Genomic DNA, 115,343 nt, shown 5'->3' with positions numbered 1-115,343 from the left:
CAAACTGATTCAGCGCGCGGTTCATTTGGAGCCGGAGGATTCAGAGATGCTTTCACAGCTTGCGGTCATTTATTCGGAAATGGGCCAGTATCAAGAGTCGAACGATCTTCTTGACTATATCATGGCAAATCTGGAGGCCGAAATGCCGGAGTGCCATTACTTTAAAGCGAATAACTTTGCCCATCTGGGGCTCTTCCAGGAAGCTTATAAAGAAGCGGCCGCTTATTCTGATGCGGACCCGGATGGTGAATTCGCCGAAGAAAACGATAGTCTGCTTGATTTGCTCGATTTAGGAGACGACGGCATTGAAGATTCGTTGTATGATCAGGATGAACTGCTGGTGAAACAGGATCGGGCAAAGTCATTGCTGGAAAGCGGCCAGCTTGCTGAAGCGGTTGCGGCGCTTGAGGAAATCACAGCTGAATATCCGGAGCTTTGGTCAGCATACAACAATCTCGCGCTTGCCTATTTCTATTCAGGAAACGTTGTAAAAGCGAAGCAAACCGCTTATGAAGTGCTTTCTCATAATGAAGGAAATCTTCACGCCTTATGCAATCTTCTCGTTTTCTACTATTATGAAAGAGAAGACGAAAAAGTGGCGGAATTGAGTGATCAGCTCTCCAATGTCTATCCGATGCTATTGGAGCAGCGTTATAAATTGGGTGCTACTTTGGCGCTTGTCGGCCGCTACGAGATCGGATATAAATGGCTCAAATCATTATATAAAACCGGCTTTGAAGGTGACGACACCTTCTTTTACTGGCTTTCCTGCTCTGCTTATTTTACGGGACATACCGACTTTGCCGAGACGATCTGGAGAAAAGTCGAGTCGCAATATCCCGGCGAAGACCGCCCGGCGCCTTGGATTGAGCGGAGGGAAGCTCTTCCTTCATCTGTGGAGCAGCGTCTCGCAGCCTATTATATCAGCAGCACAAAGGGAGAAACGGAGCATCTTGAAGCGGTGATACGCTCAAAGAGAATTACCGCTCCTTTTGAAAATCATTTTGTAAAGCTGCTTCTGAATGGAGATTCTGCTGCTGCTGACGTTTCAGAGGATGCACTTTTCGCTTATCAAACGGTCAAATTATTAGAGCAAGCTGAAAAAGAAGAGATGAAAACAGAAGTCATGAGCTGCTGGGTTTTCCATGTCATCCAGCAAATTCGTGCAGCTGCTCCGTTGAAGAATGAGAAAGGCTGGGCAGCAGCCATCTGTTATATTTGGAAAGAAGCCCATGGCAAGCAAGACACGAAAAAAGACACAGCGGCCCGATTCGGCATCTCTCCGGCAACTTTGACGAAATATATGAAATATATTGATGATATTCTAGAATAGTAAATTTTAAAGAGTCGATTTATTTAATCGACTCTTTTTTTGTTTGATAGATTATATTGAGAAAATAATATCGACAGTTTTTTTACACGCTTAAGAAAAATGACAAATGATGTGTGACTTGACATCTGTTTGAAACATAAATGTAATAAAATTTATCGCTAATTTGTCGAAACTTGATGGTATAATGATTCTCGTACATAAGGAATTAGTGTTTTTTACATATGATGTGAAATAAACGCTATACAACCAGAATAAGAGATGCACAGAATAATTAACCATAAACAACCATCATTCCTCGTAGAGTATGAGGAACGAAACTTGATGTTCAAAATACGATTCCAAATGAGGACAGGTTCACAGTAAAAGGGAGGATATAAAAAGTGAGAAAGAGTTTAATTACACTTGGTTTGGCTTCCGTCATCGGGACAAGCAGTTTTTTGATCCCATTTACAAGTAAAACTGCATCGGCGGAAACATTAGATGAAAAGAAACAAAAAATCGAAAGCAAGCAATCTGAGGTTGCTTCCAGCATTGAAGCGAAGGAAAAAGAATTAACTGAGCTTCAGGAAAATCAATCAAAGATTGAAAAAGAACTGAAAGACATTAACGCTAAGGCGCTTGATACAAGCAACAAGATCGAAGATAAAAAAGAAGAAAATGATAAAACAAAAGAAGAAATCAAAAAACTGAAAAAAGAGATTAAAGAAACTGAAGCACGCATCGAAAAACGCAATGAAATCCTGAAAAAACGCGTTCGTTCTTTACAGGAAAGCGGCGGATCTCAAGGATACATAGATGTTCTTTTAGGATCAACAAGCTTTGGTGACTTTATCTCTCGTGCGACTGCGGTTTCATCTATTGTGGACGCAGACAAAGATTTAATCAAACAGCAAGAGCAGGATAAAGCGAAGCTCGAAGATTCTGAAGCGGATTTGAATGACAAGCTGAAAGAAGTTCAAGCTGCATTGGCTAAATTAGAAACAATGCAAAAAGACCTTGATAAACAGCTTAATGAAAAAGACAAGCTTTTCGACGAAGCAAAAGCAAGCCAAAAGAAAACGGCTAAAGCGATTTCTGAATTAAAATCAGAGGCATCTGAACTTGCAAATCAAAAAGCAAATACTGAAGCTGAACAAGCACGCATCAAAAAAGAACAAGAAGCAGCGGCTGCTTTGATCAAAAAGCAGGAAGAAGCACAAAAAGCATCTGATGAAACACAAACAGATGACAGTCAAACGGCGACAACTGAATCAGCAAAAGCAAGCTCATCTGATGATTCTTCAGACAATTCTTCTAACGGTTCATCAAACAGTTCGTCAAACGGCTCATCTTCTAAGAAGAGCAGCGGCTCAAACAGCAATTCAGGCGGCACTGTTATCAGCAACTCTGGCGGAATTGAAGGCGCGATCAGCGTTGGTTCAAGCATTGTAGGACAATCTCCGTACAAGTTTGGCGGCGGACGCAGCCAATCTGATATCAACAACCGTATTTTTGACTGCTCATCATTCGTACGCTGGGCATACGCTTCTGCAGGTGTTAACCTTGGACCTGTAGGCGGGACAACTACTGATACGTTAGTTGGCAGAGGACAAGCTGTCAGCGCGTCTGAAATGAAACGCGGAGACCTTGTGTTCTTTGACACTTACAAAACAAATGGACACGTAGGAATCTACTTAGGAAACGGTACTTTCCTAAACGACAATACATCTCATGGCGTATCTGTTGACTCTATGAGCAATCCTTACTGGAAAGCAGCATTTAAAGGCGTTGTAAGACGTGTTGTTCAATAATAAATATGACAAGGGCCTTCTAAAACAGAAGGCTCTTTCTTTATTAACATATACCCTTTTCGAATACATTTAATCGTGTTGAGCAAAAAAATAGCGTATCACCATGAGATTTTATAGGATATGGGTAAGGAATACGTTTGATGGGGATTCTTATCTTATAAGAAAGAGCCCAAACTTGAAAAGATGGTTTAAGGAGTGAATAGTGTGTCAGAAGAAAAAATTTATGACGTGATTATAATCGGCGCGGGCCCTGCTGGGATGACGGCCGCTGTATACACATCAAGAGCGAATTTATCGACATTAATGATTGAAAGAGGAATTCCTGGCGGACAAATGGCCAATACGGAAGATGTAGAAAACTATCCTGGATTCGAAAGTATCCTTGGGCCTGAGCTTTCTAACAAAATGTTTGAACACGCGAAAAAATTCGGCGCTGAATACGCTTATGGCGATATTAAAGAAGTCGTTGACGGCAAAGAGTACAAAGTAGTCAAAGCTGGTTCAAAAGAATATAAAGCCCGTGCTGTCATCATTGCTGCAGGTGCGGAGTATAAAAAAATCGGCGTGCCTGGCGAAAAAGAATTGGGCGGACGCGGTGTATCTTATTGTGCAGTATGTGACGGCGCTTTCTTTAAAGGCAAAGAACTAGTCGTTGTTGGCGGCGGAGATTCCGCGGTTGAAGAAGGCGTATATCTGACTCGTTTCGCTTCAAAAGTAACGATTGTTCACAGACGTGATAAACTCCGTGCTCAAAGTATTCTTCAAGCGAGAGCATTTGATAATGAAAAAGTTGACTTCCTATGGAACAAAACCGTGAAGGAAATTCATGAGGAAAACGGCAAAGTCGGTAACGTAACGCTTGTCGATACGGTAACCGGTGAAGAAAGTGAATTCAAAACAGACGGCGTATTCATTTACATCGGCATGCTTCCTCTGTCTAAACCGTTTGAAAACCTGGGCATTACGAATGAAGAAGGCTATATCGAAACAAACGACCGCATGGAAACTAAGGTTGAAGGGATTTTCGCTGCCGGAGACATCCGCGAAAAATCACTGCGCCAAATCGTAACGGCTACAGGAGACGGAAGCATTGCGGCACAAAGCGTACAGCATTATGTCGAAGAGCTCCAAGAAACGCTGAAAACCTTAAAATAAAAAGGGCTGTCATACGAGTTTCACATTACGTTACTGGGTTTTAATTCCGCTGTAACACATGTGTAATGCTTTTCGGTTATGATTAATAAAGTAATTGACCCCCTTTTTATAATGAATACACTTTTTTGGCACGGATTCTCCAGTTATCCGTGTCCTTTTTTTGTCCATAAATAAAAGATGAATGCCAGTTACAGCAAAATCATCTGAATTAAGGAATGAATATGCTGTAAAATAGAAGAAAAGATTGTCAATGTCTCTTCATTGTGGGAGGCATCTTGAAGCGGTATAATAAAGAGACGATGACAGGACGAAGGTTAGGTGACGTACTTGCAAAGAGTGACAAATTGTGTGCTTCAGACGGACGACAAAGTTCTTCTGCTTCAAAAGCCGAGACGCGGCTGGTGGGTCGCCCCGGGCGGCAAGATGGAGAGCGGAGAATCAGTCAGAGACTCCGTCATCAGAGAGTACAGAGAAGAGACTGGTATCTATATCATAAATCCTCAATTAAAAGGCGTTTTTACCTTTATTATTAAAGACGGTGACCACATTGTCTCCGAGTGGATGATGTTTACGTTTGTCGCTGATTCATACACAGGACAAAATGTATCAGAATCAGAGGAAGGCAAACTGCAGTGGCACGATGTCAATGACATTCAGAGCCTTCCTATGGCCCCTGGAGACGGCCATATCCTTGATTTTATGATGAAGGGACAAGGGCTGCTGCACGGCACATTTACGTATACACCGGACTTTGAGCTGCTCAGTTATCGTTTAGACCCGCAGCACATCAAATAGAAAGACAAGTCAGGGGGGAGAAAGATGAGTGTTAGTGAATCACATGATATTCAGCTTGTCATTATAACCGGAATGTCGGGAGCGGGGAAAACTGTCGCCATTCAAAGCTTTGAAGATCTCGGCTATTTCTGCGTCGATAATCTTCCGCCTTCATTGCTTCCGAAGTTTTTAGAGCTGATGAAGGAATCAAATTCGAAAATGAGCAAAGTTGCGCTCGTGATGGATCTGCGCGGCCGCGAATTTTTTGACCGGCTGATTGAAGCGCTGGATGAAATGGCCGAAAATCCGTGGATCACACCGCGAATTTTATTCCTGGACGCGAAGGATTCCATTCTCGTCACGAGATATAAAGAAACGAGACGCTCGCATCCGCTGGCAGCGACTGGCCTGCCGCTTGAAGGCATTGCGCTGGAACGAGAGCTGCTTGAGGAATTAAAAGGCCGCTCTCAAATCATTTACGATACGTCTGACATGAAGCCGCGTGATTTGCGTGAAAAAATCGTGAAGCACTTTGCGACAAACCAAGGAGAGACATTTACCGTAAATGTCATGTCATTTGGTTTTAAATACGGTATTCCAATTGATGCAGATCTCGTCTTTGATGTCAGATTTTTGCCGAATCCGTACTATATCGAAAGCATGCGGCCGCTGACTGGCAAGGATAAAGAAGTTTCCTCTTACGTCATGAAGTGGAATGAAACACAAAAGTTCAATGAGAAATTAATTGATCTGCTGAGCTTTATGCTTCCATCTTATAAAAGAGAAGGAAAAAGCCAGGTTGTCATTGCGATCGGCTGCACAGGGGGCCAGCACCGCTCTGTGACATTAGCCGAGAATTTAGCTGATTATTTCAAAAAGGATTACTATACTCATGTTACTCACCGGGACATTGAAAAGAGAAGCCGGAAATAAGATGGGACAAAAGCCGAAAATTGCAATCTTTGGCGGCGGTACAGGTCTTTCTGTATTGCTTAGGGGCTTAAAGCATAAACCTGTTGACATCACGGCCATTGTAACAGTTGCCGATGATGGGGGAAGCTCTGGCCGTCTGCGGAATGAACTGAAAATTCCGCCTCCCGGAGACATCAGAAATGTGCTTGCCGCTTTATCCGATGTGGAGCCGCTTGTTGAAGATCTTTTTCAGCACCGCTTCAATAAAGGGAATGACTTAACAGGCCATTCTCTCGGGAATTTGATTTTGGCAGCGATGACAAATATAACCGGTGATTTTTTTCACGCTGTCACAGAAATGAGCAAGGTGCTGAATGTAAGAGGAAAGGTTTTGCCGGCTGCAAATACCAGTGTCGTTTTGCATGCTGAGATGGAAGACGGCCGCGTGGTATCAGGTGAGTCAACGATCCCAGAATACGGACAGCGCATTAAGCGTGTTTTTCTCACGCCTGAACAGATTGATCCGCTGCCGGAAACAATAGACGTGATCAGGGAAGCGGATTTGATTATTATCGGCCCGGGAAGCCTCTATACAAGCATTCTTCCCAATTTGCTCGTCCCAAAAATCGGGGAAGAAGTGATAAAGGCGCCCGCGAAAAAAGTATACATTTGCAACGTGATGACTCAGCCCGGCGAAACGCTCCATTACACCGCTGCTGATCATGTGAAAGCGCTCAATCAGCATATGGGCTGTGGTTTTATTGATACGATATTAGTGAACAGTGAAGACATTCCCGACGAAATAAAACGTAAGTACGAAATGGAATCGGCGCGTCCTGTTGATTTTGATATCGAAGAGCTGAAAGCGATGGGGCTTGAAGTCATCAGAGATCAAATTGTAACGTATAAAAATGACGTAATACGTCACGATACACATAAAGTGGCCTCTCTTCTTGTTGATTTACTGAAAGAATGAAGCCTTGAAATGAGGTGGCTATATGTCATTTGCATCAGAAACAAAAAAAGAATTAACGAATCTGGAAGTGAAGGACTGCTGCATTAATGCCGAGCTGTCTGCACTCATTCGGATGAATGGAGCTTTATCATTTACAAACCGCCATCTCGTACTCGATGTTCAAACCGAAAACGCGGCGATTGCCCGCCGCATCTATACATTGCTGAAAAAACAATATGATGTGTCGGTCGAGCTGCTGGTCAGAAAGAAAATGCGGCTGAAAAAGAATAACGTCTATATTGTGCGTTTTTCAGAAAATGCAAAAGCGATCTTAGAGGATTTAAAAATACTCGGGGAGAATTTTGTGTTTGAACGAAGTATTTCGAAAGAGCTGGTCAAAAAGAGATGCTGCAAGCGTTCTTATATGAGAGGAGCATTTTTGGCAGGAGGTTCGGTCAATAACCCGGAAACCTCCTCGTATCATTTAGAAATCTTCTCTCTTTATAAGGAGCATAACGATTCATTATGTGACCTGTTAAATGAGTTTCAGTTAAACAGCAAAACGCTTGAACGAAAAAAAGGCTACATTACCTATTTAAAAGAGGCTGAAAAGATTACAGAGTTTCTAAACGTAATTGGCGCTCACAATTCGCTTCTGCGATTTGAGGATGTCAGAATCGTCCGGGACATGAGAAATTCGGTCAACCGCCTCGTCAATTGTGAAACAGCCAACTTAAACAAAACGATTGGCGCATCGCTGAGACAGGTGGAAAATATTAAATACATCGATGAAAGAATCGGCCTGGAGGCGCTGCCTGAAAAACTTCGGGAAATTGCGCAGCTTCGGATTGATTATCAGGAAGTGACGCTGAAAGAGCTGGGGGAAATGGTAGCAAGCGGGAAAATCAGCAAATCAGGGATCAATCACAGGCTGAGAAAACTTGACGAAATCGCAGAACAGCTGCGGACAGGGCAAACCGTCACTTTAAAATAACCGTAAAGAAAAGGGGAGATCTTATGGTTCAACAGAAAGTGGAAGTTCGATTAAAGACAGGACTGCAAGCACGTCCTGCTGCTTTGTTTGTACAAGAAGCAAACCGGTTTACGTCAGATGTGTTTCTTGAGAAGGATGGGAAAAAAGTAAACGCCAAAAGCATCATGGGGCTGATGAGCCTTGCGGTAAGCACAGGCACTGAGGTTACCTTGATTGCCCAGGGAGAAGATGAACAAGAGGCGCTGGAGAAGCTGGCTGCTTACGTTCAAGAAGAAGTTTAGGTGATAAAAATGAGTGACTTTCTAAAAGACTGCTTTCAGAAAATTGGCTGGGAGAAAGATCATGTCAGCTTCGGCGATCTTCCCCTTTTTCTCAAAGCAATGGCATACCGTTTTCCATTCGAAAACCGTGCCGTACTTGCAAAAGAGAATTATAAGATCACAAAAGAAGAGCTATGGCGACGTCTGCTCAAAGATCAGCATGGCGGCCTATGCTACGATCTAAATGGTTTCCTTTATTTTGTCTTGCATGAGGCCGGGTTTCATGTGAAGCTCATTCGAGGAACGGTTTATGCAGGCAATCAAGAGGGATGGGCACTAGAAGGGACGCATGCTGCTGTATGGCTGTCTGCGGAAAATGGCGATTACCTCGTTGATATCGGCTTCGGCATCAACCTGGCGCTCCAGCCGATACCGCTTTCCGGAGAAACGGTACAGTCACCAGTTGGGTCATTCCGAATCAAAAAAGAAGAGACAGAAAAGGGCAGCCATGTTCTGCTGATGGACAAAGGAGAAGGCTGGCAAATTGGTTACGCCTTTACTCTTGAAGAGAGTGATCTCGGTGATTTAGATAACATGAAGGACATCATTCACTCTCATGAAAAATCTCCTTTTAACAAATCCCTGCTTGCCTCAAAGCTGACGCCGAGCGGAAGGATGGTCATGTCAGAGCGCCATTTTACGATTCATGAAAACGGCGGTGACATTCAAAAAAGCGACATCGGCCCTTCAGGATTTGAAGAGAAATTAAATACTCATTTTTTGTAACGTGAAAAGCTTGCAGGTTATCTGCAAGCTTTTTCTTATGAACAAGTGTAGATCGCTGTATCAAATGCATCTTCTGGGATATACAGTTTTCCCTTTTCGTATTTATAAGGAATTTCATTCTCTTTAAAACACTCTTTGGTTTAGTCAGTTAGTGTATCCCCAATTTCTATGTATTTCCCGGTATAGTTGGGCTGACATGCTGAAAGAATTGACGTCATTGCCAGAAACAGCATGATTTTCTTCATCACGACACCTGCCTATTATGAAAATTTTACCTTTATCATTCTATCATAACAAAAAGAAAAAGACCGATTTACTATTCCGCACATGCTATAATAATTTTGGAATCTTCTAGAAAAATCATCGTGATGTACATATAAGGGGGATCAACGTGTATCGGATTTTGCTTGTGGAAGATGATGAGCGGATTGCTTCTTTGCTGGGCGGTCATCTTCAAAAATACGGATATGAAGTGAAAATTGCTGAACAGCTGAATGATATAAAATTGGAATTTGCAGAAATGAAGCCTGATCTTGTGCTGCTTGATATCAACCTGCCTTTTTTTGACGGGTTTTATTGGTGCAGGCAAATCCGTACCATTTCCAATGCGCCGATTATCTTTATATCGGCACGGACCGATGAGCTGAATCAGGTAATGGCGATTGAAAATGGCGGCGATGATTATATCACAAAACCGTTCCATTTAGAGGTAGTGATGGCCAAAATCAAAAGCGTCCTGCGCCGCACATATGGTGAATACTCGCCCTCTTTGCCGCAGGAATCTAGAATAGTGGAGCTTGGCGGGCTGACGATTTATCCTGATCAAAATGAGGCCGAATGGAACAGCTCCCGTATTCTGTTTTCTCAAAAAGAATTTCAGCTTCTCTCTATTTTTGTGAGGGAGCATAAAAAAATTGTCTCTCGTGATGAACTATTGGAGGCGTTATGGGATGACGTTGATTTTGTCGATGACAATACGTTAACGGTCAATGTCAACCGGCTGCGGAGAAAACTGGAGAATGCAGGACTGACAGATTGCATTTCCACAATCAGAGGACAAGGCTATCAATTTCAAGTCAATCGGAAGGATGAAGCGGAATGTTAAAGACTTATCTCATCGACCGCTTAGCCATTATTCTATTTTCATTATTAGGGATAGGGTCCGCCATGCTGATTGCGTATTTAAGCATTGTAGAGAGCGGCGCAGAACTTTCCAAAGAAAATATGATGTACATATGGATTTTGCCCGGTACTCTTTTAGCCGCAGGTTTTGCTGCAGATTATGTTCGGCAATTTTCCTTTCTCACATATGTTAAAAAGCTTGCGGAACAAGCCTCTTCTTCGAACGACATCGGACAGTCTTTGAAAGCCCGAAAGCCAAGAACAGGAGAGCAAGCGCTTTGGACGAAGATGATCAACGCACTCGGGCAGCAATACGAAAGCAGGCTCTCACAATATATCAATCAGCAAAAACAGCATTATACCTTCACCAACCAATGGGTCCACCATATGAAAACACCGGTATCCGTCATATCCTTAATGATTCAGGAAGGAAAAAACGGAACTTCATCCTCTTTTCCGACGTTTTTAGAGGAGCTGGAGGATGAGAATGAGAGATTTCGCCACGGTCTTGATATGATGCTGCAAACGGCCCGGCTGGAGGAATTTGCATTTGATGTAAAGCCGCAAACCTTTGATTTGACAGAAATGGTTCGTTCACTGATCAATCAGGAAAAACGTCAGTTTATTAAACGGCGCCTTTTTCCAACATTACATGTGCCGCCAAATGCCGTTCAGATTTCCAGTGATCAAAAGTGGCTTTCCTTTGTTGTCGAGCAAATCCTTTTCAACGCCTTAAAATATTCAAAGCAAGGTGTGGGAGACCCTATTACAATCCGGATTGAAACACAGGGACATGAGACGCGCTTGTCGGTTGCCGACGAAGGAATCGGCATACCGCCGCAGGATCTGCCGCGGATTTTTGACGCGTTTTTTACCGGAGAAAACGGACGAACCATGAAAGAGGCAACTGGAATGGGCCTTTATTTAGCAAAACAGGTGTGCAGCCGTCTCGGCCATAAGCTGTATGCGGAATCAAAAGAAGGGGCTGGCACTGTGATGACCATCGTGTTTTCAAGTGACACCCTCGTGAATGTGACAGCATTGTAAGATTGGGGAGCGGAATTGCAAGAAAGTTCGATGGGAGGATGCTGACTTCCTTTTTATAATAAAGAAAAAGGAGGAGCAGAACATGAACGTGTTGCAAACAACGAACCTATCGAAAACATACTATTCAAATAAAGGAACAATATCATACCAAGCGCTCAGCGCCTTTGATCTCAGTGTGTCAAAAGGAGAATTTGTCGGGATTATGGGGCCGTCGGGAAGCGGAAAAACCACGCTCCTGAATTTGCTGGCTACCATTGATAAGCCGACCCAGGGCGAGATGATGATCAACGGCATTCAGCCGAAAACGTTAAAGGACCAAGAGCTGGCTTTGTTTCGCAGAAGAGAACTCGGCTTCGTCTTTCAGGATTTTAATCTGCTTGATACGCTGACGATTCGTGAAAATATTCTCTTGCCGCTCGCATTGGATAAGGTAAAGCTGAGAGAAATGGAAGCCCGATTGGATGAACTGGCGGATACGCTGCAAATCAAGCATATTCTCGATCACCGCACATATGAGGTGTCGGGCGGACAGCAGCAGCGGGCAGCCTGTGCCAGAGCGATTATTCACAATCCGGCGCTCATTCTTGCTGATGAACCGACAGGAAACCTCGACTCAAAATCGGCAAAGCAAGTGATGGACACACTGGCTCAGCTGAATGAGGAAAAGGAAGCGACGATTCTGTTGGTTACGCATGATGCCACAGCAGCAAGTTTCTGTAAACGAATTGTTTTTATTAAAGACGGACGTTTCTTTTCAGAGATTCACAGAGGAACAAACAGGCAGGTGTTTTATCAAAGTATATTGGATACCTTGAGTGTGTTGGGAGGCGATTTTCATGAATTTGAGAACTATCGCCCGTAAAAACATTCTTGGGAATCTGCAACGGTATGTGGCCTACTTTTTAAGCTGTGTGTTTGCCGTTTCGGTGTTTTTTGTCTTCACATCATTTATTTTTCATCCTGATGTCAATGAAGACAATATATATGGCGGAAGCCTTGTCAAAACATGCTTGAGCGCAGCTCTTGTCGTCATCATTGTGTTTTGTATATTTTTCATCACATATTCCAATTCAGCGTTTTTGCAGGCAAGAAAGAAAGAGTTTGGGCTGCTGACACTGTTTGGCACATCAAAGCAGCAGCTTCGCAAGATGATTTATTATGAGCAGTCACTTATTTCTCTTGCGGCGATTGCGGCCGGCATTGGAGCAGGCCTGTTATTTTCAAAACTGTTTTTTATGATTATGACATGGATGCTCAGCGTGAAGGTGCCGATTTCGTTTGCCATTGTGCCGAAAGCGTTTGTGATGACAATTGCCGGCTTTCTCATCCTGTTTCAGACGCTGCTCATTTTATCACTGGGACGGATTCGGAAGCTGGAAATCATTGAACTGATTAAATCGGCCAAAAAGCCGAAAAGTTTGCCGGTTTATTCGAAATGGCTCACTGTATTGTCTTTGCTATGTCTTGGCAGTGGTTATTATCTATCTGCAACAGCCAATGCCATTGACATGATGTTTCGGGTATTTCCAATTTTGATTTTAGTGTTAGTTGGCACGTATTTCTTTTTTACACAAAGCAGTGTGGCGTTTTTCCGCATGCTGTACCGAAAGAAACACAGCTTCTACAAAGGCACGAATATCATTGTGCGTTCCAACATGATATTCAGGCTGAAGGATCATGCACGCATGCTGTTTTTAACCTCTGTCATTACAGCGGTCATACTAACAGCTACAGGTGTCATCTATATGTTTTATTCCGATTTACAAAGGCAGGAGGAGCAAAGCATTCCTCAGTCTGTTTCCTGGGTGGAAAAGGATGCTTCCCGCTTTCAGGTCATGAAGCCTGAGACAGCTGAGAATACATTGAAAAAAGCTCATGCTGTTATCAAGTATAAGGTGGATGCCACAGGGATTCCTGTCACTTTTCAGTCAGACTTGCCGTATGGAAATAAGAAGATGGAAGCGGAAGCTTTGCTGATTTCAGAAAAAGTCTATAATCAAGTCGCAAAGGAAAAAGGGTTCCCAGTTATTCATTTACAAGAAAATGAAGCATTTATTAATGTTTCTTTTCAAATGATGGTGAAAGACACATTTGGAGAAGGGGAAACAGCAGCATTTCATATGAAGTCAGGAAAAACCCTTTCCTACGTCATGAAAAAGCAGCAAAACAAAGGGATATTGATGTCTGTCGATGGAGTCAGCCGTTTACTGGTTGTCAGCGAAAAGAGCTTTGACAGTCTGTCACAGGATGTGCCGCTGAAGGAACAGATGAGAATGGTAGGTTATGAGCTTGAGCATTGGCAGGAGACGGTGGATGTCTCTGAAAAGCTTGAAAACATGGTGCCGAAAGAACATACATCTGATTTTCAAACACGTGCTCCTAGTTATCAAATTGTGAAGCAGGGAGTTGCATTAATGCTGTTTATTGGTCTGTTTGTCAGCGTGCTGTTTTTTATCGTGCAAGGAAGCATGCTGTATTTGCGGATGTTTACGGAAATAGAAGATACGAGAGTGCAGGTGTTAGCGTTAAAAAGGATAGGGGTTACGGACAAAGAGATTCACTCGATCCTTGGAAAGCAAATAGGATTTTTATTCTTCATCCCATTTATTGCAGGTACGATTCACGCCGGCTTTGCGTATGCAGCGTTAAGTAATATGCTGAATTCCAATTTATTTCTTGAGGCAGTAATTGTCATCTTCATTTATTTTGTATTCCAGGCTGTTTATTATATCGTCACCCGCCATATTTATAAGCGTGCTGTTCTTCAGCGTATGTAATATGAAATCCGGTCTGTTATCAGACCGGATTTTTGATTTATTGAAATTCTCTTGTGAGATTTTTCGGTGTTTGTCCTTGAATGGATGCGATCATATTTTCGGCAGCCTGTTTACACATGTTGAAGCGCACTTTAGCTGTTGCTGAACCGATATGAGGAAGCAGCGTGACATTATCCAGCTGCAGAAGCGGATTATCTTGGGAGACAGGCTCTTTTTCGTATACATCTAAGCCGGCTCCCCTGATCCAGCCTTCCTGAAGAGCGCGAACCAGTGCTTTTTCATCAACTGTCTTTCCCCGGGAAATATTGACGAAAATTGCTGAATCCTTCATCAACTTAAATTCGCGTTCTCCTATCATGTGATAGGTTTCATCAGTCAGCGGCGTAATGAGAAGAATAAAATCAGATTGCTCCAGCAATGTATCAAGCTCTGCATATTTAACGCCGATGCTGTCTTCTGTTTCTTGTTTGCGATGTCGGTTATGATAAAGCACTTCCATATCAAAACCAAATTTGGCGCGTCTCGCTGCTTGTTCTCCAATTCTGCCCATGCCGATAATGCCTAACGTTTGATGATGAACATCAATTCCGAAAAGCGCTTCCTCTTCCACGGTTCCCCATTTTCCTGCTCTGACAAAACGGTCCAGTTCGGCAACACGTCTGGCGGAAGACAGAATCAGTGAAAAAGCCAGATCTGCAACTGTGTCATCCAGTGTATAAGGTGTATGAGTCCCGACGACTCCTCTTTCTTTCATTGCTTCTATATCGAAGTTATCGTAGCCTACTGATTGGTTGCTGACCACTTTGAGCTTAGGCGCGTGTTCCAGCAATTCACGATTGATTGACGGCCCGGACGTCCCTGATGTTAAAAGTCCCTCCGCTTCTTTTAATTTTTCAAATAGCACGTCACTCGGAAGCGTATCCTCCTGCCATACTTCATAACGGCAATGTTCACCGATGAATGCTTCAATCTCTTCAGGAATCGGTTTTGTGATAAATACAAATGGTTTCAACAAGGCTCCCCCTTTATGGCTGTTGTCTATTTCATTATATCGAAAATAAATAGGTGTTAAAAATATAGCTGCGTTTTTTTAGTTTCTGGTTCTTTTGAACTTAAAATGAAGATCGAACAGCTATATCTGCTTAAAAAAGTTTTTTAATTATCAGAATTCACCCATATTTTTTGTCAGACAAATCATCAATATGCGAGCTGCAGCCGGATTATAGGATTCATTAAATATAAATTTTATTATCTTTGAAAGATATAAATGTTTATGTTTTGATTCTACAGTCCAATTATAGTGTCTTTTTTTGAAAGCCTTTTCTTGGCTTATTCCTATGCTATAATTCCTTACTGTAAGCTGGGTAAGAAGGCTTGCAAAATCATATGGATGGGAGATGAATCAAATGGTTTCTTTAACATCAATTTTGGAACACAATCAGCGGTTTGTCAGAGAGAAGAAGTATGAACCGTACAAAACGACAAAGTTTCCTTCAAAAAAGCTCGTCATTGTCACCTGTATGGATACAAGGCTTACAGAACTTCTTCCGCAAGCAATGGGGCTTAAAAACGGTGATGCTAAAATTGTAAAAAACGCGGGAGCCATCGTTTCTCACCCATTTGGAAGCGTGATGCGAAGCATACTGGTCGCGATTTATGAATTGCAGGCTGAAGAGGTATGCATTGTCGGCCATCATGAATGCGGAATGTCAGGGCTGAATGCGTCCTCGATTCTTGAGAAAGCAAAGGAACGCGGGGTGGAGGAGAGCTGCCTGAATTTGCTGACGAGTGCCGGACTCGATTTGAAAACGTGGCTGACTGGTTTTCACAGCGTGGAAGAAAGCGTTTCCCACAGTGTGAACATGATTAAGAACCATCCGCTGCTTCCGAAAAAAGTGCCGGTTCACGGGCTTGTCATTCACCCTGAAACAGGAAAACTTGATGTGGTCATTAACGGTTATGAAACTGAGCTAATAAACAATCACTCATAAGGGAGGTTATAACAAAATATGCGATTCTCAGGGAGATTCAAGGGATACAATTTACAGAAATTTCAGAAAGACTTAATTGCAGGTATCGTAGTAGGTGTCGTGGCAATTCCTTTAGGAATGGCGTTTGCCATTGCCTCGGGAGTCGAGCCCGAATACGGGCTGTACACTGTTGTTATAGCGGGGATTTGTATCTCTTTGTTCGGGGGATCTAAATATCAAATTGGCGGTCCGACAGGCGCCTTTGTCCCGATACTGTTCGGCATTATCATGCAGTACGGATTAGAGAATCTGCTGATCGCAGGGTTTATGGCAGGGGTAATGCTGGTGCTGTTTGGGCTGTTTAAGCTCGGAAAAATAATGAAATTCGTGCCTAAACCCGTTATCGTCGGTTTTACAGCCGGAATTGCCGTGCTGATCTTTACGGAACAAATCGCTAATTTTCTCGGATTGAGAAATGTTGAAAAACATGAGAACTTTCACCACAACATGTTTGAAATTGTACAGCAGCTCGGCACCTTTAACGTATATGCCATTTTGACAGCTGTGATCGGGCTCGTCATTTTGCTTGTATCCGCCAAGGTGATGCCTAAAGTGCCGGGCGCTTTGTTGGCGCTTCTTATTTCCACAGTGGTCGCGGTTGTCTTTTTCCCTGACCGCATGGCAACGATTGGGGCAACTTATGGAGAAATCCCCCGCCATTTGCCTGAATTTCAGTTTCCTGAGCTTACTTTGGATAAAATGGTTATGCTGTTTCCGGCTGCGCTTGTCATCGCGCTTCTTGGAGGACTTGAGTCGATTTTGTCCGCAATGGTCGCTGATAACATGAAGGGCTCAAAGCATGACAGCAATAAGGAGCTTGTCGGCCAGGGAATTGCGAATATGGCAGCGCCCCTGTTTGGCGGAATCCCGGCTACAGGAGCGATTGCGAGAACGGCGACCAATATAAAAAACGGAGCGGTTTCCCCAGTTTCCGGCGTCGTTCACGGCGTAGTCGTTCTCCTTGTCCTGCTTGTATTTGCGCCTTATGCGTCCCATGTGCCGCTCGCCAGTATGGCACCGATTCTCATGGTGGTCGCATGGAATATGAGTGAGCGCAAGGAAGTCGCAAACATGCTGAGACTGAAAAACGCTGATTCCTTTATTTTGGCGGCGACCTTCGCCCTTACGGTTCTGTTTGACTTAATCATCGGTGTGGCAACCGGATTGCTGCTTGCATTTGTGTTCTTTATCAGAAGAATGAGCGAAGCGACCCGCATCCACAATCAGGAATCGCATCCTGTTCTGGCGAAGAGAGAAGATCCATCTGTCAGCATGTATGCCATAGAAGGACCGTTGTTTTTCGGATCAATTGATTCCCTTGAATCGTCATTGCTGGAGCATGTACAGAAAAAACCGAAAACCCTCATTCTGCTCATGAATAAGGTGCACTATATGGATACGTCAGCTGAAGCGGTGCTTGGGAACATTATGAATCGGATTAAACGCCACAATGGAAAGCTGATGATTGTAGGATTGCAATCGCAGCCAAAGGAGCTGCTGCATAAAACAGGCCTTTTTCACAAAATAGGAAAGCAGCATTTCTTTGATCACCATGATGAAATCACAGGTTAAAAAAAGCGGCCATCGCGGCCGCTTTTTTATGCATGCTCAAATCGTTTTGTCAGTTTTTCTTGGTGGGCCTTCATGACGTCTTCTAAAGAGACACCATACATATCAGCAAGAATGGCGATATTTCCGATGACATCTCCCATTTCTTCAATCAATTCTTGTTTTTGCTCAGCGCGTGACGATTCTTTCTCATCCGGCCGGTCTCTGCCGATTTCATACGCCCTGACAGCCCGGGCCAATTCTCCGGCTTCCTCCATTAAAAAGCCGACGCGAATAAAAGGTCCGTATTCTGTCCAGCCTCTTTTTTCGTAAAACTCTTTCATCCATTTTTCTGCATCAGCCAGCTGCAACCTCATCACTCCTGCATTCTTTATGTATTTCATATTGATATTATCACATGAAGATGGGACAATATATAGTGTGTTTTTGAATGTTTAACACGATATATAGATGCGGAGATGACAAGATGAAAACCATTTGTGTATTTGCGGGATCAAACCCTGGGGGAAATGAAGCGTATAAAAGAAAAGCGGCAGAGCTTGGCACGTACATGGCTGAGCAGGGAATCGGCCTTGTCTATGGAGGCTCCCGCGTCGGCTTGATGGGCACGATTGCTGACGCGATTATGGAAAACGGCGGAACTGCAATCGGGGTCATGCCGAGCGGTTTATTCAGCGGGGAGGTTGTCCATCAGAATCTGACTGAGCTGATTGAAGTAAACGGGATGCATGAACGAAAGGCTAAAATGAGCGAGCTGGCGGACGGCTTTATCTCGATGCCGGGCGGCTTCGGTACATATGAAGAATTATTTGAAGTGCTGTGCTGGGCACAGATCGGCATCCACCAAAAGCCAATCGGACTGTACAATGTAAACGGATATTTTGAACCAATGATGAAAATGGTGAAATACAGCATTCAAGAAGGGTTTTCTAACGAATCACACCTAAAACTGATTCACAGCTCGTCACGGCCGGATGAGTTAATTGAGCAAATGCAAAATTATTCTTATCCGATTTTAGAAAAAAAGTGGACAGAAATTTAAAAAAGAGACTTTCTCATGGAAGTGGAGAGAATGAGTCTGCCACCTAGCGTATGAATCCATGAAAAATCGAGTGTTTTTAACAAAGTGAGGTTTCCTTAAGGGAAATCTCTTTTTTATTTCTCTTTTGCCTGCATCGTATATTTAACAGTAATAGAGGACTTTATCACTAGTTTGGATAATAAGCACAGATAAGGAGGGGATGAAAATGGCAACATTGTCAGATGTGGCGAAAAAAGCAAATGTTTCGAAAATGACGGTATCACGAGTGATCAATCACCCTGAGACGGTGACAGATGAATTGAAAAAGCTTGTTCATTCTGCGATGAAAGAGCTGAATTACATCCCTAATTATGCGGCGAGAGCGCTCGTGCAAAACAGAACACAGGTTGTGAAACTATTGATACTTGAGGAAATGGATACGACAGAACCATATTACATGAACCTGCTGACAGGAATCAGCAGGGAGCTGGATCGCAATCACTATGCTCTCCAGCTTGTAACAAGAAATTCTCTTAATATTGGCCAATGTGACGGCATTATTGCCACCGGCTTGAGAAAGAACGATTTTGAAGGTGTAATAAAAGCGTTTGAGAAGCCGCTTGTCGTATTTGGACAAAATGAAATGGGCTATGACTTTATCGATGTGAATAACGAGAAAGGCACTTTTATGGCAACCCGCCATGTTATGGGGCTGGGGGAGCGGGAAGTTGTCTTTTTTGGCATTGATTTAGATGAGCCTTTCGAACGTGCAAGAGAACAGGGGTATATACGGGCGATGAATAAAAGCTTTAAAAAATCGAATATGTTTCGGATCGACAACAGTTCTAAGAAAAGTGAAGGCCTTGCAAGAGAACTGCTGAAATCCATGGACAATCAAGCCGCATTTGTCTGCGCATCTGATCGAATCGCGCTCGGCGTCATTCGTGCGGCGCAATCCCTTGGAAAGAGAATTCCGGAAGACGTTGCGGTTACCGGGAATGACGGTGTGTTTCTTGATCGCATCTCCTCGCCGCGCTTGACTACGGTCAGACAGCCTGTTGTTGAAATGGGGGAAGCCTGTGCGAAAATGTTGCTGAAAAAAATGAATGAAGACGGTGCTGCACAAGGAAGTCTATTTTTTGAACCAGAGTTAATTGTACGAGAATCAACGCTGTAAGCGCCTTATTCTGTTATCGGTAACAGGGTGAAAAGGATTGTTGCCACAATTTCATCATGATACTTTCAAACTATGAGCCGGCTTCAATAAAACGGAAATCAAAGGGGGAAACATGATGGAATATGCAGCGATTCACCACCAGCCATTCAGCACAGATGCTTATTCTTATGATGGGCGGACTGTGCATATCAAGATTCGGACGAAAAAAGGTGATGCAGATCACATTCGATTCATTTGGGGTGATCCCTATGAGTACAACGACGGTAAATGGTCGGCAAACGAGCAGCCGATGAGGAAAATTGCTGCTACAGAAATGCATGACTATTGGTTTGCTGAAGTGGTGCCGCCATTTAGGCGTTTACAATATGCGTTTGTTGTAACAGACGATCATGAAGACATCTTTTTCGGAAGTTCGGGTGGATGCCCTTATAACGAAAAAACACTGGAAACGATTCATTATTACTTTAAATTTCCGTTTGTTCACGAGGCTGATACATTTCAAGCGCCTGAATGGGTCAAGTCAACGGTTTGGTATCAAATTTTTCCGGAGCGTTTTGCAAATGGAAGAGAAGACTTGTCACCGAAGAATGCATTGCCGTGGGGGAGCAAGGACCCGGACGTCAATGATTTTTTTGGAGGGGATTTACAAGGAATTGTTGACAAGCTTGATTATTTAGAGGATTTAGGGGTGAACGGCATTTATCTGACGCCGATCTTTTCCGCGCCTTCTAATCATAAATACGACACGCTGGATTACTTTTCTATTGATCCGCATTTCGGGGATCCTGAGCTTTTTCGTACATTGGTCAGCCAGCTGCATCAGCGGGGGATGAGAATTATGCTTGATGCGGTTTTTAACCATATAGGAAGCGCGTCTCCGCAATGGCAGGATGTCGTCAAAAACGGAGATCAATCCCGCTATAAGGACTGGTTCCATATTCACTCTTTTCCCGTCACAGACGACAATTATGACAGGTTTGCTTTTACAGCTGATATGCCGAAGCTAAACACGGCTAATCCCGAGGTGCAGAAATATTTGCTTGATATTGCTTTGTACTGGATTCGCGAATTTGACATTGACGGCTGGCGTTTGGATGTCGCAAATGAAGTGGATCACGCTTTTTGGAAGACATTCAGGCAGGCTGTAACTACTGAAAAGCCTGACGTTTATATTTTAGGTGAGATCTGGCATTCTGCCGAACCCTGGCTTAGAGGGGATGAATTTCATGCGGCGATGAATTACCCTTTTACAGAGCCTATGATTGAATACTTTGCTGACCAGACGATCTCAGCTTCACGTATGGCTCACCGTGTCAATGCACATTTGATGAATGGGATGAAGCAGGCCAATGAGGTGATGTTTAATTTACTGGATAGCCATGATACAAAGCGCCTTTTGACCAGATGCCGCAATGATGAGAAGAAAGCACGCGCATTGCTGGCCTTTATGTTTGCCCAGGCAGGTTCCCCCTGCATTTATTACGGGACGGAAATCGGGCTGGACGGCGAAAATGATCCATTATGCCGGAAATGTATGGTTTGGGAAAAGGAGAAGCAAAACCAAGACATGCTGCAATTTATGAAACGGTTAATTGCTTTACGCAAGCAGGAAAACACTTTATTGACTGAAGGACATCTTGAGTGGAATCTGCTGGACGACAAAAATGATTTTAATAGCTTTTCGCGGACTCTTGATGAAAAAATACTGATTTATTTCTTTAATCAAGGGAATGTGGTTCAACACGTCAGTTTACGAGAGTTGAATATTGATAGGAATAAGAAAATCTGTGATGCATGGACAGAGCAGCCACTTCATCATCACGATGTCATTGCCGTTCAGCCGGGAGAATTTTTGATTTTGAGTGCTGCTGCCCCTGTATAACATTCTGTTATCGGTAACAAATCGAAAGTTGTTGTAACCGCTTTCTATAGGACAATACAATTGTTATAGTTTCGTAAATAGAAGGGGGAAAAGAGATGGTTCTTTTAAAAAAGGGGTTCGCCATATTGGCGGCATCATTTCTGGCAATCGGCCTTGCCGCCTGCTCAAGTTCAAAAAATCCAGCAAGCGCTGATGGCAAAAAGGTGCTGACTGTGTCTGTCGAAGAAACGTATAAAGAATACATTGAAAGCATAAAAACAAAGTTTGAAAAAGAGAATGACGTCACAGTAAAAATTGTTGAAAAGCAAATGTTCGAACAGTTGGAGGCGCTTCCTCTTGATGGCCCGGCGGGTAATGCGCCTGATGTTATGCTGGCTGCATATGACCGGATCGGCGGTTTGGGACAGCAAGGACATTTGCTTGACATTAAGCCATCTCATACAAAAAGCTTTGGTGATAAAGAAATGCAGCAGGTGACAGTTGACGGCAAAGTGTACGGAATGCCGCTAGTCATTGAGACACTTATTTTGTATTACAACAAAGATCTTTTAAAAACAGCGCCAAAAACATTTAAAGACCTTGAAAAGTTAACGGAAGATCCTCGATTCGCGTTTGCTTCGGAAAAAGGAAAATCAACCGGATTTTTAGCAAAATGGACTGACTTTTATATGTCGTACGGCTTATTGGCTGGATACGGCGGATATGTGTTTGGAAAAAACGGCACAGATTCCGGGGACATTGGCCTGAATAACAAAGGTGCTGTGGAAGCCGTGAAATATGCGGAGAAATGGTTTAAAACCTATTGGCCGAAAGGAATGCAAGACAATTCAAGCGCAGACGACTTTATTCAGCAGATGTTTTTAGAAGGCAAAGCGGCTGCGATCATTGGCGGTCCTTGGTCAGCTGCCAACTATAAAGAGGCTAAATTGAACTACGGAGCGGCTCCCATTCCGACATTGCCAAATGGAGAAGAATACGCCCCTTTTGCTGGCGGGAAGGGCTGGGTTGCCTCGAAATATACAAAAGAGCCCGAGCTGGCTGAAAAATGGCTTGAGTATGCTGCAAATGATGCCAATGCTTACGCTTTTTATGAGGATACAAACGAAGTTCCGGCCAACACGGCTGCAAGGAAGAAAGCCGATGAGCAAAAGAATGAACTGACGTCAGCTGTAATTAAACAATATGAAACAGCAACGCCGACTCCAAATATTCCGGAAATGGCTGAAGTATGGACAGGAGCGGAAAGTTTAATTTTTGATGCAGCTTCAGGAAAAAAATCGACACAAACATCAGCGAATGATGCTGTAAACGTCATAAAGGAAAATATTAAAGAAAAGTATGTGAAATAAAACGGCGGGATAGCGTCCGGAAGAATAGAGGGCGGAAAAAAATGAATAAACATCACACACTTACAAAGCAAAAACGAAAGGCAGGGCTTTTATCGATCATTCCAGGACTTGGGCAGATTGCGAATCAGCAATTGTCAAAGGGGCTCTTATTTCTTGCCATCACAGGCTTGTTTGCTTTTGAATTATGCGTTTTCGGTATACAGGCGCTAACCGGATTGATGACATTGGGAAGTGTTCCCGGTGAAGACCACTCGCTGTTTATGTTGATTGAAGGCACGCTGCAATTGATCGTGACGGTGATTTTCCTCATGTTCTATATCTTTAATATCCATGATTCGCGTAAGACCGCCGCTATGAAAGCGGCGGGATTGGAGGTCAATACAACAGCCAAGGATATGATCTATCATGCGGGCGATAAAGGGTTTCCATATCTATTTACACTTCCGGCATATATCATGATGGTGTTTGTGATTATTTTTCCGGTTTTGGTGACTCTGTTTGTTGCATTAACAAACTATGATTTTTACCATATTCCGCCTAATCGTCTGATTGACTGGGTCGGGTTTAAAAATTTCTTAAATATTTTTTTCCTTGGCTCCTATCGTGAAACATTTGTGAATGTACTGGGCTGGACGGTTATCTGGACAATCTGTGCAACAACGCTGCAAATCATTTTAGGTATTGTGACGGCACTTTTCGTCAATCAGGATTTTATAAAAGGCAAGCGGATATTTCGAATGATTTTCTTATTTCCATGGGCTGTTCCGGCGTTTATTACAATCATGAGTTTTTCCAACATGTTTAACGACAGCATAGGAGCGGTGAATGCACAGGTGATTCCACTATTCAATCACCTGCCGTTTGTTGAGCTGCCTGCGATCGCGTGGAAGACTGATCCTTTCTGGACAAAGACAGCCCTCATTATGATTCAGACGTGGCTCGGCTTTCCATATATTTATGTCATGGTAACGGGAGTGCTTCAGGCGATTCCAGGTGAACTGTATGAAGCGGCAAAGATTGACGGGGCCACTTTTATTCAGCGTTTTCGGCATATTACATTCCCGATGATTTTATTTGCCACAGCACCCGTGATGATTACTCAGTATACGTTTAATTTCAATAATTTCTCGATCATCTATTTATTTAATGAGGGAGGGCCAGGCAGTGCGGGAGCCGGGGCCGGGTCGACCGATATCTTAATTTCGTGGATTTATAAACTGACAACAGGCACATCACCCCAATATTCCGTTGCGGCGGCTGTGACACTGTTAATTTCTTTCATTGTCATTGGAATTTCACTGATTGCTTTCAAAAAATCGAATGCTTTTGGCAATGAGGAGGTTATGTAGGTGAACGCGAGCACTGCCAGAATGCTTAATAAAATCTGTACGTATTTCTTTTTGACGCTTTTAAGTATTGTCATTATATATCCGTTGCTGATTACGGCATCATCAGCATTCCGGGTGGGGAATTCGGCGGCTTTTCAGCTCGATTTTTCGGGTTCTTGGACATTGGATCATTTTAAGCGGCTATTTGACGAAACGCTTTATCTCAATTGGTACAGCAATACACTTGTCATCGCGCTATCGGTCATGGTTTTGCAGGTTACGATTGTGACACTTGCCGGGTACTCGTACAGCCGCTATCGGTTTGCAGGCAGAAAAAAGAGTCTGATATTCTTTTTAATCATTCAAATGGTGCCGACAATGGCGGCGCTGACTGCTTTTTATGTCTTGGCGATGCTGATAGGCGCACTCGATCAATACTGGTTTTTGACAGCGATCTATATCGGCGGCGGAATTCCGATGAACACGTGGCTGATGAAAGGTTATTTTGATACTGTGCCGAGAGAAATTGATGAAGCCGCGCGAATTGACGGAGCGGGACATCTGAGGATTTTCGCTTCAATTGTTCTGCCGCTTGTTAAGCCAATGCTCGCGGTGCAAGCGCTTTGGGCGTTTATGGCACCGTTTGGCGACTATTTGCTGGCGAAATTTCTGCTTCGCTCACCGGAAAGGCTGACCATCGCTGTAGGATTACAATCCTTTATTTCTAATCCGCAGCAGCAAAAAGTAGCTCTATTTGCAGCCGGTGCCATACTAGCCGCACTGCCGATATGCGTCTTATTCTTTTTTCTCCAAAAGAACTTTGTGTCCGGTTTGACAGCCGGCGGAACAAAGGGGTAATTCAATGAAGAATCTGGAGAATAAAAGCTTTATCATCCGCTGCCTGAAGGCGGCTGCATCCCCATCAGGTGTTTGCCGCTACGGGAATACCTTCAGCTGGCTGCAGCTCTCTTTTCTCTTTATGTTTTTAACGGCCTGCTTAATGGCGCCGTTAGCGGTTTCGTTTGTGAAAATGGATCGCTTCAGCGTTGCATCTTTCATGCCGTCAGCGATTCAAGGAGTTAATGATCAATTTGCTGATCAATTGCAGGGTTTTCAAATCAGGAACGGAAAACTAACAGGCGGGAAGAGCTCTGAGAGGATTGAAGATGGGCAGAATGTGATGGCAGTCGATATGAAGCATGAATATGAGACAAGCGGTGAAAATGGGCGATTGAAAGTAACTGGATTTGAAAACGCCATCATATTTCAACCTGATCAACTGATGATCACCGATCAAAACGGAACGGGGTTTTCTGTTGGCTATGCGAAAATGGACGTTAAGCTCGAGAAACCAAACGCCCATGATGTAGAGGTTTTGATCGATACATTATGGTTGGCACAGTATAAGCCGATGATCATGATGCTGGCATATGCGGTAATCTTTATGATCCAGCTTTTGTTAACGTTTGTTCTTGCAGGTGGCCTCTGGATCACAAAAATATCAAACATGATCTCTATTGCGTCATTCAAGGAAGCAGTATCTACGGCGATTTGCGCCTCGGCACTGCCGGCATTTGCGGCAGCTGCTATCGGCATGGTTCATTTTGATTTGATTACTGTATTGATGATCCATTCGTGTGGCGTTACTTTGATGATTTCTTTTGCATTTAGATATTTAACCAAAACCCGCCGTGATAATGGAAACTTACATTCGGGAGGAAATGATGATAAATCAGCGGTTATTTGAGATTGATGAATGGAAAATCAAAACAAATACATTTAATAAGGAGCATACACGTCTGCTGGAAAGCCTGACGTCTCTTGCCAATGGCTATATGGGGGTCAGAGGGAATTTTGAAGAAGGCTATTCAGGCGACAGTCACCAAGGCACATATATTGCAGGCGTGTGGTTCCCCGACAAAACGCGAGTAGGCTGGTGGAAAAACGGGTATCCAGAATATTTCGGAAAAGTGATCAATGCGATGAACTTTATGGGCATAGGCCTATATGTTGACGGTGAAAAAATCGATCTCCATCAAAACCCAATCGAATCATTTGAGGTAGAACTCAATATGAAAGAGGGGATTCTGCGGCGAAGCGCTGTTGTCCGCATTCAAGATAAATCCGTCAGAATCAGCTCGGAGCGATTTCTTAGCCTTGCTGTAAAAGAACTCTGTGCGATTCATTATGAAGCGGAGTGCCTGACGGGAGATGCTGTCATTACGCTTGTTCCTTACCTGGATGGAAATGTGGCAAATGAAGATTCTAACTACCAAGAACAGTTTTGGCAGGAGGAAGCGAAAGGTGCTGATTCTCACAGCGGCCATTTAGCGACAAAAACAAACGAAAATCCATTTGGAACACCGCGCTTCACGGTTTTAGCCGCGATGGCAAACGAGACGGAGGGTTTTGTCAATGAAAGCTTTAAAACGAATGAAATGTATGTCGAGAATCGCTACAGTTATCAAACGAAAGCATCATTGAAAAAGTTTGTGATTGTCACGACTTCCCGTGATTTTCGGGAGGAAGAGCTTTTATCGAAAGCCAAGGAGCTTTTGGCGGATGTGGTTGAGTACGGCTATGAAAAAGCAAAACGGAGGCACACTGATCGATGGAAGGAAAGATGGGCAAAAGCGGACATTGAGATTAAAGGAGATGAGGAGCTTCAACAAGGAATACGCTACAACATCTTTCAGTTATTCTCGACATATTACGGGGGCGATGCCCGTTTGAATATCGGGCCGAAAGGATTTACTGGCGAGAAATATGGAGGTGCCGCATATTGGGATACTGAGGCATACGCCGTTCCGATGTATTTGGCGACAGCCGAGCCGGAGGTGACGAAAAACCTGCTTTTGTATCGCTATCATCAGTTGGAGGCTGCCAAACGAAACGCTGCAAAATTGGGGATGAAGGGGGCACTTTATCCGATGGTGACGTTCACAGGTGATGAATGCCACAACGAATGGGAAATCACCTTTGAAGAAATTCACCGCAATGGCGCGATCTGTTATGCGATCTACAATTATATCAATTATACAGGCGACCGTAACTATATGGAAGAATACGGGATAGACGTACTTGTGGCAGTCAGCAGATTTTGGGCCGACCGTGTTCACTTCTCGAAACGAAAAAACAAGTATATGATCCATGGCGTCACTGGGCCGAATGAATACGAAAACAACGTTAACAACAATTGGTATACGAATGTCATTGCGGCTTGGACGTTGGAGTATACTCTACAAAGTCTCGAAAGTATCTCAGCGGAGAAACGCCGCCTTCTGGATGTGCTGGAAGAAGAATTGAAAGTCTGGAGAGAAATCATCCAGCACATGTACTATCCATTTAGTGAAGAACTGCAAATTTTCGTTCAGCATGACACGTTCTTGGACAAAGACCTGCAAACAGTTGACGAATTAGATCCAGCGGAACGGCCCCTTTACCAGAATTGGTCATGGGACAAGATTCTCCGCTCCAATTTTATTAAGCAGGCAGATGTTCTCCAAGGCATTTATCTTTTTAATGACCGTTTTACAATGGAAGAAAAACGGAGAAACTTTGAATTTTATGAGCCAATGACTGTTCATGAATCAAGCCTATCGCCCTCTGTCCATGCGATTCTTGCAGCCGAACTCAAGCTGGAAAAGAAAGCGCTCGAATTATATAAGCGCACAGCAAGGCTTGATCTTGATAATTACAATCATGATACGGAAGAAGGCTTGCATATTACTTCAATGACGGGTAGCTGGCTGGCAATCGTTCATGGCTTTGCAGGCATGCGCACCGCGAATGAGACGCTGTCATTTGCTCCGTTTTTGCCGAAAGAATGGGACGAATATTCATTCAACATCAATTATCGAAATCGATTAATCAATGTGACGGTTAACGAAAAGCGCGTTATTTTTGAGCTTGTAAAAGGCGAGCCGCTGCACATGAACGTTTATGAGGAACCGGTTGTCCTAAAGGGACGATGTGAAAGGAGAACGCCTAATGAGTGAATGGTGGAAAGAAGCTGTCGTTTATCAAATTTACCCGCGCAGTTTTTATGATGCCAATGGAGATGGATTCGGGGATTTGCAAGGTGTGATTCAAAAGCTGGATTACATCAAAAATCTCGGGGCGGATGTCATCTGGCTCTCCCCGGTATTTGATTCCCCGCAGGATGACAACGGATATGATATCAGCGATTACAAAAACATGTACGAAAAGTTTGGGACAAATGAAGATATGTTTCAGCTGATTGATGAAGTCCATAAACGCGGAATGAAAATCGTCATGGATTTGGTCGTGAACCACACGTCGGATGAGCATGCTTGGTTTGCTGAAAGCCGCAAGTCGAAGGACAATCCTTACCGGGATTATTATTTTTGGAAAGATCCTAAACCGGACGGCTCAGAGCCGAATAATTGGGGATCGATCTTTTCAGGCTCAGCGTGGACATACGATGAAGGAACAGGGCAGTATTATTTGCACTACTTTTCGAAAAAACAGCCTGATTTAAATTGGGAAAACGAAGCCGTTCGCCGGGAAGTTTATGATGTAATGAGATTCTGGATGGATAGAGGCGTTGACGGCTGGCGGATGGATGTGATCGGCTCTATTTCTAAATACACCGATTTTCCGGACTACGAAACGGATCACAGCCGCAGCTATATTGTCGGCCGTTATCACTCTAACGGCCCCCGTCTTCATGAGTTTATTCAAGAGATGAACAGGGAAGTGCTTTCTCATTACGACTGCATGACAGTCGGAGAGGCAAACGGCTCTGATATTGAAGAGGCGAAAAAGTACACAGATGCAAGCAGGCAAGAGCTGAATATGATCTTTACATTTGAACATATGGATATTGATACAGAACAAAACTCGCCAAATGGGAAATGGCAGATCAAGCCGTTTGATTTGATTGCTTTAAAAAAGACGATGACAAGGTGGCAGACCGGGTTAATGAATGTCGGCTGGAATACCCTTTATTTTGAGAACCATGACCAGCCGAGGGTTATTTCCCGCTGGGGCAATGACGGGAAGCTGCGTAAGGAATGTGCGAAGGCATTTGCAACGGTTTTGCACGGCATGAAAGGAACGCCGTTTATTTACCAGGGAGAAGAAATCGGCATGGTCAACAGCGATATGCCGCTGGAGATGTATGATGATCTTGAAATAAAGAATGCATATCGTGAACTAGTCGTCGAAAACAAAACGATGTCAGAAAAAGAGTTTGTCAAAGCCGTGATGATAAAAGGAAGGGATCATGCGAGAACACCGATGCAGTGGGATGCCGGAAAACATGCGGGATTCACAGCCGGAGACCCGTGGATATCGGTAAATTCCCGCTATCAAGATATCAATGTGAAAGAGTCCTTGAAAGATCAAGATTCGATTTTCTTTTACTATCAGAAGCTCATTCAATTACGAAAGCAATATAAGATTATGATATATGGCGATTATCAGCTGTTGCAGGAGAATGATCCGCAGGTCTTTTCTTACCTTCGAGAATATCAAGGGGAAAAGCTTCTTGTCGTTGTGAATTTATCGGAAGAAAAGGCTCTGTTCGAAGCGCCTCCAGAACTGATTCATGAGCGTTGGAAAGTGCTGATTTCAAACTATCCGCAGGAGCGGGCTGACTTAAAGAGTATTAGCCTCAAACCTTATGAAGCTGTGATGGGCATTAGTATATGAAAGCGGTCATTTTTGATTTAGACGGAGTGATAACAGATACGGCTGAATATCATTTTCTCGCTTGGAAGCACATCGCAGAACAAATCAATATCCCTTTTGACAGAGACATGAATGAAAGGCTAAAAGGAATCAGCAGAGAAGAGTCACTTGAAAGCATATTGATCTTTGGCGGTGCGGAAACAAAGTATACAAATGCGGAGAAACAAGAGCTTATGCATCGGAAAAATCACGATTATCAAATGCTGATCAGCAAATTGACGCCGGAAGATCTTTTGCCGGGGATTGGCAGGCTCCTATGTCAATTGAAAAACGAAAATATAAAAATCGGGTTAGCATCTTCAAGTCGCAATGCTCCTAAGATTTTAAGACGTTTGGCAATTATCGATGATTTTGATGCCATTGTTGATCCGACGACTCTTGCGAAGGGTAAGCCTGATCCTGACATCTTTTTAACAGCTGCAGCGATGCTCGATGTTTCCCCTGCTGATTGCGCGGCAATAGAAGACGCAGAAGCAGGCATTTCCGCAATCAAATCTGCAGGGATGTTTGCGGTTGGTGTCGGTCAAGGACAGCCGATGCTTGGTGCTGATCTGGTTGTGAGGCAAACGAATGATTTGACGCTTGAGCTGTTACATGAGGAATGGGAGCAGTATAGAACAAAAAGTGTTTAAGGGAGTCAATTCCTTGAAATGAAAAAAACCTGCAAGAGACGCAGCTCTTGCAGGTTGTGTTATTACTTTTTGTCTTCTGTGTGAGTCAAAATTTTGTCAATCAGGCCGTATTCAAGCGCTTCTTCAGCAGACTTGAAGTTATCACGGTCTGTGTCGCGTTCGATCACTTCAAGCGGCTGGCCAGTACGTTCAGCAAGGACTTTGTTTAATTTGTCGCGAAGCAAGAGAATGCGTTTCGCGGCAATTTCAATTTCTGTCGCCTGACCTTGCGCACCGCCAAGAGGCTGGTGAATCATGACTTCACTGTTTGGAAGCGCATAGCGTTTGCCTTTTTCGCCGGCTGCAAGCAGGAACGCGCCCATTGACGCAGCCATACCGATACAAATTGTAGATACCTTCGGCTTAATAAACTGCATGGTATCATAGATCGCCATACCGGCTGTAATAGAGCCGCCCGGGCTGTTGATGTAAAGAGAAATTTCTTTTTCAGGGTCTTCTGCTGCTAAGAATAAAAGCTGTGACACGATGGAGTTCGCAACGTTGTCATCAATCGCAGATCCAAGCATGATGATACGATCCTTTAATAGACGAGAATAAATGTCATACGCTCTTTCCCCGCGGTTCGTTTGTTCAATGACTGTAGGTATTAAATTCATAATGCTCCTCCTTCACCTTTTAGGTAAGTATGTAGTTACATGATACATTTTTGGTCAATAAAGGTCAAACAAAAAGCTGGCCTGATATGCAAAGTCGTCTCTTTTTCCCATTTTCCCCAAAAATACAGGGGTTCAAACCATCGTATGTCAGATTGCCAATTAAGATGCTTTGTCTATTTAAAAAACGGCCTCTCGAAATAGAGGGTTGTTATTTGAATGAAATTATCGTATAATTAGTTGTGCTGACGTTCTCATAACGCAGTCATTCTGCGCTCGTAGCTCAGTTGGATAGAGCGGTGGTTTCCGGTACCACGTCTGTCGGGGGTTCGAATCCCTCCGAGCGCGTCCAATAGAACAACAGGAAAGACAAGGGTTTGGCGATTTGCCGCTCTTGTCTTTTTTGTGTGAAGTAATGAAAAACTAAGGATTCTGTTTCCTGTATATATTATAGGAGTAAGAGCTTTCTGATGTGTCAAATATCTTCAGCAGATGTTATAGAGTGCGTACAATCCTAATGCCCTTGAGTGCTTATATAATTTTCGAAATCATTTTTTATACGAAAAAGAGGTTAGAGATCTATAAAAAAGGTTTAAATAAGTTTAATATGAAAAAATAAATACTATCCCTTACAAGTTTAACAGCTCACACTTTTCGGCAGTGGCTATCAACTAGTAGGGGATTTTTTATGGCGCGAAAAGGACAACATTTTTACCACTATATGAAAGAAATTAACATGAAAGCCGTCAACTTGCATGTAGAAGGAACTAAAGCGCTGTAACGCGTTATCTGAAGAATAAGGGCTTCAGAGTGCAAACCAGCTCAAAAAATTGGGTAAAAAACGCCGTAGTATTTTGAGGAGCAACGCGGAAAGAATAAAAAGTCAGACAACCTTTTTATAGGATGCCCTAAGACAACGTTTAAAAGCGTTGAGGAAGAACGAGATTATCTAAAGGTACAGGTTGAATAACTAAAAAAACGTTATCCGATTACATGGCTGGCGGTATCGCCAAGGTGTCAAGATAAGGATACTAAAAATGGTGCAAGACTCAAAGGGTTCGAATGGCAAGGTAACAGAGAGATCAGTTGATTAAAGAACACATTATGGCAAATCACCATTCGCGCCCCTTCTATGACTATCCGAATTACTGTAGCTGTTAAAGAAAGAAGGCTTTTCCGTCAACCATAAGCGTGTTGACAGGTTGATGAAAGAGATGAACATCCATCGATCATTCGAAAAAAAGGGACGTTATTCTGGAAGAAAGGCATCGATTGTTCAATCAAACTGACTGAACCGAGAATTTTAAACCAATCGACCTAACCAGCTATATGTAACCGGTATTACCTATATTGTATGTGGACAGCTCCACTCTCTGATCAAGGCTCCCAATACACAACAAAAACATATCATAAGCGATTCGAAACCGTTTGTTTGAAGGGCAGTCATTCTCGTAAGGGTAACTGTCTGGATAATGTATGCATCGAATTGTTTTTCTCACACCATACTTTTCTTCATGCCAAATTGAAATAGAGCTACACAAGAACATTAAAGATTATTCAGTTATATCAACGATACCAGAAAAATTTAAACCAGTGTGCTCCGATAGAATACCGTAACAAACTGGTTGCTTAGTTCTTTTATGCTGTCTACTAGGGGGAACCTATCGGGTATCTTTTTTACGATTATTTTTATTTTTCGGTGCTATGTAGGTTGGGCCACAAACAAATCCTACAACCATAATAACGACTCCTACCCACCGGACAGCATAAAAATCAGTATCACGTAGGAAGACGAATGAAAATAAGGTAATGATCGTCCCAATAATCACTGCAACTGCCCAGATATTACTTGATTTCCTCATTTAAAAGCTCCTTTATAACTTAATGTTTCAACTAAGTATTGCGATGTAAAATATAACATACTGTGGATTAAATGGAAAATCCTAAAGGTAATGAATTGATAGCACTATTTTTAACGAATAACAACTCTATTGAATTAATATCTGAATAAAAAAGTTCTTAATACCCATTTTTTTTTTGAACTCTATTCACAATACAAAATCTAGTCAAAAAAACTTTACTTTAGTTTAATATTAAACGAATCGTAATAGAATGAATTCGTATAAATGAGGTCATTTTCACCTATAAAATAATATTTTCTCATTAATTATAATAATTTGACATATTAAACTTTTATTCCTAATATTAGATTTGAATACAAATAAAAGGAGGAGTTTTGTGAAGCTTAAAAGATTTGTTATAGCTGTTACTATTGGAACTGGAATTCTGGGGTCTGTAATGTATTCGTCGGCTTCGGCAGCAACATTAGAAACAAAAAAAGTTGAACTGGAAAATGTCTCTCAGGAAGGCAAAGATGCTAATGCAGCAGGCATTGGGAACCTAGCTCAAAAAGCCTGGGTTTATGGGACTGAAGCTGCAAAGCATTATGGAGGCAAAGCTTTGAATATGTTTTTAGACAATGGAGGGTTAGGTATAGCTAAGCCTTCAAACGAAGAGGTACAAGATATGGATGTTATTTTTGACAAAAAATAATTTATAAGGAAGGGGGATTATTATAGTCCCCCTTTTTTTAATAGAGGGGATTTTGATGAATAAAAATAAAACTTTTATTATTGGTTTGTTGTTTATTTTATTAGTTACTTTCGTTGTACATTTCTTTTTAATTTTGTCTACTGTATTACCCCCTAATCCGTTAGCTCTTGCGGTCAAACCTGTTTCTGATCGTTACACAAATACTTTATTCCAACAGAATTGGCATCTATTTGCGCCGGATCCTATTACAACTAATACAAATATATATATGGAGGTTGATACTGGAAAAGCGAGGGGAAAGAACGAGTGGATTGACATTTCTACCCCCTTAAAAGACCAAAATCACACTAAAATCGTAACCCCTTACAATCGAATTGTTAGAATTATAGATGGGCTTTCTTCTGATATTTTTGGAACTAATCAAGATGATGTCATTTTTCAATACTTAAAAAAAGCAGCTGAAAATGATAAACAGGTAAAAGCTATAACAAAAGAGATAGAGAAGAGCCAAAAGATTGGCGAGGAAAATGTGTATCGTTATGCAAGTTCGTATGCTAAATCAATTTATAATCCTAAAACAATAAAAAGAATAAGAGTAAGAATAGATACAGTGAAACCGATTCCGTTTTCTCTACGGGATAACAATGATAAAGGTGAGAAATTAGAACAAAGCACTACATTTAAATGGAAAACGTTCAATAATAAAGTGGTTCCATTTTTTTAATGAGAGTGGAGGAACAATATTATGAATAACAGTATCACTAACAGAGTTATCTCCTATTTTGCAAAAGAACGTTTTTATATTGGGGTGAGCTTGCTTCGTATTGTATTTGGTTTGCTCATTTTATATTTTTATTTAATTCATTATAATCAAAGGTATTTCTTGTTCTCCGATTATGGTATCAATACATTTCATAATGTTATGAAACCAACTACATATTCATTGTATAATGTAACTTCATCCTTAAAATACTTTGATGCGATATATCACGTTGGCATTGTGTCAGCAATTCTATTTACTCTAGGTTTTAAAGGCCGGCTCATGGGCATCTTGAATTATGTTTTGTTCTATTCATTATATGTTCGTTTCTCATATATTGGAGACGGTGGCGACAATTTAATGGCAATTACACTTTTTTATCTCTTGTTTGCAAATACTACAAAGTATTTTTCTATAGATGCAGCGTTACGAAAAAAAGTGGCTTATGTATCTGACTGTAGGAAAACTACCGCTAATATTATTCAGTACTTTGTTGTTTTGTTTTGTATAATGCAAGTTTGTATTGTATATGTTACGTCTGCTATTTATCAAATTATGGGTGAAACTTGGAATAATGGAACAGCTTTATACTATATATCACAAGTTAAAACGGTTGCGATGCCTTTTCTTCAGTCAGTAGTTAGTCAACACATCTATTTAAGCGTCGTGATTTGTTATTCTAGTGTATTATTAAAAATTGCTTTTCCTTTTCTTATTATAAACAAAAAAACAAAATGGCTTGCTGTCTTAATGGTTTGTTTACTACATTTAGGTATTGCATTTGGAATGGGTTTATATTCATTCTCTATTGTCATGATTGCGATTGAATTGGTGATTTTTACCGATAAGGAGTACAATCGCTTATTCATTACTTATCAGCAATTGAGACATAAGCTTAATTGGATGGTAAGGAAAAAATTAATGCGAAAATTTCAAGCTCACTGGAAAATGACTGTATACTATGATGCATGGTGCCCGTTATGTACTAAAACGAAAAAACGTATCAAGAGGGCGGACTGGCTCAATTTAATTGTTTTCGAATCCTTTCGTGATGAGACATCAACTATTAATGATGAGGTAGGTATAGAGGAATTAGAAAAACGAATGCATGGAAAGACGTTGGAAAAAGGCATCGTCTCTGGTGCAGATACTTTTATCGAAATAAGCAAGCGGGTTATTCTGCTATGGGTATTGTATATGATACTCCTCTTGGCTAAGTTGTTTCATGTTAGCGATAGGATATATGATTTGATTGCCTCAAAAAGAAAAATAATTCCTTATGGGCAATGTAATCATGGGGCATGCGGCCTTAATCAGAAGCAGAGAAAGGGGTAATAGTTTGTTCCTCATTGTTTTAATACTAATAGTAGCTGTTTTTATATTCGGTTTTTTTGGCCTAGCGGCATTTTTGAAAAGAAAGGATCGAAATAGAACGGTTGAGGATTTGACACGTTTTATGTTATCTCACCCTGAGCGCTTTTCGCTGACTGTTATACAAAATGATCAAATCCTTTTAAATCATAATGGAAGTAAGATGTTTCCCTTAGCAAGTACAGTGAAAATCCTTTTTTTGCTAGCATTTGTACATGAGGCCAGAAAAAATCAGATAAGTTTCAATGATACTGTCAGTATCATTGAAATAGATAAATTTTATATTCCGAATACCGACGGAGGAGCACACGATAATTGGAAGAGCAAAGAGAATATTGGTCAAATTGTGACGATGAAAGAAGTGCTCATTGGTATGATGAGATACAGTTCAAATGCATGTACTGATTATATTTACTTAAGGATCGGTAAAGACAATATCCAAAAAATAGTTGATATATATTTGCCTGATAATCACACGCCTGTTTTTTCTATAAACTCTTCGATGTTAGTCGCTCCTTATCTAAAAAAATATGAAAAGAAAAAAACGAAAGAAATCTCTGGTTATATGAAAGAGATGAAGCAAAAATATTTCATGGATATTTCAGGAGAAACTTTCGATGCCCTTGTGCATGGTAAAGCTGATTCGTTAATATCCTCACTTTCTTCTGCTAATCATATTGATATACAAAGGGAGTTCACGAAGAAACTTCCATCTTCATCTAGTGAAAACTACGCCAGATTAATGTATCGTCTGGGAACCGGGGACCTTTTAAGTGAAGTGGAAAAAGGAATATTAGATGAGATAACAGGACCGCCGAACCTTCAAGAAAACCGTATTTGGTATAAAGGAGGCTCTACCTTATTTGTTATGACGTCGGCTATTTTTAAAGAAACTGCGTCAGATTCCATCTCATTGGCCTTTTTTATTGAGGACATGACTCGTTTAGATATGTTATGGATTGATCATGTTTATCAGCCATTTCTTCAAAAGATAACTAACGACCCCTTATTTCGACAACAATTAATAGCTGATTTAAAGGGGAAATTACAATAATGTTGAATAACGGTAAAATGAAACCGTCAAATTTACAGATTTAATGTAAAGGAAAATCACAATACGCAAACATTCAATTCATTTTAATTTTGGTTAAACTTGTAATTCAATATGGGTAACATAGTAATTATAACTAATGAAAATGAAACGTTTAGAAAAGTGTATTATATATTTAAGGATAATAAATATATAATATGAAGTTCTTTAATGGTTTCCGGTACCACGTCTGTCGGGGGTTCGAATCCCTCCGAGCGCGTCCAATAGAACAACAGGAAAGACAAGGGTTTGGCGATTTGCCGCTCTTGTCTTTTTTGTGTGAAAAAGGGAATTGCATACCTTAGAGTAACATTCCAATTACATTCTTTAGTTTGAACCCTCACTTTCAAAAGAAGAAGTATGAATTGATTTTTTCATTCATCTTATTAGCTTGTGATTAACAAACCTTTAAAAAAATCCGGTTCTACCCATTGCCTGTATTTATTTTGAGAATCTTCTCTTGGACAAAATTGGATAAGCGAGAATAGTTTTAAAATAAAAATTTATTTGCTTCCCCAGTTCTTCTCTATAAATTGAATTGCAGTCTGTAAGTTGGTTTTGTTCGCAATTTCAATGACAGCGGGAACGACGGCAGGGTCCGTTTTGGAGAAGTTCGGAATCCGCGGATCTAACCGGAAAAAACGATCTCCCAGAAGATTCGCACTGACCATGGATTCATAGTACCCATTACCGCCAGCAATCATCTGAAGAAATGGCAGTAAAGGTTCATTAGGCGACCTGTCCAAAAGGACTCCCCAATTTGGAGGAAGGTTCTTCAGATTTTCGGGGCGGATGTTATCTGCACTTACCATTCCCCATCCCCTCGTATCTCTTCTTAACCGAGTCGGGGCTTCACCTGTTCCGATGGACAATACCGCAATTTGATCCAATGGCACGTTGGCTTTACCAACTGCAAACGCGATACTGGCTGTACTGGGATTCGTTGCTACTACATATCCGTCCACGTAGTTTTGATAGGCGCGTTGCGTCGCGGGAGCACCGCTGCTCCGCAGTATGACATCACTCACTTTTTCATTTAAATAGGGAGAGCCGGGAAAATTGTGAAATAAGACAGGAGTCCAACGGTCCAGTTTTTGAGAGTATAATTTGAATGATGGGACAACAATTCGTTTTCTTAAATCTATAAGTTGAAGATCTGCTGGGAAAAAATTTCTTACCGCTTTAATAAAACCGGAATAGGGTAATTGTTGGTTGAAAACAGGTCCGCCTGGCCGGGAAATGCTGAATGCCGGCAGGATTTCATCCTCAAAATACTGAAGTGTTTCCCTCGGAGATCTTCCGCTTGCTAATGCAAGGGCAGTAAATGAACCGATTGAATTTCCCGAAAATACATGGGTTCGACTAATTAATTTCGGGTTTTGCCTAGCCAATCTGTTTAACAGTTGTAAACTTAAAGCACCTAAGGTACCGCCGCCGTCAAAGGTCATAATCCGATATTTTGCCAAAGCTGATGTCTCCTTTCTACATACATTCAGTATATGATGATCTAGAGTCTGTTGTATGGATGTATACCTCTGGTACTAAACACTTCTTCATCTCTCTTTTCTTTTGGCCTAAACGAATATTCACTCCGAAAAAAACTGGACACTGCTCCTAAAAACGATAAGAAAAAACGCTTGTTGGAGGATTGGACAGGAAGTTTGCTCAAAATTGTTTGAAAAATGTTTCTCAGCAGACCTTACCGACGAAAAAGGCCTTAGCGTATTATATTTATAGTTCGTAGATCATTTGTCTATGCGATTATCCAGCTCCTGCATATTTTAGTATCTGAATCGAATTTCTTTGGGAGTGAAATAATATATGGGATCAACACAGTTGACAGGGCGTGTAATCTTCAAAGGAGACCCCGGCTATACAGAGGCTATTAAGAATTGGAACCCTTATGTGGATGTCTATCCTCTTGTCTTTGTTTTTGCGCAAAATTCATACGATGTAAGTAATGCCATTAAATGGGCTCGTGAGAATAAAGTGCCCTTACGTGTCAGAAGCGGTCGCCATGCTTTAGATAAGAACCTTTCAGTAGTAAGTGGAGGAATTGTTATTGATGTGAGTGACATGAATAAAGTTTTCTTAGATGAAGAAAACGCGATTGCAACCGTTCAAACTGGTATTCCCGTTGGCCCGCTTGTAAAGGGATTAGCTCGAGACGGTTTTATGGCTCCGTTTGGAGATAGCCCAACAGTTGGAATCGGGGGAATTACGATGGGCGGCGGATTTGGTGTACTCTCACGATCGATTGGCCTTATAAGTGATAACCTTCTCGCGCTGAAAACGGTAGATGCAAAAGGAAGGATTATTCATGCAGATCAATCTCACAATGAGGATTTGCTATGGGCTTCTAGAGGCGGAGGAGGAGGTAACTTTGGATATAATACCCAATATACATTCAAAGTTCATCGTGCCCCTAAAACTGCAACCGTCTTCAATATTATCTGGCCGTGGGAACAATTAGAAACGGTATTTAAAGCTTGGCAGAAATGGGCTCCGTTTGTAGATGAACGATTAGGATGCTACCTTGAAATTTACAGCAAAATAAATGGTTTGTGTCATGCAGAAGGAATTTTCCTCGGTTCGAAAACTGAATTGATTCGATTATTAAAACCTTTATTACATGCGGGAACTCCAACAGAAGCAGATATCAAAACATTATACTATCCAGATGCTATAGATTTCTTAGACCCTGACGAACCCATCCCTGGCAGAAATGATCAGAGTGTTAAATTCTCCTCGGCTTGGGGTCATGATTTTTGGTCTGACGAACCCATTTCAATCATGAGAAAATTTTTGGAAGATGCTACTGGAACAGATGCCAATTTCTTTTTTATCAATTGGGGTGGTGCTATAAGCAGAGTCCCTAAAGACGAAACTGCCTTTTTTTGGCGCCATCCAATATTTTATACGGAATGGACGGCTAGTTGGAAAAATAAATCACAAGAAGATTCAAATCTTGCATCAGTTGAAAGAGTGCGTCAGCTGATGCAACCATATGTAGCAGGTTCATATGTTAATGTTCCAGATCAAAACATTGAAAACTTCGGAAAAGAATATTATGGCGCAAACTTTGCGCGGCTTCGAGAAATAAAGGCGAAATATGACCCCGAAAATGTATTTCGTTTTCCGCAAAGCATCCCGCCATCTCGTTAAAGTTTATTAAAGACAGAATCAATGACTCATATTAAAAAGCACTTGAATGGTTTCCGGTATCTTGTCTGTCGGGGTGCGAATCCCTTCAGTGCGTCCAATCAAACAACAGGAAAGACAATGGTTTGGCAACTTGCCACTCTTGTCTTTTTTGTTTTGTTTCATTTCATAAATCTTTTCCGCTGAAACATAAATGTTCCTCCGCTTGGGCACGTTATGAAATGTGCAATATTGAATATGGGAGGAGGATGAACATGGGTATTTTAAGCGGAAATCCGCAGGATGAACCGATGCATTACGGTGAGGTATTCGGCTTGTGGAGTTATGTGATGGCGGGCAATAAAATGGTCGGCAATTACCAAATGCTATTGAATCATGTCGGTGATGACGACCTGAAGAAACTGCTTCGTGAGTCTATTGAGAAATGCCAAGATGAAATCAAACAGGTCAGCACGATCCTGAAAGAAAACGGGGTGGCGCTGCCGCCGGCTTCTCCTGAACCGCCGACAGCAGATCTTAACGACATTCCGCCTGGCGCACGGTTTCTCGATCCGGATGTGGCGGCCTCCGCGGCAGCAGAAAATGCTGCAGGTCTGGTGACATGCAGCAAAATGATGGGGCAATCGATTCGTGAGGATATTGCCATGATGTTTGGGCAATTTCATATGTCGAAAGCGGCAACCGGCGCAAAATACTTAAGGCTGCTAAAAAACAAAGGCTGGCTCATCCCACCGCCGCTTCATCTTCAAAAACATCACGAAGCTTAATGGCAAAGGCATATACAGCTGTATATGCCTTGATTTTATGAAGATGACGTAAGACGCAGGCCGATGACGCCGGCTAGGATAAGGCAAAGTGAAATCACCTGTGAAAGCTGAAACCGCTCCTTAAACCAAATGAGCCCGACCGCCGAAACACCAATGCTTCCAATGCCAGTCCAAACGGCATATGCGACTCCGGCAGGCAGGACGATCATCGCTTGGGACAGGCAGTAAAAGGATAAGCCGAATCCAACAGTCATCACAATGATCGGCCATTTTTTTCTTGTTCCGTCTATATATTTCATGGCAATGGCAGCTATAATTTCTTCTATGCCGGCAATCACTAATAAAAACCATGCCATTATTTTTCACCTCCCGGCTGAGATTTGCTTTCTTTCGTAAATAATTTCATTCCTAAAATGCCAGCCAGCAATAAAGCTAAAAAGAACATTTGGGCTGCTGAGAAGGATTCGCCCAGAACAATTCCAGTCAGATATGTTCCGACGGTTCCGATTCCCACAAACACAGTGTACGCCGCGGCCATCGGGATTTTTTGATAAGAGCGGATCAACAGGATAAAGCTGACCGCGATTAAGATAAAAATGATGATCCAATCCAAAAGCGAATCGGCATGTTTGAGGGAAGAGGCCCAAACAACCTCTAAAAGCCCTGCAATAAAAACAAGAACCCAATTCAAATGAAACACCTCTCTATTTTATGAATGAACGTCAGTCATTTTTAGGGCATTAAAAAATGAGCGGTGTTACCCAGTCATTTTTTAAGCAGTACCTAAGCTCCGTTTTAAGAAAGTTAAAATTTCCTTTTTATACACTTCAACATTTTCATCTTGTTCAAATCCGATATAGAATCGTTCCGCAGTATTCTCGACCAAGTTGATAATCGTTCTGGCCGTCCATTTTGAATTGATTCCTTCCGTTACCTCGTGGTTTGCAATGGCCTTGTTGATGATTTTTTCAAGCCAGGAATAATAAGGCTGATAGATCGTCTCCCATTTTTCCATGGAGTGGTCGATCGCAAGCCCGGAATAACAGAGGACAATAATATCCTTATGGCGTTCTGTAATGAGAAATGTCTCATCAATTAATATATCTAAAACGGTCCAAAAATCCTCGTCCCCATGCAGCCTACCTTTGATTTGATCAAGTGTATGGGTGAGGAGATTTTCTGCAATGGCCGGTATGAGGGCATTTTTAGATGAAAAATACAAATAGAATGTTCCTTGGGCAGTGCCGGCCTTTTTGACAATATCAGAAATAGAAGCTTTGTCGAGGCCTTTTTCAGAAATGACTTCTATGGCCGCCTGCAAAATTTTTTCGTATTTACCCGATGTTTGTTTTGGCATGAGGAACACCTCCAGTAATGACTGACTCTCATTCATTTTATCGCGTGTATGTATGTTTGTAAAGAATAAAGAAGCAAGAAAACCTCTTGCTTCTTTATTTATCGTAATCAATGGCGGCTTTTGGGAGCCCGGTATACTTTGCCCAGTAATAAATCGCAAGTGAGCCGATCGCGACTAAAATGAGGTCGACGGGATTGCTGATAATCCCTAAACCATGTCCGAAAGAACCGATGTAGGAAAAGATCAGCATCATAATATAAAACCCGATAAGCCACCAGGCTGATTTCAGCTGCTGAGCGAGGCTGACATCTTCTTTAGGCGTATATTTGCTGAAACAGAGATAGATCAAAAACATCACGAGCTGTGAACCGAGCAGCCAGGAGACTGTTTTCCATCCTGACCAGTACACGATAAACGCTGTAAATATAAAGGAAAGCGGCCCGATAATGCTCATTCCCTTTAAATAAAACGGCCTGTTTAAGTCCTTCGCGTTGACCCTCAGCGCAGCTGAAGAAATGGGTGCAATCGCATATGAAAGAATGAGCGCGACTGAACAGACATTGACGAGCGCGTTCCACGAAGGAAAGGGAAGTGTCCAGAAAATGGACAGGGCAAACGAAAGCCAAAGCGAAGCGCGGGGTGTCCCCGTATCTTTATTGACCTTTGAGAATATGCCAAATAATGTGCCGTTACGCGCCCAGGCGTAAACAAGGCGGGATGTCGTATTCATAAAGATATTCCCGTTTCCTCCGGGAGACAGAATGGCGTCTAAAATGACAAGCGTTGCAAGCCAGCCTAACCCGAGCATGACCGCAATATCCTTAAACGGCAATGAGAACTCCCGTCCAATTGCCGGCCAGCCATGTTTCAGTGTTTCTGTCGGGATTGCACCAATAAAGGTGACCTGCAAAACAGTATAAATGATGGTTGAAACGATGATGCAAATGATTAAAGCGATCGGGATATTGCGTTTTGGATTTTGGACTTCACCTGCTACAGATACAATCGGATGCAGGCCGAGATACGCAAACATCACGCCGCCTGTCGAGATGGCAGCCTGAATACCTGTAAATCCAAACGGTGCAAATCCTTCAACAGATAAATTCTCCGGCTGAAAATGAAAGATCAGCACAATAATGATGGTAATCGGCACAATATATTTAAAAATCGATATGATGAAATTCGCCTTAGCGAAGGTTTTGACGCTCCAATAATTCAGCAGGAAAAACAAGCATAATAGGGCAAACTGCAAGATCCAGCCGGAAATGGTCGGCGAATCAGACCCTTTAATGGTCAGGCCGGGAAACCAATAGGCCACATACTGGCGCACAGCTGTCACTTCAATTGAAATCAAGCTTGTATAAGCGACAATCGTGACAAACGAAATTAAGTAGCCGACAAGGTGGCCATGTGAATAAACGGGGTATCGAATGATGCCTCCGGTACGGGGCAGAGCGGCTCCGAGCTCCGCATATACAAGCCCGATTAACAAAATAATGGCTCCTCCGAGGATCCAGGAAAAAGCGCCGGAGGGCCCTGCTTTTGAAGCGACATTACTGACAGCGAACAGCCACGCTGATCCAAAGATGGCTCCCATCCCAATCAAAATCAGATCAAACAGCGACATTGATTTTTGAAAATTTCCTTGTTTAGACATTCGCTTCCTCCTTTGAAACCAGCCTTATATTCCTTACAATGCCCAATATGTAACAGAGAATACCGCTCCTAATAAAAAAACAGGGGCAGCCTGCGCCGCCCCTGTTTTTATTCATGAATCGAATCAAAGTGTTTCACTGTTATATTTTTGAAGGAGGCTGTGCCGCCGTCAGAATAAAGGGTAATTCCTTTATCTTCAGGCTTTGGGAAGACTTCATTTGAAAAAACGGTTTTCCCGTCGCCAACAAATACTTCTATCGTTGTTTTATCGACAAGTATTTTCAAATGCACCTTACGTTTGTTTACATCATAAGGAGCTTTGCTTTCGACATAGGTATTGCTTTTGTCAGGCTGATTTGTGGCTGCTCTATTGACATAAGCATAGCCGCCTTCAGCGAAAATACCGACATCAATATGGCGTTTTTGGTCTTCTGATTCTCTGAGCCTGACGCCTGCATTCTTTAGCTCTGACCAAGAAAGATCCGTATCAAGCTGGTACGTATCACCTGTTATCGACAATGTTTTTGATCCGTTCACATCCTGATCCTCTATTTCGTCAGTTGAAACAGTCAGCTGCTCCAAAGCTTCAATCGGCTGTGAGACGAGGCTGTATGTTCCATCCTGCTCCTTCAGCCGGAGTTCGCGTATGACAGAATCTGTGCCGTTAAAGCCGTTCTTCATTGTCGGGGTGTTGTTGGCATAATCCCAATTGTTCATCCAGGCAAGCGCATACCGCTTTTCTAATGGATCTGTGCTTTTGCTGTCTTCGAACGTCACACCGCCATACCAGTCGAAGCCATAGTCAAGCCATTGGGCTTCAGTCTGATCCGCTTTGAATTCTTTTCCGTCGAAGCTTCCGGTCCAGTAGGCGTACGTATTTGGTTTGCCCCACGGTTTGCCATTCGCGCTGGCACCGAGAACCCACTTATTCGTTCCGTCGCTTGCCCGCATCATGTAGAGGTCGGGACATTCCACCATTCCCGCCTGTTCTGGGAAGAATCCGCTTGTGTAATGCCAGTCCTTAAGATTATCGGATTCATAAAAACCGATTTTTGATCCTTCAGCCATGGCCATGACCCATTTGTTATCCTGGTCATCCCATATGACTTTCGGATCTCTGAAATCGTCTGTACCCGGATTAGGCATAACGGGGTTGCCACTGTAGAATTTGAATGATTTTCCCTTATCTGTGCTGTACCACAAATATTGTTCCTGTTTTTTGTCTTTGGCTGAGGGCTGTGTCACAATCGCGACAAGCGCATTTTTCCCAAAGCCGGCTGTGTTCTCTTTATCCACCACGACGGAACCGGTCCAAATATCACCGTCCGGGTTTGTATATTTCGGAATCGCCACGCCTTCATCGGTCCAGTGCACCAAATCCTCTGAGACGGCATGGCGCCATTCTGTGCCGTTGCCTTTTGGGTAATCCCGGTTATATAGATAGAAATAATGATACTTGCCATCAAAATAGATCGGTTTTTGAGGGTCATTTTTCCATTTATCCGGCGTCGTAAAATGATATGCCGCCCGGTAGTCCGGCTTCTGTTTTGATTTTGTTTTTTGGTCATGTTCTTCTTTTGGAAATAAGTCGATAAACAGCAATATTCCTAAAAAGGTTAGGAATACGGTTAGCCATTTGCCTGCTTTTATATAGTTCATATGGGATTCACCTTTATGTTGATAAGAAATAAAAGAAAATGCCAATAGGATATCGGCATTTTCTTTTGCGTTTTTATTTGTTAACTGTTAATTGTCCTTGTTCAAGGATGCTGTCTTTGACAACAGATGTTTTCTTGCCTTTGATGTTCAGCAGGAAGCTTGGCGCAAACGTTGATTGTTTGTCTGCGTAGAATCCTCTGTTTGTCATATAGCTTGTAATCACGACATTGTTTCCTTTCGCTTGAGGTACAGCGAAGTGTGAGTAAGTAAAGGTTACATCGTTAGGATCAAGATCCATTTTTAACACAAGGCCAGTTTTGTTCAGCGGCTTGTATGGGCCAGTTAAAGAATTAGAAACATAGCCAAGCATGTAAATATCGTTAGACGTGATGCCGTCAATCGTCATTTTTGACCCGCGGGAGTCAGTGAACAGGTACCATTTGCCGTTCATTTTAAAGACGTTCGCGCGTTCAATTTCATCTGTTACTGTGTTAGATGCAATCAGCGGTTTCATCACTTTTTTCAGTGTGTAATCATCGTTTAGCTCAATCATACCGAGAGCGCCGTTAGCTAATTCAGCAGTGCGTTTTTTATCACTTTGCAGAAGCTTTTGACTTTCTTGACGGAAGAATGATGTGCTTTTGCCATAGTATGCTTTGTTAAATAAAGATTCTTCGCCTTGGTAGCCATCTTCAGTTCCAGTGTTTGCTTCAAATACTAAGTATTTGTGGCCTTTATCTTCTACGTAGTGAGGATCTCTCAGCGTATGGTTGTCGCCTGAGCTGTAGTTGCCTTCATCGATGAACTGCTGTACATTTTGATACGTTTTGCCGTCACCGTCAAAGATTGATTTATAATCCTCTACACCGTTGATGTTCAAAGAGCTGTCTGATGCTGATACGTTAACCTGTGCAGTTGTCAGTGTTTGTTTGCCGTAATGTTTACCGGAGAAATCAGTGTAGAATAAACGGATTTTTCCGTCAGATGTAAATGTGGCTGAACCTGACCATTCTTGCGTTTGGTCTTTTAGGATAGAATCATTTGCATCGAATTTGTCGCTGTCTTTAAAGACGCGGCCAGCGTTTTTCCAGCTGTCAATAGAAGTTTCGCCGACTTTTTGATAGAACATGTAAATCGATGTGTCATCCGCATTTTTAGGATCTCCGGCTAATGCAAAGACGATGTGGTAGCCGTGATAGTTTGCGACAGTGCCGTCAGCGTTTTGTAATGGCCAGCTGTCCCAAACGTCCAGGCCTTTTGCAGAAGAGATATTTTTAATTGTGGACGAATCGAATTCAGGAACTTGATATTTTTCATTTTTTTGCTGTTCAGGGATTTGCAGCATATCATGGCGTGTAATATGGGAAATGCCGTATGTTTCCTTATATGGCTTTTGGTTCGTTTCTTTCGCAAACGCTTGAGTTGCGCCTCCTGCCAGCAGTGCGGTAGTAAAGGTTAATACTGTTGCTTGTTTTGCAAACTTTTTGATGTTCATCGTTCATGTCTCCTTTTTTATGTACTGTGTTAGCGGTCTGCTTCTTCCAGCCCTCCTGTTTGAAGATGGCAAGTTAGTTACGCACAATAAAAAAAGACCTAAAATATGTAAGGGGTGACGCCAAAGTATACACTTTGCCCTTTACACATTTTAGGTCTTGCCTGCTTTATCAGTAACAAACCCGCTCGATTTACTTTTCGACCTCATTCTATTAGACTCTCGTTTGGATTGCAACTGGTCTATTTTCCTCTTTTGTTTGATAGAAAATCATAAAAGGATTTACGGACTACAGGCCTAAAGAACTAAAAAATCTAACTGTTTCTTTTCGTTCTCTGTATTTTTTATAGTTTCTGTTGCATGGGCATAAAGTTGCCTTTTTAATCACAATTCAGAAAATATCATAATATCTCATTTCACTAAATAATAGTGAACGGCAGGTATATGTGATGGGTTAAAAAGGATCTCTAACTGAAGTATTTTTCGAAATATTTGAAACATTAGTAGGTTAGTAACGTACAGAGATATGGGAGGTGGAGGAATGAAGCAGAATAAAAGAAAGCATCTTCAGACGTTATTTGAGACATTAGGCGAAAAACATCAGTTTAACGGGGCGGTTCTGGCTGCGGAGGGTGGCGATATTTTATATCACCACTCTTTTGGCTATGCGGAAATGACGGAAAAACGCCCGTTGAAAACCAACTCTTTGTTTGAGTTAGCGTCTTTGTCAAAGCCTTTTACAGCATTGGGAATCATCTTGCTGGAGGAGAAGGGGATTCTTGGCTATGAGGATAAAGTGGATCGCTGGCTGCCCGGTTTTCCGTATCAGGGCGTAACGATTCGGCATTTATTGAACCATACGTCAGGGCTTTTATTTGGAGATCACCGGACAGCTGAGACTGGAGTTATTTCCTTCCTCGGAAACCCGTTTCTTTCTGCGAGCATTGTCTGTTGAAGTCGAGTTTATGTTAGGCGGGGATGCTGCGAAAAGCTTTATCCTCTATGAGGATGGCTCAGAAGAAGAAGCGGTCCATACAAATTAGAAAGGAATGAATTTGATGATCGGAATATTAGCCGGAATGGGGCCGAAATCGACCTCGCCGTTTATTGATAAGGTGATTGATTACTGTCAGAAGCTGTATGGGGCTTCAAACGATATTGACTACCCGCACATGATGATCTATTCATGCCCGACGCCCTTCTATGCAGATCGTCCAATTGACCATGACGAGATGAAAAAAGCGATTATCGACGGAGCGGTAAAGCTCGAGAAAACAGGAGTGGATTTCATTGCGCTGCCTTGTAATACGGCGCATGTCTACTATGAAGAGATTCAGCAGGCATTGTCGGTTCCTATGTTGCATATCGTTGAGGAAACGATAAAAGAGATTCCGCATCCTGCAAAAAAAGCGGTGGTTTTAGGAACAGAGCCAACCATCCAATCCGCCATCTACCAAAAAGTTCTGAAGGCAAATGGACAAGAAGTTGTTCACAAGGACCATTGGCAGCAGGTTGTGAACCAGCTTATCGCCGCAATCAAACAGCCTAATCATATGGAGCATACACAAGCATTGTGGCAGACGCTATATGAAGAAATCAGTCAGCATGCAGACATCATCATTTCAGCCTGCACGGATTTAAATGCGGTGTTAGATCATATTCAAAGTGAGATTCCGATTATAGATTCCTCTGCCTGTCTTGCCAAAAGCACTGTCAGCACATATCTTGCTTATCAAAGCTAGCTTCAGACAAGGACTGTCTTCAAACAGTCCTTGTTTTTTTATGTTCCTATTGTTTGACAGTTAACTTGCAATGGTGTTAAAGTAAACATGTAAATAGTTACATGATTTTTTTCTGAAGGTGAGGTGGTTCTCGTGAAGAAGCCGGTTTTAAAACCATTCGCCTCTTTAGAAATCAAGGTTGATCCGCCTATCACGATTGGTGAGACAAGCCTGGGACTGAGACGATTCATTCCGATTCGTTCGAGAACAATAACCGGGGAAGTAAAGGGACGTATTTTGCCGGGCGGTGCCGATTCACAAATGATTCGCGCTAACGGCAGAACAGATTTATCTGCCAGGTATGTGATTGAAACAGCAGATCATGAACTGATTTACATTGAAAACAATGGAATACGGCAAGTCAGCGAGCCGTTTCGAAAACAAGCGGCAGCCGGGGAAATTATTGAACCGGAGCATGTTTATTTTCGTACGGTACCGACGTTTGAAACAGGCAGTGAAGTCTATCAATGGCTCCATGACCGCTTGTTTATCGGTTCCGCAGAAAGAACCCCTGATTACGTTCGACTAGACATTTATGAAGTACAGTAAAAGACTAAGGAGAGTGTGTAAGATGGAAAACTTTATCGGAAGCCACATGATTTATACGTATGAAAACGGATGGGAATACGAGATTTATATTAAAAACGACCATACAATTGATTATAGAATTCATAGCGGAATGGTTGCCGGACGCTGGGTTCGGGATCAGGAAGTGAATATTGTCAAACTGACAGAAGGCGTATATAAAGTGTCTTGGACAGAGCCGACTGGCACGGATGTTTCATTAAACTTTATGCCAAATGAAAAACGCATGCATGGCATTATTTTCTTCCCGAAATGGGTGCATGAACATCCTGAAATTACGGTTTGCTACCAAAATGACCACATTGATTTGATGAAAGAATCCCGCGAAAAATATGAAACGTATCCAAAATACGTTGTACCTGAATTTGCGGAAATTACATTTCTGAAAAATGAAGGAGTCGACAACGAAGAAGTGATTTCGAAGGCTCCTTATGAGGGAATGACAGACGATATTCGCGCGGGAAGATTATAATAAACATAAAAACCCAGAAAAGAGAATTACTTCTCTTTTCCGGGTTTTCTTTTTGCTGAGTATGCGGGAACCATCACAATTCCCGCGAAAAACAGTATGATGCCAGTCCAGCGCATAGGCTGGTAATAGACTGTGTCCCGTAAACATACCACGGCCGACAAAATAATGATACAAGCTGCCACAACAATGGCAGCACCAATGTATCCTGTTTTCTCCATATTTATTCTCCTTTTGAAGGGAATAGCTTCTGCCTTTTTTCAGATTCGGGATCGTTTTCGATCGTAATCTCTGAGTCTAAAATCACCGTCTCTCTCGTTTCTTCATGATACGCCGGCCAATTCACAGCTTCGGTGCTTGGGTTTCCTGTTTTAGCGAACGTGATCCACGCGGATTGTATCGTGTGAGAAAGCTGTTTCACCTCATCCGTAATCTCCGCTTTTGCCATTCGTTCCAATCCGTCCAGATTTCCAAAGACAAAAGGAAGCTCTAATGCGTGAAACGCTTTATTGTACGGCGGCTTCTCCGGGTGCCAATCGAACCGGTACATCCAGACAGGGGCGTAATGAGACTGTGCGGATGCATAGGCGACGGCAGGGCGCCAAAATAATAAATCAGTCATCATATGAATTTGGCTTTCCAGAGAACGCGGATACAAATCGGCAGCTTTCTCTGCCAGCGGCTTCCCTAGTAAATACTCGAGTGCTGCATCAAGCGTTTCCTGAGAATGAACGTCTGAATCCGGGGTGAAAAATAAATATCCTTCATCACGGGTTGTTCCAATCAATAGCGGAATGCCGGAAGCAGCCCCTTCTGCGATCGCTTTTTCTGGTTCTTCAGGCAGCGTTTTCGGATCAAGGGCGGGCTGGAAGAACAGCTGAAAGATATTTTCTTTTTCTGCAATCCGAAGCTGATCGGCCGCTTTAAGCAAATCTTCCGCTGCTACAGTATGCAATCTGTCCAGCTGGCTCTCATTAATCCCAAGGACCTGTAAAAAGGCAGCCGCAGTGCTTGCCGCTTGTTCTTTTGTCATTGTTCGGGAAGCGCCGCTTTCCATGATCGCTTTCTGGAACAGGCCTTTTGCCGTAGGCATAGCAAGCAGCGCGGCAATGCTCATGCCGCCGGCGGATTCTCCAAATACTGTTACGTTATCGGGATCACCGCCAAACGCTGAGATATTCTCTTGCACCCATTTCAGTGCGGCGGCTTGGTCTAAAAGCCCAAGGTTATCGGAATACGCCTCATCAAATGAAGACAAGTGCAAAAAGCCAAACGGCCCCAGCCGATAGTTCAGTGTAACGACAATGACCTCTCCCTGCGCCGCAAGTTTTGATCCGTCATACAATGGCTCACTGCCCGCTCCAAGATAAAAAGCGCCTCCGTGAATCCACACCATGACAGGCAGGTTTTGACTTGGAGTGTCAGGCGCAAATACATTGACATACAAGCAATCCTCGGACTGGCGGGGCAGCTCTGTATACGACAGTGAGAGCAAATCAGACGGCTGCGGGCAAATAGGACCGTACGCTGTGGCATCAAGGACATCTTCCCACACTTCAGGCGGCTCAGGTGCTTTAAAACGCCATTGTCCGACAGGCGGCTTGGCATAGGGGATGCCTTTCCACTTATGTACGCCGTTTTCCGTTGTGCCTTTTACTTTGCCATATTGAGTCGTTACTATTTGATGAGTCATTGTGTTCTCTCCCTTTTTCACCCATTATAAACAGATTTACCCTATAGATGCGAACGTTAGCCCTTAACCGATCATCATCTTCCCATTGTTTTTAAAAAGGATTTGACTTCATGGACAGACAAGCCGATTTCTCTTGCTTCCGCCATCAGCGCTTTCCATTCTTCTATATTGGATTCCGTCAGTTTGCGGTTGCGGTAAGAGGCAGTTTTAGGCTGTTCTTTCTTGAGTCTGTTCGTAAAAGTGAACAATTCTTCCTTTTCCATCCCGGCTTGTACGGCTTGCACTAAATGTACGCGCCATTCTTCTTCACCGCCGCTGATTTTTTCATACATCATTGTTTCTGCGTCAAATAATTCTGTTAATTCAACTTCCAGTGTGGCAGAAACTTTTTTTAAAAATTGAACGGACGGATTCGTGTGAACGCCTCTTTCAATCTTGCTTAAATAGGATTTGGATACGCCTGACTCAACAGCCAGCTGATTAATAGAATAGCCTTTTCTTTTACGGTACAAACGGATAATTCTTCCAATCATAATATGAAATTCTCCTCTATTCCTGTCGTTATTTCGTTCATTATAAGGAATTTTTCGTTCTTTATAAAATTTAAAATAATAAGGGAAGTGCAGTAAATTAGAGGAAAATCATGATTTTGTTCTCTAAAGAGAACTTATTGGCTTATTTTGCAATTTTTAAATAATAACGTTTTCTTTTATAATCCAATCATTAACAGAAAGGGGCGCGGGAAGCCAGCCGCGGGAAGGCTGAAGGCTATGAATACATGAATGAGAATATGAGTTTCAAAGAATTATATGCGATTGTCAGACACAGATTCGTGCTGATTCTGCTCATCACAATCGGCGTCACCCTTATTATGGGTTTTGTGCAATTTAAGGTCATTTCACCGACCTACCAGGCGTCGACACAGGTGCTGGTTCATGAATCAGACGGTGAAGAAAACTCGAATCTCAGTGACATCCAGCGAAATCTTCAGTATAGCAGCACGTTCCAATCGATTATGAAAAGCACTGCCTTGATGGAAGAAGTTAAGGCGGAATTGCACCTATCTGAATCGGCTTCCTCGCTGAAAGGAAAAGTGGTTACCAGCAGTGAAAATGAATCAGAAATCATTAACGTTGCCGTTCAGGATCACGATCCGGCGAAAGCGGCTGAGATTGCGAACACGTTAGTGAACAAGTTTGAAAAAGAAGTAGATGAAAGAATGAATGTACAAGGCGTACATATATTATCAGAGGCGAAGGCTTCTGAAAGCCCGATGATCAAGCCGGCCAGGCTGCGAAATATGGTCATGGCTTTTGGCGCTGCTGTCATGGGCGGCATTACACTGGCATTTTTTCTGCATTTTCTCGATGATACTTGCAAAAGCGCACGGCAGCTCAGCGAGAGAACCGGATTGCCATGCTTAGGCTCCGTTCCTGATGTCCACAAAGGGCGGAATCGCGGGATAAAACATTTCGGGGAGTGAAGCGAGTGATCTTTAGAAAAAAGAAAGCAAGGCGAGGTTTGGCTCAAATATCTGTTTTACACAATAAATCAGTTGTTGCGGAACAATATCGCACCATTCGGACAAACATTGAGTTCTCATCTGTCCAGACCAACTTGCGATCTATCCTCGTCACCTCCTCTGTGCCTGGTGAAGGTAAATCGTTCAGTGCAGCGAATCTTGCGGCTGTCTTTGCGCAGCAGCAGGAAAAGAAAGTACTGCTGGTGGATGCCGATTTAAGAAAGCCGACCATCAATCAAACGTTTCAGGTTGATAATGTAACCGGGCTGACAAATGTGCTGGTCGGCAATGCTTCACTCAGTGAGACGGTGCAAAAGACGCCGATCGATAACTTATATGTACTGACAAGCGGGCCGACCCCGCCAAACCCGGCAGAACTGCTGTCTTCAAAAGCAATGGGAGATTTAATATCTGAGATCTATGAACAATTCAGCCTCGTCATCTTTGATTCCCCTCCGCTTTTGGCTGTTGCAGATGCTCAGATTCTAGCAAATCAGACAGACGGCAGCGTGCTCGTCGTTTTAAGCGGAAAAACAAAAACCGATACCGTTCTGAAAGCAAAAGATGCACTGGAACAATCCAATGCGAAGCTGTTAGGCGCTCTTTTAAACAAAAAGAAAATGAAAAAATCGGAACACTATTCCTACTAGTTTTTGTAAAGGTGATGTCTCCTGACCTGTATCAATGGAGGCACTCGGCTCTGCTGTGGGCAGCTGAAGTTGCTGCCTTAGATGCTGGTCGTCGCTGGCGGGGCGTGAGGATGGGTTAAATGCCCACTTATCTGATATATACATAGGACGTGTTGTCGGTTTAGCTGCTGCCGATTTTTTGGAGAGACGAAAACCGCCGCAGCTAAACCGATAAAAGAATTAGGGGGGAAAAGGTTGAGTTACCGGAGAAGACTGTCAATGATTATTGCGCTGGATACTTACCTCGTTTTAAATTCAGTTATTGCAGGATATCAATTTTTAAAAGATTCCTATCAATTTTATGACTCCGGAGCATTACTGCTTACCGCTGTCAGCTTGCTCCTCAGCTATCATGTGTGTGCTTTCCTGTTCAATCAGTATAAACAGGTGTGGACATACACCGGGCTTGGTGAGCTGATTGTCCTGCTTAAGGGCATTACGCTTTCCGCCGCTGTGACCGGTATCATTCAGTATGCTGTGTATCACACGATGTTCTTCCGTCTGTTAACCGCGTGCTGGGTGCTTCAGCTTTTGTCTATTGGAGGGACCCGTATTTTATCCAGAGTATTAAACGAAAGCATCAGGAAAAAACGCTGCGCCTCGTCCCGCGCGCTGATTATCGGGGCGGGCTCAGGTGGGACTCTGATGGTCAGGCAGCTGCTTTCGAAAGATGAACCTGATATCATACCTGTCGCTTTTATTGATGACGACCAAACGAAGCATAAATTAGAAATTATGGGACTGCCCGTAATCGGCGGTAAAGAAAGTATCATGCCTGCGGTGCAAAAGCTCAAAATTAATTATATTATTATTGCCATTCCTTCACTCCGCACCCATGAGCTTCAGGTGTTATATAAAGAATGTGTGCGAACCGGAGTAAGCATTAAAATTATGCCTCATTTTGATGAAATGCTGCTTGGCACACGAACTGCAGGACAAATCAGAGATGTAAAAGCTGAGGACTTGCTCGGCAGAAAGCCGGTAACCCTCGACACTAGCGAAATTTCGAACCGCATCAAAGGAAAAACAGTTCTCGTCACGGGAGCGGGCGGATCAATCGGCTCGGAAATCTGCCGTCAGATCAGCGCGTTTCAGCCTAAGGAAATCATTCTGCTCGGCCATGGGGAAAACAGCATTCATTCGATTTATACAGAGCTGAACGGACGATTCGGCAAACACATTGTGTTCCATACGGAAATCGCTGATGTGCAGGACCGCGATAAAATGTTTACCTTGATGAAAAAATACGAGCCGCATGTTGTCTATCATGCAGCTGCCCATAAGCATGTGCCTTTAATGGAACACAATCCAGAAGAGGCGGTCAAAAACAATATTATCGGAACAAAAAATGTCGCGGAAGCAGCCGATATGTCGGGAACAGAGACATTCGTGCTCATTTCATCGGACAAAGCGGTGAACCCAGCCAACGTAATGGGGGCGACAAAACGATTCGCAGAGATGATTATTATGAATCTTGGGAAAGTCAGCAGAACCAAATTTGTCGCTGTTCGCTTCGGCAATGTACTCGGGAGCCGCGGCAGCGTCATTCCAATTTTCAAAAAACAGATTGAAAAAGGCGGCCCGGTGACAGTAACACATCCGGCAATGACCCGCTATTTCATGACGATTCCCGAGGCATCAAGGCTTGTGATTCAGGCTGGGGCACTGGCGAAAGGGCGTCAGATTTTCGTTCTCGATATGGGAGAGCCCGTAAAGATTGTGGATCTTGCCAAAAACCTCATTCATTTGTCCGGCTACACGACTGAGCAGGTTCCAATCGAATTCACAGGCATTCGTCCGGGCGAAAAAATGTATGAAGAATTGCTGAACAAAAATGAAGTCCATGCTGAACAAATCTTTCCAAAAATTCACATCGGTAAAGCGGTGGACGGCGATTGGCCGGTGCTGATGCGCTTTATCGAGGATTTTCATGAGCTGCCGGAAGCCGACCTGAGAGCGAGGCTGTTTGCGGCAATCAATACATCAGAAGAAATGACGGCTGCCAGCGTTCATTAGGGGGAGTGAAAATGACGAAAAAGATATTGTTTTGCGCGACTGTTGATTATCATTTTAAGGCCTTTCACCTCCCTTATTTTAAATGGTTCAAACAAATGGGCTGGGAGGTTCATGTCGCTGCGAACGGACAAACCAAGCTGCCGTATGTGGATGAGAAATTCTCCATCCCGATTCGCAGGTCACCTTTTGACCCTCAGAACCTGGCCGTTTATAGGCAGCTGAAGAAAGTGATTGACACCTATGAATACGACATTGTCCATTGCCATACACCGGTCGGCGGCGTTCTCGCCAGACTGGCGGCGAGGCAGGCACGGCGGCACGGAACAAAGGTGCTGTACACAGCCCACGGATTTCACTTCTGCAAAGAAGCACCAATGAAAAATTGGCTTCTTTACTATCCGGTTGAGAAATGGCTTTCAGCATATACAGACTGCCTGATTACGATTAATGAAGAGGATTACATACGGGCGAAAGGACTTCAAAGGCCGGGCGGAAGGACGCAGAAAATTCACGGCATTGGCGTCAACACCGAGCGTTTCCGGCCTGTCAGTCCGATAGAGCAGCAAAGACTCAGAGAAAAGCACGGGTTCCGTGAAGATGATTTTATATTGGTTTATCCGGCTGAGCTCAATCTGAACAAAAACCAGAAGCAGTTAATTGAAGCCGCAGCCTTGCTAAAAGAAAAAATTCCCTCACTCCGCCTTGTGTTTGCCGGGGAAGGGGCAATGGAACATACGTATCAAACGTTAGCTGAAAAGCTTGGTGCCTCCGCCAATGTCTGTTTTTACGGCTTTTGCAGCGACATACATGAGTTGATTCAGCTTGCGGATGTATCTGTCGCATCCAGCATTAGAGAAGGCCTCGGTATGAATGTGCTTGAGGGAATGGCGGCAGAAAAACCGGCGATCGCCACAGATAATCGCGGGCATCGGGAAATCATCCGCGACGGAGAAAACGGTTTTCTGATCAAAATCGGTGACAGTGCTGCTTTTGCCCGCCGGATTGAACAGCTTTACCATAAGCCGGAGCTCTGCCGAAAGCTGGGACAGGAAGGCCGAAAAACAGCCTTGCGCTTCTCGGAGGCGCGAACGGTGGAAGAAATGGCAGATATTTATTCCGCGTACATGGATATGGATACAAAGGAGAAAAGCGTATGAACTCAGGACCGAAAGTTTCTGTCATTATGGGCATTTATAATTGCGAACGCACTTTGGCAGAAAGCATAGAATCCATACTCAGCCAATCCTATAAAAATTGGGAGCTGATTTTGTGCGATGATGCGTCAACAGACGGCACGCTCCGCATCGCGAAGCAGTATGCCGCTCATTACAGCGACCGCATCAAACTGATTCAAAACAAAACAAATAAGCGGCTTGCCGCATCATTAAATCATTGTCTTTCGCATGCGACAGGCGATTATATCGCACGTCAGGACGGAGATGACCTTTCGTTTCCGCGCCGTCTGGAAAAGCAGGTCGCGTTTTTAGAAAAGCACCGACACTATCAGGTGGTTGGCACCGGCATGCTTGTGTTTGATGAATTTGGCGTAAGAGGCACCCGCATTCTGCCTTCTGTTCCGGAGCCGGGCATCATGGCAAAAGGGACTCCATTTTGCCACGGCACGATTATGATGAGAGCGAGTGCCTACCGCACGCTGAAAGGCTACCGGTCGGTGCGGCGGACGAGACGAATGGAAGATATTGATTTGTGGCTTCGCTTTTTTGAAGAGGGCTTCAGGGGCTATAATCTTCAGGAAGCCTTGTATAAAGTGAGGGAAGACAGCGATGCATTCAAACGGCGGTCATTTACGTATTCAATCGACAATGCCATTCTTGTCTATCAGGCGTGCAGACGCTTGAAGCTTCCTTTATCTGATTACATATATATCGCAAAACCGTTAATTCGCGCCTTTATGCCTGCAGCTGTGATGAATCGCTACCACAAAAAAAGAGTGATGAACCAAAAGGAAGGGCTTGTCAAGCATGAATAGCAGCCAAAAGCGCGTGCTCCATGTTCTCAGCGGCATGAACAGGGGCGGCGCGGAAACCATGGTAATGAATTTATATCGGAAGATGGACAAAAGCAAAGTGCAATTTGATTTTTTAACGTATCGAAATGATCCGTGCGCTTATGATGAAGAGATTTTATCATTAGGCGGGCGGCTTTTTTATGTCCCGAGCATTGGGCAAAGCAATCCCCTTACATTTGTGAGGAATGTGAGAAACGCGATAAAAGAAAATGGGCCGTTCAGCGCCGTTCATGCGCACACGGATTTCCAAACGGGTTTTATCGCCCTTGCGGCAAGGCTCGCCGGAGTGCCGGTCAGGGTATGCCACTCCCACAATACGTCTTGGAAGACCGGCTTCAACTGGAAGGATCGATTGCAGCTGCTCGTGTTCAGGCGGCTCATTTTGGCAAATGCGACAGCGCTGTGTGCCTGCGGAGAGGATGCGGGCAGGTTTTTATTTGGACAGTCCAATATGGAGCGGGAGCGTGTTCACCTTCTTCCTAACGGGATTGACCTTGAGTTGTTCGCCCCAAATGGGCAGGCGGCTGATGAAGAAAAAGCAGCACGCGGCATTGCAGCCGACCGGCTCATCATTGGCCATGTGGCCCGGTTTCATGAAGTGAAAAACCACGCGTTCCTGCTGAAACTTGCCGCACATCTCAAAGAAAGAGGCGTTCGCTTTCAGCTCGTTCTGGCGGGAGACGGGCCGTTGCGCGGGGAGATAGAGGAGGAGGCGCGCCGGCAGAATTTGCTTTCAGACGTCCTCTTTTTAGGCACGGAAGAACGGATCCATGAATTGATGCGCACATTTGATGTATTTGTCATGCCGTCTCTGTACGAAGGCTTGCCGGTTGTGCTTGTGGAAGCACAGGCGTCGGGGCTTCCATGCATCATTTCAGACAGCATTACAGAAAAAGTCGACGCCGGTCTCGGGCTTGTCACAAGATTAAGTCTTTCTGAGCCGATCAGCGTCTGGGCTGAAACCATTGCAAGGGCGGCCGCCGCAGGCAGGCCGAAGCGTGAGTTCATCAAAGAAACACTTGCTCAACTTGGCTACGATGCACAGCAAAATGTAGGAGCGCTGCTGAATGTATACAACATCAGCACGGAAAAGGACCATGACCGATGATTGTATATGCCGTCAATATGGGGATTGTATTTATTTGGTCTTGGTTCGCTAAAATGTGCGGCGGCCGTGACGATTCGCTTGCCACGGGGTATCGGCCGAATAAGCTTTTGATCTGGATTCCGCTCGCTTCACTTGTGCTCGTGTCAGGTCTCCGCTATCGAGTCGGCACGGATTTTCAGACGTACACGCTGCTGTACGAATTGGCGGGCGATTATCAAAATGTGTGGCAGATATTCGGTTTCGGCACAGCGAAAACAGCGACAGATCCGGGGTTTACCGCACTCCTTTGGCTGATGAATTTCATCACGGAAGATCCTCAAATCATGTATTTTACGGTGGCGGTCGTGACCTACAGCTTTATTATGAAGACACTCGCCGACTATGGCAGGCCGTTTGAGCTGAGTGTCTTTTTGTTTTTGGGAACCTTTCATTACTACGCGTCTTTTAACGGCATCAGGCAATACATGGTCGCAGCTGCTTTGTTTTGGGCGATCCGTTATATCATCAGCGGGAACTGGAAGCGATATTTCCTGATTGTGCTGGTCAGCTCGCTCTTTCATTCGTCGGCGCTGATTATGATTCCAGTGTACTTTATTGTCAGAAGAAAAGCCTGGTCACCGGCGATATTCGGCCTATCCGCTTTATTTCTCGGCATGACATTTTTATATCAAAAATTTATTTCTGTGTTTGTCGTTGTACTTGAAAACAGCTCATACAGCCATTATGAAAAATGGCTCATGACGAACACAAATGGAATGAATGTGTTCAAAATCGCTGTTTTGGTTCTGCCGCTGTTCCTTGCATTTTGCTATAAAGAACGATTGCGGAGTCTGTGGCCGCAAATCGATATTGTCGTTAATTTGTGCCTGCTTGGTTTTTTGTTCGGCCTTTTGGCCACAAAGGACGTGATTTTTGCCAGATTCAATATTTATTTCGGTCTGTATCAAATGATCCTAGTCCCTTATTTCGTCAGGATATTTGATGAAAAATCGAACGCCCTTATCTATATCGCTATCGTTGTTTGTTATTTTCTTTACAGTTATTTGCTTATGCCGGTTGATTCATCGGTTCTGCCTTACAGAACGATTTTTTCCCGGTAATTTATGCACGAGGAGCCGGTCATTATGGAAACACCTGCGGTTAGTCTGTTAGTCGCTGTTTATAACACAGAAACATATATCAGAACGTGTCTCGAATCACTGCGGAACCAGACAGTGGACAATATTGAAATCATCATTGTCAATGACGGTTCAGCTGACGCCAGCCCGGATATCGCAGAAGAATACGCCAAAATGGACAACAGGTTCAAGGTGATTCATCAGGAAAACCAGGGACTCGGTGCGGTTCGGAATAAAGGCATTGAAGCGGCACGCGGCGAATTTATCGCGTTTATCGATTCAGACGATTGGATCGAACCTGATTATTGCGAGCAGATGCTCCGGGCAGCAGGCGATGAAACTGATCTGGTCATTTGCAATTACGCCGCAGAGTTTGAGGACACTGGCAAAACCATGGACTCAGACATTGCCCAAACCTATCAGGATCAGCCGAAGGAGCACTATATCAAGGCATTATTCGAAGGGAAGGTCAGAGGGTTTTCATGGAACAAACTGTACAGAAGAAGCATGATTGAAGCCCATCGGCTGTCGTTTCCGCTCCGAGGCGAGCTGGAGCATGTCGAGGATCAGTTTTTCAGCTTCAGGGCTCATTTTTTCGCCCGCTCAGTATCCTACGTAAAAACGCCGCTCTATCATTACCGAATTCACCTTTCCTCCATTGTGCAGCGCTATCAGAAAAAATTGTTTGAATCAGGACTTGCGCTGTATGAGGCGAATGCGGCGTTTTTACAGGAGAACAACAAACTGGAGGAGTATCGCAAGGAGCTTGATACCTTTATCGTTCTTCACAGCAGCATCTGCATGCTGAATGAATGGAAAACGAGCGGCAGCCGCCGACTGTTTGAAAAGCTTAGAAATGTTGGCGTGATATGCGCGGACCCGGTGTTTCAAGAAAGTCTTTCAAAAACGGGTACCGCTCCTTTTGACGCAAAACGGTCATGCCTGCTTCTGATGGCGAAATACAGAATGATTCCGTTCGTCGCTATGGCATCGGCTGTGTATCAGCGGGTGATCGAGTACAAAATGAGAAACAGAGGGTGAGGACATGTCGTTACAATCGTTGAAAATCAATTTTGCAGAATGGCTGCTGCTAAAGGTCAAATATCCGTCCCAATATTGGCTGGGAGCGGCAGATCAACCGGTAAAGGCCGCAGCACATCAGAAAAAAATCATACTGACCCTGCTGCCGTCCCATGACAATTTGGGAGATCACGCAATTGCTTATGCCAGCAAGGCATTTCTTGAGCAAGAATACCCGGACTTTGACATCGTCGAGGTTGATATGAAGGACATTTACAAATCAGCAAAAAGCCTGATCCGCTCGCGCCATCCGGAGGATATGGTCTTTATCATCGGCGGCGGAAACATGGGGGATTTATACCGTTATGAGGAGTGGACGCGCCGCTTCATCATTAAAACATTCCGTGACTATCGGGTTATCCAGCTTCCGGCAACGGCTCATTTTTCTGACACGAAAAAGGGGCGCAAAGAGCTGAAACGGGCACAGAAAATTTATAATGCGCACCCCGGCCTATTGCTCATGGCACGGGATGAAACAACGTATCAATTTATGAAACAGCATTTTCAAGAAAAAACAATTTTGAAGCAGCCGGACATGGTGCTGTATTTAGATAGAAGCAAGACCCCCGCAGAACGCGAAGGGGTTTATATGTGTTTGCGCGAGGATCAGGAAAGCGTGCTTCAGGAGGACCAGAGGAACCGGGTCAAGGCTGCGCTATTTGAGGAATTCGGCGAGATCCAATCCTTTACGACAACGATCGGCCGCCGGGTCAGCCGCGATACACGCGAACAAGAACTTGAAGCACTGTGGTCTAAGCTGAAAAGCGCAGAAGCCGTCGTCACTGACAGGCTTCATGGCATGATTTTTTGCGCGCTGACAGGAACGCCGTGTGTTGTCATTCGCTCCTTTGACCATAAGGTGATGGAAGGCTATCAATGGCTTAAAGACATCCCGTTCATGAAGCTGATAGAACATCCGGAGCCAGAGCGCGTAACAGCCGCAGTCAATGAGCTTTTAACAAAAGAAACACCTCGTGCAGGCTTTCCGAGAGATGTGTATTTTAAAGGCCTGCGTGACAAAATCAGCGGTGAAGCGCAATGATCCCGCTCGTCAGCATTATTGTCCCGATGTATAATGTTGAACCATTTATAGAAGAGTGCATTGATTCTTTGCTTCGTCAAACGCTTTCTGATATTGAAATCATCCTCGTGAATGACGGAACACCGGATCGTTCAGGCGAAATTGCAGAGGACTATGCAAAACGGGATGCGAGAATCCGGGTCATTCATCAGGCAAACGGCGGGCTTAGTTCAGCGCGAAATACGGGAATAAAGGCCGCGCGGGGCACTTACATCGGCTTTGTAGACGGAGACGATTATGTATCATCCGCCATGTTCCAGAGGCTGGCTGAAGAAGCGGAGGAAAATCGGCTCGACATCGTCGGATGCGGTTTTTACAAACAGTCATCGGACAGGCGGACTTATGTGCCGCCGCAGCTTGAGGCAAACCGCGTGCTGACAAAACGAGAAATGACTGAACGGCTTAAACATGCTCACGAAACGAGATTTATCTGGTATGTATGGCGTTATCTTTACCGCCGTGAGCTTTTTGATAGGGCGGATCTGATGTTTGATGAAGACATCCGTTTTGCTGAAGACTCTCCCTTCAATTTGTCCGCTTTTTGCGAAGCGGAGCGGGTGAAAATGCTGGATGAAGGCTTGTACATCTATCGTGAAAACCCGAACAGCCTGACAGAAATTCCTTATAAGCCGGCGATGGATGAACATCTTCAAAAACAATATCTGGCTAAAATCGCATTCTACAATCACTACGGCTTAGCAGGCGCATGTAAAGAAGATTTGAATGTGTACATTTGCAGGCATCAGCTTCCGATGCTTTTGGCAAATGCCTGTGCTTCTCCGAATTCGCCGAAAGACATCAAAAAGAAGATCAGACAGATTTTATCCTATGACATGGTGCGGCAGGCTGTCAGACATACACCGTTTCAGCATGAGAAATTATTAAGAGGAGAGCGCTTGGTATTAGCACTGTGTAAATGGCGGCTCACTTTTCTTATCAAGCTGTTTTTCGAGCATCGGGGGACAATGAAAGGCAGTGCGAAGCAGGCATGAAATTCACGATAAATTTCAGCGCTAATCTCACGGCTTTTCTGTTGTCTGTTTTCCTATCGGTTTGGATGACGCCTTTTATTGTCAGTACGCTTGGTGTGGAAGCGTTTGGCTTTGTTCACTTGACACAAAATGTGATTAATTACTTTTCGGTTATCACCGTGGCGCTCAGCTCGGTTGTCGTTCGGTTCTTTTCTGTTGCTGCCCACAGGGGAGAGCGGGAGAAAGCAAATGCGTATATCAGCAATTATTTAGCGGCCTCTGTTTTGATTTCATTGCTGCTCTTGCTGCCGCTTGCGGGTTCGGCTTTTTTTATTGACCGCGTCATGAATGTGCCGCAAGCGCTTTTGGCAGATGTGCGTTTGTCGATTTTGATCGGCAGTGTGCTGTTTATTTTAACGTTTCTGATGGCGGGTTTCGGCGCTGCACCATTTTATGCCAACCGCCTTTATATCACCAGTTCCATTCAGGCGGTGCAAATGCTTATACGGGTGCTGTCTGTGCTGCTCCTGTTTGCATGCTTTGCGCCGAAAATCTGGCAGATCCAGCTTGCAGCTTTAGCTGGTGCTGTCATTGCGTCTGTGCTGTCTTTCTATTTCTTCAAAAAGCTGATTCCGTGGTTTTCGTTTCGTATGAAGGATCTTTCATTCCGCACAAGCAAGGAGCTGTTTCAAGCGGGCGCATGGAGCTCCGTCAATCAAATCGGCGTCCTGCTTTTTTTGCAGATTGATCTGTTAACCGCCAATTTGATGCTGGGGGCGTCTGCATCCGGGAAATACGCGGCGATTATCCAGTTTCCGCTGCTTTTGCGCAGCTTGGCCGGAACGGTCGCATCCCTGTTTGCGCCTATCATGACTTCATATTATTCAAAAGGCGATATGGAAGGGTTGATGAATTACGCCAATAAGGCAGTAAGGCTCAATGGTCTTTTGCTTGCACTTCCTGCTGCCTTATTGGGCGGATTGGCGGGACCTTTTTTGACAATCTGGCTCGGACCGTCCTTTTCAACGATAGCACCGCTTTTATTTATTCATGCCGGATACTTGGTTGTCAGCCTCGCCTTTATGCCGCTGTTTTATATATGGACCGCTTTTAATCAACAAAAAACACCGGCGATTGTTACCCTGCTGTTAGGTGCGGTGAATGTGGTGCTGGCGGTCACGCTGAGCGGGCCGGCTCATCTCGGTCTGTACGGCATAACGTTGGCAGGGGCCATTTCTCTTATTTTAAAAAATGCCATCTTTACGCCGCTTTATGTATCCCGCATTACAGGCTACAAAAAGCACGTGTTCTTTAAAGGCATAATCGGGCCTCTATCAGCCGCTGTATTTGCCTGGACGGTCTGTAAGGCAATTCAGTTCGTTGTGAAGGTTGACGGATGGCCGTCACTGATAGCGACGGGAGTGACAGTCAGCTTTTGCTACGCTGTTTTCGCTTTTATGCTCGTTTGTACAAAAGAGGAAAGACAGCTGGTATTAAAACGGTTTCGAAAAACGAAAGGAGCTGTGAATCTTTGATCCTGAAACGACTTTTTGATCTGACGGCCTCCATTTTTTTGTTGTGCTGTACAAGTGTGATCATACTGTTCACCATCGCCGTTGTCAGGCTGAAAATAGGATCACCTGTCTTCTTTAAGCAAGTAAGGCCAGGCCTGCACGGCAAACCGTTCACCCTATATAAGTTCCGGACAATGACGGATGAACGGGACGGTGAGGGAAATCTGCTGTCTGATGAAGTCCGGCTGACGAAAACGGGCAGGCTGATCAGAAAGCTGAGCATTGATGAGCTTCCGCAGCTCCTGAATGTCCTGAAGGGCGATCTGAGCCTTGTCGGGCCGCGGCCGCTTTTGATGGACTATCTGCCTCTTTATACAGAAAAACAGGCGCGGCGCCATGAGGTGAAGCCGGGTATCACAGGCTGGGCGCAAATCAATGGCAGAAACGCGATTTCCTGGGAAAAGAAATTTGAATTAGATGTTTGGTACGTTGACAACCGGTCATTTTTTCTCGATTTGAAAATTTTATGTTTGACGGTGCGAAAGGTCCTTGTTTCAGAAGGGATTCAGCAAACCAATCATGTGACCGCGGAACGGTTTACCGGAAGCGGAGATGTGTCCTCATGAAAAACGTGGCCATTGTGGGTGACGGCGGACACGGAAAGGTGATCAGAGAGCTGATAAACGCCCGCTCAGATACGCGCTTAGCCGCGGTGCTGGATGATAAATTCAAAACGTTCGAAGGCGGAAAAGAATGGTACACAGGACCGCCGGAAGCCGTTACTGAACTACGCAGGCTCATTCCTGATGTGCTGTTTCTGATTGCTGTTGGGAATAACAGTGTCAGAAAACAGCTGGCGGAGCGACTGGGACTGAGGAAAGATGATTTTATTACATTGATTCACCCGTCAGCCATCGTCAGCAGGTCGGCTGTCATTGGGGAAGGGACAGTAATTATGGCGGGCGCGATCATTCAGGCGGATGCGCGCATCGGCGCTCATTGCATCATCAATACGGGTGCAGTGGCAGAGCACGATAATCAAATCAGCGATTACGTTCATCTGTCCCCGCGTGTCACGCTGTCAGGAGCGGTTTCCGTTCAGGAAGGCGCTCACGTCGGAACTGGTGCATCCGTCATACCGCAGATCACAATCGGGGCTTGGAGCATTGTCGGAGCCGGCTCCGCGGTGATCCGTCCCATACCTGACAGGGTAACGGCGGCCGGTGCTCCGGCACGCATCATTTCTTCCATTCAAACATCAAACAAAGGATGATTCTATGCATAAAAAAATCTACTTATCTCCCCCTCATATGAGCGGCAGGGAGCAGCACTATATTTCAGAAGCCTTTCGCTCAAACTGGATCGCGCCGCTTGGGCCGCTCGTGAATTCATTTGAAGAACAGCTGGCAGAACGAGTCGGTGTAAAAGCAGCTGCTGCGGTCAGCTCAGGAACGGCGGCGATTCATCTCGCGCTGCGTTTACTTGAGGTAAAAGAAGGTGACAGCGTGTTTTGCCAGTCCTTCACATTTGTAGCAACCGCCAATCCGATTCTATATGAAAAAGCGGTGCCCGTCTTTATTGATTCTGAGCCTGATACGTGGAATATGTCGCCGACAGCCCTTGAAAGAGCATTGGAGGAAGCGAAAAGAAATGGAACACTGCCAAAAGCGGTGATTGCCGTCAATCTATATGGGCAGAGCGCGAAAATGGATGAAATCGTAAGCCTGTGTGATGCATACGGAGTTCCTGTCATTGAGGACGCAGCCGAATCTCTCGGCACAGTCTATAAAGGGAAGCAAAGCGGAACTTTCGGGCGCTTCGGCATTTTTTCATTTAACGGGAACAAAATCATTACCACATCAGGGGGAGGGATGCTCGTTTCAAATGATGAAGCAGCAATTGAAAAAGCAAGATTTCTCGCTTCGCAGGCACGAGAGCCGGCTGTTCATTATCAACACAGTCAAATTGGTCATAATTACAGGCTGAGCAATATCTTAGCCGGCGTCGGCATTGCCCAGCTTGAGGTGCTGGATGAGCGAGTGGAGAAAAGAAGGACCATTTTCACGAGATACAACAATGCGCTCGGTCACATAGACGGCGTCCGCTTTATGCCGGAGTACGCAGCAGGCGTATCCAATCGCTGGCTCACCACGCTCACACTTGATAACGGGCTCAGCCCATATGACGTAGTTCAACGTCTTGCTGAAGAAAACATTGAAGCTCGTCCGCTGTGGAAGCCGCTCCATACCCAGCCGCTATTCGATCCGGCTTTATTTTATTCTCATGAAGATACAGGAAGCGTATGCGAAGATTTGTTCAAGCGAGGAATCTGTCTCCCATCGGGGTCCAATATGACAGAAGATGAGCAAGACCGGGTCATTGAAGTGCTACTGCACTTATTCCAAACTGCCGAGGTGAAGAAATGGACAGCAAGCATTCGATGATCAGCCTGAAACAGAAACTGTCCGGGCTGCTCGACGTCATACCGAAACAATCAGAGATTATATATGCTGACTATCCTCTATATGGGAATGTAGGGGATTTATTTATTATGAAAGGAACAGAAGCCTTCTTTAAAGAACACGGGATTCGGGTCAGAAAACGCTGGAATCCTGACAATTTTCCAGTCGGGCGAAAGCTGGATCCTCATCTCATCATCGTCTGCCAGGGAGGCGGAAACTTCGGGGATCTGTATCCGTATTATCAAGGCTTTAGAGAGAAAATCGTCCAAACCTATCCGAACCACAAAATTGTGATCCTGCCGCAATCGATTTATTTTCAAAACAAAGACAACCTCAAACGGACGGCAGAGATATTTTCTAAGCATGCGAACCTTCACATTATGACAAGGGAAAAAGCCTCCTATGCTACGGCACAGGCTTATTTTTCAAGAAATCACATTCAGCTTCTGCCTGATATGGCTCATCAGCTGTTTCCCGTCATTCCCACGCAGCAGCCGTCCAATCAAAAACTGAGATTTATCCGAACAGATCATGAAGCAAACCAGGCGCTTCAGGGACACGCAGAAGCGGAAAGCTACGACTGGCGCACGGTGCTGTCAGCTTCAGACCGCCGGACGATTGCTTTTCTCCAAACGCTGAACGTCTTGAATAAAAAAGCAGGCAACCCTTTGCCCATTGCGTATATATGGGAAAAATACTCGGATTATATCGTCCAAAAAGCGATTCGGTTTTTCAGCCGTTACGAATCGGTGGAAACATCGAGGTTGCACGGCCACATCCTGTCTTCTCTTCTTCAAAAAGAAAACACGGTCATTGATAATTCCTACGGGAAAAACGCCAATTACTTTCATACCTGGATGGAAGGCGTGCCAAGCACCCGTCTCATCCAGCACGCCTCAAAGAAGGAAAACCTTCCTGCTCACATGTGAGCGGAAGGTTTATTTTGATTCTCCACGTTTGACTTTGTTGTATGCTTCATCTAAATGCTGAATCCGTTTCAGGACAACTGCGTTTTTCGTCAGCTGGTCCTGCACTAGTGTTGAGACGACGGAACGGTAGTAGCTGTTCATCGCGTGGATTTTATCCTCAGACTGATTCATTTCAATATGCTGTTTTAAATTCTCAATAAAATAAGGGACGGAAAAAAGTTCAGACATTTCTTTGGCAGCTCCTTTTTCATAAATGTATACGGTGTGATCTCAATCATGTACAATGAAGAAAGGGGAGTGAGCAAGATGGATATGAAACTTCAGCAAGTACAAGTATTAAAGCCTCAACTGACACAGGAGCTCAGGCAGGCCATCACGCTGCTTGGCTATCATTCGGCAGAACTCGCCGAGTACATTGATGAGCTCTCACTGGAAAACCCTCTTATTGAACGAAAGGAAACAGACACACCGCCACTATCTTACCATAAAACAAACAAAAACAGGATGAATGCACAGGAAGCGGGCCTTCAATTAAGTAATCCGCAAAAAACATTGCAGGATGCGTTAAAACAGCAGTCACTCGATATGAATCTGACCAACACTGAAAAAAAGATTTTTAATTATCTGATTCATTCGCTTGATTCAAACGGGTACTTGGAAGAAGATGTGGAGGAGGTAGCACGGCGCCTATCTGTATCGGCTAAGGAAACGGAGGCTGTTTTGGCAAAACTCCAGTCATTAGAACCGGCTGGAATCGGTGCGAGATCTTTGCAGGAATGTATCCTTCTTCAATTACAGCGGCTGCCGAACAGAAATGAACAAGCGGAAATGCTGATTTCAGCTCATTTTGATGCTTTTGCGCAAAAAAAATGGAAAGCGCTTTCAGTAGAGACGGGAATTCCGCTCCATACCATTCAAGATATCTCAGATGATATCGCGGCTCTTCATCCTAGACCTGGCCTTCTGTTTGCCCGGCCAGAGCAAGATGTGTATATTGAGCCTGACATTTTTATCACCGTAAAAAACGGGCACATTGCAGCGGAACTGAATACCCGCTCGTTTCCCGAGATCGATCTGCATCCGCAGTACAGAACGCTTTTATCATCCGGCTCCTGTCAGGATACTGTCTCCTATTTATCTGCGAAATATCAGGAGTGGCGCTGGCTGAGCCGCGCGCTGCGGCAGCGAAAACAGACAATCACGAGAATTATCAATGAACTGATCACACGCCAAAAGGATTTCTTTCTGAAAGGGCGAAGCGCAATGAAGCCGCTGACTCTCAGAGAGGTGGCGGACTGTCTAAGCCTTCATGAATCAACTGTGAGCCGGGCCATTAAAGGGAAAACAATACAAACGCCTTACGGGCTGTTTGAGATGAAACTCTTTTTCTCAGCAAAAGCCGAGGCTTCAGGAGAGGGAGATGCGTCGAATTATGCAGTCAAAATGCATCTTGAAGACCTGATCAATCAAGAGGACAAAACAAAACCGCTTTCAGATCAAAAGCTTGTCGATTTGCTGTATGAACAACACGGCATCCAAATCTCGAGACGCACCGTGGCAAAATATCGCGATCAAATGAATATTCCGTCATCGGCAGCGAGAAAGCGATATAAATAAAATCCTCCCTAGACGGGAGGATTTTTTTAAGGAATCATCCAGCTGAATACGTGATGCTGCAAAAAGGTGATGATACAAACGAGCAGCAGCAAAAACAGACTGTGTTTAATGGTAAAGCGGAAAAGATCTGACTCCTTTCCGGCGAGTCCTACGGCGGCGCACGCCACCGCTATCGACTGCGGCGAAATCATTTTTCCTGTGACACCGCCTGAAGAGTTGGCGGCGACAGACAGGACAGGGTCCATACCGACCGATAACGCGGTGACTTTCTGCAGGTTGCCGAACAGCAGGTTGGCGGAAGTATCCGAGCCGGTAATGAAGACGCCGAGCCAGCCGAGGACGGGCGAAAAGAAGGTAAACATCGAACCTGTCAGCGCGAGTGTCATCCCGAGTGTCGTGCTCATTCCCGAGGAGTTGGTGACATAGGCAAAACCAACGACAGAAGCAATGGTCAAAATCGGAAGCTTCAATTCTTGGACTGTTTCTTTAAAAACGGTTCCCCAGTCTTTCCACGAAATCGCCGTGATGAACTTTGACAGCACTGCGGCAATCAATATCGCGGTGCCGGCTGAACCAAGCACCTCCAGCTTGTAAACCGCTTCAATCGGCGTACCGTCAGCATTTACAATCTGATTGTTCAAAAAAGGCACACCGGGGGCAAAAGTCAGTTTTTCTCCAACTGCATTGAGCCACTTCAAGAACACCGCAGAGCCTTCATAATGCCCGGTCAGTGCAGATTTGACAGATGGAATGCCCCATACGGAAATCATCGCTGTCAGCAGCAGAAATGGCGACCAAGCCTTAAAAATCTGTCCGCCGCTGTACGCAGGCGCCGCCGGATTTGTGCGCGCCGTTTCAATTGAGGCGGCCGACTCTTGTTCACCGGCAAACCGGAATGTTGTTTTCGGCTTCCACCATTTCAAAAACACAGCAAGTGCAGCCATTGAAACAAGAGCTGACAAAACATCGGGCAGCTCAGGTCCTAAAAAATTGGAACTGAGATATTGAACAACGGCAAAGGAAACACCGGATACGAGAATCGCCGGCCAGACCTCCAAGGCTTTCCTGAAACCGCTCATGATGATGATTAAATAAAGAGGAATAAATACGGATAAAAACGGCAGCTGCCGCCCGACCATTTGCGAAATCTCCATCGCCGGAATCCCTGTCGGCCCTTCTACGGCTGTAATTGGAATCCCAATCGCCCCAAAGGCAACCGGCGCCGTATTGGCGATCAAACAGATCCCCGCAGCATAAAGAGGATTAAAGCCGAGACCGACCAGCAGCGCGGCAGAAATGGCGACCGGCGCTCCGAAGCCTGCTGCCCCTTCTAAAAAAGCCCCGAATGAAAAAGCGATCAAGAGAGCTTGAAGCCGTCGGTCATCAGTAATCGAGAGAACAGAGCTGCGAATGACATCAAACTGTCCCGTTTTCACAGTGATTTTATACAAAAAAACAGACGTCACAATGATCCAGCCGATCGGCAACAATCCGTATACGGCTCCTTGTGTCGCGGACATCAGCGCTTTTTCCGCCGGCATCCGATAAACCAATACAGCAATGACAAGGGCGATCCCCAATGTGGCCAAGCCTGCTGTATACCCCTTCATCCGTTTAATCGCGAGTGCCCAAAAAAAGAAAATAATCGGTACAAGTGCGGCAAGCGCTGATAATAGCAAATTTCCCCCTATAGGCGTATATGCCTGTGTCCATTGCATCCCAAACCCCTCCTTGAAACATAAACTGGCGCCATATGTAAGCGGTTTCTATAGATGATATGATCATCTGATGACTGGGTAATAAGACCAGTTACCTAGCATTATATTTTGAAAAAAATCAAAGTACAAGACTTTTTGACAAAATAGTCAAAATCTTTTGGCGGCCCACAAAACAGAGTATAATAGATCGTAAACAGCCAGACCTACAAGTTACGGGGTGAATTGCATTGAAATACAAACAGATTAAAACAAAAAAAATATATGAAGAAGTAGCGGATGCCCTATTAGATATGATCAAAAACGGCGAATTAAAGCCGGGGGATAAACTGGACTCTGTTCAGGCGCTTGCTGAGAGCTTTCAAGTCAGCCGTTCAGCGGTTCGCGAAGCACTTTCTGCGTTAAAAGCGATGGGGCTTGTCGAAATGAAACAGGGAGAAGGCACGTACCTGAAGGAATTTGAGCTCAATCAAATTTCTCAGCCGCTCTCAGCCGCCCTTCTGATGAAAAAAGAGGACGTCAAGCAGCTGCTCGAGGTCAGAAAACTGCTTGAAATCGGCGTGGCTTCACTAGCGGCTGAAAAAAGGACAGAAGCAGATCTCGAAAGAATTCAGGATGCACTGAAGGAAATGGGCAGCATTGAAGCGGACGGGGAGCTGGGAGAGAAAGCAGACTTTGCATTTCATCTTGCGCTTGCGACCGCTTCTCAAAATGAACTTCTTAAACACTTGATGAATCACGTGTCATCATTGCTGCTGGAAACAATGAGGGAAACGAGGAAAATCTGGCTGTTTTCCAAGAAGACCTCCGTTCAGCGGCTGTATGAGGAGCACGAACGGATTTACAATGCTGTGGCTGCCGGGAACGGTGCAGAGGCGGAAGCCGCCATGCTGGCGCATTTGACGAATGTGGAAGATGTGCTTTCGGGATATTTCGAGGAAAATGTGCAATAACCAACTCATTTCCCGGGCAATTCCGCCGGTTCCGAATGATACGAACAACTGAGACTGAGCCGCAAATGGTTCAGTCTTTTTACATGAGGCAGCCAGAGGGCTTTGTGCACTTGACATTTGCGAAAAAGAAAGTAAAATATTTTACTAAAACAATGCGAGCTGAATAATGGAGGCAGATGCAATGGCGACAATTAAAGATATCGCGCAGGAAGCGGGATTTTCAATCTCAACCGTTTCCCGCGTTTTAAATAACGATGAAAGCCTTTCTGTTCCTGATGAGACACGGGAGAAAATCTATGAAGCGGCGGAGAAACTCAATTACCGCAAAAAAACAGTAAGGCCGCTGGTAAAACATATTGCGTTTTTATATTGGCTGACAGATAAAGAAGAATTAGAAGATGTCTATTTTAAAACGATGAGATTAGAAGTAGAGAAACTGGCGAAAGCATTCAATGTTGATATGACCACTTATAAAATAGCGGATGGAATCGAGAGCATTCCTGAACATACGGAAGGGTTTATTGCCGTTGGCACATTTTCAGATGAAGAGCTGGCTTTCCTCAGAAATCTCACTGAAAATGGCGTGTTCATCGATTCAACTCCTGATCCCGATCATTTTGACTCGGTAAGGCCAGATTTGGCACAAATGACAAGGAAGACGGTAAACATCCTGACTGAGAAGGGGCATAAGAGCATCGGTTTTATTGGCGGCACATACAAAAATCCGAATACCAATCAGGATGAAATGGACATCCGTGAACAAACCTTCAGATCCTATATGAGGGAAAAAGCCATGCTGGACGAGCGCTATATTTTTTGTCATCGCGGATTCTCTGTAGAAAACGGCTACCGTCTGATGTCAGCAGCTATCGACACATTAGGCGATCAGCTTCCGACTGCTTTTATGATTGCAGCGGACCCGATTGCAGTGGGCTGTCTGCAAGCCCTGAACGAAAAAGGAATTGCCATACCAAACAGGGTAAGCATTGTGAGTATCAACAACATCAGCTTCGCGAAGTATGTCTCGCCTCCTTTGACGACGTTTCATATTGATATACATGAATTATGTAAAAATGCTGTTCAATTACTGCTTGAACAAGTGCAGGACAAGAGAAGAACGGTAAAAACATTATATGTGGGCGCAGAATTAATCGTCAGGAAGAGTATGAATTAAGGATGACTTAGGACACTAAGTCATTTTTTATTTAGGTAAAAAAATTTACTATAGAAGGTAAAAAGTTTGTTTACACATTTTCTCAGGCGTGCTATATTATCTTTAAAGCGCTTTCATTCCTACCGAAAGGGTGACAATCAATGAAAATGGCAAAAAAGTGTTCCGTATTCATGCTCTGCGCAGCTGTCAGTTTATCCTTGGCGGCTTGCGGCCCAAAGGAAAGCAGCAGCGCCAAATCGAGTTCAAAAGGATCAGAGCTTGTTGTATGGGAGGATAAAGAAAAGAGCATCGGCATTAAAGACGCCGTTGCTGCGTTTGAAAAAGAGCATGATGTGAAGGTCAAAGTCGTTGAAAAACCGTATGCCAAGCAGATTGAAGATTTGCGAATGGACGGACCGGCCGGCACAGGCCCTGACGTGTTAACAATGCCAGGGGACCAAATCGGAACCGCTGTCACGGAAGGATTACTCAAGGAATTACATGTCAAAAAAGACGTTCAATCACTTTATACTGACGCTTCCATTCAGTCTCAAATGGTAGATCAAAAGCTTTATGGACTGCCAAAAGCGGTCGAAACGACTGTCCTTTTTTACAACAAAGATCTCATCTCCGAAAAGGAATTGCCCAAAACGCTGGAAGAGTGGTACGACTATTCCAAAAAGACTGCTGATGGTAGCAAATTTGGCTTTTTAGCCTTATTCGATCAAATTTATTATGCGGAAAGTGTAATGAGCGGATACGGCGGTTACATCTTTGGAAAGGACAAAGACGGCAGCTATAACCCGTCAGACATTGGAATCAATAATGAAGGCGCTGTCAAAGGTGCGGCGCTGATGCAGAAGTTTTACAAAGATGGCTTGTTCCCGGCTGGCATTATTGGAGAACAAGGGATTAACGTATTGGAATCGCTGTTCACAGAAGGAAAAGCCGCCGCAATTATTTCTGGCCCATGGAATGTAGAAGCTTTTTCAAAAGCAGGAATCAATTATGGCATTACGAAACTGCCGAAGCTGGAAAATGGGAAAAACATGAGCTCCTTTATCGGCGTCAAAAGCTACAACGTCAGTGCATTTTCAAAGAATGCAGAGCTGGCGCAAGAATTAGCCGTTTTCCTGGCAAATGAAAAAAATTCTAAAACACGATATGAAGAAACGAAAGAAGTTCCTGCTGTGAAATCCCTAGCCAATGACCCGGCTATTATGAAAAGCGAGGCGGCACGGGCAGTTACTGAACAATCCCGTTTCTCAGAGCCAACACCAAATATTCCGGAAATGAATGAAATATGGACGCCGGCTGATTCAGCATTACAGACGGTTGCAACAGGGAAGGCGGATCCGAAACAAGCATTGGATCAAGCCGCTGAAACCGCCAAAGGACAAATTAAGGCAAAGCACAGCGGAAAATAAAGAGGAAGCTAGATTTGTATTGTAAGAGAGGTGAAAACGGTGCAGCATCGTCAAGTCGCTTTGTTGCTTTCTATCATTCCGGGACTCGGGCAATTTTATAACAAGCAATGGATAAAAGGTATTGTCTTTCTTTTCTTAGGCGCATCGTTTTTTGCGGTCTTTGGAGATCTGCTCAATATGGGGTTTTGGGGAATCTTTACACTGGGAACAGAAGTGCCGCGGGATAATTCCGTTTTTCTGCTGGCGGAAGGAATTATTGCTGTCATCGTGACCTGCTTTGGCCTTGCGGTGTATTATGTAAATCTTCGCGATGCGTTCCAAAGCGGAAAACAGCGTGATGAAAACAAGCCATTAAGTTCCTTAAAGGAACAATACCAGCATATCATTTCTGAGGGCTATCCATATGTCGTCAGCGGCCCATCTTTGTTTATTTTAATTTTCGCCGTGATCTTTCCTATCTTATTCAGCTTTGCATTAGCGTTTACAAACTATGATTTGTATCATTCTCCTCCTGCAAAATTAATTGATTGGGTAGGTTTTCAAACGTTCGCAAATATTTTCACAGTTGATATTTGGAGGTCGACTTTTTTTTTGATGTACTGGCTTGGACGGTGGTTTGGACACTTGCTGCATCCACACTGCAAGTCAGCTTGGGGATTTTTCTCGCGATCATTGTTAACCAGAAAGACCTTCGGTTTAAACGTTTTTTCCGGACGATTCTGATTTTGCCATGGGCCGTTCCCGGTTTTGTGACGATTTTAATTTTTGCGGGACTGTTTAATGATAGCTTCGGTGCGATGAATCACGACATCTTGGCTTTCTTCGGGATAGATCCGCTTCCGTGGATGACAGATGCCAATTGGTCGAGGCTTGCATTGATTCTCATGCAGGGCTGGCTTGGATTTCCGTACATCTTTCTCGTCTCAACAGGCGTATTGCAATCCATCCCGGACGATCTGTATGAAGCAGCTACGATTGATGGCGCTTCTGTCTTTTCAAAGTTGAGATACATCACGCTTCCAATGGTGTTCATTGCAATGGCTCCGATTATCATTACCCAGTTTACGTTTAATTTTAATAACTTTAATATTATCTATCTATTCAATGGCGGAGGTCCGGCTGTAACCGGATCAACAGCCGGCGGGACAGATATCCTCGTTTCATGGATTTATAAATTGACAATGCAGTCCAGTCAATATTCTCTTGCTGCGGCTTTAACCATTTTATTATCTGTATTTGTTATCTCCATCGCATTGTGGCAATTCAGACAGACAAAGTCTTTTAAAGAGGGGGCATAAGGTATGCTGGCAGATATGAAAGTCAGAAAATATATCCGTCTCCTTTTCTCTTACTTGTTGCTAGCCTTTATGGCGGTCATCATTGTTTATCCTCTCCTTTGGACGGCAGGCGCAAGCTTTAACCCTGGCAACAGCTTAATCAGTACATCCATCATTCCGAAGCATCCGACATTCGACCATTACAAGGAATTATTTGCGGGCAAAGAAAGCCTTCAATATGTGCAGTGGTATGTCAACTCAATGAAGATCAGCCTGTTTACAATGGCAGGGTCTTTGCTCTGTGTGACGTTTACAGCCTATGCGTTTTCGCGCTTTCGCTTCAAAGGCAGGAAATACGCTTTAACGCTCTTTTTATTGCTGCAGATGATTCCTCAGTTTTCGGCTTTAATTGCCTTGTTTGTGCTGGCGCAAATCTTGGGAATGATCAATAGCCACTGGCTGCTAATCTTGCTTTATATCGGCGGCCTGATCCCGATGAATACGTATTTGATGAAAGGGTACATGGATTCCATTCCGATGGATTTAGACGAAAGCGCCAAGATTGACGGAGCCAGCAGCACCAGAATCTTCTTCCAGATCATTCTGCCATTATCAAAACCGATGGCGGCAGTCGTGGCCATGAACGGCTTTACCGGTCCGCTCGGAGATTTTGTGCTGTCCTCAACCATATTGAGAACGCCTGAATCATATACATTGCCCGTCGGTCTATTCAATTTAGTGAATGATGTCATGGGGGCCAGCTATACGACATTTGCGGCCGGAGCCCTGCTTATCAGCATACCGGTTGCCCTCATCTTTATCATGCTGCAAAAGAATTTTGTGTCCGGATTAACCGCAGGCGGAACGAAGGGCTAAGAGAAAAAGGAGGAGAATGTGATGTCAAAGCTTGAAAAAACGCACGTAACCGAAGCGAAATTTATGCTCCATGGGGGAGACTACAACCCCGATCAGTGGCTGGATCGGCCCGATATTTTAGCTGACGATATCAAACTGATGAAGCTTTCTCATACGAATACGTTTTCTGTCGGCATTTTTGCATGGAGCGCACTTGAGCCGGAGGAGGGTGTATATCAATTTGAATGGCTGGATGATATTTTTGAGCGGATTCACAGTATAGGCGGCCGGGTCATATTAGCAACGCCGAGCGGAGCCCGTCCGGCCTGGCTGTCGCAAACCTATCCGGAAGTTTTGCGCGTCAATGCCTCCCGCGTCAAACAGCTGCACGGCGGAAGGCACAACCACTGCCTCACATCTAAAGTCTACCGAGAAAAAACACGGCACATCAACCGCTTATTAGCAGAACGATACGGACATCACCCGGCGCTGTTAATGTGGCACATTTCAAACGAATACGGGGGAGATTGCCACTGTGATTTATGCCAGCATGCTTTCCGGGAGTGGCTGAAATCGAAATATGACAACAGCCTCAAGACATTGAACCATGCGTGGTGGACCCCTTTTTGGAGCCATACGTTCAATGACTGGTCACAAATTGAAAGCCCTTCGCCGATCGGTGAAAATGGCTTGCATGGCCTGAATTTAGATTGGCGCCGGTTCGTCACCGATCAAACGATTTCGTTTTATGAAAATGAAATCATTCCGCTGAAAGAATTGACGCCTGATATCCCTATCACAACGAATTTTATGGCTGACACACCGGATTTGATCCCGTATCAGGGCCTCGACTACAGCAAATTTGCAAAGCATGTCGATGCCATCAGCTGGGACGCTTATCCTGTCTGGCACAATGACTGGGAAAGCACAGCTGATTTGGCGATGAAGGTCGGCTTTATCAATGATCTGTACCGAAGCTTGAAACAGCAGCCTTTCTTATTAATGGAGTGTACGCCAAGCGCGGTCAATTGGCATAACGTCAACAAGGCAAAGCGCCCGGGCATGAATCTGCTGTCATCCATGCAAATGATTGCCCACGGCTCGGACAGCGTTCTCTATTTCCAATACCGCAAATCACGGGGGTCATCAGAAAAATTACACGGAGCGGTTGTGGATCATGACAATAGCCCGAAGAACCGCGTCTTTCAAGAAGTGGCCAAGGTAGGCGAGACATTGGAACGGCTGTCGGAAGTTGTCGGAACAAAGAGGCCGGCTCAAACCGCGATTTTATATGACTGGGAAAATCATTGGGCGCTCGAGGATGCTCAGGGGTTTGCGAAGGCGACAAAACGTTATCCGCAAACGCTTCAGCAGCATTACCGCACATTCTGGGAACACGATATCCCTGTCGACGTCATCACGAAAGAACAAGACTTTTCACCATATAAACTGCTGATCGTCCCGATGCTGTATTTAATCAGCGAGGACACCATTTCCCGTTTAAAAGCGTTTACGGCTGACGGCGGCACCTTAGTCATGACGTATATCAGCGGGGTTGTGAATGAGCATGACTTAACATACACAGGCGGATGGCATCCGGATCTTCAAGCTATATTTGGAGTTGAGCCTCTTGAAACGGACACCCTGTATCCGAAGGATCGAAACGCTGTCAGCTACCGCAGCCAAATATATGAAATGAAGGATTATGCAACCGTGATTGATGTAAAGACAGCTTCAGTGGAAGCGGTGTATCAAGAAGATTTTTATGCGCGCACGCCAGCGGTCACAAGCCATGAGTATCAGCAGGGCAAGGCGTATTTTATCGGCGCGCGTTTGGAGGATCAATTTCAGCGTGATTTCTATGAGGGTCTGATCACAGACCTGTCTCTTTCTCCAGTTTTTCCGGTTCGGCACGGAAAAGGCGTCTCCGTACAAGCGAGGCAGGATCAGGACAATGATTATATTTTTGTGATGAACTTTACGGAAGAAAAACAACTGGTCACGTTTGACCAGAGTGTGAAGGACATAATGACAGGAGACATATTGTCAGGCGACCTGACGATGGAAAAGTATGAAGTGAGAATTGTCGTAAACACACATTAGGCTGATGCTCCGCTCGATATGGGCGGATTCTTTTTTCTATAAGAATGAAACCGCTTACTAAGTCTTGGGGGGATGAAATCATGAAAAGCAAAGTGAAAATGTTCTTTGCGGCTGCCATCGTGTGGAGTGCATGTAGTTCAACAGGATATGCCGCTGCCATTGAGAAGGAGAAGCACGTGTCAAAGCTTCGGGAAGAGGATATTTTTGTTAAAAAAGTAGAGGGGATGAACAAGGATTTTATCAAAGGGGCAGATGTGTCCAGCGTTATTGCTTTGGAAAACAGCGGTGTCACCTTTTACAATACAAGCGGAAAACGCCAGGACATCTTTACAACCTTAAAACAGGCTGGGGTCAACTATGTTCGCGTCCGCATCTGGAATCACCCGTATGATTCAAATGGCAATGGATATGGCGGGGGAAACAATGATGTTCAAAAAGCCATCGAAATCGGAAAAAGAGCGACAGCGAACGGAATGAAGGTGCTGGCCGACTTTCACTACTCTGATTTCTGGGCCGATCCAGCGAAACAAAAGGTGCCCAAAGCCTGGGCGAATCTCAGCTTTGAAGCAAAAAAAGCAAGGCTCTATGAGTATACGAAACAAAGCCTGCAAAAGATGATCAAGGAAGGCGTTGACATCGGCATGGTTCAGGTCGGAAATGAAACAACAGGAGGATTTGCCGGTGAGACTGATTGGACGAAGATGTGCCAATTATTTAATGAAGGAAGCCGAGCGGTCAGGGAGACAAATTCAAATATTTTGGTCGCCCTGCATTTTACCAATCCTGAAACGGCTGGAAGGTATTCATTTATTGCGGAAACACTCAGCAAAAACAAAGTGGATTATGATGTGTTTGCGAGCTCCTATTATCCTTTCTGGCATGGCACATTACAAAATTTGACCTCCGTGCTGAAGGCTGTTGCCAATACGTACGGCAAAAAAGTCATGGTGGCGGAGACATCGTACACCTATACCGCTGAGGATGGCGATGGGCATGGAAATACAGCACCAAAAAGCGGGCAGACGCTGCCATATCCAATTTCTGTTCAAGGCCAGGCAACTGCAGTAAGAGATGCAATGGAGGCAGTGGCGAATACGGGCAAAGCAGGACTTGGTGTTTTCTACTGGGAGCCGGCGTGGATTCCAGTCGGGCCGAAGACACAGATAGAGAAAAACAAAGTGTTATGGGAAACATACGGGTCAGGGTGGGCGTCCAGCTATGCTGCTGAATACGACCCTGAAGACGCCGGGAAGTGGTATGGGGGAAGTGCTGTAGATAATCAAGCTTTATTTGATTTTAATGGACACCCGCTGCCTTCCTTGCAGGTGTTTCAATATGCGGAGTCAGGACATATTCCAAAGAAACGCTGAAACAAAAAAATCCATGAGATGTAACAAATCATTGTTATGTCTCATGGATCATTTTATTTTACATCAACTAATATAAAACATTCGTCATCACTCTTATGATGAGCTTCCTTTTGATGCTGCAGTGATGTAAGGATTTTCTCCTTCAGGTCAGCGATTGGCGAATCAGGATGATCCTTTAGTAAATCAAATAAATAACATGAAGCCGTAGGATCCATCACGCCATCCGTATACAGAAGCAATCTTCCATCCTCCGTGTATGAAAGGCTGCTTGACTGAAACTCTAAGTCTTCAAACATCCCGATCGGAGGCGAGGTCGCGTGAAGCAGATGTTGAGTTCCGCTATCGTCCTGCCAAAGTGCCGGCGGATGCCCTGCGTTGACATAATCAATTCTTTGCCGTGCTATATCAATCTCGAGATAAATAGCAGTGCAATAATGTCTTGCTTCCTCATCATTTTGAAACAAGCTGTGAAGGTGCCGGTCCAATTCCTTCATAACTTTAACGGGGCTGAGACCTTGCGTGATCTGGCGCTGGAACAAAGGATGAAGAGACATCGTAATCAATGCAGATGAAATTCCGTGCCCCATCACATCAAGGATAATAATGCCGTAACGGTGTTCATCGATTTGATAATATCCGTAAAGATCACCTGACAATTCACTCGATGCGTTGTAATAAGAGTCAATCTGAACCTGATCGTTTACAATCGGTTCAGTCAACGAGTTTTTCTGGATCTTTCTGGCGAGTTCAAGCTCTCTTTTGGTGTTTAATTTAAATTGTTGATTTTGTTTATTGATCTCAAGAAGTTCTTCTTGTTTTGCTTTCAGCGTTTCCAAGGCAATTTCTAACTCCGCATTGGCTTTCTGTTTGGCAAGCAAAGCTTCCTGAGCCTCATTTCTGGCTATCAGCAGCTCATTTTCATATTCATTTCGCTTTCGCATTGGAATCAGAACACAATCAAAGACAGAAGCCCCGCTATCGTGTCTCGCAATAGCATTGATAAGGACGGGAATTTCTTCTCCATCTCTTGCTTTCAGGGAAATGTATATTTCTTCGATGTGATGCTCCAATTTCAAAAGCGGAAAAAAATAAAGCTGGCAGAAAAGCTGTGCGGGAATGGTCAACATCATATTCATGTGCTGGCCGATAACCTGCTCCGGTTCATAATCCAGAATCTTGATAAGGGTGCGGTTGGCAGCTATGATCGACCCCTCTTCTGACAAAACGAGGAAACCGCATGGTGCATCATTCAATTGTTTGTCCATCTAAGAGGGTCACCTCTATCCCTTTCGTTCCTATATCACACGTGTGCTTTTAAATAATCGCCGATCAGCTGTATCGTCTCATCTGGATGGCTCATATGAGGGCAATGTCCGCGAGCCTCCATTTGTTTCAGACTGCTATAAGGCAGATGCTGATGCATATACTTACCTACTGTTGCAGGTGCGATGATATCATCTGCACATTGGAGAATAAGAGAGGGAACCGTTACCTTCGAAAGATCCTCTCGGTGATCAGAAAAAAACGCCGCTTTCGCGAATTGGCGGGCAATGACAGGATCAGTAGAACAAAAACGGCTTTCAAGCTCTTCCTTAATTTCAGGCCGATCTGGCTGATTCAGAACGGTTGCCGCAAATACAGTCGCCCAGCCGATATAATTTTTCTCCATCATCTCCAGCAAGCCAAGGAGCTGCTCCTCTTCAAATCCTCCGTAATACTCAGGCGGATCATTCAAATAGCAAGGAGAAGGCCCCACCATCACCAGATGGGAAAAAAGCTCCGGGCGGCGGATGGATGCAAGCATCCCAATCAAGGCCCCGACGGAGTGACCCACAAACACGGTTTCCTTCAGATCTAAAGCTTCACAAACATCAAGAACATCCTGGGCATAGCCGTCAAGTGTCTGGTAACGATTCAGGTCATATGCGCGCAAATCTGAATGTCCCGAACCGACGTAATCAAATAAAATCACCCGATGATCTTCTTCAAAGGCAGGTGCCACGGCATTCCACACGCTTTGATCGCATCCAAAACCAGGTGCGAACATGATAGATGCTTTGCCGCTGCCTTTCACCTTCACATGATTTCTAGACAAAATCGCTTCGTTCATGATTGGCTCCTTTCAGCCGGAAAGTAATATAAAGTTCAATATTTCTATCATAACACTCGGATGGTTTGAAGAGTGTATCTTTCTATGAATGTCACAGCAGTTTAAAAGAAAGAGGACATGGGAGATAGAAAAGATGGATGAATTGGAAGATGCAGGAGGAGGATTGCCTAGATACCGGGGTGAGTAAGAAAATGACATTTGTCACTTCATCATCATGACACCCCATACTAACATCGTCTTCTCCGTCATTTTACAATCAATGTAAACGATCAGGAGGTGCTCATGTGATGAAAGAAGCAATAACAGTAAGCAACGTGACAAAACATTTCCATCGAAAAACCGCTGTAAACCACATCAGCTTCAGTATTGAAAAAGGAGAAATTGCAGCCATTCTCGGGCCAAATGGGGCAGGGAAGACGACCGTCATCTCTATGATATTAGGATTGCTGAAACCGAGTGAGGGAGAAATCAAACTATTTAACCAGGTTCCCGATGATCAACAGGTTCGTGAAAAAATAGGTGTAATGCTTCAGGAAGTAAGTGTCATGCCGGGCCTTAAGGTGGATGAAATTCTTGAACTCTTCCGGAGCTATTATCCGAATCCATTGTCCATGAAAGAACTCGTTTCGTTAACAGCACTCACCAAAGAAGATTTGAAAACAAGAGCAGAAAAATTATCCGGTGGACAAAAACGCCGTTTGAGCTTTGCTTTGGCTCTTGCCGGGAACCCAGAGCTGCTTATACTTGATGAACCGACAGTCGGCATGGACACTTCATCAAGACACCGATTCTGGCAGACCATTCACGGACTGTCGGACCAAGGAAAAACAATTATTTTTTCAACTCATTATTTACAGGAAGCAGACGATGCCGCACAGCGAATCCTATTTTTTACTGAAGGACAGCTTGTTGCAGACGGCTCACCAATGCAAATCCGCTCAAGAATGCAAAAACAGTCTGTTTCCTTTACGCTTCATCCAAGTGAATCATTGGAAAGGCTGTCTTGTCACCCGGAAGTCGAGAGAATGATCCACGAGCATGAGAGAACCATCATCCAGACATCAAATACAGACAAAGTGTTGGCGCTGATCTTTCAAGAAAACATCCCAGCACGAGATATTCGAATTGAGCAAGCGACGCTCGATGATGCATTTCGCCAGCTGGCTGACGGCAACAGGGAGGCGATGTGAGTGAACATGCTGCAAAAGCAAAGCATCGCTGAAATGAAAAGGGTGCTTAGGAACAAGTACTTTGTGCTTTGGTCTCTGATCATGCCGATTGCCTTTTATTATCTCTTTACAAATGTAGTGAATACCAACGTTCCTGATCAACGTGCATGGGAAGCCCATTACCTGATGTCGATGACAGTCTTCAGCGTGATGGGTTCCTCTATCATGACGCTTGGCATCCGAATGGTACAAGAACGGTCACAAGGCTGGGCCGCCTTTATCCGCCTTACGCCTCTTCAGGATCATATCTATTTATCAGCTCAGATGATCGGCCAAAGTGTCATTCACGTTTTATCGATTACCGTCATATTTTTGTTCGGAGCAATCATCAATGATATTGCCTTGTCACCGTTTGAATGGATGATGAGCGGACTGTGGATTTTGTTTGGCGCATTGCCTTTTTTAGCATTAGGCACACTAATCGGCCTCATGAGAAAAGTAGAAACAGCGGCCGGAATCAGTAATGTGCTTTATATGCTGCTGGCTTTAGGCGGAGGGATGTGGATGCCGTTTGAGGTCATGCCTGACATGATGCAGAGCATTGGCCAGTGGCTTCCGTCTTATCATTTCGGGAGCGGAGCGTGGGAACTTGTCCGGGGTGGGAGTCCGACTTGGAAAAATATTCTGATATTAATCGCTTATATGATGCTCTTCATGCTACTATCTAAATATATAAGAAGAAAACAAGAAGCGGTGTAATACATGAAAAAGGCAATATCTATTTTCCCGAAGGAATTCGGGTTTTTCCCTTATATCTTTCTGGTGTATACGATTATGCCGTTCCTCTCTTTATTAAAAGAATCAGGTGTCAAACAGGGGATCGGATATGGCATGCTGCTCCTTTTTGTAGCGGCATATCGCCAGTTATTCTGCAGCGTGGGCAAAGCTTCGTTTACATATTGGCTTATCGTGCAAATGGCGGTTATTTTGATATATAGTGTGTTTTACAATATTACCTATATATACTTAGGTTTTTTCCCGGCAAACTTTGTTGGTTATTACAAAGAGAAAACGAATTTTAACCGTGCGTTCTGCGCTTTAATCTTTATACTGCTTTTTCCATGCCTATACCAATTTATCGCGAATTCGGTCTCGCTTCGGGAGCTTTTTTCTGTTCTCCCGTTTCTCGTCATTATGCTCATTTCTCCATTCGGCATTCGTTCTATGTTTCGGAGAATTGAGCTTGAAGCTAAGCTTGCACAAGCCAACGAACAGATAAAAGAACTCTCTAAAAGAGAGGAGCGTGTTCGAATCGCCCGTGATCTTCACGATACTCTTGGCCACACCCTGTCGCTGCTTACATTAAAAAGCCAGCTCATTCAGCGGCTGGCTGCATCTGATCCAGAACGGACCAAGCTTGAGGCAAAAGAAATGGAAACCAGTTCACGCTCCGCACTCAAGCAAGTTCGAGAGCTGGTTTCTGATATGAGAACGGTCACGATAACAGAGGAGCTCGTAAACATGCAGCACATATTAAGAGCGGGGAACATTACCTTTCAATACGAAGGAGCCGACGACTTTTCAGCGATATCTCCCGTCACTCAAAATATTATCAGTATGTGTATGCGGGAAGCCGTGACTAACATTATCAAGCACAGCAAAGCAACCCACTGTGCCATCACCATTTCTCAGTTTGCTGACAAAATGAGGATCGTGATACGGGATGACGGAAAGGGAGCGGCGAAGGAGAAAATGTTTGGGAATGGCCTGCAGGGAATGGAAGAACGGCTCATGCTCATTGAAGGGGGATTAACGGTTTCAGATCATAACGGAACGGTTGTGGCACTGACGATTCCGCTTATTAAAAAAGCAGAATGATTGGAGGACGAAAAGAATGATTCGTCTGTTTATTGCTGAGGACCAGCGAATGCTTTTAGGCGCTTTGGGATCCTTGCTTGATTTAGAAGAGGATATGACAGTCATCGGACAAGCATTAAACGGGGAAGAGGCGCTACATGCTATTTTGAAGCTGGAGCCGGATGTATGCATTATGGACATTGAAATGCCGGTTCGAAGCGGGCTGAATGTGGCAGAGGAATTAATGAAAAAAGGCTGCGTCAGCAAGGTCATTATTTTAACCACCTTTGCCCGCCCCGGATATTTTGAACGCGCCGTAAAGGCCGGTGCACATGGCTATCTGCTGAAAGACGGCGAAATTGACGATCTGGCCGATGCCATTCGAAAATGTGTAAAGGGAAAACGTGTCTTCAGCCCTGAGCTGACGTTTAATATGATGCGAGACGAAAATCCGCTAACCGTTAGAGAGCAAGAAATTCTGAGGCTTGCGGCTTTAGGCAAGACAACAAAAGACATTACGCTTGAGCTCTATTTATCTCAAGGCACAGTTCGAAACTATATCTCAGAAATCATCCAAAAGCTTAATGCGAAAAATCGGACAGAAGCCGCCAGCATCGCTGAGGAAAAGGGCTGGATTTAACCATATGCTGCACTCCTGGGAGATCGGGAGTGTTTTTGATATGCCACAAATGAAAATATCCCTAGAAAACTCTTTCCTTCCATTGTCAGAATAGTGTACGATATTCATATAGTTATTTTAACTCAGGTCATCAGATGACCTGATCATATATTGGGGATGAGAGAGGGGTTCATCATGAAAGTCTCACTTTTTGTCACTTGTCTTGTTGATATGTTTCAAACAAATGTCGGAAAAGCAACGGTTGAGCTGCTGGAGCGGCTTGGGTGCGAGGTTGATTTTCCGGAAGGGCAGATTTGCTGCGGGCAGCCGGCATACAACAGCGGCTATGTACATGACGCCAAAAAAGCAATGAAACGGATGATCGAAACGTTTCAGGATTCCGAATATGTTGTCAGTCCTTCCGGTTCCTGTACAACGATGTTCCGGGAGTATCCGCACCTGTTTCAGGATGATCCGAAATGGGCCGATAAAGCGAAAAAGCTGGCGGATAAAACGTATGAACTGACAGATTTTATTGTGAACGTCCTTGGAGTAGAGGATGTCGGCGCGACCCTTCATACAAAAGCGACCTTACATACGTCGTGCCATATGACTAGGCTGCTGGGTGTTCGGGAGGAGCCGATGAAGCTGTTGAGCCATGTGAAGGGCCTGCAGTTTACAGAGCTTCCGGGCAAACATAACTGCTGCGGATTCGGAGGAACGTTCTCCGTCAAGATGGCGCAGATTTCTGAGCAGATGGTCGATGAAAAAGTCGAATGTGTGGAGGAAACGGGAGCAGAGGTGCTGATCGGTGCTGACTGCGGCTGTTTGATGAATATCGGGGGACGGCTTGGCCGAAAAGATAAGAATGTCAAAGTGATGCACATCGCCGAAGTGCTCAACAGCAGATAAAACTGGATTCAGAGGGGGAAAGGATCATGGCGATGAAAATCGGTACTGACGCTTTTAAAGAGCGGGTATCACAGGGGATTGATAATGAATTTATGAGAGGCGCTGTTTCGGGTGCACAGGAGCGTCTGCGGACGCGGCGCCTAGAGGCAGCAGAAGAACTGGGAAACTGGGAGGAGTGGCGCTCATTATCAGAGGAAATCAGGCAGCATGTCCTTGAAAACCTTGATTTCTATCTTGGACAGCTTGCCGAAAATGTGGCGAAAAGAGGCGGACATGTCTATTTCGCGGAAACAGCGGAAGAGGCGTCTTCTTATATTCGTGATGTCATTCAAAAGAAGAACGGGAAGAAAATTGTGAAATCTAAATCAATGGTCACAGAGGAAATCAATCTGAATGAGGTGCTGGAGAAGGAAGGCTGTGAAGTCGTAGAAACCGATCTCGGGGAGTATATTTTGCAGATTGATGATCACGATCCGCCGTCACATATCGTAGCGCCCGCCCTTCATAAAAATAAAGAGCAGATACGCGATGTGTTTAAAGAAAGACTGGACTATCAACATACAGAAAAACCGGAAGAGCTGGTGATGCATGCGCGCGCCATTCTCCGGAAAAAGTTTCTGGAAGCGGATATCGGCATTACCGGCTGTAACTTCGCCATCGCTGACACGGGTTCCGTCAGCCTTGTGACCAATGAAGGAAATGGACGGCTTGTGAGCACCTTGCCGAAAACACAAATTACCGTCATGGGAATGGAGCGGATTGTCCCGTCATTTTCTGAATTTGAAGTGCTTGTCAGCATGCTGACAAGAAGTGCTGTCGGACAGCGGCTGACAAGCTATATTACAGCTTTGACGGGTCCGAAGCTGGAAGGTGAAGTGGACGGTCCGGAAGAATTCCATCTTGTCATCGTTGACAATGGACGATCCAATATCCTTGGAACGGAATTCCAGTCTGTGCTGCAATGTATCCGCTGTGCCGCCTGTATCAATGTCTGTCCTGTGTACCGCCATGTCGGCGGACATTCATACGGCTCAATCTACTCGGGGCCGATTGGAGCGGTTTTATCGCCGTTGCTCGGCGGTTATGACGATTATAAGGAGCTGCCGTACGCGTCTTCACTGTGCGCTGCTTGTTCAGAAGCCTGCCCGGTCAAAATCCCGCTTCATGAGCTGCTACTCAAGCATCGTCAGAATATCGTCGAAAAAGAAGGCAGAGCGCCGATCAGTGAAAAGCTTGCAATGAAAGCATTCGGACTTGGCGCATCCTCCTTATCGCTTTACAAAATGGGCTCAAAATGGGCGCCGGCCGCCATGACGCCTTTTACAGAGGACGAAAAAATTTCGAAAGGGCCCGGCCCGCTTAAAAATTGGACCCAGATCCGCGACTTTCCGGCACCGCATAAATCGAGATTCAGAGACTGGTTTGCGGACAGAGAAACAAGTGAACGCACGAAGGAGGAGCAGTGATGACGAAGGGAACCATTCAGAATCAAGAGAGCTTTTTAAATCGAATCGCATCCAGCCTGGGCCGTGAACGAAGAACAGGAGGCGTGGCAGTCCCTGAATGGGCGCATCAGCCGCAATATAAAACACTTGAAGGATATTCAGCGGATGACTTAGTCACAGTGCTCAAAAACCATTGTGTCAAAATCCATACAGAGCTGATTGAAACGGATTCAACCGGCCTTTATGATGCCCTGCGCGAGCAAGTCAGCCGCTTTTCCGGAGGCCCTGTCATCATTCCGAAGGACCCCCGCTTTGAAGAATACGGACTGAAAAGCCTGCTCACCAAGGACTGGCCGAGTGAAGGAACGCCGGTCTGGGAGTGGGATGCTGACAAAGGCGAGGAAAATATCAAAAAAGCGGAGCAAGCCAATGTAGGGATTACATTCAGCGAAATTACATTGGCTGAGTCGGGGACGGTTGTCCTCTTCTCCTCAAAAGACATCGGCCGATCTGTCAGCCTTTTGCCGACGACTCATATTGCGATCGTGCCGAAATCAAGCATTGTACCGAGAATGACACAAGCCAGTGATATCATCCGCCGAAACATTGCGGACGGTGTCACTGTTCCTTCATGTATCAACTACATTACCGGACCGAGCAACTCAGCAGACATTGAAATGGATTTAGTTGTGGGAGTGCACGGACCTGTAAAGGCAGCATATATTCTCGTCTCTGACCGCTGAACTCAGGAAGCCCGGCAGGCATATGCCGGGCTTTTTGCTTGAAAAAACTTCAACTTCGAATTTTTTGGCCGATGAGAAGAGTATGACTTGATACAGGAGGAAATGCGATGAAAAAATGGCTGATCATAGCGGTTTCACTGGCGATTGCGATTGTTCTGTTTATGTATACAAAAACAGAAGCGAAGGCAGCCGGAATGACACTAGGCTACACGACTGGGGATACGGCTTCATACAATTCTCTCACGAAATATCATACATACATGAATGCCATCGCAACCGATACGTTTGCGTTTGAAAAAAACGGACATGTGATTGGCGATGCCCCAACTAAGCAGCTGACATATGCCAAAAAGAAAAAAATCAAGACATGGGCTGTCATTTCAAACTATAATGATGCCATTTATGATTTTGACGGAGATTTAGCGAGTCGAGTCATGAGTAATAAAACAGCGAAAAAACGATTCACAGATCAGTTAATAACACTGGCCAAAAAGCACTCATATTACGGAATCAATATCGATTTTGAAGCACTAAATCCAGAAGATCGCGCTGCATACTCGAACTTCATTCAATATGTCTCGCAGGCTTTGAATAAGAAACATATTAAAACAATGGTATCCGTTCCGGCCAAAAGCGCCGATGATAAAAATGATGACTGGAGCTGGCCGTATGATTATGCGAAAATCGGCAAATATGCCGACTTCGTACAAGTCATGACCTACGACGAACATGGCATTTGGGGTGAGCCAGGGTCAGTGGCAAGCACAAACTGGATCAAAAGCTCTCTGCAGTTTTCAGTCAAAAAGATCAAAGCCAATAAAGTCATCATGGGAATCCCTGCGTACGGCTATGACTGGGACGTAAAAGACGGAAGTGCCAGCACAATAAGGGAATGGAATGAGCTCAAATCCCTCATCAAAAAACAAAAAGCAAAGCCGGCATTCAACAAAAAATCAGGCTCGATGACATTTTCTTATGTTGACAAAAAGAAGCATAAACATGTCGTGTGGTATGAAAACGAAAAAACCGTTCAAACGAAAAGCAATCTGGCAAAGCAATATAAAATAGCAGGTGTTTCAGTTTACGCATTAGGAAACGAGTCAGAATCCTTTTGGAAAGCCATTCGAAAAGGGACAAAATAACAGTTTCTTTTTTCTCTGAAGTTATTGACAGTTAAAAGAGAAGCACGTATATTATGTTAATATATTCAGATCATAAAATTTGAGTTTTTCAGAAAACTAAAACACATAGATTGGGAGCAGTAAAAGAAAGTGGTCAGAACAGAGAGCTGCGGGGTGGTGCGACGCAGCCTGATTCTTCTTTGAACTCGCCCGGGAGTGGTAAGACGGAACGGAATAGATTGAATATTCCCTATGTTTTAACGGCTAACCTTCGTTACAGGTCAAAAGCAGGATTCTTCATGAAGGATCAACAAGAGTGGTACCGCGGTCAGCCGAAGGCTCGTCGTCTCTTTATCTATTAGATAGGTAGGAGACGGCGGGCTTTTTTGTTTTTGAAAACGAGAAGGAGAGGTAGAAGAGGATGAAAAACGACAATCAAACGTTAAAACGCACGATGACGTCCCGCCATATTATGATGATGGCGCTGGGCGGAGCAATCGGCGCAGGTTTATTTAAGGGGAGCAGCTCAGCGATCGATGTGGCAGGGCCATCTGTCATTATCGCATATCTGCTCGGCGGGATTATTTTGCTGTTTATTATGCAGGGGCTGGCGGAAATGGCTGTTCGAAACCGTAACGCCAGAACCTTCCGTGATCTTGTCCAGCAGGTATTGGGAAATTACGCCGCTTACTTTTTGGACTGGATCTACTGGAAAATGTGGGTGCTTAACATTGCGGCTGAAGCTGTTGTAGCTGCGATTTTCATTCAATATTGGCTGCCGGGCTGCCCGATCTGGGTGTTGGCATTAGGAATTTCTCTTATCGTCACGATTGTAAACTTGCTTTCTGTTAAAATCTTCGCCGAAACTGAATATTGGCTGGCAATGATCAAGATTACCGTTATTATTATCTTTATTATTCTGGGATTGCTGCTCTTATTTGTATCATTCGGTGATCATACAGCATCCGGATTTTCCAACCTGACAGACCACGGCGGATTTTTCCCGCACGGCGGCACAGGGCTGATCACGGCGATGCTTGTCGTCATCTACTCTTACGGCGGTACAGAAATTATCGGTGTAACGCTTGCAGAGACAAAAAATCCGGAAAAGGTTGTCCCGAAAGCTGTCCGCAGCACACTGACACGGATTGTCGCATTTTACCTGCTGCCGTTTTTCATCATCGTCAGCCTGATTCCATGGAACCAAGTCAATTCCGTTCCGGAAAGTCCTTTCGTGATGGTCTTTAAAATGGTAGGCATTCCGGGCGCGGATCATATCATGAATGCAGTCATCCTGCTGGCGATCATTTCTTCTATGAATTCAGGTTTATACGGATCATCACGCATTTTGTATACACAGGCAAGTGACGGAAGGCTTCCAAAGGTCTTCTCGAAGCTTTCATCGAAAAACGTACCGATGTTTGCGATTCTGATGTGCACTTCTTCTCTCTATATTGGCGTATTGATTTCTCTGTTCGCAGGAAGCCAAACATTTAATTATTTAATGGGATCATTGGGATATACCGTTTTATTCATTTGGCTGATCATCGGATTCGCTCATTTAAAATCGAGAAAACAGCAAACGGAAACACCGGCCTATTATGTAAAATGGTTCCCGTACACGACATGGTTTGCGATTGTGGCATTACTCGCCATTCTGATCGGGGTCATCATGACAACATCAATTGTCATTACCGGCATTACTGCGGCGATCTACCTTTTGATTACAGTTGCATATTTGGTCAAAGGACGCAAGCATCAGTAAATAAGAAACCCTCTTGCCGCATCCGGCAAGAGGGTTTTTATTATTGTGCAGCTTTCTCGTTTATACCAATCGCCGTAGCTTTCTGCGCTTTTGATTTTGTATTCACGAGACAGATGCTCGTGACAATCAGCAGCAGCCCTGCCAAGAGGCTAAGGGTGAGCGGTTCATGCAGGAAAATGGAGCTGGCCACGATTGATATGAGCGGAATCAAAAAAGTATAAGATGCGACCTTGCTTGCTTCTCCTGAACCGACAAGCGTAAAAAAGACAAGCCAGCCGAGTGCGATAACGAATACGGAGATGAACAGCAGGCTCGTAATAAACGGAGCTGTCCATTGGATCGCCGAAAAGCTTTCTGTCCAAAAGCCGGAGATAAGCAGAAACACGCTTCCGATCGTCAGCTGCAGAGCGACCATCCAGATGGAATCGACGCGGCTGCCTGTTTTTTTCATATATACTGTCCCGAGCGCCCAGCTGACTGCGGAGCCGAGAGCCAGCAGAACCCCAATGACAGAAATATGCCCGCCAAAGCCCGCAGCACTAATGACGGCTACTCCCGCAAAACCGAGGATGAGGCCAATCACTTTCATTACAAACATGGATTCGCCGAGCCACAGCCAAGAAAATACACCCATCAGAACAGGCTGGAAGAAGACGATTGCAGAAAACAGGCCGGCCGGAAGATAATTCAGCCCGATCGTTTGCAGGCCGTAGAATAATGTAATATTTAAAAGAGCAGAAACAAGATAAATCGGCCACGTTTCTTTTAAGCGTAATTTATGAATACGCGGCAGTGCGACTATGACTAATAAAAGCCCGCCGATCAGCGTTCGGATGCCCGCGAACAATAATGGCGGAGAATAGGCGAGCGCGGCTTTGGACAGCGGCCAATTGACGCCCCACATGATGACGAGAAATGCGAGCAGGAGAGCTGTCCGCGTTTTTGGGAGCTGCTTCATTGTTCATTCACTCCTTGTAGAACTTTTCCATCATATGATACGGTAGAACATAAGATAAATAAAATGAATCTTTTTTATAAGGAGCATAAGTAAATTGTTATGACCATTACTCAATTAAAGGTTTTTGTGAAAATAGCTGAAACGGGAAGCTTTACAAAAGCGGGTCAGGCGCTGAACATGACACAGCCGGCTGTCAGCCATGCGATTTCTGCGATCGAAGCTGAGCTTGATGTAAAGCTGATCATTCGTGACCGCCGCAATGGCCTGATGCTGACGGATACGGGGAAACAGATCTTAGTACACATCAGAGAAGTCTTAAAAGGCATTGAAAAAGTTGAGCAGGTAGCAGCAGCGGAAAAAGGGCTTGAACTGGGAACGATCCATATCGGCACATTCTCAACTGCCTCGGCTTATTTTATGCCGAAGCTGATCAGTGAATTTAAACAAAAATATCCGAAACTTGAGCTCGTGCTGCACGAGGGAACTGTAAATGAAGTCAAGGAGTGGCTTCATACGCGGATGATAGATGTTGGGATTCTTCTGTATCCAACAGAGGAGATGGAGTACATTCATTTGAAAAAAGACAAAATGGCTGTCGTGCTCAGGGACGATCACCCGCTTGCCAGTCATTCAGCCATTACGCTGAAAGATCTTGACCATGAACCGATGATCGTCTGTGACGGCGGCTATGAATCACCATTTATCGATATGTTCAGGCAGGCGGGTGCTACGCTGCACCCAGCTTTCACGGTCTATAACATCAACACCTCGATCAGTATGATCAGAGAAGGCCTGGGCCTGGCCATTTTATCAGAAATGTCCATGTCGGGGATGCCGCTGCCAGAGCATGTGGTGACCAGGGAATTGGACCCGCAGGTATACCGTGATGTGCAGCTTGCTGTTCCGTCGCTAAAGGAGGCTTCTCTGGCGGCTAAGCTCTTTATTGAGATGGCTAAGGATCTGTTTGGAGCAGAATAATGTTCCAAACCGTTCGTTTTATATTGTTCGAATTTCATCGAATCAAATTCTTTTATTCCTGAATGCAGTTGTGTTATGGTGTGATAGAAGTTCTTTCAATCATGACCTGACAGCTTTGGGCTGTTTACTGATAACACATTTGCAAAGGAGAACAATATGTCTAACAACCAACGCAAAGATACCTTGCTTTCTGTCTTGAATTTATCTCCGGTTGTTCAGGGAGGAACGATTGCAGAATCATTCCGAAACAGCATGGACTTGGCGCGCCGGGCAGAGGAATGGGGCTATCACCGTTACTGGCTTGCTGAACATCATAATATAGAAGGTGTTGCAAGCTCTGCCACCGCAGTTTTGATTGGCCATATTGCCGGAGGCACGAAGAAAATCCGCGTCGGTTCCGGCGGCATTATGCTCCCGAACCACTCTTCATTAGTCATTGCTGAACAATTCGGCACACTGGAAACACTGTATCCCGGGCGGATTGATCTGGGGCTTGGACGTGCGCCGGGAACAGACCAATTGACAGCCAGAGCGCTCCGAAGAAACATCAACAGCGGGGAGGATTTTCCAGAACAATTAGAGGAACTGCGCAATTATTTTAAACCGTCAGGAAATGTGCGTAATCAAGTTCGCGCCATTCCCGGAGAGGGCATAGACGTGCCGATTTGGCTGCTGGGCTCAAGCGGCTTCAGCGCCCGTCTGGCTGGCGAACTTGGTCTTCCGTTTGCGTTCGCGGCCCATTTCTCACCGGCGAATACGGTTCCCGCTTTGGAGCTGTACCGCAATTCCTTCACGCCGTCAGACGTGCTCGACGAACCGTATGCGATGGTCGGTGTCACCATTATCGCGGCAGATACAAACGAGAAAGCGCAGCACCTTGCGACTTCGCATTATCAAAGGTTTCTTGATCTTGTCCGCGGTACGCCGAACCAGCTTAAACCGCCTGTTGAGGATATGGACCAAATCTGGAGCCCGTATGAAAAAGCGATGGTCAATGAGCAGCTGAGCTCCACGATTGTCGGAGGTCCGGAAGAAGTGAAGGCGAAGCTTGAAGATTTCGTCAAAACGACACAGGCTGACGAAATTATGGTTAACTCAGAAACCTTTGAACACGCAGACAGAATGCGTTCGTTTGAAATCATCGCTGACGTTTGGAAAAACAGATAACAGCTATAAAAAAAAGCAATGTAGCGGGGAGACCCATACATTGCTTTTTTTATTCATTCAGTTTTCGTGCGGACTGGCGAATGATCAACTCAGGCTCAAATATGACATCCTCTTGCTTCGGCTTTTTATGCTCTAAGCAGTCAATGACATATTTGGCGGCTGCTTTTCCAAGCACTGATTTCGGATGTTTGACAGAGGTTAGTTTCACTTCTGAGATTTGGGCGAAATGTGAATCATCATACCCGACGATAGACATATCTTCCGGCACTTTAAGATCCATCTCCCTCAGCATATCAATCACCTTCAGCGCAATTTCATCGTTATAACAAAGAATGGCTGTCGGCATGTGCTTGCTGTTTTTCTCCAGTGTGGCTTTTACTTTCTCCAGAAGTTTTGATTCTTTTTCTTCCGTTGTAAATGTCACGATCATATCCGGAGAAGGAAACAACTCACGCTCCCGGTGCGCCTGTATAAATCCGTTCATCCGTTTCACGCCTTGTGTGTCATCAGCTTTAAAAATACCCATCATATGCGTGTGGCCGAGAGAAAGCAAATGCTCCGCCGCCATCATCCCGCCTTTCACATCATCCAAGGTAAAACTTGGCGCGGCAAGCTCGGCATATGACGCGTTAATCATCGCAAAAGGAATGCCGTTTTTCTCCAAGTTCAGATAATAGCCGATGTTTGGGGTTTGAAGGGCGCTTTTTGTCGGTTCTACGATGAGTCCGTCAATATGCTGGGACAGCAGGTTTTCTAAGCCTCTTCTTTCGTTGTCCGGGTTGTTGTTTGTGCTTGTCAAAAGCATAGAATACCCCTGCTCGCTTAAATAGGACTCGATTCCTCTGATGATGCTCGGGAAAATATAGTCTGATATGTAAGTTGTCAAAACACCGATCGTTTTATTGGAATGCAGCGCTGACTTAGCAGAGCGTGAAGCGACAAAGGTGCCTCCGCCTTGCACGCTGTACAGCAGACCTTGTGATACGAGGTCTCCGATCGCTTTGCGGATGGTATGCCGGCTGACGCCGAATTGCTGCATTAATTCGTTTTCGGTAGGGATTTTTTGATCGGGCAGTATTTTGCCCTGATTAATCCAAGAACTGATTTCTTCTTTTACTTGCGCGTATTTTGGTAACATATCCATTCCTCCAAAATGTATACGGACAAATTTCAGTATATCACAGCGTTCTTTGTAAGAAAACATTGACAGAAAATGCAAACAAGATTATTCTATATTTGTACGTACTAATTAAATGTAATTTTCGTTAAATTTTAATATAAGTACGTACAATTGAAGGTTTAAATGAAAACGCTTTACTCAACATTCGGGAGGGCAGGGAAATGAAGAATACTCCAACTCAATTAGAACCAAATGTTCCTGTAACAAGAAGCCATTCAATGGGATTTGTCATTTTGATCTCATGTGCGGCGGGGCTTGGCGGCTTATTGTATGGCTATGACACGGCAGTGATTTCTGGCGCTATCGGTTTTCTGAAAGATTTATACAGCCTGAGTCCGTTTATGGAGGGACTTGTCATTTCAAGCATTATGATTGGAGGAGTTGTGGGCGTCGGGATATCCGGATTTTTAAGTGACAGATTCGGCCGGAGAAAAATTTTAATGACAGCCGCTTTGTTATTTGCGATATCAGCAATCGTTTCAGCACTTTCTCAAGACGTGTCCACCTTAATCATTGCAAGGATTATCGGGGGGCTGGGAATCGGGATGGGCTCATCGCTCTCTGTTACGTATATTACAGAAGCGGCACCGCCCGCCATACGCGGAAGTTTATCTTCGTTATATCAGCTCTTTACGATACTGGGTATTTCCGCAACATACTTTATTAATCTAGCTGTGCAGCGGTCCGGAACATACGAATGGGGCGTGCACACCGGCTGGAGATGGATGCTTGCTTACGGAATGGTGCCGTCCGTCATCTTTTTCCTTGTCCTGCTCGTCGTCCCGGAAAGTCCGAGATGGCTGGCGAAAGCGGGCAAAACAAATGAAGCTTTAAAGATCCTGACACGTATTAATGGAGAAACTGTTGCAAAAGAAGAATTAAAGAACATTGAGAACTCTTTAAAAATAGAACAAATGGGGTCGCTCTCCCAGCTGTTTAAGCCGGGTCTCAGAAAGGCGCTTGTCATTGGAATCCTGCTGGCGCTGTTTAACCAAGTCATCGGCATGAACGCCATTACTTACTACGGGCCGGAAATCTTTAAAATGATGGGATTCGGGCAAAACGCCGGATTTGTGACGACTTGTATCGTCGGTGTTGTAGAAGTCATCTTTACCGTTATTGCGGTGTTGCTGATTGATAAAGTCGGACGAAAAAAACTGATGTCCATCGGTTCTGCTTTTATGGCTATTTTTATGATTTTAATCGGGACGTCGTTTTATTTTGAGTTAACAAGCGGGATCATGATGATCGTCCTTATATTAGGTTTTGTCGCTGCTTTCTGTGTCTCGGTCGGACCGATCACATGGATTATGATTTCTGAAATCTTCCCGAACCATCTGCGTGCGCGGGCCGCGGGCATTGCGACCATCTTTTTATGGGGAGCAAACTGGGCGATCGGACAGTTTGTGCCAATGATGATCGATTCTTTCGGGCTCGCCTATACATTTTGGATCTTTGCGGTGATTAACATCCTTTGTTTCCTGTTTGTCGTTACGATCTGTCCGGAAACGAAGAACAAATCGCTCGAGGAAATTGAAAAGCTTTGGATAAAATGAAAACGCTTTAATGAAACAGCCCTTTCTACGGGAAGGGCTGTTTATATTGGGATGCACCATTTGGCGCTTTCTGTATAAGATAAAGATATATAGGATAAAATATTGCTGGATAAAACGACGCGGCATGAAAACTCTGCGAATATTGTCGATGAATTGGCTCTTAACAGTTGAATAAACAATTCCACCCTGTTAAAATAATTAAAGAAAGCAGAAATGATTTTTTTTGGCTATGACGGGACGTTTTTTGTCATAGTGGGACATATAACGTCCAGCAAAAAAGGAAGGAACGTTTGAGTCATGAACCAGTTAATACAAGCTCAAAAAAAATTATTGCCTGATCTTCTGCTCGTTATGCAAAAGAGGTTTGAAATCTTGCAGTATATCAGGCTGACAGAACCCATCGGGCGAAGAAGCCTGTCTGCCAGTCTCGAAATCAGCGAGCGTGTGCTGAGGGGCGAGGTTCAGTTTTTAAAGGAACAGAACCTGGTCGATATTAAGACAAACGGCATGACATTGACAGAAGAGGGCTATGAACTGCTTTCTGTTTTGGAAGATACGATGAAAGATGTTTTAGGTTTGACTCTTTTGGAAAAGACATTAAAAGAACGTTTAAATCTAAAGGATGCCATTATCGTATCCGGAGACAGCGATCAATCCCCATGGGTCAAAAAAGAAATGGGAAGAGCGGCTGTCGCATGTATGAAAAAAAGATTTTCAGGCAAAAATATCGTCGCTGTAACTGGCGGTACGACAATTGAAGCTGTCGCCGAAATGATGACGCCGGATTCTAAAAACCGCGAGCTTTTGTTTGTGCCTGCAAGAGGCGGTTTAGGCGAAGACGTGAAAAACCAGGCGAACACCATATGCGCGCATATGGCGGAGAAGGCTTCAGGCACTTACCGGCTTTTGTTTGTTCCGGGACAGCTGTCACAAGGCGCCTATTCATCTATTATTGAAGAGCCTTCTGTCAAAGAGGTGCTGAACACCATTAAATCAGCGAGTATGCTGGTTCACGGAATCGGCGAAGCTAAAACTATGGCTCAGCGCAGAAACACGCCTTTAGAAGACTTAAAGAAAATAGATGATAACGACGCGGTGACGGAAGCGTTCGGCTACTATTTTAACGCGGACGGCGAAGTGGTTCACAAAGTGCATTCTGTCGGAATGCAGCTGGATGACATAGACGCCATTCCCGATATTATTGCGGTAGCGGGCGGATCATCAAAAGCCGAAGCGATCGAGGCTTACTTTAAAAAGCCACGCAACACGGTTCTCGTCACAGACGAAGGAGCCGCAAAGAAGTTATTAAGGGATGAATAATCCCTCAATATAAATATCTCTCACTTATTTAAAGGAGGAAACAATCATGGCAGTAAAAGTCGGTATTAACGGTTTTGGTCGTATTGGACGTAACGTATTCCGCGCAGCATTAAACAATCCTGAAGTTGAGGTAGTAGCGGTTAACGATTTAACAGATGCTAACATGCTGGCTCACCTTTTACAATATGATTCTGTACACGGAAAATTAGACGCTGAAGTTTCAGTTGACGGTAACAACCTTGTTGTTAACGGCAAAACAATTGAAGTTTCTGCAGAACGCGATCCTGCTAAACTTAGCTGGGGCAAACAAGGCGTTGAAATCGTAGTTGAATCTACTGGTTTCTTCACAAAACGCGCAGACGCTGCGAAACACTTAGAAGCTGGCGCGAAAAAAGTAATCATCTCTGCTCCTGCTAACGAAGAAGATATCACAATCGTTATGGGTGTTAACGAAGATAAATACGATGCGGCTAACCACGATGTTATCTCTAACGCATCTTGCACAACAAACTGCCTTGCGCCGTTTGCAAAAGTACTTAACGATAAATTCGGCATCAAACGCGGTATGATGACAACTGTTCACTCTTACACAAACGATCAGCAAATCCTTGATCTTCCGCACAAAGACTACCGTCGTGCGCGTGCAGCAGCTGAAAACATCATCCCAACATCAACTGGTGCTGCTAAAGCAGTTTCTCTAGTTCTTCCTGAACTAAAAGGCAAACTGAACGGTGGAGCAATGCGTGTTCCAACTCCAAACGTTTCTCTAGTTGACTTGGTTGCTGAACTGAACCAAGAAGTAACAGCTGAAGAAGTAAACGCAGCTCTTAAAGAAGCGGCTGAAGGCGACCTTAAAGGAATCCTTGGCTACAGCGAAGAGCCATTAGTTTCTGGCGACTACAACGGAAACAAAAACTCTTCTACAATCGATGCTCTTTCTACAATGGTTATGGAAGGCAGCATGGTAAAAGTAATCTCTTGGTACGATAACGAAAGCGGCTACTCTAACCGCGTTGTTGACCTTGCAGCTTACATCGCAAAAAAAGGTCTTTAATTTATAGCTGAAAAAGGACCTGACTTGGTTCTTTCGAATAGAAGCGCTATAATGAAAGCGGACAAGGGAAGGGGACGGACTCCCTTTCCCTTTTTCCATGAAGACCGGCTTTCAGAAAACGCTCTGTGATAGAGAAACGACCGCGTTTTAAGCAGCTTTGCCGGCGCTTTCGCCTAAGGCCGCTGCCCTGGCTTTTAGACGAACTGCCCTGTGCCGAAAAAGACTGCGATCTGCCCTAGCGGAGTTATCGCTTGAACAGACGGTTTCACGTTTTTCGTGCTGTATGCAAACCATTTTGAAGGAGGATCTCCTAGGCATGAATAAAAAAACTCTCAAAGACATCGACGTAAAAGGCAAAGTTGTATTCTGCCGCGTTGACTTTAACGTTCCAATGAAAGACGGGGAAGTAACAGACGATACACGTATCCGTGCTGCGCTTCCAACAATCAAACACCTTGCAGACCAAGGCGCAAAAGTCCTTCTTGCGAGCCACTTAGGCCGCCCGAAAGGCGAAGTGGTTGAGGAGCTTCGTTTAACTCCTGTCGCTGCACGTCTCGGCGAACTGCTTGGCAAAGAAGTGAAAAAAGCGGATGAAGCATACGGCGATGCTGTAAAAGCACAAATTTCCGAGATGAAGGACGGAGACGTTCTTGTATTGGAAAACGTACGTTTCTATCCTGGTGAAGAGAAAAATGATCCTGAGCTTGCAAAAGCATTTGCTGAGCTTGCAGATGTATATGTAAATGACGCATTCGGTGCTGCCCACCGTGCTCACGCATCTACAGCTGGAATTGCCGAGCATCTGCCAGCAGTTGCAGGTTTCTTAATGGAAAAAGAGCTTGATGTACTTGGAAAAGCGGTTTCCAATCCTGACCGCCCGTTCACAGCGATCATCGGCGGAGCGAAAGTAAAAGACAAAATCGGTGTAATCGAGAGTCTTCTTGATAAAGTAGACAACCTGATCATCGGCGGAGGTCTTGCTTATACTTTCGTAAAAGCGCTTGGCTATGAAGTCGGTAAATCTCTTCTTGAAGAGGATAAAATCGAGCTTGCGAAATCATTTATGGACCGCGCTAAAGAAAAAGGCGTTAACTTCTACATGCCTGAAGATGTACTCGTTGCAGATGATTTCTCTAACGATGCAAACGTGAAAATTGTGCCGATCTCTGAAATCCCTAGTGATTTAGAAGCAATCGACATTGGTACGAAAACACGCGAAACGTATGCTGACGTCATCAAAAACAGCAAACTTGTCGTGTGGAACGGACCAATGGGCGTATTCGAAATCGACTTGTTCGCTCAAGGAACAAAAGCGGTTGCGGAAGCATTGGCAGAGGCGAAAGATACATACTCTGTCATCGGCGGAGGAGACTCTGCGGCAGCGGTTGAAAAATTCGGCCTTGCTGACAAAATGAGCCACATCTCAACAGGCGGCGGCGCATCCCTTGAGTTTATGGAAGGCAAAGAGCTTCCAGGGGTAGCTGCACTGAACGATAAATAATCTCAAAACTGCTATAAGGAAGTGGAACAGATGAGAAAACCAATTATCGCCGGTAACTGGAAAATGAACAAAACACTCGGCGAAGCTGTCAGCTTCGTTGAAGAAGTGAAATCTTCCATTCCAGCAGCAGACAAAGCTGAAGCTGTTGTTTGCGCGCCAGCGCTTTTCTTAGAAAAGCTTGCTTCTGCTGTGAAAGGCACTGACCTTAAAGTCGGCGCTCAAAACATGCACTTCGAAGAAAGCGGCGCGTTCACAGGCGAAATCAGCCCGGTTGCTCTGAAAGACCTTGGCGTTGACTACTGCGTCATCGGCCACTCTGAGCGCCGTGAAATGTTCGCTGAAACTGATGAAACAGTTAACAAAAAAGCACACGCAGCTTTCAAACACGGCATTGTGCCGATCATCTGTGTAGGTGAAACGCTTGAAGAGCGTGAAGCCGGCAAAACAAATGATCTTGTTGCTGACCAAGTGAAAAAAGGCCTTGCTGGTCTTTCTGAAGAACAAGTTGCTGCTTCTGTTATTGCGTATGAGCCAATCTGGGCAATCGGAACAGGCAAATCTTCTACAGCGAAAGATGCGAATGACGTGTGTGCGCATATCCGTAAAACCGTCGCTGAAAGCTTCAGCCAAGAAGCTGCAGACAAGCTTCGCATCCAATATGGCGGAAGCGTAAAGCCTGCAAACATTAAAGAATATATGGCAGAGTCCGATATTGACGGTGCTTTGGTCGGCGGCGCGAGCCTTGAGCCACAGTCATTCGTTCAATTATTGGAGGAAGGTCAATATGAGTAAAAAACCAGCTGCACTCATCATTCTTGATGGGTTCGGATTACGTAACGAAACAGTAGGGAACGCAGTCGCTTTAGCGAAAAAACCGAATTTTGACCGCTATTGGAACCAGTATCCTCATCAAACATTGACTGCTTCAGGCGAGGCTGTAGGTCTTCCTGAAGGGCAAATGGGGAACTCCGAAGTAGGTCACTTAAATATCGGTGCGGGACGTATTGTGTACCAAAGCTTAACACGCGTAAATGTTGCCATTCGCGAAGGAGAGTTCGAACGCAATCAAACATTCCTTGACGCGATCAGCAACGCGAAAGAAAACAACAAAGCCTTGCACCTGTTCGGTCTTTTATCTGACGGAGGCGTGCACAGCCATATCAATCATTTATTCGCACTGTTAAAGCTTGCGAAAAAAGAAGGGCTGACAAAGGTTTATATCCATGGCTTCCTTGACGGCCGTGATGTAGGTCCGCAGACAGCGAAAACGTACATCAACCAGTTGAACGATCAAATCAAGGAAATCGGTGTGGGTGAAATCGCCAGCATTTCCGGACGTTACTACTCTATGGACCGCGACAAACGCTGGGACCGTGTAGAAAAAGCGTACCGCGCAATGGCGTACGGCGAAGGCCCTTCTTACCGCAGCGCCCTGGATGTTGTTGATGATTCATATGCAAATGGTATCTACGATGAATTCGTGATTCCATCTGTCATCACAAAAGAAAACGGTGAGCCTGTTGCGAAAATCCAAGACGGCGATTCTGTGATTTTCTATAATTTCAGACCGGACCGCGCCATCCAGATTTCCAACACGTTCACAAACAAAGACTTCCGTGACTTCGACCGCGGCGAGAATTATCCAAAGAACCTGTATTTCGTCTGCCTGACTCACTTCAGTGAAACAGTTGACGGCTATGTAGCGTTTAAACCGATAAATCTTGATAACACAGTCGGAGAAGTATTATCTCAGCACGGGTTAAAACAGCTTCGAATTGCAGAAACTGAAAAGTATCCGCATGTCACGTTCTTTATGAGCGGCGGCCGTGAAGCTGAATTCCCGGGTGAAGAGCGTATTCTCATCAACTCGCCTAAAGTTGCAACGTATGACTTGAAGCCTGAGATGAGTGCGTATGAAGTGAAAGACGCGCTTGTCAAAGAAATTGAAGCTGACAAGCATGACGCGATCATTCTTAACTTCGCAAACCCTGATATGGTCGGCCACTCCGGAATGGTTGAACCAACAATTAAAGCAATTGAAGCAGTGGACGAATGCTTGGGCGAAGTCGTTGACGCGATCCTTGCTAAAGGCGGACACGCTATCATTACCGCTGATCACGGTAATGCTGACATTCTGATTACAGAATCAGGCGAACCGCACACTGCGCATACAACAAACCCAGTCCCTGTGATTGTAACGAAAGAAGGCATTACGCTGCGTGAAGGCGGAATCCTAGGCGACCTTGCACCAACGTTATTAGACCTTCTTGGTGTTGAAAAACCGAAAGAAATGACAGGAACATCTTTAATTCAAAAATAATTTGAAAATCAAAAGGAGAGACAAAACTCATGCCATACATTGTTGATGTTTATGCACGCGAAGTATTAGACTCCCGCGGCAACCCAACAGTTGAAGTTGAAGTATATACAGAAACAGGAGCTTTCGGCCGCGCATTAGTGCCAAGCGGAGCTTCTACAGGTGAATACGAAGCGGTTGAGCTTCGTGACGGCGACAAAGACCGTTACCTTGGAAAAGGCGTGTTAACAGCTGTTAACAACGTAAACGAAATCATTGCTCCAGAGCTTCTTGGCTTTGATGTAACTGAACAAAACGCAATCGATCAGCTTTTAATCGAGCTTGACGGTACTGAAAACAAAGGTAAACTTGGTGCGAACGCAATCCTTGGCGTATCTATGGCTTGTGCGCGTGCTGCTGCTGATTTCTTACAGATTCCTCTTTACCAATACCTTGGAGGATTCAACTCAAAAACTCTTCCTGTACCGATGATGAACATCGTAAACGGCGGAGAGCATGCTGATAACAACGTGGATATTCAAGAATTCATGATCATGCCTGTAGGTGCTCCTAACTTCCGTGAAGCACTTCGCATGGGCGCTCAAATCTTCCACAGCCTGAAATCAGTATTAAGCGCAAAAGGCTTAAACACTGCTGTAGGTGACGAAGGCGGATTCGCTCCAAACCTTGGTTCTAACGAAGAAGCGCTTCAAACAATCGTTGAAGCAATCGAAAAAGCCGGCTTCAAACCTGGCGAAGAAGTTAAACTTGCTATGGATGCTGCATCTTCTGAGTTCTACAACAAAGAAGACGGCAAATACCATCTGTCTGGCGAAGGCGTTGTGAAAACATCTGCTGAAATGGTTGACTGGTATGAAGAGCTTGTTTCTAAATACCCAATCATCTCGATCGAAGACGGACTTGACGAAAACGACTGGGAAGGCCACAAGCTTCTTACTGAGCGTCTTGGCAAAAAAGTTCAGCTTGTTGGTGACGACCTCTTCGTTACAAACACGAAAAAACTTGCTGAAGGTATTAAAAACGGCGTAGGCAACTCTATCCTGATCAAAGTAAACCAAATCGGTACATTGACTGAAACATTCGATGCGATCGAAATGGCGAAACGCGCAGGCTATACAGCTGTTATCTCTCACCGTTCTGGTGAAACTGAAGACAGCACAATCGCTGACATCGCTGTGGCAACAAACGCAGGACAAATCAAAACTGGTGCTCCGTCTCGTACGGACCGTGTTGCGAAATACAACCAGCTTCTTCGCATCGAAGATCAGTTGGCTGAAACTGCTCAATACCACGGTATCAACTCTTTCTACAACTTAAACAAGTAATAAAAAGACCGCCGGGATTTTCTCTCGGCGGCTTTTTTATGCTTTCAGAGATCCAAATAAAGCCTTACCATATCGCGGCATTGAATCCCGTTTTCAAAAATGTCCTCATCATAATGTCTGAGAAAGAAATCGTGGTCGATCGCCTGAATGCGGAATCCGCATTTTTGATAGAGGGAAAGCTGATGAATGCTCGAATTCCCCGTTCCGATTTCAATCGTGTCCGCCCCCAGCTTCTTCGCTTTTTCGATGGCGTCAAGTACAAGCTGTTTGCCAAAGCCTTTCTTCTGAAGAGATTCTTTTACCGCAATATTTACAATTTCAACTGTTTGCGGCCTTGTTTTTAGCAATACATAAACACCTGCAAGCTCATCACCGGCCCAAGCTGTGTAACATTCTCCCCTCTCAAGATATTCATCTACAATGTCTTTCGATGGATCGGCGAGCAGCAATAGATCATATAATTCGTCATTTGTTTCTTCTCCTAATTCAATCCTGAGCTTTTGCATATTCGTACCACCTTTTTAGTCTGATAGACATTTAATTTTTTCATTCGTTCCCAATTTCATTCTGTTTTATTATAAAATATGAAAAGCAGTAAATGTTATCAAATTAGTAGAATAGGAGGAAAGTCATGTTTTTTTGTAAGAATTGCGGCTCCCAGAATAATGAAGGAGCCAAGTTTTGTAAACAATGCGGCACCCCGATCGGAGGGGGCAGCAAACAGGCAAATCAAGAAACAGCTAGCACTGCAGAAACGAGGCAGGCTCCGCGAAAACCGATCCCTAAGAAAACCATCATTTTATGGAGCAGCATTGCCGCGGCGTGCGTTATATTATTCGCCGCATATAAAACCGGAGCGTATTTTACTTCAAAGGATAGGTTAGTAGACAAGTTTGAACAGGCCGTAAATGATGGGGATCAGGACCAAATCGCGACTCTCCTTACACCGGTAAATGACAATCTTAAACTCACTAAAAATAATGTAAAACCGTTTCTTACATATTTGAAGAATCATCCAGACAAAAAAGATGAACTTTTTGCATCGCTGCGGGATGAAACAGCCCAGAAGGATATCGTATATGCAGAAAAAGACGGGAAAAGCCTGCTGGTATTTGATCATTATGACTTAAAGGTAGCACCTGTTTATTTTGAAGTGAGCAGCAATTATAAAAATACCGATCTATATGTCAATAAAGAGGAAGCCGGATCTGTAAAGAAAGCAGATCAAGCACAAACCCTCGGTCCGTACATTCCCGGCGAATATACAGTCTCAGCCAAACTGAAAAACGATGTCGTTGACCTTGTGAAAAAGGAAGACATTCAGGCGGTTGGCGATAACAGCTTTCGTGTTGATCTCTCATTGGAAGCAGACGATGTGACATTCAGCTTAGCGGATGACATCAAGAGCGGGAAGGGAGATTTGCTGATTAACGGCAAGTCGATTCATAAAGACCCATTCAAATCCGTAACATACGGTCCGCTGCTGACAGATGGATCAATGACAGCTTCAGTCGAGGCAGAATTTCCGTGGGGAAAAACAAAAACTGCCGGCGTTCCGATCGATGATAAAGAAATGGAGTTAACGTTAATTCCTGATCAAGATACACAGGAACAGATTATGAACACAATTGTCAAAACAACAAAACAATACTCCAAAGCTCTATCTGATGGGAATACAGCCCAGATGACAGAGGCAAGTGCCAATTGGAAGGCGGAGACGAAGGACACCGTCGATTCTATGAAAAGCGCGGATTCATACTTAAAAGATAGATACTTGGAAACTGATTTTGACCTGGACACATTTGCCCTCTCTCAGAAAAACGACGGAACGTGGCAGGTATCGGTAACAGGAAAAGAACTTCACCAGTCTTCTTCGTATAACGACTATACAAAATCTGAAATGACTGACGAAAGTCCGAGTTATGAATATCTTCTTTTATATGATAAAAAACAGAAAAAGTGGATTTTCGAAGATGCAGAATCAACATTCCAATCTGCAGGCACAAATATAAAGAAAATCAAAAATGATAAACCAGAGACATACACTTCCGCCTGGGCTGGCTCGAAAAACAAAGGCAGTGAAAGCTCTGCAAGCGGCGATGTTACAGATGAACAAGTGACATTATTTATGGGCAGTTATCTGCAAAGTCAGGCAGATGCCGTGAATCAAAATAATTTCTCACTGATGGAAGACAGCCTTGAAAAAGGCAGTTCCCTTTATTCCGACCAGCAGCATCTCGTGTCGAAATTAAATAAAGAGGGGACAACAGAAGACTTTAATAACTATGAAGTGAAAAGCTGGAGCCAAAATGGGTCGGCTATCACGATTAAGACGTATGAAGAATTCTATATCACAAAATCAGGCGGCAGTCCAAAGCTCAGAACATATAACTGGACTTATACCGGCGTAGTGAAGAACGGAAGAATTTACTTAACGTCTATTCAATAAAACAACCCCATCACCAGCAGGTGATGGGGTTGTTTTTAAAAGAGCATATAACGGAAAATTTCTTTGACATAGTGTTCGATAATAAGCTGAAATGTAACGCAGATGATCAGATAAATCACAATCGTTGAGTAAATGACATCAATTTTCCCTTTATATGAATGCTGGTAACTGCCCAGCATCGCAGGAGGAATGGCGAAGAATGCACCGATTAAACCAACGGCTAATATGGTAAAGCAAATGTCTGTATGTAATAAAAAGAAGAAAAGGGCAAGAATCAAAATAGCCGTAAACGGTATGAGAAACGCTCCGAATCTTGAGAATGAATCCTTGAAAGATACTTGGTTTCCCGCGATTTTCAGGGCGAAAAAGATGCATGCATGCAGGCCAAATAGAAATAAAATAAAATAAATGGTTGGCTCTAAGAAGATTGCTGTAAAGCTTACGCTTCCGGGACCGTCTGAAAAAAGAATATAAAACATCAAAGGGGTCAGCAAACTGAAAAGAACCATCGTAATGATTGCGCTGATCAGCTGTTCTCCGCCTGTTGCTTTACATTCCTGATAAGGGCGTTTCAGGACGGATAAGACAAATGAACCGAACTGTTTTGCTGCTTGCTTTGCAGCGGTTCCAGTTTGAGCTGCATGCTGGTGGCCTGATTGACCGGAGAGCGGTGATCCGCATTTCTCACAAAAATTTCCGCCATCTGTTTGATGGCCGCATTGAGGACAATACATAAAATAACTCCTTTACCTGTAATATAGGGAAAATAGACTAATAGTTTTATTATAAAAGAAAAAAGTTGTAAAGTAATCAATATTCATACAAAAAAAGACACGTGCCCGATAGCAGCTGTGTCTTTTTTTATGCTAGTTATTAATATATTTCTCAAATACATCTCCAAAATCCTTAATATGATACTGCGAGCGAACGGATGTCAGCCAAGTAAATCCGAATTCGGTCAGCTCTTTGTATTGCGTTTCAATATTGACGTGCTCAGGGCGGGTATGGTGAAGAATCGTCACTGCTTTATCTAAGCTTTGCTCCGCTTGATTGATTAAAATGTCATTTTCATAGGTTGTTTCAGCGATGCGAAGCAGTGCTTTATAAAGGTCTTTTAACTTTTCAATCTGGTCTTTGTGGACATCAATGTCGAATTGTTCACCGCCCAGCTTGAACTTAATTTCAACATCCAAATCCACTTTTCCGGCAGTTTCAAGAAAAACGTCAGAGATTTTATATTGCGAATAAGGATAGCGTTTCAACGTTCGTTTTGAGGAAGTGGCGCGTTCGCCGTCCACATGGATCAGGGCCAGGTTCGTAAAGCAATACTCGTCTGCTTTTGTTTTAATCAAGAAATAAATTTTCTCATTATCTTCATGCATGACATAGTCATCTGCGTCTGTTTTGTCATAGTCCTGAGGTTCGATAATTTTTCCGATATCAGATAAGCCCAAGGCATCTGCCGCAATTTTTTTGAACATCTGTATACGTCCTTCCTATTCAATTTGTCACTTCATTGTAGCATGGCGCGTTTCTGACATGCTATAAAGGTTTACCGGGAAATCGCCTCCGGGTAAAAGGGTGGAGAATAATTCTATTTCCTGTGCAGAGACTATCAACAAGGAGGTATATGATGTTCTCATTTATCGTTCACGTCTTCATTTTTTATTCGCAGTATCGAATCCGATCGGAAACGTACCGATATTTCTGACGCTGACAGAAGGCTATACTGCAGCGGAAAGAAAAGCGATTGCCCGGAAGGCAGCTATTTTATCCTTTTTTATTCTCGCAGCTTTTTTGGTTTTCGGTCATCTTATCTTTAAACTGTTTGATATCAACATTTACGCGCTCCGAGTGGCGGGCGGCATATTCATTTTCGGCATTGCCTATAATCTATTGAATGCGAAAGAATCACACGTGCAATCTCTTCACCATGATGAACATAAGGAAAGCAAGGAAAAAGCGGATATATCAGTCACACCTTTATCCATTCCGATCATTGCTGGGCCCGGAACGATTGCAACAGTGATGAGCCTTTCCGCCGGTCATAGCGGCATTGGTCATTATGCGGCTGTCACGATCGGCATAGCCGCCGTTATTGCCCTGACCTTTCTCTTTTTCCACTATTCTGCTTTTATCAGCAGCAAACTCGGAAAAACCGAGATGAATGTGATTACCAGACTGATGGGATTAATCTTAGCCGTGGTTGCGGTCGGGATGATTGGTGCGGGGCTGAAAGGCATGTTTCCGATCTTAACCTCATGATGCAAAAAGCAGCTCCCTTATTTTAGAGAGCTGCTTTCTTTTGTTTTTGGCACGTACCGAAAGACTTCCTCACTCTCAAAAAATTCAATCAACCTGCTCAGCCAATCATAGTAATGAAGCCATTCTTTTAATTCATTCAGCAGCTGATTGACTTTCTCTTCCGCTTCCGGGGTAAGCCCGTCCCTTTGTAAAAGATCACTCAGCTCCCGGTTTAATTTTTTATACAGCACTTTGTTTTTGCTCACGACCTTTGTCCAATTCGCCGCAAATAAAGAAATGAAGGTTTGATAATAATCCTGCTCGACGTCATAAAGGTCTTTTCGTACGCCTTTTTCAAACACCTTTTCGGCGATATTGGCATCGATCATTTCCCGGACAACCTGGCTCATCCGTGTTTTGCTCATGCCCGTTGCCTCAGAGAGCTCGCTTAAGGTCATTGGTTTTCGATTCATATAAATAATTCCGAGCACACGTCCGACAGTTGAAGGCATTCCAAACGTATGCATATTTTCGGCAATCTTTTCAATGAGATGCTCTTCAGCATGTTCAATGATGTCGAGAGCGGTTTTTTTCACAGCTGATCATCCCTTCAAATGGCAATTGATGGTGTCAATATATCATATTTCTTCCTGGTGTTGAAAATAGCTGAATGCAGAGGAAGTGGGAGGTATCCGGCGTAATTGTAAGAACACCCTTTCCGTCTCGGTCATAACAATAAATAATCTATAAATAACATATAATTTCAACACATTGTAAACTTTTTATTTTACAAAGTTCAAACTATAATAAGGATTATACTTTTCAGAAAATTTAAAGGAAACCTGCGGAGGTGCACGGATTGCTGAAATTGGAACAAGTGTCAAAAGTATATAAAGGCGGCAAAAAAGCTGTGAACAGCATTGATTTAGATATTGCAAAAGGTGAATTTATCTGTTTTATCGGCCCGAGCGGCTGCGGAAAAACGACAACGATGAAGATGATCAACAGACTGATAGAACCATCGTCTGGAAGGATCTTTATCGACGGAGAAAATATTATGGAACAGGACCCGGTTGAGCTGAGGAGAAAAATCGGCTATGTGATTCAGCAGATTGGTTTGTTCCCCCATATGACCATCCAGCAGAACATCTCACTCGTACCAAAGCTGCTGAAATGGCCTGAGGAAAAACGGAAAGAACGGGCGCGCGAGCTGTTAAAGCTTGTGGATATGGGCCCGGAGTATTTAGACCGTTATCCGCATGAGCTCAGCGGCGGACAGCAGCAGAGAATCGGCGTGCTGCGCGCCCTGGCAGCGGAACCCCCTCTCATTTTAATGGATGAACCGTTCGGAGCGCTTGATCCGATTACGCGTGATTCCCTTCAGGAAGAATTCAAAAAACTGCAGAGAACCTTAAACAAAACGATTGTGTTTGTAACCCACGATATGGATGAAGCGATTAAGCTTGCCGACAGGATTGTGATATTAAAAGCGGGAGAAATCGTTCAAGTCGGCACACCTGATGAGATTCTTCGAAACCCGGAAAATGAGTTTGTTGAAGAATTTATCGGGAAAGAGCGCCTGATTCAATCAAGACCGGATATCGAGCGGGTAGAGCAAATGATGAACAGAACGCCGGTGACGGTATCTGCGGACAAAACGCTTTCTCAGGCGATTCAGCTGATGAGAGAAAAACGTGTTGACTCGCTGCTCGTTGTGGACCGGCAAAACGTGCTGAAGGGCTATGTTGATGTGGAAATGATTGATCAAAACCGCAAAAAAGCAAGCATCGTTGGCGACGTATACCGTTCAGATATATATACCGTTCAAAAAGGGGCGCTTCTTCGCGATACAGTCCGAAAAATTTTGAAGCAGGGGATCAAGTATGTTCCGGTCGTCGATGAACAGAACCATTTAGCAGGGATTGTGACAAGAGCGAGCCTTGTTGATATCGTGTACGACTCCATTTGGGGCGACGAGGAAAACCAGCTCATGACGATCTGACCAGGGGAGGAGCTCTTTTAAGATGAATCAAATGATGACTTTTTTGCAAACAAACGGCGGAGAGCTGCTGTATAAAACAGGAGAGCATTTATATATTTCACTCATAGCCGTTGTATTGGGCATTATCGTTGCAGTGCCGCTCGGCGTTGCTCTTACCAGAATGAAAAAAGGCGCAGGTGCGGTTATCGGTTTCGTAAACATTGTGCAAACCCTGCCGAGTCTGGCGATTTTAGCCTTTTTTATTCCGCTTCTCGGCGTAGGAAAAGTGCCTGCGATTGTCGCTTTATTTTTCTATTCGGTACTGCCGATCTTGCGCAATACGTATACCGGCATTAAAGGTGTAAATAAAAACCTCCTGGAATCGGGGAAAGGAATTGGCATGACCGGCTGGGAGCAGATTCGGCTCGTTGAAATTCCGCTGGCGATTCCCATCATCATGGCGGGGATCCGCACATCAACGATCTATCTAATTGGCTGGGCGACACTTGCGTCGTTTATCGGGGGAGGCGGCCTCGGGGACTATATTTTTATCGGACTGAACCTATACCAGCCTGAATATATCATTGGCGGTGCCGTGCCTGTCACAATTCTGGCAATTATTATTGATTATGTTCTGGCTGTGACAGAACGAAAGGTGACGCCGAAAGGCTTGCAAGGGATGAAGGAAGTTTCGTAAGGAGTTGGCACTGTTGAAAATGACAAAAATCAAATGGCTTGGCGCGTTTGCTCTCGTCTTTGTCATGCTGCTAGGCGGCTGCTCTCTGCCGGGTCTAGGCGGCGCTTCTGACGATACGATCAAAATCGGGGCGCAGAGCATGACAGAATCAGAAATTGTAGCGAATATGATCGCGCAGCTTATTGAACATGATACAGATTTGAATACTGCTTTAGTGAAAAACCTCGGCTCAAACTATGTTCAGCACCAAGCGATGCTGGGCGGTGACATTGATATTTCAGCCACGCGCTATTCCGGAACAGATTTAACAAGCACCCTCGGCAAGGAAGCGGAGAAAGATCCGAAAAAAGCGCTGAACATTGTGCAGAACGAGTTTCAAAAGCGCTTTTCTTATAAATGGTTTGATTCCTACGGCTTTGATAACACATATGCCTTCACCGTAACAAAAAAGTTTGCGGAAAAGGAGCATATTAACACCGTGTCTGACCTGAAGAAAAATGCTTCCCAATATAAATTAGGCGTCGACAATGCTTGGCTGAAACGAAAAGGCGACGGGTATAAAGGCTTTGTCAGCACATATGGCTTTGAGTTCGGCACAACTTATCCAATGCAGATCGGGCTAGTCTATGACGCAGTCAAAAACGGGAAAATGGATGCGGTTTTGGCTTATTCAACGGATGGACGGATTAAAGCATATGATCTGAAAATCTTAAAAGACGATAAGCGTTTCTTTCCGCCGTATGACTGTTCACCGGTGATTCCGGAAAAGGTGCTTAAGGCGCATCCGGAACTTGAAGGTGTGATCAATAAGCTGATTGGGCAAATCGACACGGAAACGATGCAGGAACTTAATTATGAGGTGGATGGCAAGCTGAAGGAGCCGTCTGTCGTAGCAAAGGAATTTTTAGAGAAACATCATTATTTTGACTAAGAAAAGAGGTGGATCATATGGAAGTACTACAGCAGCTTGGCACATACTATTCGCAAAACGGCGGTTACGTGCTGCAGGAGTTTTACCGCCATTTTCTGATGTCGGTGTATGGCGTTTTATTTGCCGCCATTGTTGGAATTCCGCTCGGCATCCTGATAGCCAGATACAGAAGATTAAGCGGATGGGTTTTTGCGGTCACGAATGTCATTCAGACCATCCCGGCTCTCGCCATGCTCGCCGTGCTGATGCTTGTCATGGGGCTGGGCGCTAATACGGTGATATTGTCATTATTTCTGTATTCTCTTCTGCCGATTATCAGAAATACGTATACTGGGATTATCAGTATTGAGCACGCCTATCTTGAATCCGGAAAAGCAATGGGGATGACAAAATTTCAAGTGCTGCGGATGGTCGAGCTTCCGCTTGCGCTTTCTGTCATAATGGCCGGCCTGCGCACCGCGCTTGTCATTGCCATCGGCATTACGGCCATCGGGACATTTGTCGGTGCTGGCGGTCTCGGGGACATCATCGTCAGAGGATCAAACGCCACAAACGGAACCGCGATTATATTAGCGGGAGCGATCCCCACAGCTCTGATGGCGGTGATTGCCGATTTGGTCATGGGCTGGCTTGAACGAGCATTAAGCCCGATTAAAAAGAGAAAGAAGAAAAATCTGGCAGGTGCCGCATAAGAAAAAACGCCTTGTAATGACAGGGCGTTTTTTACGGCTTCGGCACATATTTAAAAATTTCTTCGCTCTCAAAAAACTCAATCAAACGGCTGAGCCAATTATAATAATCAAGCCATTCCTTTAATTCTTTCAGCAGTTCATTCACTTTTTCTTCCGCTTCAGGAGTAAGCTCTTCATCCAACACGCTAAGCAGTTCCCGATTGAGTTTTTTATGCATCATTTTGTTTTTGCTGACGACTTTGCTCCAGGTGGCTGAAAACAGCGTGATAAATGTTTGATAGTAGTCCTGCTCAACCTCATATAAATCTTTTCGCACGCCTTTTTCGAACACCTTCTCGGCAATGTTGGCATCAAGCATTTCCCGCACTACCTGGCTCATGCGTGTTTTGCTCATGCCGGTAGCCTCAGATAATTCCGTAAGCGTCATCGGTTTTCGATTCATATAAATAATGCCCAGCACTCGTCCGACGGTAGAGGGCATTCCAAATGCATGCATGTTTTCCGCGATTCTTTCTATAAAATGGTCCTCGGCTTGTTCAATGATCGTTAACGGATCTTTCTCCAACGGTTTCATCCTTTCAGCTAACAATTCCGATGTCAATATACC

General features: G+C 44.4%; 102 protein-coding genes, 1 tRNA gene, 5 pseudogenes and 1 other annotated feature (1 of these 109 cut by a window edge). Of the genes and pseudogenes, 83 read left to right on the top strand and 25 right to left on the bottom strand.

Translation table 11 applies throughout. The annotated features are described in order from the left end of the window. The 9 genes from NSQ83_RS18370 to NSQ83_RS18330 all read left to right on the top strand — a co-directional run. Positions 1 to 1,333: the 3' portion of a tetratricopeptide repeat protein gene (locus NSQ83_RS18370; protein WP_015251148.1), read on the top strand. 122 nt of this gene lie to the left of the window's left edge; only the last 1,333 of its 1,455 coding nucleotides appear in the window; its start codon lies off the left edge, out of view; it ends in the stop codon at positions 1,331 to 1,333. Positions 1,334 to 1,713: 380 nt separating this feature from the next. After that, positions 1,714 to 3,123: a peptidoglycan DL-endopeptidase CwlO gene (gene cwlO / locus NSQ83_RS18365; RefSeq protein WP_021480679.1), complete on the top strand. Its 1,410-nt coding sequence runs from the start codon at positions 1,714 to 1,716 to the stop codon at positions 3,121 to 3,123. Between the two features lie 204 nt (positions 3,124 to 3,327). Next, positions 3,328 to 4,278 carry a thioredoxin-disulfide reductase gene (gene trxB / locus NSQ83_RS18360; protein ID WP_003228139.1) on the top strand — a complete coding sequence of 317 codons (951 nt, stop codon included), beginning with the start codon at positions 3,328 to 3,330 and terminating at the stop codon, positions 4,276 to 4,278. 318 nt (positions 4,279 to 4,596) lie between these two features. Continuing rightward, positions 4,597 to 5,073 carry an 8-oxo-dGTP diphosphatase gene (locus tag NSQ83_RS18355; protein ID WP_080478281.1) on the top strand — a complete coding sequence of 159 codons (477 nt, stop codon included), beginning with the start codon at positions 4,597 to 4,599 and terminating at the stop codon, positions 5,071 to 5,073. Between the two features lie 24 nt (positions 5,074 to 5,097). Next, the gene (rapZ, locus tag NSQ83_RS18350; protein ID WP_003243903.1) at positions 5,098 to 5,985 is read left to right on the top strand and encodes an RNase adapter RapZ; all 888 of its coding nucleotides are present in this window, start codon (positions 5,098 to 5,100) and stop codon (positions 5,983 to 5,985) included. Between the two features lies 1 nt (position 5,986). Next, positions 5,987 to 6,940: a gluconeogenesis morphogenetic factor gene (mgfK, locus tag NSQ83_RS18345; RefSeq protein ID WP_046161093.1), complete on the top strand. Its 954-nt coding sequence runs from the start codon at positions 5,987 to 5,989 to the stop codon at positions 6,938 to 6,940. Positions 6,941 to 6,962: 22 nt separating this feature from the next. Beyond that, positions 6,963 to 7,913 carry a DNA-binding protein WhiA gene (gene whiA, locus NSQ83_RS18340; RefSeq protein WP_003243775.1) on the top strand — a complete coding sequence of 317 codons (951 nt, stop codon included), beginning with the start codon at positions 6,963 to 6,965 and terminating at the stop codon, positions 7,911 to 7,913. A gap of 23 nt (positions 7,914 to 7,936) precedes the next feature. After that, a complete protein-coding gene (locus NSQ83_RS18335; RefSeq protein WP_003219835.1) occupies positions 7,937 to 8,194 on the top strand; it encodes an HPr family phosphocarrier protein in 258 nt (85 codons plus the stop codon). Continuing rightward, on the top strand, positions 8,195 to 8,959 hold the full coding sequence (locus NSQ83_RS18330) for an arylamine N-acetyltransferase (RefSeq protein ID WP_088467411.1): 765 nt from the start codon (positions 8,195 to 8,197) through the stop codon (positions 8,957 to 8,959). Positions 8,960 to 8,994: 35 nt separating this feature from the next. Here the strand turns inward: NSQ83_RS18330 and NSQ83_RS18325 are convergent. Further along, positions 8,995 to 9,204, bottom strand: a pseudogene (locus NSQ83_RS18325) (hypothetical protein). 146 nt (positions 9,205 to 9,350) lie between these two features. Here NSQ83_RS18325 and psdR point away from each other — a divergent pair. From psdR to psdB, 4 genes are all read left to right on the top strand, one after another. Continuing rightward, positions 9,351 to 10,064, top strand: coding sequence for a two-component system response regulator PsdR (psdR, locus tag NSQ83_RS18320; protein ID WP_033883478.1), 714 nt, complete (start codon positions 9,351 to 9,353; stop codon positions 10,062 to 10,064). After that, the gene (gene psdS / locus NSQ83_RS18315) at positions 10,058 to 11,128 is read left to right on the top strand and encodes a two-component sensor histidine kinase PsdS (protein ID WP_195727715.1); all 1,071 of its coding nucleotides are present in this window, start codon (positions 10,058 to 10,060) and stop codon (positions 11,126 to 11,128) included. Before psdR ends, psdS begins: the two co-directional genes overlap by 7 nt. 82 nt (positions 11,129 to 11,210) lie before the next feature. Beyond that, positions 11,211 to 11,990, top strand: coding sequence for a lantibiotic ABC transporter ATP-binding protein PsdA (psdA, locus tag NSQ83_RS18310; protein WP_041338869.1), 780 nt, complete (start codon positions 11,211 to 11,213; stop codon positions 11,988 to 11,990). Beyond that, positions 11,965 to 13,905, top strand: coding sequence for a lantibiotic ABC transporter permease PsdB (gene psdB, locus NSQ83_RS18305; protein ID WP_069837800.1), 1,941 nt, complete (start codon positions 11,965 to 11,967; stop codon positions 13,903 to 13,905). The genes psdA and psdB overlap by 26 nt, the downstream gene beginning before the upstream one ends. A 37-nt stretch (positions 13,906 to 13,942) precedes the next feature. Here the strand turns inward: psdB and NSQ83_RS18300 are convergent, their stop codons facing one another. Then, positions 13,943 to 14,920 (bottom strand): D-glycerate dehydrogenase, encoded by a 978-nt coding sequence (locus NSQ83_RS18300; protein WP_339238742.1) that lies wholly within the window; start codon positions 14,918 to 14,920, stop codon positions 13,943 to 13,945. Positions 14,921 to 15,302: 382 nt separating this feature from the next. On the opposite strand from NSQ83_RS18300, the gene NSQ83_RS18295 reads away from it, so the two are divergent. Together NSQ83_RS18295 and NSQ83_RS18290 are read left to right on the top strand one after the other, a co-directional pair. Further along, positions 15,303 to 15,896: a carbonic anhydrase gene (locus NSQ83_RS18295; protein ID WP_088467408.1), complete on the top strand. Its 594-nt coding sequence runs from the start codon at positions 15,303 to 15,305 to the stop codon at positions 15,894 to 15,896. Positions 15,897 to 15,914: 18 nt separating this feature from the next. Further along, positions 15,915 to 17,507, top strand: coding sequence for a SulP family inorganic anion transporter (locus tag NSQ83_RS18290; protein WP_204551390.1), 1,593 nt, complete (start codon positions 15,915 to 15,917; stop codon positions 17,505 to 17,507). A gap of 26 nt (positions 17,508 to 17,533) precedes the next feature. Here NSQ83_RS18290 and NSQ83_RS18285 read toward each other — a convergent pair whose 3' ends face one another. After that, on the bottom strand, positions 17,534 to 17,854 hold the full coding sequence (locus NSQ83_RS18285) for a MazG-like family protein (protein WP_003242570.1): 321 nt from the start codon (positions 17,852 to 17,854) through the stop codon (positions 17,534 to 17,536). A gap of 116 nt (positions 17,855 to 17,970) precedes the next feature. Between NSQ83_RS18285 and NSQ83_RS18280 the strand changes: the two genes are divergently transcribed. The 10 genes and pseudogenes from NSQ83_RS18280 to pgmB all read left to right on the top strand — a co-directional run bounded on the left by NSQ83_RS18280 (position 17,971) and on the right by pgmB (position 30,625). Further along, positions 17,971 to 18,546 (top strand): TIGR00730 family Rossman fold protein, encoded by a 576-nt coding sequence (locus NSQ83_RS18280; RefSeq protein WP_014665480.1) that lies wholly within the window; start codon positions 17,971 to 17,973, stop codon positions 18,544 to 18,546. 205 nt (positions 18,547 to 18,751) lie between these two features. Continuing rightward, on the top strand, positions 18,752 to 19,702 hold the full coding sequence (locus NSQ83_RS18275) for a LacI family DNA-binding transcriptional regulator (protein ID WP_029318349.1): 951 nt from the start codon (positions 18,752 to 18,754) through the stop codon (positions 19,700 to 19,702). 112 nt (positions 19,703 to 19,814) lie between these two features. After that, a complete protein-coding gene (gene mdxD, locus NSQ83_RS18270) occupies positions 19,815 to 21,584 on the top strand; it encodes a maltogenic alpha-amylase (protein ID WP_198878469.1) in 1,770 nt (589 codons plus the stop codon). Between the two features lie 95 nt (positions 21,585 to 21,679). Further along, positions 21,680 to 22,933 (top strand): maltodextrin ABC transporter substrate-binding protein MdxE, encoded by a 1,254-nt coding sequence (mdxE, locus tag NSQ83_RS18265; RefSeq protein WP_017695263.1) that lies wholly within the window; start codon positions 21,680 to 21,682, stop codon positions 22,931 to 22,933. Between the two features lie 41 nt (positions 22,934 to 22,974). Then, on the top strand, positions 22,975 to 24,282 hold the full coding sequence (mdxF, locus tag NSQ83_RS18260; protein ID WP_088467405.1) for a maltodextrin ABC transporter permease MdxF: 1,308 nt from the start codon (positions 22,975 to 22,977) through the stop codon (positions 24,280 to 24,282). Then, positions 24,283 to 25,119 (top strand): maltodextrin ABC transporter permease MdxG, encoded by an 837-nt coding sequence (mdxG, locus tag NSQ83_RS18255; protein ID WP_072175097.1) that lies wholly within the window; start codon positions 24,283 to 24,285, stop codon positions 25,117 to 25,119. 4 nt (positions 25,120 to 25,123) lie between these two features. Beyond that, positions 25,124 to 26,008: a DUF1189 domain-containing protein gene (locus tag NSQ83_RS18250; protein ID WP_198878470.1), complete on the top strand. Its 885-nt coding sequence runs from the start codon at positions 25,124 to 25,126 to the stop codon at positions 26,006 to 26,008. Beyond that, on the top strand, positions 25,986 to 28,259 hold the full coding sequence (gene mdxK, locus NSQ83_RS18245; protein ID WP_198878471.1) for a maltose phosphorylase: 2,274 nt from the start codon (positions 25,986 to 25,988) through the stop codon (positions 28,257 to 28,259). The genes NSQ83_RS18250 and mdxK overlap by 23 nt, the downstream gene beginning before the upstream one ends. Then, complete coding sequence (malL, locus tag NSQ83_RS18240; protein ID WP_198878472.1) at positions 28,252 to 29,937, top strand: oligo-1,6-glucosidase; 1,686 nt, start codon at positions 28,252 to 28,254, stop codon at positions 29,935 to 29,937. The genes mdxK and malL overlap by 8 nt, the downstream gene beginning before the upstream one ends. After that, positions 29,934 to 30,625, top strand: a pseudogene (gene pgmB / locus NSQ83_RS18235) (beta-phosphoglucomutase). The gene malL and the pseudogene pgmB overlap by 4 nt, the downstream one beginning before the upstream one ends. 45 nt (positions 30,626 to 30,670) lie before the next feature. On the opposite strand, the gene clpP reads toward pgmB, so the two are convergent. Next, positions 30,671 to 31,264, bottom strand: a complete 594-nt coding sequence (gene clpP, locus NSQ83_RS18230) for an ATP-dependent Clp endopeptidase proteolytic subunit ClpP (protein ID WP_003228214.1) — start codon at positions 31,262 to 31,264, stop codon at positions 30,671 to 30,673. A 269-nt stretch (positions 31,265 to 31,533) separates the two neighbouring features. On the opposite strand from clpP, the gene NSQ83_RS18225 reads away from it, so the two are divergent. The 5 genes from NSQ83_RS18225 to NSQ83_RS18205 all read left to right on the top strand — a co-directional run bounded on the left by NSQ83_RS18225 (position 31,534) and on the right by NSQ83_RS18205 (position 36,999). Continuing rightward, positions 31,534 to 31,609 (top strand) — tRNA-Arg (locus tag NSQ83_RS18225). A 1,890-nt stretch (positions 31,610 to 33,499) separates the two neighbouring features. Next, positions 33,500 to 33,814: a hypothetical protein gene (locus NSQ83_RS18220; protein WP_015483734.1), complete on the top strand. Its 315-nt coding sequence runs from the start codon at positions 33,500 to 33,502 to the stop codon at positions 33,812 to 33,814. A 55-nt stretch (positions 33,815 to 33,869) separates the two neighbouring features. Continuing rightward, the gene (locus NSQ83_RS18215; protein WP_148343218.1) at positions 33,870 to 34,538 is read left to right on the top strand and encodes a DUF5819 family protein; all 669 of its coding nucleotides are present in this window, start codon (positions 33,870 to 33,872) and stop codon (positions 34,536 to 34,538) included. 21 nt (positions 34,539 to 34,559) lie between these two features. Beyond that, positions 34,560 to 35,909, top strand: a complete 1,350-nt coding sequence (locus NSQ83_RS18210) for a DCC1-like thiol-disulfide oxidoreductase family protein (RefSeq protein WP_172480851.1) — start codon at positions 34,560 to 34,562, stop codon at positions 35,907 to 35,909. Between the two features lie 4 nt (positions 35,910 to 35,913). Further along, a complete protein-coding gene (locus NSQ83_RS18205) occupies positions 35,914 to 36,999 on the top strand; it encodes a serine hydrolase (RefSeq protein ID WP_172480852.1) in 1,086 nt (361 codons plus the stop codon). A gap of 539 nt (positions 37,000 to 37,538) precedes the next feature. On the opposite strand, the gene cotR is transcribed toward NSQ83_RS18205, so the two are convergent. Beyond that, positions 37,539 to 38,501, bottom strand: coding sequence for a sporulation hydrolase CotR (cotR, locus tag NSQ83_RS18200; RefSeq protein WP_088467403.1), 963 nt, complete (start codon positions 38,499 to 38,501; stop codon positions 37,539 to 37,541). Between the two features lie 355 nt (positions 38,502 to 38,856). Between cotR and NSQ83_RS18195 the strand changes: the two genes are divergently transcribed. Both NSQ83_RS18195 and NSQ83_RS18190 read left to right on the top strand, forming a co-directional pair. Then, on the top strand, positions 38,857 to 40,200 hold the full coding sequence (locus NSQ83_RS18195) for an FAD-binding oxidoreductase (RefSeq protein WP_029725961.1): 1,344 nt from the start codon (positions 38,857 to 38,859) through the stop codon (positions 40,198 to 40,200). Between the two features lie 251 nt (positions 40,201 to 40,451). Then, positions 40,452 to 40,964, top strand: coding sequence for a DUF3231 family protein (locus tag NSQ83_RS18190; protein WP_003243249.1), 513 nt, complete (start codon positions 40,452 to 40,454; stop codon positions 40,962 to 40,964). A gap of 35 nt (positions 40,965 to 40,999) precedes the next feature. Here NSQ83_RS18190 and NSQ83_RS18185 read toward each other — a convergent pair whose 3' ends face one another. From NSQ83_RS18185 to sacB, 6 genes are all read right to left on the bottom strand, one after another. Continuing rightward, a complete protein-coding gene (locus NSQ83_RS18185; protein WP_003228222.1) occupies positions 41,000 to 41,320 on the bottom strand; it encodes a QacE family quaternary ammonium compound efflux SMR transporter in 321 nt (106 codons plus the stop codon). Next, positions 41,320 to 41,655, bottom strand: coding sequence for an SMR family transporter (locus NSQ83_RS18180; protein WP_003242480.1), 336 nt, complete (start codon positions 41,653 to 41,655; stop codon positions 41,320 to 41,322). Before NSQ83_RS18180 ends, NSQ83_RS18185 begins: the two co-directional genes overlap by 1 nt. 81 nt (positions 41,656 to 41,736) lie before the next feature. Further along, complete coding sequence (locus tag NSQ83_RS18175; RefSeq protein ID WP_198878474.1) at positions 41,737 to 42,321, bottom strand: TetR family transcriptional regulator; 585 nt, start codon at positions 42,319 to 42,321, stop codon at positions 41,737 to 41,739. A gap of 94 nt (positions 42,322 to 42,415) precedes the next feature. Next, positions 42,416 to 43,978, bottom strand: coding sequence for an aspartate/proton symporter AspP (aspP, locus tag NSQ83_RS18170; RefSeq protein WP_015384716.1), 1,563 nt, complete (start codon positions 43,976 to 43,978; stop codon positions 42,416 to 42,418). A gap of 107 nt (positions 43,979 to 44,085) precedes the next feature. Next, positions 44,086 to 45,636 carry a 2,6-beta-fructan 6-levanbiohydrolase gene (gene levB, locus NSQ83_RS18165; RefSeq protein WP_129093130.1) on the bottom strand — a complete coding sequence of 517 codons (1,551 nt, stop codon included), beginning with the start codon at positions 45,634 to 45,636 and terminating at the stop codon, positions 44,086 to 44,088. 73 nt (positions 45,637 to 45,709) lie between these two features. Beyond that, on the bottom strand, positions 45,710 to 47,131 hold the full coding sequence (gene sacB, locus NSQ83_RS18160) for a levansucrase (RefSeq protein ID WP_001022105.1): 1,422 nt from the start codon (positions 47,129 to 47,131) through the stop codon (positions 45,710 to 45,712). 538 nt (positions 47,132 to 47,669) lie between these two features. Between sacB and NSQ83_RS18155 the strand changes: the two are divergent. The 4 genes and pseudogenes from NSQ83_RS18155 to padC all read left to right on the top strand — a co-directional run. Next, positions 47,670 to 47,999: pseudogene (locus tag NSQ83_RS18155) on the top strand (serine hydrolase domain-containing protein); the annotation flags it as partial. 187 nt (positions 48,000 to 48,186) lie between these two features. After that, on the top strand, positions 48,187 to 48,870 hold the full coding sequence (racX, locus tag NSQ83_RS18150) for a broad specificity amino-acid racemase RacX (RefSeq protein WP_029725959.1): 684 nt from the start codon (positions 48,187 to 48,189) through the stop codon (positions 48,868 to 48,870). A 132-nt stretch (positions 48,871 to 49,002) separates the two neighbouring features. Then, on the top strand, positions 49,003 to 49,458 hold the full coding sequence (locus NSQ83_RS18145) for a DUF3237 domain-containing protein (protein WP_088467400.1): 456 nt from the start codon (positions 49,003 to 49,005) through the stop codon (positions 49,456 to 49,458). A gap of 22 nt (positions 49,459 to 49,480) precedes the next feature. Continuing rightward, positions 49,481 to 49,966, top strand: a complete 486-nt coding sequence (gene padC, locus NSQ83_RS18140; RefSeq protein WP_003243190.1) for a phenolic acid decarboxylase — start codon at positions 49,481 to 49,483, stop codon at positions 49,964 to 49,966. A 26-nt stretch (positions 49,967 to 49,992) separates the two neighbouring features. Here the strand turns inward: padC and NSQ83_RS18135 are convergent, their stop codons facing one another. The 3 genes from NSQ83_RS18135 to slrR all read right to left on the bottom strand — a co-directional run bounded on the left by NSQ83_RS18135 (position 49,993) and on the right by slrR (position 52,189). Next, positions 49,993 to 50,184: a hypothetical protein gene (locus tag NSQ83_RS18135; protein WP_038429676.1), complete on the bottom strand. Its 192-nt coding sequence runs from the start codon at positions 50,182 to 50,184 to the stop codon at positions 49,993 to 49,995. A 2-nt stretch (positions 50,185 to 50,186) separates the two neighbouring features. Further along, entirely contained in the window at positions 50,187 to 51,656 is a 1,470-nt protein-coding gene (gene pnbA / locus NSQ83_RS18130; RefSeq protein WP_339238734.1) for a para-nitrobenzyl esterase, read from the bottom strand. A gap of 74 nt (positions 51,657 to 51,730) precedes the next feature. Continuing rightward, the gene (gene slrR / locus NSQ83_RS18125; RefSeq protein ID WP_198878476.1) at positions 51,731 to 52,189 is read right to left on the bottom strand and encodes a transcriptional regulator SlrR; all 459 of its coding nucleotides are present in this window, start codon (positions 52,187 to 52,189) and stop codon (positions 51,731 to 51,733) included. Between the two features lie 245 nt (positions 52,190 to 52,434). Here slrR and NSQ83_RS18120 point away from each other — a divergent pair, with 245 nt between their 5' ends. The 15 genes from NSQ83_RS18120 (at position 52,435) to NSQ83_RS18050 (ending at position 68,175) form a co-directional block, all read left to right on the top strand. Next, positions 52,435 to 53,139, top strand: a complete 705-nt coding sequence (locus NSQ83_RS18120; protein ID WP_003228247.1) for a YveK family protein — start codon at positions 52,435 to 52,437, stop codon at positions 53,137 to 53,139. A 5-nt stretch (positions 53,140 to 53,144) separates the two neighbouring features. Then, entirely contained in the window at positions 53,145 to 53,828 is a 684-nt protein-coding gene (gene epsB / locus NSQ83_RS18115; protein WP_003228249.1) for a protein tyrosine kinase EpsB, read from the top strand. Positions 53,829 to 54,062: 234 nt separating this feature from the next. Beyond that, entirely contained in the window at positions 54,063 to 55,883 is a 1,821-nt protein-coding gene (locus NSQ83_RS18110) for a nucleoside-diphosphate sugar epimerase/dehydratase (protein WP_171518537.1), read from the top strand. An 11-nt stretch (positions 55,884 to 55,894) separates the two neighbouring features. After that, positions 55,895 to 57,040, top strand: a complete 1,146-nt coding sequence (locus NSQ83_RS18105) for a glycosyltransferase family 4 protein (protein ID WP_161476681.1) — start codon at positions 55,895 to 55,897, stop codon at positions 57,038 to 57,040. After that, positions 57,037 to 57,873 carry a glycosyltransferase EpsE gene (gene epsE, locus NSQ83_RS18100; RefSeq protein WP_003228255.1) on the top strand — a complete coding sequence of 279 codons (837 nt, stop codon included), beginning with the start codon at positions 57,037 to 57,039 and terminating at the stop codon, positions 57,871 to 57,873. Before NSQ83_RS18105 ends, epsE begins: the two co-directional genes overlap by 4 nt. Further along, on the top strand, positions 57,866 to 59,020 hold the full coding sequence (locus NSQ83_RS18095; RefSeq protein ID WP_015714750.1) for a glycosyltransferase family 1 protein: 1,155 nt from the start codon (positions 57,866 to 57,868) through the stop codon (positions 59,018 to 59,020). The genes epsE and NSQ83_RS18095 overlap by 8 nt, the downstream gene beginning before the upstream one ends. Beyond that, on the top strand, positions 59,017 to 60,120 hold the full coding sequence (gene epsG / locus NSQ83_RS18090; protein ID WP_339238731.1) for a biofilm exopolysaccharide biosynthesis protein EpsG: 1,104 nt from the start codon (positions 59,017 to 59,019) through the stop codon (positions 60,118 to 60,120). Before NSQ83_RS18095 ends, epsG begins: the two co-directional genes overlap by 4 nt. 24 nt (positions 60,121 to 60,144) lie before the next feature. Next, positions 60,145 to 61,179, top strand: coding sequence for a glycosyltransferase family 2 protein (locus NSQ83_RS18085; RefSeq protein WP_032726900.1), 1,035 nt, complete (start codon positions 60,145 to 60,147; stop codon positions 61,177 to 61,179). 4 nt (positions 61,180 to 61,183) lie between these two features. Further along, positions 61,184 to 62,260, top strand: a complete 1,077-nt coding sequence (locus tag NSQ83_RS18080; protein WP_198878478.1) for a polysaccharide pyruvyl transferase family protein — start codon at positions 61,184 to 61,186, stop codon at positions 62,258 to 62,260. Continuing rightward, positions 62,257 to 63,291 carry a glycosyltransferase gene (locus NSQ83_RS18075; RefSeq protein WP_198878479.1) on the top strand — a complete coding sequence of 345 codons (1,035 nt, stop codon included), beginning with the start codon at positions 62,257 to 62,259 and terminating at the stop codon, positions 63,289 to 63,291. The genes NSQ83_RS18080 and NSQ83_RS18075 overlap by 4 nt, the downstream gene beginning before the upstream one ends. After that, complete coding sequence (locus tag NSQ83_RS18070; RefSeq protein ID WP_187001903.1) at positions 63,288 to 64,805, top strand: MATE family efflux transporter; 1,518 nt, start codon at positions 63,288 to 63,290, stop codon at positions 64,803 to 64,805. Before NSQ83_RS18075 ends, NSQ83_RS18070 begins: the two co-directional genes overlap by 4 nt. Continuing rightward, the gene (locus NSQ83_RS18065; RefSeq protein ID WP_106073389.1) at positions 64,802 to 65,410 is read left to right on the top strand and encodes a sugar transferase; all 609 of its coding nucleotides are present in this window, start codon (positions 64,802 to 64,804) and stop codon (positions 65,408 to 65,410) included. The genes NSQ83_RS18070 and NSQ83_RS18065 overlap by 4 nt, the downstream gene beginning before the upstream one ends. After that, positions 65,407 to 66,057: an acetyltransferase gene (locus tag NSQ83_RS18060; protein WP_014480944.1), complete on the top strand. Its 651-nt coding sequence runs from the start codon at positions 65,407 to 65,409 to the stop codon at positions 66,055 to 66,057. Before NSQ83_RS18065 ends, NSQ83_RS18060 begins: the two co-directional genes overlap by 4 nt. A 4-nt stretch (positions 66,058 to 66,061) precedes the next feature. Next, entirely contained in the window at positions 66,062 to 67,228 is a 1,167-nt protein-coding gene (locus NSQ83_RS18055; RefSeq protein WP_198878480.1) for an aminotransferase class I/II-fold pyridoxal phosphate-dependent enzyme, read from the top strand. After that, complete coding sequence (locus NSQ83_RS18050) at positions 67,207 to 68,175, top strand: polysaccharide pyruvyl transferase family protein (protein ID WP_198878481.1); 969 nt, start codon at positions 67,207 to 67,209, stop codon at positions 68,173 to 68,175. The genes NSQ83_RS18055 and NSQ83_RS18050 overlap by 22 nt, the downstream gene beginning before the upstream one ends. Positions 68,176 to 68,184: 9 nt before the next feature. Here the strand turns inward: NSQ83_RS18050 and yvfG are convergent, their stop codons facing one another. Beyond that, entirely contained in the window at positions 68,185 to 68,403 is a 219-nt protein-coding gene (gene yvfG / locus NSQ83_RS18045) for a protein YvfG (RefSeq protein WP_003219905.1), read from the bottom strand. 78 nt (positions 68,404 to 68,481) lie between these two features. On the opposite strand from yvfG, the gene rpoN reads away from it, so the two are divergent. Further along, positions 68,482 to 69,792, top strand: coding sequence for an RNA polymerase factor sigma-54 (gene rpoN, locus NSQ83_RS18040; protein ID WP_198878482.1), 1,311 nt, complete (start codon positions 68,482 to 68,484; stop codon positions 69,790 to 69,792). 26 nt (positions 69,793 to 69,818) lie between these two features. Here the strand turns inward: rpoN and lutP are convergent, their stop codons facing one another. Next, a complete protein-coding gene (gene lutP, locus NSQ83_RS18035; protein ID WP_173614312.1) occupies positions 69,819 to 71,510 on the bottom strand; it encodes an L-lactate permease LutP in 1,692 nt (563 codons plus the stop codon). A 227-nt stretch (positions 71,511 to 71,737) separates the two neighbouring features. On the opposite strand from lutP, the gene lutR reads away from it, so the two are divergent. From lutR to ganB, 7 genes and pseudogenes are all read left to right on the top strand, one after another. Continuing rightward, positions 71,738 to 72,460: an L-lactate utilization/bacilysin biosynthesis transcriptional regulator LutR gene (gene lutR, locus NSQ83_RS18030; protein ID WP_173614311.1), complete on the top strand. Its 723-nt coding sequence runs from the start codon at positions 71,738 to 71,740 to the stop codon at positions 72,458 to 72,460. Between the two features lie 181 nt (positions 72,461 to 72,641). Then, positions 72,642 to 73,634, top strand: coding sequence for a galactan degradation operon transcriptional regulator GanR (gene ganR, locus NSQ83_RS18025; protein ID WP_003244199.1), 993 nt, complete (start codon positions 72,642 to 72,644; stop codon positions 73,632 to 73,634). A 140-nt stretch (positions 73,635 to 73,774) separates the two neighbouring features. Further along, positions 73,775 to 75,040, top strand: coding sequence for an extracellular solute-binding protein (gene ganS, locus NSQ83_RS18020; RefSeq protein WP_204551389.1), 1,266 nt, complete (start codon positions 73,775 to 73,777; stop codon positions 75,038 to 75,040). Positions 75,041 to 75,079: 39 nt separating this feature from the next. After that, positions 75,080 to 76,338: pseudogene (ganP, locus tag NSQ83_RS18015) on the top strand (arabinogalactan oligomer ABC transporter permease GanP). Between the two features lie 3 nt (positions 76,339 to 76,341). Continuing rightward, positions 76,342 to 77,193: a sugar ABC transporter permease gene (ganQ, locus tag NSQ83_RS18010; RefSeq protein ID WP_204551388.1), complete on the top strand. Its 852-nt coding sequence runs from the start codon at positions 76,342 to 76,344 to the stop codon at positions 77,191 to 77,193. A gap of 18 nt (positions 77,194 to 77,211) precedes the next feature. Beyond that, complete coding sequence (gene ganA / locus NSQ83_RS18005) at positions 77,212 to 79,275, top strand: beta-galactosidase (RefSeq protein ID WP_204551387.1); 2,064 nt, start codon at positions 77,212 to 77,214, stop codon at positions 79,273 to 79,275. 80 nt (positions 79,276 to 79,355) lie between these two features. Further along, positions 79,356 to 80,645, top strand: a complete 1,290-nt coding sequence (ganB, locus tag NSQ83_RS18000; protein WP_204551386.1) for an arabinogalactan endo-beta-1,4-galactanase — start codon at positions 79,356 to 79,358, stop codon at positions 80,643 to 80,645. Between the two features lie 53 nt (positions 80,646 to 80,698). Here the strand turns inward: ganB and rsbP are convergent, their stop codons facing one another. Then, positions 80,699 to 81,910, bottom strand: a complete 1,212-nt coding sequence (gene rsbP, locus NSQ83_RS17995; RefSeq protein ID WP_204551385.1) for a SpoIIE family protein phosphatase — start codon at positions 81,908 to 81,910, stop codon at positions 80,699 to 80,701. 35 nt (positions 81,911 to 81,945) lie between these two features. Further along, positions 81,946 to 82,755 carry a sigma factor SigB/phosphatase RsbP regulator RsbQ gene (rsbQ, locus tag NSQ83_RS17990; RefSeq protein ID WP_003228292.1) on the bottom strand — a complete coding sequence of 270 codons (810 nt, stop codon included), beginning with the start codon at positions 82,753 to 82,755 and terminating at the stop codon, positions 81,946 to 81,948. Positions 82,756 to 83,039: 284 nt separating this feature from the next. Between rsbQ and NSQ83_RS17985 the strand changes: the two genes are divergently transcribed. The 9 genes from NSQ83_RS17985 (at position 83,040) to NSQ83_RS17945 (ending at position 92,386) form a co-directional block, all read left to right on the top strand. Continuing rightward, entirely contained in the window at positions 83,040 to 83,945 is a 906-nt protein-coding gene (locus NSQ83_RS17985) for an ABC transporter ATP-binding protein (RefSeq protein WP_204551384.1), read from the top strand. Continuing rightward, positions 83,946 to 84,683 carry an ABC transporter permease gene (locus NSQ83_RS17980; RefSeq protein ID WP_204551383.1) on the top strand — a complete coding sequence of 246 codons (738 nt, stop codon included), beginning with the start codon at positions 83,946 to 83,948 and terminating at the stop codon, positions 84,681 to 84,683. It abuts the gene before it with no gap. A 3-nt stretch (positions 84,684 to 84,686) separates the two neighbouring features. After that, complete coding sequence (gene yvfT / locus NSQ83_RS17975; RefSeq protein WP_204551382.1) at positions 84,687 to 85,802, top strand: sensor histidine kinase; 1,116 nt, start codon at positions 84,687 to 84,689, stop codon at positions 85,800 to 85,802. A 16-nt stretch (positions 85,803 to 85,818) separates the two neighbouring features. Beyond that, entirely contained in the window at positions 85,819 to 86,421 is a 603-nt protein-coding gene (yvfU, locus tag NSQ83_RS17970) for a two-component system response regulator YvfU (protein ID WP_003228302.1), read from the top strand. Between the two features lie 174 nt (positions 86,422 to 86,595). After that, positions 86,596 to 87,312, top strand: a complete 717-nt coding sequence (lutA, locus tag NSQ83_RS17965; protein WP_119899768.1) for a lactate utilization iron-sulfur protein LutA — start codon at positions 86,596 to 86,598, stop codon at positions 87,310 to 87,312. Between the two features lie 26 nt (positions 87,313 to 87,338). Further along, positions 87,339 to 88,778: a lactate utilization iron-sulfur protein LutB gene (gene lutB / locus NSQ83_RS17960; RefSeq protein WP_014480926.1), complete on the top strand. Its 1,440-nt coding sequence runs from the start codon at positions 87,339 to 87,341 to the stop codon at positions 88,776 to 88,778. Further along, on the top strand, positions 88,778 to 89,500 hold the full coding sequence (lutC, locus tag NSQ83_RS17955; RefSeq protein ID WP_204551381.1) for a lactate utilization protein C: 723 nt from the start codon (positions 88,778 to 88,780) through the stop codon (positions 89,498 to 89,500). The genes lutB and lutC overlap by 1 nt, the downstream gene beginning before the upstream one ends. A 107-nt stretch (positions 89,501 to 89,607) precedes the next feature. After that, entirely contained in the window at positions 89,608 to 90,642 is a 1,035-nt protein-coding gene (locus NSQ83_RS17950) for a glycoside hydrolase family 18 protein (protein ID WP_204551380.1), read from the top strand. A gap of 97 nt (positions 90,643 to 90,739) precedes the next feature. Continuing rightward, positions 90,740 to 90,975 (top strand) — a binding site (T-box leader). A 67-nt stretch (positions 90,976 to 91,042) separates the two neighbouring features. Further along, entirely contained in the window at positions 91,043 to 92,386 is a 1,344-nt protein-coding gene (locus NSQ83_RS17945) for an amino acid permease (protein ID WP_003228313.1), read from the top strand. 40 nt (positions 92,387 to 92,426) lie between these two features. Here NSQ83_RS17945 and NSQ83_RS17940 read toward each other — a convergent pair whose 3' ends face one another. Next, a complete protein-coding gene (locus NSQ83_RS17940) occupies positions 92,427 to 93,344 on the bottom strand; it encodes a DMT family transporter (RefSeq protein ID WP_204551379.1) in 918 nt (305 codons plus the stop codon). 99 nt (positions 93,345 to 93,443) lie between these two features. Between NSQ83_RS17940 and NSQ83_RS17935 the strand changes: the two genes are divergently transcribed. Together NSQ83_RS17935 and NSQ83_RS17930 are read left to right on the top strand one after the other, a co-directional pair. Next, entirely contained in the window at positions 93,444 to 94,322 is an 879-nt protein-coding gene (locus NSQ83_RS17935) for a LysR family transcriptional regulator (RefSeq protein WP_033883445.1), read from the top strand. A gap of 156 nt (positions 94,323 to 94,478) precedes the next feature. Further along, a complete protein-coding gene (locus tag NSQ83_RS17930) occupies positions 94,479 to 95,489 on the top strand; it encodes an MsnO8 family LLM class oxidoreductase (RefSeq protein ID WP_003228318.1) in 1,011 nt (336 codons plus the stop codon). A gap of 49 nt (positions 95,490 to 95,538) precedes the next feature. Here NSQ83_RS17930 and araR read toward each other — a convergent pair whose 3' ends face one another. Further along, a complete protein-coding gene (araR, locus tag NSQ83_RS17925) occupies positions 95,539 to 96,627 on the bottom strand; it encodes an arabinose utilization transcriptional regulator AraR (RefSeq protein WP_003243070.1) in 1,089 nt (362 codons plus the stop codon). 203 nt (positions 96,628 to 96,830) lie between these two features. On the opposite strand from araR, the gene araE reads away from it, so the two are divergent. The 7 genes from araE (at position 96,831) to eno (ending at position 105,742) form a co-directional block, all read left to right on the top strand. Beyond that, complete coding sequence (araE, locus tag NSQ83_RS17920) at positions 96,831 to 98,225, top strand: arabinose-proton symporter AraE (RefSeq protein ID WP_003243899.1); 1,395 nt, start codon at positions 96,831 to 96,833, stop codon at positions 98,223 to 98,225. Positions 98,226 to 98,522: 297 nt separating this feature from the next. Continuing rightward, a complete protein-coding gene (cggR, locus tag NSQ83_RS17915; RefSeq protein ID WP_017695173.1) occupies positions 98,523 to 99,545 on the top strand; it encodes a gapA transcriptional regulator CggR in 1,023 nt (340 codons plus the stop codon). Between the two features lie 46 nt (positions 99,546 to 99,591). After that, positions 99,592 to 100,599 (top strand): type I glyceraldehyde-3-phosphate dehydrogenase, encoded by a 1,008-nt coding sequence (gene gap / locus NSQ83_RS17910; RefSeq protein ID WP_003219957.1) that lies wholly within the window; start codon positions 99,592 to 99,594, stop codon positions 100,597 to 100,599. Between the two features lie 316 nt (positions 100,600 to 100,915). Beyond that, positions 100,916 to 102,100, top strand: a complete 1,185-nt coding sequence (locus tag NSQ83_RS17905; protein ID WP_003243051.1) for a phosphoglycerate kinase — start codon at positions 100,916 to 100,918, stop codon at positions 102,098 to 102,100. A 30-nt stretch (positions 102,101 to 102,130) separates the two neighbouring features. Continuing rightward, complete coding sequence (gene tpiA / locus NSQ83_RS17900; RefSeq protein WP_003243394.1) at positions 102,131 to 102,892, top strand: triose-phosphate isomerase; 762 nt, start codon at positions 102,131 to 102,133, stop codon at positions 102,890 to 102,892. Continuing rightward, positions 102,885 to 104,420, top strand: a complete 1,536-nt coding sequence (gene gpmI, locus NSQ83_RS17895; RefSeq protein ID WP_003228330.1) for a 2,3-bisphosphoglycerate-independent phosphoglycerate mutase — start codon at positions 102,885 to 102,887, stop codon at positions 104,418 to 104,420. The genes tpiA and gpmI overlap by 8 nt, the downstream gene beginning before the upstream one ends. A gap of 29 nt (positions 104,421 to 104,449) precedes the next feature. Further along, positions 104,450 to 105,742: a phosphopyruvate hydratase gene (eno, locus tag NSQ83_RS17890; RefSeq protein WP_041850522.1), complete on the top strand. Its 1,293-nt coding sequence runs from the start codon at positions 104,450 to 104,452 to the stop codon at positions 105,740 to 105,742. 44 nt (positions 105,743 to 105,786) lie between these two features. On the opposite strand, the gene NSQ83_RS17885 is transcribed toward eno, so the two are convergent. After that, positions 105,787 to 106,248: a GNAT family N-acetyltransferase gene (locus tag NSQ83_RS17885; RefSeq protein ID WP_003244063.1), complete on the bottom strand. Its 462-nt coding sequence runs from the start codon at positions 106,246 to 106,248 to the stop codon at positions 105,787 to 105,789. A gap of 125 nt (positions 106,249 to 106,373) precedes the next feature. Between NSQ83_RS17885 and NSQ83_RS17880 the strand changes: the two genes are divergently transcribed. Further along, positions 106,374 to 108,191, top strand: coding sequence for a zinc ribbon domain-containing protein (locus NSQ83_RS17880; RefSeq protein ID WP_160221820.1), 1,818 nt, complete (start codon positions 106,374 to 106,376; stop codon positions 108,189 to 108,191). Between the two features lie 35 nt (positions 108,192 to 108,226). Here the strand turns inward: NSQ83_RS17880 and NSQ83_RS17875 are convergent, their stop codons facing one another. Then, positions 108,227 to 108,925, bottom strand: coding sequence for a zinc ribbon domain-containing protein (locus NSQ83_RS17875; RefSeq protein ID WP_160221819.1), 699 nt, complete (start codon positions 108,923 to 108,925; stop codon positions 108,227 to 108,229). A gap of 132 nt (positions 108,926 to 109,057) precedes the next feature. Further along, entirely contained in the window at positions 109,058 to 109,672 is a 615-nt protein-coding gene (locus NSQ83_RS17870; protein WP_003243118.1) for a PH domain-containing protein, read from the bottom strand. A 149-nt stretch (positions 109,673 to 109,821) separates the two neighbouring features. On the opposite strand from NSQ83_RS17870, the pseudogene NSQ83_RS17865 reads away from it, so the two are divergent. Next, positions 109,822 to 110,456 (top strand): annotated as a pseudogene (locus tag NSQ83_RS17865) (NAAT family transporter). A gap of 17 nt (positions 110,457 to 110,473) precedes the next feature. Here NSQ83_RS17865 and opcR read toward each other — a convergent pair. Then, complete coding sequence (opcR, locus tag NSQ83_RS17860; protein WP_003228345.1) at positions 110,474 to 111,031, bottom strand: opuC operon transcriptional regulator OpcR; 558 nt, start codon at positions 111,029 to 111,031, stop codon at positions 110,474 to 110,476. A 263-nt stretch (positions 111,032 to 111,294) separates the two neighbouring features. Here opcR and opuCA point away from each other — a divergent pair, with 263 nt between their 5' ends. Genes opuCA through opuCD form a run of 4 tightly spaced genes read left to right on the top strand, consistent with a single transcriptional unit; the run spans position 111,295 to position 114,736 of the window. Next, a complete protein-coding gene (opuCA, locus tag NSQ83_RS17855) occupies positions 111,295 to 112,437 on the top strand; it encodes an osmoprotectant ABC transporter ATP-binding protein OpuCA (RefSeq protein ID WP_038429648.1) in 1,143 nt (380 codons plus the stop codon). A gap of 22 nt (positions 112,438 to 112,459) precedes the next feature. Continuing rightward, entirely contained in the window at positions 112,460 to 113,113 is a 654-nt protein-coding gene (gene opuCB, locus NSQ83_RS17850; RefSeq protein WP_003228349.1) for a glycine betaine/carnitine/choline/choline sulfate ABC transporter permease OpuCB, read from the top strand. A gap of 19 nt (positions 113,114 to 113,132) precedes the next feature. Further along, on the top strand, positions 113,133 to 114,044 hold the full coding sequence (gene opuCC / locus NSQ83_RS17845) for an osmoprotectant ABC transporter substrate-binding lipoprotein OpuCC (RefSeq protein WP_015384655.1): 912 nt from the start codon (positions 113,133 to 113,135) through the stop codon (positions 114,042 to 114,044). 17 nt (positions 114,045 to 114,061) lie between these two features. Then, positions 114,062 to 114,736: a glycine betaine/carnitine/choline/choline sulfate ABC transporter permease OpuCD gene (gene opuCD, locus NSQ83_RS17840; RefSeq protein WP_014478003.1), complete on the top strand. Its 675-nt coding sequence runs from the start codon at positions 114,062 to 114,064 to the stop codon at positions 114,734 to 114,736. Positions 114,737 to 114,767: 31 nt separating this feature from the next. On the opposite strand, the gene NSQ83_RS17835 is transcribed toward opuCD, so the two are convergent. Further along, entirely contained in the window at positions 114,768 to 115,301 is a 534-nt protein-coding gene (locus NSQ83_RS17835) for a GbsR/MarR family transcriptional regulator (RefSeq protein ID WP_014478002.1), read from the bottom strand. Positions 115,302 to 115,343: the final 42 nt, after the last annotated feature.

This window comes from Bacillus sp. PS217, assembly GCF_037963535.1.
Lineage (GTDB): Bacteria > Bacillota > Bacilli > Bacillales > Bacillaceae > Bacillus > Bacillus subtilis.
The sequence above is the reverse complement of the archived record's forward strand: the minus strand, read 5'-3'. Positions and strand labels throughout refer to the sequence as shown.

Coding starts and splice junctions, on each gene's coding strand:
- rapZ (WP_003243903.1), top strand. CDS start 5,098: ATGAGTGTTAGTGAATCACATGATATTCAGCTTGTCATTATAACCGGA.
- mgfK (WP_046161093.1), top strand. CDS start 5,987: ATGGGACAAAAGCCGAAAATTGCAATCTTTGGCGGCGGTACAGGTCTT.
- whiA (WP_003243775.1), top strand. CDS start 6,963: ATGTCATTTGCATCAGAAACAAAAAAAGAATTAACGAATCTGGAAGTG.
- NSQ83_RS18335 (WP_003219835.1), top strand. CDS start 7,937: ATGGTTCAACAGAAAGTGGAAGTTCGATTAAAGACAGGACTGCAAGCA.
- psdS (WP_195727715.1), top strand. CDS start 10,058: ATGTTAAAGACTTATCTCATCGACCGCTTAGCCATTATTCTATTTTCA.
- psdA (WP_041338869.1), top strand. CDS start 11,211: ATGAACGTGTTGCAAACAACGAACCTATCGAAAACATACTATTCAAAT.
- psdB (WP_069837800.1), top strand. CDS start 11,965: ATGAATTTGAGAACTATCGCCCGTAAAAACATTCTTGGGAATCTGCAA.
- NSQ83_RS18295 (WP_088467408.1), top strand. CDS start 15,303: ATGAATCAAATGGTTTCTTTAACATCAATTTTGGAACACAATCAGCGG.
- NSQ83_RS18290 (WP_204551390.1), top strand. CDS start 15,915: ATGCGATTCTCAGGGAGATTCAAGGGATACAATTTACAGAAATTTCAG.
- NSQ83_RS18280 (WP_014665480.1), top strand. CDS start 17,971: ATGAAAACCATTTGTGTATTTGCGGGATCAAACCCTGGGGGAAATGAA.
- NSQ83_RS18275 (WP_029318349.1), top strand. CDS start 18,752: ATGGCAACATTGTCAGATGTGGCGAAAAAAGCAAATGTTTCGAAAATG.
- mdxD (WP_198878469.1), top strand. CDS start 19,815: ATGATGGAATATGCAGCGATTCACCACCAGCCATTCAGCACAGATGCT.
- mdxE (WP_017695263.1), top strand. CDS start 21,680: ATGGTTCTTTTAAAAAAGGGGTTCGCCATATTGGCGGCATCATTTCTG.
- mdxF (WP_088467405.1), top strand. CDS start 22,975: ATGAATAAACATCACACACTTACAAAGCAAAAACGAAAGGCAGGGCTT.
- NSQ83_RS18250 (WP_198878470.1), top strand. CDS start 25,124: ATGAAGAATCTGGAGAATAAAAGCTTTATCATCCGCTGCCTGAAGGCG.
- mdxK (WP_198878471.1), top strand. CDS start 25,986: ATGATAAATCAGCGGTTATTTGAGATTGATGAATGGAAAATCAAAACA.
- malL (WP_198878472.1), top strand. CDS start 28,252: ATGAGTGAATGGTGGAAAGAAGCTGTCGTTTATCAAATTTACCCGCGC.
- clpP (WP_003228214.1), bottom strand. CDS start 31,264: ATGAATTTAATACCTACAGTCATTGAACAAACGAACCGCGGGGAAAGA.
- NSQ83_RS18215 (WP_148343218.1), top strand. CDS start 33,870: ATGAATAAAAATAAAACTTTTATTATTGGTTTGTTGTTTATTTTATTA.
- NSQ83_RS18210 (WP_172480851.1), top strand. CDS start 34,560: ATGAATAACAGTATCACTAACAGAGTTATCTCCTATTTTGCAAAAGAA.
- NSQ83_RS18195 (WP_029725961.1), top strand. CDS start 38,857: ATGGGATCAACACAGTTGACAGGGCGTGTAATCTTCAAAGGAGACCCC.
- NSQ83_RS18190 (WP_003243249.1), top strand. CDS start 40,452: ATGGGTATTTTAAGCGGAAATCCGCAGGATGAACCGATGCATTACGGT.
- NSQ83_RS18185 (WP_003228222.1), bottom strand. CDS start 41,320: ATGGCATGGTTTTTATTAGTGATTGCCGGCATAGAAGAAATTATAGCT.
- NSQ83_RS18175 (WP_198878474.1), bottom strand. CDS start 42,321: ATGCCAAAACAAACATCGGGTAAATACGAAAAAATTTTGCAGGCGGCC.
- aspP (WP_015384716.1), bottom strand. CDS start 43,978: ATGTCTAAACAAGGAAATTTTCAAAAATCAATGTCGCTGTTTGATCTG.
- levB (WP_129093130.1), bottom strand. CDS start 45,636: ATGAACTATATAAAAGCAGGCAAATGGCTAACCGTATTCCTAACCTTT.
- sacB (WP_001022105.1), bottom strand. CDS start 47,131: ATGAACATCAAAAAGTTTGCAAAACAAGCAACAGTATTAACCTTTACT.
- racX (WP_029725959.1), top strand. CDS start 48,187: ATGATCGGAATATTAGCCGGAATGGGGCCGAAATCGACCTCGCCGTTT.
- padC (WP_003243190.1), top strand. CDS start 49,481: ATGGAAAACTTTATCGGAAGCCACATGATTTATACGTATGAAAACGGA.
- NSQ83_RS18135 (WP_038429676.1), bottom strand. CDS start 50,184: ATGGAGAAAACAGGATACATTGGTGCTGCCATTGTTGTGGCAGCTTGT.
- pnbA (WP_339238734.1), bottom strand. CDS start 51,656: ATGACTCATCAAATAGTAACGACTCAATATGGCAAAGTAAAAGGCACA.
- slrR (WP_198878476.1), bottom strand. CDS start 52,189: ATGATTGGAAGAATTATCCGTTTGTACCGTAAAAGAAAAGGCTATTCT.
- NSQ83_RS18120 (WP_003228247.1), top strand. CDS start 52,435: ATGAATGAGAATATGAGTTTCAAAGAATTATATGCGATTGTCAGACAC.
- NSQ83_RS18105 (WP_161476681.1), top strand. CDS start 55,895: ATGACGAAAAAGATATTGTTTTGCGCGACTGTTGATTATCATTTTAAG.
- epsE (WP_003228255.1), top strand. CDS start 57,037: ATGAACTCAGGACCGAAAGTTTCTGTCATTATGGGCATTTATAATTGC.
- NSQ83_RS18095 (WP_015714750.1), top strand. CDS start 57,866: ATGAATAGCAGCCAAAAGCGCGTGCTCCATGTTCTCAGCGGCATGAAC.
- epsG (WP_339238731.1), top strand. CDS start 59,017: ATGATTGTATATGCCGTCAATATGGGGATTGTATTTATTTGGTCTTGG.
- NSQ83_RS18085 (WP_032726900.1), top strand. CDS start 60,145: ATGGAAACACCTGCGGTTAGTCTGTTAGTCGCTGTTTATAACACAGAA.
- NSQ83_RS18080 (WP_198878478.1), top strand. CDS start 61,184: ATGTCGTTACAATCGTTGAAAATCAATTTTGCAGAATGGCTGCTGCTA.
- NSQ83_RS18075 (WP_198878479.1), top strand. CDS start 62,257: ATGATCCCGCTCGTCAGCATTATTGTCCCGATGTATAATGTTGAACCA.
- NSQ83_RS18070 (WP_187001903.1), top strand. CDS start 63,288: ATGAAATTCACGATAAATTTCAGCGCTAATCTCACGGCTTTTCTGTTG.
- NSQ83_RS18060 (WP_014480944.1), top strand. CDS start 65,407: ATGAAAAACGTGGCCATTGTGGGTGACGGCGGACACGGAAAGGTGATC.
- NSQ83_RS18055 (WP_198878480.1), top strand. CDS start 66,062: ATGCATAAAAAAATCTACTTATCTCCCCCTCATATGAGCGGCAGGGAG.
- NSQ83_RS18050 (WP_198878481.1), top strand. CDS start 67,207: ATGGACAGCAAGCATTCGATGATCAGCCTGAAACAGAAACTGTCCGGG.
- yvfG (WP_003219905.1), bottom strand. CDS start 68,403: ATGTCTGAACTTTTTTCCGTCCCTTATTTTATTGAGAATTTAAAACAG.
- rpoN (WP_198878482.1), top strand. CDS start 68,482: ATGGATATGAAACTTCAGCAAGTACAAGTATTAAAGCCTCAACTGACA.
- lutP (WP_173614312.1), bottom strand. CDS start 71,510: ATGCAATGGACACAGGCATATACGCCTATAGGGGGAAATTTGCTATTA.
- ganR (WP_003244199.1), top strand. CDS start 72,642: ATGGCGACAATTAAAGATATCGCGCAGGAAGCGGGATTTTCAATCTCA.
- ganS (WP_204551389.1), top strand. CDS start 73,775: ATGAAAATGGCAAAAAAGTGTTCCGTATTCATGCTCTGCGCAGCTGTC.
- ganQ (WP_204551388.1), top strand. CDS start 76,342: ATGCTGGCAGATATGAAAGTCAGAAAATATATCCGTCTCCTTTTCTCT.
- ganB (WP_204551386.1), top strand. CDS start 79,356: ATGAAAAGCAAAGTGAAAATGTTCTTTGCGGCTGCCATCGTGTGGAGT.
- rsbP (WP_204551385.1), bottom strand. CDS start 81,910: ATGGACAAACAATTGAATGATGCACCATGCGGTTTCCTCGTTTTGTCA.
- rsbQ (WP_003228292.1), bottom strand. CDS start 82,755: ATGAACGAAGCGATTTTGTCTAGAAATCATGTGAAGGTGAAAGGCAGC.
- yvfT (WP_204551382.1), top strand. CDS start 84,687: ATGAAAAAGGCAATATCTATTTTCCCGAAGGAATTCGGGTTTTTCCCT.
- yvfU (WP_003228302.1), top strand. CDS start 85,819: ATGATTCGTCTGTTTATTGCTGAGGACCAGCGAATGCTTTTAGGCGCT.
- lutA (WP_119899768.1), top strand. CDS start 86,596: ATGAAAGTCTCACTTTTTGTCACTTGTCTTGTTGATATGTTTCAAACA.
- lutB (WP_014480926.1), top strand. CDS start 87,339: ATGGCGATGAAAATCGGTACTGACGCTTTTAAAGAGCGGGTATCACAG.
- lutC (WP_204551381.1), top strand. CDS start 88,778: ATGACGAAGGGAACCATTCAGAATCAAGAGAGCTTTTTAAATCGAATC.
- NSQ83_RS17950 (WP_204551380.1), top strand. CDS start 89,608: ATGAAAAAATGGCTGATCATAGCGGTTTCACTGGCGATTGCGATTGTT.
- NSQ83_RS17945 (WP_003228313.1), top strand. CDS start 91,043: ATGAAAAACGACAATCAAACGTTAAAACGCACGATGACGTCCCGCCAT.
- NSQ83_RS17940 (WP_204551379.1), bottom strand. CDS start 93,344: ATGAAGCAGCTCCCAAAAACGCGGACAGCTCTCCTGCTCGCATTTCTC.
- NSQ83_RS17935 (WP_033883445.1), top strand. CDS start 93,444: ATGACCATTACTCAATTAAAGGTTTTTGTGAAAATAGCTGAAACGGGA.
- NSQ83_RS17930 (WP_003228318.1), top strand. CDS start 94,479: ATGTCTAACAACCAACGCAAAGATACCTTGCTTTCTGTCTTGAATTTA.
- araR (WP_003243070.1), bottom strand. CDS start 96,627: ATGTTACCAAAATACGCGCAAGTAAAAGAAGAAATCAGTTCTTGGATT.
- araE (WP_003243899.1), top strand. CDS start 96,831: ATGAAGAATACTCCAACTCAATTAGAACCAAATGTTCCTGTAACAAGA.
- cggR (WP_017695173.1), top strand. CDS start 98,523: ATGAACCAGTTAATACAAGCTCAAAAAAAATTATTGCCTGATCTTCTG.
- gap (WP_003219957.1), top strand. CDS start 99,592: ATGGCAGTAAAAGTCGGTATTAACGGTTTTGGTCGTATTGGACGTAAC.
- NSQ83_RS17905 (WP_003243051.1), top strand. CDS start 100,916: ATGAATAAAAAAACTCTCAAAGACATCGACGTAAAAGGCAAAGTTGTA.
- tpiA (WP_003243394.1), top strand. CDS start 102,131: ATGAGAAAACCAATTATCGCCGGTAACTGGAAAATGAACAAAACACTC.
- gpmI (WP_003228330.1), top strand. CDS start 102,885: ATGAGTAAAAAACCAGCTGCACTCATCATTCTTGATGGGTTCGGATTA.
- eno (WP_041850522.1), top strand. CDS start 104,450: ATGCCATACATTGTTGATGTTTATGCACGCGAAGTATTAGACTCCCGC.
- NSQ83_RS17885 (WP_003244063.1), bottom strand. CDS start 106,248: ATGCAAAAGCTCAGGATTGAATTAGGAGAAGAAACAAATGACGAATTA.
- NSQ83_RS17880 (WP_160221820.1), top strand. CDS start 106,374: ATGTTTTTTTGTAAGAATTGCGGCTCCCAGAATAATGAAGGAGCCAAG.
- NSQ83_RS17875 (WP_160221819.1), bottom strand. CDS start 108,925: ATGTATTGTCCTCAATGCGGCCATCAAACAGATGGCGGAAATTTTTGT.
- NSQ83_RS17870 (WP_003243118.1), bottom strand. CDS start 109,672: ATGTTCAAAAAAATTGCGGCAGATGCCTTGGGCTTATCTGATATCGGA.
- opuCB (WP_003228349.1), top strand. CDS start 112,460: ATGAATCAAATGATGACTTTTTTGCAAACAAACGGCGGAGAGCTGCTG.
- opuCC (WP_015384655.1), top strand. CDS start 113,133: ATGACAAAAATCAAATGGCTTGGCGCGTTTGCTCTCGTCTTTGTCATG.
- opuCD (WP_014478003.1), top strand. CDS start 114,062: ATGGAAGTACTACAGCAGCTTGGCACATACTATTCGCAAAACGGCGGT.